At 61.5% G+C, this 115,343-nt stretch carries 96 protein-coding genes, 2 pseudogenes and 1 other annotated feature (1 of these 99 running past the window's edge); of the genes and pseudogenes, 48 read left to right on the forward strand and 50 right to left on the reverse strand.

The genetic code is table 11. From position 1 onward, the window contains the following. Positions 1-39: 39 nt before the first annotated feature. The 4 genes from ACN5W5_RS04860 to ACN5W5_RS04875 are packed head-to-tail and all read left to right on the forward strand — an operon-like array spanning position 40 to position 3,844. The gene (locus tag ACN5W5_RS04860; RefSeq protein ID WP_420048156.1) at positions 40-1,497 is read left to right on the forward strand and encodes an aldehyde dehydrogenase family protein; all 1,458 of its coding nucleotides are present in this window, start codon (positions 40-42) and stop codon (positions 1,495-1,497) included. 31 nt (positions 1,498-1,528) lie between these two features. Beyond that, positions 1,529-2,008, forward strand: a complete 480-nt coding sequence (locus ACN5W5_RS04865) for a GlcG/HbpS family heme-binding protein (protein ID WP_177137520.1) — start codon at positions 1,529-1,531, stop codon at positions 2,006-2,008. Positions 2,009-2,036: 28 nt separating this feature from the next. Continuing rightward, positions 2,037-3,068, forward strand: a complete 1,032-nt coding sequence (locus tag ACN5W5_RS04870) for a 2Fe-2S iron-sulfur cluster-binding protein (protein WP_420047439.1) — start codon at positions 2,037-2,039, stop codon at positions 3,066-3,068. After that, the gene (locus tag ACN5W5_RS04875) at positions 3,065-3,844 is read left to right on the forward strand and encodes an SDR family oxidoreductase (RefSeq protein ID WP_420047440.1); all 780 of its coding nucleotides are present in this window, start codon (positions 3,065-3,067) and stop codon (positions 3,842-3,844) included. Before ACN5W5_RS04870 ends, ACN5W5_RS04875 begins: the two co-directional genes overlap by 4 nt. Positions 3,845-4,027: 183 nt before the next feature. Here ACN5W5_RS04875 and ACN5W5_RS04880 read toward each other — a convergent pair whose 3' ends face one another. From ACN5W5_RS04880 to ACN5W5_RS04895, 4 genes are read right to left on the reverse strand one after another with little or no spacing between them, the layout of a single operon-like run. Then, positions 4,028-4,720, reverse strand: a complete 693-nt coding sequence (locus ACN5W5_RS04880; RefSeq protein ID WP_420047441.1) for an isochorismatase family protein — start codon at positions 4,718-4,720, stop codon at positions 4,028-4,030. A gap of 13 nt (positions 4,721-4,733) precedes the next feature. After that, positions 4,734-5,585 carry an ABC transporter permease gene (locus ACN5W5_RS04885; RefSeq protein ID WP_420047442.1) on the reverse strand — a complete coding sequence of 284 codons (852 nt, stop codon included), beginning with the start codon at positions 5,583-5,585 and terminating at the stop codon, positions 4,734-4,736. Between the two features lie 5 nt (positions 5,586-5,590). Beyond that, entirely contained in the window at positions 5,591-6,415 is an 825-nt protein-coding gene (locus ACN5W5_RS04890; protein ID WP_420047443.1) for an ABC transporter ATP-binding protein, read from the reverse strand. Continuing rightward, positions 6,412-7,452, reverse strand: coding sequence for an ABC transporter substrate-binding protein (locus ACN5W5_RS04895; protein WP_420047444.1), 1,041 nt, complete (start codon positions 7,450-7,452; stop codon positions 6,412-6,414). Before ACN5W5_RS04895 ends, ACN5W5_RS04890 begins: the two co-directional genes overlap by 4 nt. Positions 7,453-8,054: 602 nt before the next feature. Between ACN5W5_RS04895 and ACN5W5_RS04900 the strand changes: the two genes are divergently transcribed. The 6 genes from ACN5W5_RS04900 to selD all read left to right on the forward strand — a co-directional run bounded on the left by ACN5W5_RS04900 (position 8,055) and on the right by selD (position 13,834). Beyond that, on the forward strand, positions 8,055-8,378 hold the full coding sequence (locus ACN5W5_RS04900; RefSeq protein ID WP_420047445.1) for a hypothetical protein: 324 nt from the start codon (positions 8,055-8,057) through the stop codon (positions 8,376-8,378). Between the two features lie 469 nt (positions 8,379-8,847). Next, entirely contained in the window at positions 8,848-9,105 is a 258-nt protein-coding gene (locus tag ACN5W5_RS04905) for a DUF2282 domain-containing protein (protein WP_420048157.1), read from the forward strand. A 39-nt stretch (positions 9,106-9,144) separates the two neighbouring features. Further along, positions 9,145-10,125 (forward strand): DUF692 domain-containing protein, encoded by a 981-nt coding sequence (locus ACN5W5_RS04910; RefSeq protein ID WP_420047446.1) that lies wholly within the window; start codon positions 9,145-9,147, stop codon positions 10,123-10,125. Then, positions 10,122-10,892 (forward strand): DNA-binding domain-containing protein, encoded by a 771-nt coding sequence (locus tag ACN5W5_RS04915; protein WP_420047447.1) that lies wholly within the window; start codon positions 10,122-10,124, stop codon positions 10,890-10,892. Before ACN5W5_RS04910 ends, ACN5W5_RS04915 begins: the two co-directional genes overlap by 4 nt. A 127-nt stretch (positions 10,893-11,019) precedes the next feature. Beyond that, positions 11,020-11,463, forward strand: coding sequence for a DoxX family protein (locus ACN5W5_RS04920; protein WP_420048158.1), 444 nt, complete (start codon positions 11,020-11,022; stop codon positions 11,461-11,463). Between the two features lie 85 nt (positions 11,464-11,548). Further along, entirely contained in the window at positions 11,549-13,834 is a 2,286-nt protein-coding gene (gene selD, locus ACN5W5_RS04925) for a selenide, water dikinase SelD (protein WP_420047448.1), read from the forward strand. A 9-nt stretch (positions 13,835-13,843) separates the two neighbouring features. Here the strand turns inward: selD and ACN5W5_RS04930 are convergent, their stop codons facing one another. The 13 genes from ACN5W5_RS04930 to ACN5W5_RS04990 all read right to left on the reverse strand — a co-directional run bounded on the left by ACN5W5_RS04930 (position 13,844) and on the right by ACN5W5_RS04990 (position 29,268). Next, positions 13,844-14,491: an ATP-binding cassette domain-containing protein gene (locus tag ACN5W5_RS04930; protein WP_420047449.1), complete on the reverse strand. Its 648-nt coding sequence runs from the start codon at positions 14,489-14,491 to the stop codon at positions 13,844-13,846. Between the two features lies 1 nt (position 14,492). After that, complete coding sequence (locus ACN5W5_RS04935; protein WP_420047450.1) at positions 14,493-16,160, reverse strand: ABC transporter permease; 1,668 nt, start codon at positions 16,158-16,160, stop codon at positions 14,493-14,495. Next, positions 16,133-17,308, reverse strand: a complete 1,176-nt coding sequence (locus tag ACN5W5_RS04940; protein ID WP_420047451.1) for an ABC transporter substrate-binding protein — start codon at positions 17,306-17,308, stop codon at positions 16,133-16,135. Before ACN5W5_RS04940 ends, ACN5W5_RS04935 begins: the two co-directional genes overlap by 28 nt. Positions 17,309-17,825: 517 nt before the next feature. After that, the gene (locus ACN5W5_RS04945) at positions 17,826-18,458 is read right to left on the reverse strand and encodes an ANTAR domain-containing response regulator (RefSeq protein WP_420047452.1); all 633 of its coding nucleotides are present in this window, start codon (positions 18,456-18,458) and stop codon (positions 17,826-17,828) included. Positions 18,459-18,461: 3 nt separating this feature from the next. Continuing rightward, positions 18,462-19,610, reverse strand: a complete 1,149-nt coding sequence (locus tag ACN5W5_RS04950) for a transporter substrate-binding domain-containing protein (RefSeq protein ID WP_420047453.1) — start codon at positions 19,608-19,610, stop codon at positions 18,462-18,464. 7 nt (positions 19,611-19,617) lie between these two features. Then, a complete protein-coding gene (locus ACN5W5_RS04955; RefSeq protein WP_420047454.1) occupies positions 19,618-20,610 on the reverse strand; it encodes an asparaginase in 993 nt (330 codons plus the stop codon). A 23-nt stretch (positions 20,611-20,633) separates the two neighbouring features. Further along, entirely contained in the window at positions 20,634-21,341 is a 708-nt protein-coding gene (locus ACN5W5_RS04960; RefSeq protein WP_420047455.1) for an ABC transporter ATP-binding protein, read from the reverse strand. After that, a complete protein-coding gene (locus ACN5W5_RS04965) occupies positions 21,338-23,074 on the reverse strand; it encodes an ABC transporter permease subunit (protein WP_420048159.1) in 1,737 nt (578 codons plus the stop codon). The genes ACN5W5_RS04960 and ACN5W5_RS04965 overlap by 4 nt, the downstream gene beginning before the upstream one ends. A gap of 61 nt (positions 23,075-23,135) precedes the next feature. Next, the gene (locus tag ACN5W5_RS04970; protein WP_420047456.1) at positions 23,136-23,969 is read right to left on the reverse strand and encodes a branched-chain amino acid ABC transporter permease; all 834 of its coding nucleotides are present in this window, start codon (positions 23,967-23,969) and stop codon (positions 23,136-23,138) included. A gap of 66 nt (positions 23,970-24,035) precedes the next feature. Then, positions 24,036-25,199, reverse strand: coding sequence for a substrate-binding protein (locus tag ACN5W5_RS04975; protein ID WP_420047457.1), 1,164 nt, complete (start codon positions 25,197-25,199; stop codon positions 24,036-24,038). 47 nt (positions 25,200-25,246) lie between these two features. Next, positions 25,247-26,143 carry a nitrilase family protein gene (locus tag ACN5W5_RS04980; protein ID WP_420047458.1) on the reverse strand — a complete coding sequence of 299 codons (897 nt, stop codon included), beginning with the start codon at positions 26,141-26,143 and terminating at the stop codon, positions 25,247-25,249. A 614-nt stretch (positions 26,144-26,757) separates the two neighbouring features. Further along, positions 26,758-27,531 carry a GntR family transcriptional regulator gene (locus tag ACN5W5_RS04985; protein WP_420047459.1) on the reverse strand — a complete coding sequence of 258 codons (774 nt, stop codon included), beginning with the start codon at positions 27,529-27,531 and terminating at the stop codon, positions 26,758-26,760. 39 nt (positions 27,532-27,570) lie between these two features. Next, the gene (locus ACN5W5_RS04990; protein ID WP_420047460.1) at positions 27,571-29,268 is read right to left on the reverse strand and encodes a glycerol-3-phosphate dehydrogenase/oxidase; all 1,698 of its coding nucleotides are present in this window, start codon (positions 29,266-29,268) and stop codon (positions 27,571-27,573) included. 226 nt (positions 29,269-29,494) lie between these two features. On the opposite strand from ACN5W5_RS04990, the gene ACN5W5_RS04995 reads away from it, so the two are divergent. The 10 genes from ACN5W5_RS04995 to ACN5W5_RS05040 all read left to right on the forward strand — a co-directional run bounded on the left by ACN5W5_RS04995 (position 29,495) and on the right by ACN5W5_RS05040 (position 42,687). Further along, the gene (locus ACN5W5_RS04995; RefSeq protein WP_420047461.1) at positions 29,495-31,012 is read left to right on the forward strand and encodes an FGGY-family carbohydrate kinase; all 1,518 of its coding nucleotides are present in this window, start codon (positions 29,495-29,497) and stop codon (positions 31,010-31,012) included. A gap of 77 nt (positions 31,013-31,089) precedes the next feature. Then, positions 31,090-32,877: a thiamine pyrophosphate-binding protein gene (locus tag ACN5W5_RS05000; protein ID WP_420047462.1), complete on the forward strand. Its 1,788-nt coding sequence runs from the start codon at positions 31,090-31,092 to the stop codon at positions 32,875-32,877. 28 nt (positions 32,878-32,905) lie between these two features. Next, positions 32,906-33,988 (forward strand): ABC transporter ATP-binding protein, encoded by a 1,083-nt coding sequence (locus ACN5W5_RS05005; protein WP_420047463.1) that lies wholly within the window; start codon positions 32,906-32,908, stop codon positions 33,986-33,988. Then, positions 33,988-35,064, forward strand: coding sequence for an ABC transporter ATP-binding protein (locus ACN5W5_RS05010; RefSeq protein ID WP_420047464.1), 1,077 nt, complete (start codon positions 33,988-33,990; stop codon positions 35,062-35,064). Before ACN5W5_RS05005 ends, ACN5W5_RS05010 begins: the two co-directional genes overlap by 1 nt. Next, positions 35,061-35,954 (forward strand): carbohydrate ABC transporter permease, encoded by an 894-nt coding sequence (locus tag ACN5W5_RS05015; protein ID WP_420047465.1) that lies wholly within the window; start codon positions 35,061-35,063, stop codon positions 35,952-35,954. The genes ACN5W5_RS05010 and ACN5W5_RS05015 overlap by 4 nt, the downstream gene beginning before the upstream one ends. Next, positions 35,947-36,759, forward strand: a complete 813-nt coding sequence (locus ACN5W5_RS05020) for a carbohydrate ABC transporter permease (protein WP_420047466.1) — start codon at positions 35,947-35,949, stop codon at positions 36,757-36,759. The genes ACN5W5_RS05015 and ACN5W5_RS05020 overlap by 8 nt, the downstream gene beginning before the upstream one ends. Continuing rightward, complete coding sequence (locus ACN5W5_RS05025; RefSeq protein WP_420047467.1) at positions 36,759-37,067, forward strand: DUF2160 domain-containing protein; 309 nt, start codon at positions 36,759-36,761, stop codon at positions 37,065-37,067. Before ACN5W5_RS05020 ends, ACN5W5_RS05025 begins: the two co-directional genes overlap by 1 nt. A gap of 107 nt (positions 37,068-37,174) precedes the next feature. Next, positions 37,175-38,908, forward strand: a complete 1,734-nt coding sequence (locus ACN5W5_RS05030) for an ABC transporter substrate-binding protein (protein ID WP_420047468.1) — start codon at positions 37,175-37,177, stop codon at positions 38,906-38,908. An 855-nt stretch (positions 38,909-39,763) separates the two neighbouring features. After that, positions 39,764-41,449 (forward strand): DUF262 domain-containing protein, encoded by a 1,686-nt coding sequence (locus ACN5W5_RS05035; RefSeq protein ID WP_420047469.1) that lies wholly within the window; start codon positions 39,764-39,766, stop codon positions 41,447-41,449. A gap of 122 nt (positions 41,450-41,571) precedes the next feature. Continuing rightward, complete coding sequence (locus tag ACN5W5_RS05040; RefSeq protein WP_420047470.1) at positions 41,572-42,687, forward strand: SH3 domain-containing protein; 1,116 nt, start codon at positions 41,572-41,574, stop codon at positions 42,685-42,687. Positions 42,688-42,700: 13 nt separating this feature from the next. Here ACN5W5_RS05040 and ACN5W5_RS05045 read toward each other — a convergent pair whose 3' ends face one another. Then, on the reverse strand, positions 42,701-43,180 hold the full coding sequence (locus ACN5W5_RS05045) for a hypothetical protein (protein WP_420047471.1): 480 nt from the start codon (positions 43,178-43,180) through the stop codon (positions 42,701-42,703). A gap of 68 nt (positions 43,181-43,248) precedes the next feature. Between ACN5W5_RS05045 and ACN5W5_RS05050 the strand changes: the two genes are divergently transcribed. Both ACN5W5_RS05050 and ACN5W5_RS05055 read left to right on the forward strand, forming a co-directional pair. Continuing rightward, positions 43,249-44,142 (forward strand): hypothetical protein, encoded by an 894-nt coding sequence (locus ACN5W5_RS05050; protein ID WP_420047472.1) that lies wholly within the window; start codon positions 43,249-43,251, stop codon positions 44,140-44,142. Between the two features lie 548 nt (positions 44,143-44,690). After that, complete coding sequence (locus tag ACN5W5_RS05055) at positions 44,691-44,999, forward strand: hypothetical protein (RefSeq protein WP_420047473.1); 309 nt, start codon at positions 44,691-44,693, stop codon at positions 44,997-44,999. Between the two features lie 324 nt (positions 45,000-45,323). Here the strand turns inward: ACN5W5_RS05055 and ACN5W5_RS05060 are convergent, their stop codons facing one another. From ACN5W5_RS05060 to ACN5W5_RS05080, 5 genes are all read right to left on the reverse strand, one after another. Then, positions 45,324-46,238: a LysR substrate-binding domain-containing protein gene (locus ACN5W5_RS05060; protein ID WP_420047474.1), complete on the reverse strand. Its 915-nt coding sequence runs from the start codon at positions 46,236-46,238 to the stop codon at positions 45,324-45,326. Positions 46,239-46,270: 32 nt separating this feature from the next. Next, complete coding sequence (locus tag ACN5W5_RS05065) at positions 46,271-47,266, reverse strand: Bug family tripartite tricarboxylate transporter substrate binding protein (RefSeq protein ID WP_420047475.1); 996 nt, start codon at positions 47,264-47,266, stop codon at positions 46,271-46,273. Between the two features lie 28 nt (positions 47,267-47,294). Next, complete coding sequence (locus tag ACN5W5_RS05070; protein WP_420047476.1) at positions 47,295-48,767, reverse strand: FAD-dependent oxidoreductase; 1,473 nt, start codon at positions 48,765-48,767, stop codon at positions 47,295-47,297. Between the two features lie 19 nt (positions 48,768-48,786). Then, positions 48,787-50,265 carry an aldehyde dehydrogenase gene (locus ACN5W5_RS05075; protein WP_420047477.1) on the reverse strand — a complete coding sequence of 493 codons (1,479 nt, stop codon included), beginning with the start codon at positions 50,263-50,265 and terminating at the stop codon, positions 48,787-48,789. Positions 50,266-50,560: 295 nt separating this feature from the next. Next, the gene (locus ACN5W5_RS05080; protein ID WP_420047478.1) at positions 50,561-51,490 is read right to left on the reverse strand and encodes a LysR family transcriptional regulator; all 930 of its coding nucleotides are present in this window, start codon (positions 51,488-51,490) and stop codon (positions 50,561-50,563) included. 116 nt (positions 51,491-51,606) lie between these two features. Here ACN5W5_RS05080 and ACN5W5_RS05085 point away from each other — a divergent pair, with 116 nt between their 5' ends. Both ACN5W5_RS05085 and ACN5W5_RS05090 read left to right on the forward strand, forming a co-directional pair. Beyond that, entirely contained in the window at positions 51,607-52,806 is a 1,200-nt protein-coding gene (locus tag ACN5W5_RS05085) for a serine hydrolase domain-containing protein (protein ID WP_420047479.1), read from the forward strand. Further along, the gene (locus tag ACN5W5_RS05090; RefSeq protein ID WP_420047480.1) at positions 52,803-53,975 is read left to right on the forward strand and encodes an MFS transporter; all 1,173 of its coding nucleotides are present in this window, start codon (positions 52,803-52,805) and stop codon (positions 53,973-53,975) included. The genes ACN5W5_RS05085 and ACN5W5_RS05090 overlap by 4 nt, the downstream gene beginning before the upstream one ends. Before the next feature lie 560 nt (positions 53,976-54,535). Here ACN5W5_RS05090 and bktB read toward each other — a convergent pair. From bktB to ACN5W5_RS05145, 11 genes are all read right to left on the reverse strand, one after another. Then, positions 54,536-55,732 (reverse strand): beta-ketothiolase BktB, encoded by a 1,197-nt coding sequence (gene bktB / locus ACN5W5_RS05095; RefSeq protein ID WP_420047481.1) that lies wholly within the window; start codon positions 55,730-55,732, stop codon positions 54,536-54,538. An 83-nt stretch (positions 55,733-55,815) separates the two neighbouring features. Next, entirely contained in the window at positions 55,816-57,108 is a 1,293-nt protein-coding gene (locus tag ACN5W5_RS05100) for a CobW family GTP-binding protein (RefSeq protein ID WP_420047482.1), read from the reverse strand. 25 nt (positions 57,109-57,133) lie between these two features. Beyond that, positions 57,134-57,934 (reverse strand): ZIP family metal transporter, encoded by an 801-nt coding sequence (locus tag ACN5W5_RS05105; protein ID WP_420047483.1) that lies wholly within the window; start codon positions 57,932-57,934, stop codon positions 57,134-57,136. Beyond that, complete coding sequence (locus tag ACN5W5_RS05110) at positions 57,931-58,806, reverse strand: hypothetical protein (protein ID WP_420047484.1); 876 nt, start codon at positions 58,804-58,806, stop codon at positions 57,931-57,933. The genes ACN5W5_RS05105 and ACN5W5_RS05110 overlap by 4 nt, the downstream gene beginning before the upstream one ends. Beyond that, positions 58,803-61,079 carry a hydantoinase B/oxoprolinase family protein gene (locus tag ACN5W5_RS05115; protein ID WP_420047485.1) on the reverse strand — a complete coding sequence of 759 codons (2,277 nt, stop codon included), beginning with the start codon at positions 61,077-61,079 and terminating at the stop codon, positions 58,803-58,805. The genes ACN5W5_RS05110 and ACN5W5_RS05115 overlap by 4 nt, the downstream gene beginning before the upstream one ends. 45 nt (positions 61,080-61,124) lie before the next feature. Beyond that, positions 61,125-63,260 (reverse strand): hydantoinase/oxoprolinase family protein, encoded by a 2,136-nt coding sequence (locus tag ACN5W5_RS05120; RefSeq protein WP_420047486.1) that lies wholly within the window; start codon positions 63,258-63,260, stop codon positions 61,125-61,127. A 137-nt stretch (positions 63,261-63,397) separates the two neighbouring features. Beyond that, complete coding sequence (locus tag ACN5W5_RS05125; protein WP_420047487.1) at positions 63,398-63,796, reverse strand: acetone carboxylase subunit gamma; 399 nt, start codon at positions 63,794-63,796, stop codon at positions 63,398-63,400. Positions 63,797-63,800: 4 nt separating this feature from the next. Beyond that, positions 63,801-65,738, reverse strand: coding sequence for a hydantoinase/oxoprolinase family protein (locus ACN5W5_RS05130; RefSeq protein ID WP_420047488.1), 1,938 nt, complete (start codon positions 65,736-65,738; stop codon positions 63,801-63,803). Between the two features lie 375 nt (positions 65,739-66,113). Continuing rightward, positions 66,114-68,126, reverse strand: coding sequence for a sigma-54-dependent Fis family transcriptional regulator (locus ACN5W5_RS05135; protein ID WP_420047489.1), 2,013 nt, complete (start codon positions 68,124-68,126; stop codon positions 66,114-66,116). A gap of 238 nt (positions 68,127-68,364) precedes the next feature. Then, positions 68,365-69,405 carry a zinc-dependent alcohol dehydrogenase family protein gene (locus ACN5W5_RS05140; protein ID WP_420047490.1) on the reverse strand — a complete coding sequence of 347 codons (1,041 nt, stop codon included), beginning with the start codon at positions 69,403-69,405 and terminating at the stop codon, positions 68,365-68,367. 397 nt (positions 69,406-69,802) lie between these two features. Next, positions 69,803-70,486, reverse strand: a complete 684-nt coding sequence (locus ACN5W5_RS05145; RefSeq protein WP_420047491.1) for a TetR/AcrR family transcriptional regulator — start codon at positions 70,484-70,486, stop codon at positions 69,803-69,805. 142 nt (positions 70,487-70,628) lie between these two features. On the opposite strand from ACN5W5_RS05145, the gene ACN5W5_RS05150 reads away from it, so the two are divergent. From ACN5W5_RS05150 to ACN5W5_RS05195, 10 genes and pseudogenes are all read left to right on the forward strand, one after another. Beyond that, positions 70,629-71,504: an alpha/beta fold hydrolase gene (locus ACN5W5_RS05150; protein WP_420047492.1), complete on the forward strand. Its 876-nt coding sequence runs from the start codon at positions 70,629-70,631 to the stop codon at positions 71,502-71,504. Next, a complete protein-coding gene (locus ACN5W5_RS05155) occupies positions 71,501-72,511 on the forward strand; it encodes a VOC family protein (protein ID WP_420047493.1) in 1,011 nt (336 codons plus the stop codon). Before ACN5W5_RS05150 ends, ACN5W5_RS05155 begins: the two co-directional genes overlap by 4 nt. Further along, positions 72,508-74,262 carry a bifunctional 3-(3-hydroxy-phenyl)propionate/3-hydroxycinnamic acid hydroxylase gene (locus ACN5W5_RS05160; RefSeq protein ID WP_420047494.1) on the forward strand — a complete coding sequence of 585 codons (1,755 nt, stop codon included), beginning with the start codon at positions 72,508-72,510 and terminating at the stop codon, positions 74,260-74,262. The genes ACN5W5_RS05155 and ACN5W5_RS05160 overlap by 4 nt, the downstream gene beginning before the upstream one ends. A gap of 162 nt (positions 74,263-74,424) precedes the next feature. Then, positions 74,425-75,204, forward strand: coding sequence for a 2-keto-4-pentenoate hydratase (locus ACN5W5_RS05165; protein WP_420047495.1), 780 nt, complete (start codon positions 74,425-74,427; stop codon positions 75,202-75,204). Positions 75,205-75,224: 20 nt separating this feature from the next. Further along, positions 75,225-76,166 carry an acetaldehyde dehydrogenase (acetylating) gene (locus tag ACN5W5_RS05170; protein ID WP_420047496.1) on the forward strand — a complete coding sequence of 314 codons (942 nt, stop codon included), beginning with the start codon at positions 75,225-75,227 and terminating at the stop codon, positions 76,164-76,166. Positions 76,167-76,177: 11 nt separating this feature from the next. Beyond that, on the forward strand, positions 76,178-77,236 hold the full coding sequence (gene dmpG / locus ACN5W5_RS05175) for a 4-hydroxy-2-oxovalerate aldolase (protein ID WP_420047497.1): 1,059 nt from the start codon (positions 76,178-76,180) through the stop codon (positions 77,234-77,236). 65 nt (positions 77,237-77,301) lie between these two features. Next, positions 77,302-78,486: an OmpP1/FadL family transporter gene (locus ACN5W5_RS05180; protein WP_420047498.1), complete on the forward strand. Its 1,185-nt coding sequence runs from the start codon at positions 77,302-77,304 to the stop codon at positions 78,484-78,486. A 42-nt stretch (positions 78,487-78,528) separates the two neighbouring features. Continuing rightward, a complete protein-coding gene (locus ACN5W5_RS05185) occupies positions 78,529-80,163 on the forward strand; it encodes a 3-(methylthio)propionyl-CoA ligase (protein ID WP_420047499.1) in 1,635 nt (544 codons plus the stop codon). Between the two features lie 107 nt (positions 80,164-80,270). Continuing rightward, positions 80,271-81,500, forward strand: a pseudogene (locus ACN5W5_RS05190) (IS3 family transposase). Further along, positions 80,548-80,664, forward strand: a sequence feature (AL1L pseudoknot). It overlaps the preceding pseudogene by 117 nt. Positions 81,501-81,639: 139 nt before the next feature. Further along, positions 81,640-82,449, forward strand: a complete 810-nt coding sequence (locus ACN5W5_RS05195; protein ID WP_420047500.1) for a hypothetical protein — start codon at positions 81,640-81,642, stop codon at positions 82,447-82,449. Between the two features lie 177 nt (positions 82,450-82,626). On the opposite strand, the pseudogene ACN5W5_RS05200 reads toward ACN5W5_RS05195, so the two are convergent. Then, positions 82,627-83,282, reverse strand: a pseudogene (locus ACN5W5_RS05200) (DDE-type integrase/transposase/recombinase); the annotation flags it as partial. Between the two features lie 17 nt (positions 83,283-83,299). Between ACN5W5_RS05200 and ACN5W5_RS05205 the strand changes: the two are divergent. Continuing rightward, positions 83,300-84,568, forward strand: coding sequence for a porin (locus tag ACN5W5_RS05205; protein ID WP_420047501.1), 1,269 nt, complete (start codon positions 83,300-83,302; stop codon positions 84,566-84,568). A gap of 485 nt (positions 84,569-85,053) precedes the next feature. Further along, complete coding sequence (locus tag ACN5W5_RS05210) at positions 85,054-86,349, forward strand: MFS transporter (protein ID WP_420047502.1); 1,296 nt, start codon at positions 85,054-85,056, stop codon at positions 86,347-86,349. A gap of 112 nt (positions 86,350-86,461) precedes the next feature. Here ACN5W5_RS05210 and ACN5W5_RS05215 read toward each other — a convergent pair whose 3' ends face one another. Continuing rightward, positions 86,462-86,683 (reverse strand): integrase core domain-containing protein, encoded by a 222-nt coding sequence (locus tag ACN5W5_RS05215; RefSeq protein WP_420048160.1) that lies wholly within the window; start codon positions 86,681-86,683, stop codon positions 86,462-86,464. Positions 86,684-87,428: 745 nt separating this feature from the next. Here ACN5W5_RS05215 and ACN5W5_RS05220 point away from each other — a divergent pair. From ACN5W5_RS05220 to ACN5W5_RS05250, 7 genes are all read left to right on the forward strand, one after another. Beyond that, complete coding sequence (locus tag ACN5W5_RS05220; protein WP_420047503.1) at positions 87,429-88,685, forward strand: alpha/beta hydrolase; 1,257 nt, start codon at positions 87,429-87,431, stop codon at positions 88,683-88,685. 137 nt (positions 88,686-88,822) lie between these two features. Continuing rightward, the gene (locus ACN5W5_RS05225; protein ID WP_420047504.1) at positions 88,823-90,484 is read left to right on the forward strand and encodes an AMP-binding protein; all 1,662 of its coding nucleotides are present in this window, start codon (positions 88,823-88,825) and stop codon (positions 90,482-90,484) included. A 28-nt stretch (positions 90,485-90,512) separates the two neighbouring features. Next, a complete protein-coding gene (locus tag ACN5W5_RS05230) occupies positions 90,513-91,112 on the forward strand; it encodes a VOC family protein (RefSeq protein WP_420047505.1) in 600 nt (199 codons plus the stop codon). Between the two features lies 1 nt (position 91,113). Further along, the gene (locus ACN5W5_RS05235) at positions 91,114-91,368 is read left to right on the forward strand and encodes a hypothetical protein (protein ID WP_420047506.1); all 255 of its coding nucleotides are present in this window, start codon (positions 91,114-91,116) and stop codon (positions 91,366-91,368) included. Continuing rightward, complete coding sequence (locus tag ACN5W5_RS05240; protein WP_420047507.1) at positions 91,365-92,528, forward strand: FAD-dependent monooxygenase; 1,164 nt, start codon at positions 91,365-91,367, stop codon at positions 92,526-92,528. Before ACN5W5_RS05235 ends, ACN5W5_RS05240 begins: the two co-directional genes overlap by 4 nt. Positions 92,529-92,532: 4 nt before the next feature. Then, positions 92,533-92,988: an acyl-CoA thioesterase gene (locus ACN5W5_RS05245; protein WP_305723836.1), complete on the forward strand. Its 456-nt coding sequence runs from the start codon at positions 92,533-92,535 to the stop codon at positions 92,986-92,988. Then, complete coding sequence (locus tag ACN5W5_RS05250; protein WP_420047508.1) at positions 92,985-93,737, forward strand: maleate cis-trans isomerase family protein; 753 nt, start codon at positions 92,985-92,987, stop codon at positions 93,735-93,737. The genes ACN5W5_RS05245 and ACN5W5_RS05250 overlap by 4 nt, the downstream gene beginning before the upstream one ends. Before the next feature lie 14 nt (positions 93,738-93,751). Here ACN5W5_RS05250 and ACN5W5_RS05255 read toward each other — a convergent pair whose 3' ends face one another. Beyond that, the gene (locus tag ACN5W5_RS05255) at positions 93,752-94,657 is read right to left on the reverse strand and encodes a LysR family transcriptional regulator (RefSeq protein ID WP_420047509.1); all 906 of its coding nucleotides are present in this window, start codon (positions 94,655-94,657) and stop codon (positions 93,752-93,754) included. Between the two features lie 220 nt (positions 94,658-94,877). On the opposite strand from ACN5W5_RS05255, the gene ACN5W5_RS05260 reads away from it, so the two are divergent. From ACN5W5_RS05260 to ACN5W5_RS05275, 4 genes are all read left to right on the forward strand, one after another. Continuing rightward, positions 94,878-97,094 carry a hypothetical protein gene (locus ACN5W5_RS05260; protein WP_420047510.1) on the forward strand — a complete coding sequence of 739 codons (2,217 nt, stop codon included), beginning with the start codon at positions 94,878-94,880 and terminating at the stop codon, positions 97,092-97,094. A 31-nt stretch (positions 97,095-97,125) separates the two neighbouring features. Then, complete coding sequence (locus ACN5W5_RS05265; protein ID WP_420047511.1) at positions 97,126-99,216, forward strand: hypothetical protein; 2,091 nt, start codon at positions 97,126-97,128, stop codon at positions 99,214-99,216. A gap of 52 nt (positions 99,217-99,268) precedes the next feature. Beyond that, a complete protein-coding gene (locus tag ACN5W5_RS05270) occupies positions 99,269-100,240 on the forward strand; it encodes a Bug family tripartite tricarboxylate transporter substrate binding protein (RefSeq protein ID WP_420047512.1) in 972 nt (323 codons plus the stop codon). Between the two features lie 275 nt (positions 100,241-100,515). Continuing rightward, the gene (locus ACN5W5_RS05275; RefSeq protein ID WP_420047513.1) at positions 100,516-101,382 is read left to right on the forward strand and encodes an alpha/beta hydrolase; all 867 of its coding nucleotides are present in this window, start codon (positions 100,516-100,518) and stop codon (positions 101,380-101,382) included. 39 nt (positions 101,383-101,421) lie between these two features. On the opposite strand, the gene ACN5W5_RS05280 is transcribed toward ACN5W5_RS05275, so the two are convergent. The 4 genes from ACN5W5_RS05280 to ACN5W5_RS05295 form a co-directional block, all read right to left on the reverse strand. Next, on the reverse strand, positions 101,422-101,631 hold the full coding sequence (locus tag ACN5W5_RS05280) for an integrase core domain-containing protein (RefSeq protein WP_420047514.1): 210 nt from the start codon (positions 101,629-101,631) through the stop codon (positions 101,422-101,424). 167 nt (positions 101,632-101,798) lie between these two features. Then, positions 101,799-101,921: a transposase gene (locus tag ACN5W5_RS05285; RefSeq protein WP_420047515.1), complete on the reverse strand. Its 123-nt coding sequence runs from the start codon at positions 101,919-101,921 to the stop codon at positions 101,799-101,801. A 609-nt stretch (positions 101,922-102,530) separates the two neighbouring features. Further along, the gene (locus tag ACN5W5_RS05290) at positions 102,531-103,715 is read right to left on the reverse strand and encodes a porin (protein ID WP_420047516.1); all 1,185 of its coding nucleotides are present in this window, start codon (positions 103,713-103,715) and stop codon (positions 102,531-102,533) included. Positions 103,716-103,783: 68 nt separating this feature from the next. Further along, the gene (locus ACN5W5_RS05295; protein ID WP_420047517.1) at positions 103,784-105,070 is read right to left on the reverse strand and encodes an MFS transporter; all 1,287 of its coding nucleotides are present in this window, start codon (positions 105,068-105,070) and stop codon (positions 103,784-103,786) included. A gap of 553 nt (positions 105,071-105,623) precedes the next feature. Here ACN5W5_RS05295 and ACN5W5_RS05300 point away from each other — a divergent pair. Next, positions 105,624-106,262, forward strand: a complete 639-nt coding sequence (locus ACN5W5_RS05300) for a TetR/AcrR family transcriptional regulator C-terminal domain-containing protein (protein WP_420047518.1) — start codon at positions 105,624-105,626, stop codon at positions 106,260-106,262. Between the two features lie 398 nt (positions 106,263-106,660). Here ACN5W5_RS05300 and ACN5W5_RS05305 read toward each other — a convergent pair whose 3' ends face one another. The 9 genes from ACN5W5_RS05305 to ACN5W5_RS05345 all read right to left on the reverse strand — a co-directional run. Then, positions 106,661-108,610, reverse strand: a complete 1,950-nt coding sequence (locus ACN5W5_RS05305; protein ID WP_420047519.1) for a sigma-54-dependent Fis family transcriptional regulator — start codon at positions 108,608-108,610, stop codon at positions 106,661-106,663. 177 nt (positions 108,611-108,787) lie between these two features. Further along, positions 108,788-109,621, reverse strand: coding sequence for an alpha/beta fold hydrolase (locus ACN5W5_RS05310; protein WP_420047520.1), 834 nt, complete (start codon positions 109,619-109,621; stop codon positions 108,788-108,790). Between the two features lie 13 nt (positions 109,622-109,634). Further along, entirely contained in the window at positions 109,635-111,215 is a 1,581-nt protein-coding gene (locus ACN5W5_RS05315; protein ID WP_420047521.1) for a GMC family oxidoreductase, read from the reverse strand. Positions 111,216-111,243: 28 nt separating this feature from the next. Further along, a complete protein-coding gene (locus ACN5W5_RS05320) occupies positions 111,244-111,822 on the reverse strand; it encodes a gluconate 2-dehydrogenase subunit 3 family protein (RefSeq protein WP_420047522.1) in 579 nt (192 codons plus the stop codon). Positions 111,823-111,903: 81 nt separating this feature from the next. Continuing rightward, positions 111,904-112,611 (reverse strand): lipoate--protein ligase family protein, encoded by a 708-nt coding sequence (locus tag ACN5W5_RS05325; RefSeq protein WP_420047523.1) that lies wholly within the window; start codon positions 112,609-112,611, stop codon positions 111,904-111,906. Positions 112,612-112,619: 8 nt separating this feature from the next. Continuing rightward, positions 112,620-113,324, reverse strand: coding sequence for a 2-oxo acid dehydrogenase subunit E2 (locus ACN5W5_RS05330; RefSeq protein ID WP_420047524.1), 705 nt, complete (start codon positions 113,322-113,324; stop codon positions 112,620-112,622). Beyond that, positions 113,321-113,572: a lipoyl domain-containing protein gene (locus ACN5W5_RS05335; RefSeq protein WP_420047525.1), complete on the reverse strand. Its 252-nt coding sequence runs from the start codon at positions 113,570-113,572 to the stop codon at positions 113,321-113,323. Before ACN5W5_RS05335 ends, ACN5W5_RS05330 begins: the two co-directional genes overlap by 4 nt. Next, positions 113,569-114,606 carry an alpha-ketoacid dehydrogenase subunit beta gene (locus tag ACN5W5_RS05340; protein WP_420047526.1) on the reverse strand — a complete coding sequence of 346 codons (1,038 nt, stop codon included), beginning with the start codon at positions 114,604-114,606 and terminating at the stop codon, positions 113,569-113,571. The genes ACN5W5_RS05335 and ACN5W5_RS05340 overlap by 4 nt, the downstream gene beginning before the upstream one ends. Positions 114,607-114,642: 36 nt before the next feature. Then, a protein-coding gene (locus tag ACN5W5_RS05345) for a thiamine pyrophosphate-dependent dehydrogenase E1 component subunit alpha (RefSeq protein WP_420047527.1) crosses the window boundary here: on the reverse strand, positions 114,643-115,343 show its 3' portion. The gene runs 307 nt beyond the window's last position; the window shows 701 of its 1,008 coding nt (coding positions 308-1,008); its start codon lies beyond the right edge, outside the window — the gene reads right to left on this strand; the stop codon is at positions 114,643-114,645.

The raw sequence follows: 115,343 nt of genomic DNA on the forward strand, positions 1-115,343 counted from the left end.
TCTGTCACCTACCCCGGGGACCCGTCCCCGCCCCGCACCATGAGCACCCCTGTCGAAGAGTTCTTCAACCACATCAACGGCGAATGGGTCCGCAGCCGCAGCGGGCGCACGTTCGACAACATCAACCCGGCCGACACCCGCGAGAACCTGGGCCGCTTCCAGGCCTCGGCCTCGGCCGACGCCGAAGCCGCCGTGGGCGCGGCCGCCGCTGCCTTCGAGGGCTGGCGCAAGACGCCCATCAGCCAGCGCGCCAAGGTCCTGAACAAGGCGGCCGATTACCTGGAAGCGAACGCCGATCGCTTTGGCGAGGAGCTCACGCGCGAGGAGGGCAAGTCCCAGGCGCTGGGGCGTGACGAGTTCCTGCGCGCCGCACAGACCTTCCGCTTCTACGCCATGGAGAGCCAGACCTTCGGCGGTGAGACCTACCCGCAGGACGACCCGGCGATGCAGGTCTACAGCCAGCGCGAGCCGCTGGGCGTGGTCACGGTGATCTCGCCCTGGAACTTCCCCGCCTCCATCCCCGCGCGCAAGATCGCCCCGGCCCTGGCCATGGGCAACACGGTGGTCTTCAAGCCTTCGTCGGACGCGCCGCTCTCGGGCCTGCGCCTGACCGAGGCGCTGGTGCAGGCCGGTCTGCCCAAGGGCGTGCTCAACTTCATCACCGGGCGCGCCGGTGACGTGGGCCCGATCATCACGACTTCGCGCGCGATCTGCGCCATCTCCTTCACCGGCTCCACGCAGGCGGGCATGCACATCCAGCGCACGGTGCACCTGACCACGCGGCTGCAGATGGAGCTCGGTGGCAAGAACCCGCTGATCGTGATGGAGGATGCCGATCTGGACCTGGCGGTGGACCTGGCGGTCAAGGGCGGCTTCTCGCTCACCGGCCAGGCCTGCACGGGCACCAGCCGCCTGATCGTGGTGAGCGCGGTCAAGGCCGCCTTCACACAGAAGCTGCTGGCGCGCGTGCAGCAGCTCAAGATCGGCCCGGGCCTGACGCCGGGCATGGACCTGGGGCCGCTGGCCACCGAGAAGCAGTTGCAGACGGTGCTCTCCTACATCGAGATCGGCCAGGGTGAGGCCACGCTGCTGTGCGGCGGCGAGCGCCTCACCGGCGGGGTCTACGAGCACGGCTACTACGTCTCGCCGGCGGTGTTTGACGGCGTGAAGCCGAGCATGCGCATTGCGCGCGAGGAGATCTTCGGCCCGGTGCTGGCGATCATCGAGGCGAGCGACTTCGCCGACGCGATGGCCAAGGCCAACGACAGCGAGTACGGCCTGTCCGCGGCGATCGCCACGCGCAACCCGAAGTACATGCACGACTTCGCGCAGAACATCCAGTCCGGCACGGTCAAGATCAACCGCACCACCACCGGCAACCTGGTCAACGCCCCCTTTGGCGGTGTCAAGAACTCCAGCACATCCACCTTCCGCGAGTCCGGCAGGGTCGGCATGGAGTTCTTCACACAGACCAAGATCGTCTACCGCGCCGCTTGATTCTCAATCTTTCTCAAACCTCAGAAACCCCATGAAAACCGCACTCAAACTCCAACTCGACGAAGCCCGCCTGATGGTCCGCGCCGCCCTGGTCAAGGCCCAGGACATCAACGTGCTGGAAACCATCTGCATCACCGACGAAGGTGGTTTTCCGCTGGTGATGGAACGCATGGACGGCGCCCGCGTGACCGGCCCGCAGATCGCCTGGAACAAGGCCTTCACCGCGGCGGGCCACAAGCGCTCGACGCACCTCTTCAACACCGCGCCCAACGGCCCGGCCCTGCCCGGCAACGAGGCCTTCGGCATCCAGTGGAGCTTTGAAGGCAAGTTCGCGGTTTTCGTCGGCGGCTTCCCCATCGTCGTCAACGGCGAAGTGGTCGGCGGCGTGGGCCTGAGCGGTGGCAATGGCGAGCAGGACACCGCGTGTGGCCTGGCCGCCCTGCAGGCGCTGAAAGACGCGCTGGCCGCCAGTGGCCACGAGGTCATGGTCCAGGCCGACATCAAGAAATAAGCCCCCGCAGTCTTCGACGGAGTCGAGCATGAACCACCGTGTTGTCTGGCTGGAAACCGGCCAGTCTTTTGAAGTTGCTGCTGGCGAGGCGGTGCTGGAGGCCGCGCTGCGCGGCGAGATCGCCCTGCCGCACGAATGCCAGTTCGGCGGCTGTGGCACCTGCCGCATCAAGCTGGTGGAAGGCGCCGTGGGCTACACCAGCGAAGATGGCGAAGCCGGCGAACTGCCCATGGGCCTGAGCCCCGAAGAGGCCGAGGCCGGTTACGCCCTGGCCTGCCAGGCGCGGCCCAGCAGCGATCTGGTGATCAGTGTCGCGCCGCCGTTGGCCTGCTCCAGCCCCACGCGGCTGAGCGCAACGGTGGAGGGCGTGCAAGCGCTGACGCCCGACGTGACGCATCTGCGCCTGCGCCTGCCTGCAGACGCCGAACTGGTCTACCGACCTGGCCAGTACATGAACGTGCAACTCGGCGACGGCCGTCACCGCAGCTTTTCGATGGCCTCCCGGCCCAACGGCGGCACGGTGGACTTCCACGTGCGCCGCATCCCCGGCGGCACCTTCACCGGGCAACACCTCGCCACGCTGCGCCCCGGCCAGACGCTGGACGTGGAGATGCCGCACGGCAACTTCTGCTTCCACGCCGAGGACTACCGCCCGCTGGTGATGGTCGCCACCGGCACCGGTCTCGCCCCCATCAAGAGCATGCTCGAAGCCCTGATGGACGACGGGGACTGCCCACCGGTGAGCCTCTACTGGGGCATGCGCACCGAAGCCGACCTGTACCTGCACGACGAGATCCAGACCTGGGCCGACCGGCTCTACGAGTTCCAGTACGTGCCGGTGCTCTCGCGCGCCAGTGACAGCTGGACCGGGCGCCGCGGTTACGTGCAGGACGCCGTGCTGGCCGACCTGCCCGACCTGTCGGAGCACGCCATCTACCTGTGTGGCTCTCCCACCATGATCGCCGACGCCAAGGTCGCCTTTGCCGGTCGTGGAGCCAACATGAGTCATGTCTACGCTGACATCTTCCAGTTCCAATCTCGAAGCGAGTCCATGGCATGAACCTGGGTATCGAAGGTCGACGCGCGCTGGTGTTCGGCGGCAGCAAGGGCATGGGTCACGCCTGCGCCAGGCATCTGGCTCTCGCGGGTGTGCACGTATGCATCGCCGCGCGAACCGAATCCACACTGATCAAGGCAGCCCGCGAGCTCAGTCATGAGGCCGGTCGCGCAGTGCATTGGGTGGTGGCCGACATCACAACCGAAGAAGGGCGCAATGCGGCGCTGGATGCCTGCGCGACACCCGACATACTCATCAACAACTCGGACGGATTTCCCCCTGGAGACTTCCGAGACTGGCATCCGCCCGAATGGCATGCCGCCCTGGATGCCATGATGCTGGGGCCAATCGAGATGATCCGCCGCACGGTCGATCCGATGATGGAGCGCCGCTTCGGGCGCATCGTCAACATTGTCTCGCGCAGTGTAAAGACCCCGCATCTTGAACTGGGCCTGTCCAGTGGAGCTCGCTCGGGTCTGGTTTCCTTCTCGGCAGCGCTGGCCCGGCACACTGTCCGCTACAACGTGACCATCAACAACCTGTTGCCTGGCGTGTTTGCCACCGATGCACAACGCCGCCACGTTCAAAAACTGTCGCAGATGACAGGTCGGTCTTTCGAGTCGATCTGGGCCGAACGCGAGAAGGGAAATCCTGCCGGGCGTTTCGGGGACCCCGATGAGATTGGCGCGTGGTGTGCTTTCATGGCATCACAGCATGCGGGTTTCGTGACCGGGCAAAGCGTGCTGGTCGACGGTGGCGACTATCCCGGGATGTTCTGACCCGTCATCGCAACCTTCCGGTGCGCAGTGATCGATCTCTCTCACCACCACGGGTGGTTTACTTCTCGGCCACCTCCGGCGCGCCCACCTACCCGGCGTGGTGGACCACCATCTTGACCCTTCAAGTGCAAGCGATCAAGGATGGCCCACACGCGACCATGACCACCAGAGCCACGGTTGGACTCAGCCTGCGGCGAACGCTACCGCATCCAGTTGCAGTCGAGCGATCACTTCCTCGGAGTTGAGTACGTCGCCAAAGAAGAGCATCCAGTTCTGTAGGCTCTGCTCGTGTTCGGCTGGCGTGACAGCTGACAAAGCATCATCGACCATGATTGTTGCGTAGTCCATCATCATGGCATCGCGGGCCGTCGATTCACAGCAGACGTTGGTCACGGTTCCGCCTATGAGCACGTGCGCAACGCCTCGTGCCTTCAGCACCTCGTCCAGGCGCGATGAACCCGGTACCAACGCGCTGTAGCAGCGTTTCGTCACAAAATCGTCACCCGCCTCAACCTGCAGTCCCGCGGCTATCTTGAACCCCTCCGAATCGCTTCCGAGTTCGCGCAATCGACGGGCGCTGCGCTCCGGAGTGAGCATGTGCGCGTGGTGATGGGACCAAAACTGGTCCGCCCCGTCGGCACTCGTCTGCACCCAAATCACATGACCTCCGGCCGCGCGAAGCGCTCCCGCCAGACGGTTGACCACCCCAAAAGTTGAAGGGGCCTGCGCGCATTCGCCCAAGTACCCTGGCTGGGTGTAGTAGTTCTGCAAGTCGATGATGACAAAGGCAGTGCGGCTAGGTGCCAGAGTGGCGTATGGGTGCAGGCAGCCCTGTCGTGCCACCACGCGATCAACAACCCATTGTGGAAATTGCATGCTTGTCCTCTTGTCAGCTGTAGCGTTTGGAAAGAGCGGCTTCCAGGCGTGCGATAGCCAAGTACATGAGACCTGAAAGAAGGGCCAGTACAACGATCGCCGTCATCACCACATTGAGCTTGAATATCTGGCTACCGTTGACAATCAGAAAGCCCAGGCCCGAACTGGCCGACTGGAACTCGCCGACGATCACACCCACCAGTGCCAGGCCGATGTTCATTTTGAGGGCGGCAATCAGCGTCGGTACGCTGCCGGGAAGCACCACCATGCGCAGGACCTGACCGCGACTGGCTCCTAGCGTTCGAGCCAGCTTGATCTTGTTCGGATCAATACTCTGAAAGCCGTCATAGATCACCATGATGGTGACGAAGACGGCAATTGCGACGGCCATGCCATACACCGAGTACTCTGAACCCAGCCAGATATAGAAGATGGGGACGAACGCTATCTTGGGCATCGCGTTAGCGATCACCAGGAAAGGATCGAGCACCTTGTAGGCAAACCCCGACCACCACAGTCCCGCGGCCACGCCAATGCCTATCAGCATGCTGAGCACGAAGCCCACCAGCGTTGCCTTGAATGTGGTCCATGTGTGGCCGACGAGGTCCCCGTTGTGCAGCAGATCCACGAACGTTGGCCACAGAGCACTGGGGTAGCTCGTCAGCATCGGATTCACGATGTGCGACTTGGCCAGGAACTCCCACAGCAGCATGAACGCGCCGAGAAGGGCCAGGCGCGAGGCCATGATGTAGTAGCGGCGGCGATGCTCGCGAGCGCGCCAGGCGCGGTATTCGACGCTGGGTTCCTGGAGGGTCGTTCTTTTCGGCGCAGCAGGCGCCCAAGGTACGTTTGCAGACAGGGTCATGATCTTTATCCTTCTACGTGGACGTCCAACTCGTCCCACAGCGAACTGAAATAGGTGTTGAACTCGGGCAACGAGCGCACTTCAAATGGACTCGGTCTTCCATTGCTGCAGCTGGGAAACAGCATGCGATGCTCGGACTTGATGCGCCCCGGGCGGCGCGAGAGAACCACCACACGATCGGTCATGGCAATTGCCTCGGCGATGTCGTGCGTTACGAGCACAACCGATTTGCCCTCCTCTCTCAGTACTTCAACCACTTCGTCTGCGATCGCCAGTCTCGTCTGCGAGTCCAGGGCCGAGAAGGGTTCATCCAGCAGAACAACTTCAGGCTCGGTCACGAGCGTGCGAGCCAGAGCAACACGCTGGCGCATTCCCCCCGAGAGCTGGCGCGGATAGTGGTTCAGGAAGTCTCCCATGCCGCACTTATGGAGCAAGTGCGCAGCGCGCTCACGCGATTGCTTGAGATCGCGCCCCTGGATTTCAGCACCCAGCATTGCGTTGTCGAGAATCGTTCTCCACTCGAAAAGATAGTCCTGCTGCAACATGTAGCCGACCCGTTGCGACGGACCCTTGACGCGTTCACCTCGAACGAACACCTCTCCACTCGAGGGTTCAAGGATGCCAGCCATCAGAGACAGCAAGGTACTCTTTCCACAGCCCGACTGCCCGATCAGGCTGACGAACTCGCCAGCGCCCACCGTCAGATTGATGCGGTCCAATGCTTGCGTTTCTCCCTCAGGAGTGAAGTATCGAAGTGCGACGTCGCGCACTTCGATGCTCGGTGTCTTGGTCGCAGCCATTGGTATGAAGCGTTCGACAACCGCGTTCATCGTTGTGCCTTCGAAGTGAAGTCGGTCACGACAAGCTGTTCATACTTGACGCGCTTGTCGGCGCCGAGCATCCCAGTCGCAACCAGCATGTCCTGCAGCGTTTCCATGGCGGACCGCTCCACCGTCGGGTTCGTTTTCCACAAGCCAATGGCGCGGTAGCGTTCAATGGCCGTCATCAGCTCCCCCGCCTCCATCCCCGGGAAGAACGCCGCGGCTTGCTTCGCAAGGTCCGCAACCGGTGCGGTGGCCACGTGCTTCTGGGCTCGAACAATTGCCTCAACCCAAGCGCTGGCCACCCCCGGGTTGCGGCTCAGATAGGCGTCTGTAGCCGTGAAGACCGTGTAGTCGACCGGGCCGACGACACGGCCGATTGACGCCACGATGTATCCCTTGCCACTCTTTTCAAGCATCGTTGCCTCTGGCTCCAAGAAAATCGCGTAGTCCGACTGCCCTGCCATCCAAGCTCCTGTACGTGCCGCTGGCCCGATGTTGTTCATGAGCTTCAGGTCCTTCTTGGGATCCACGCCCTTCTTTCGCATGGCGGTCTCAAGAAATATGTCGGGATTCGAGCCGGGTCGGAATGCCATCACTTTCTTGCCCTTGAGCTGGTTCCACTCAAATGCGGCGGCGGGCTTCTCGCGTGACATCAGAAAAAATCCGTCCGTCGCGGTCAGACCGGAAAATATCTTCGGTTTGACAGGCGAATCGCTGTTGGCTACGTAGATGGAGGCTTCCGGGCCGATAAGCACGATGTCCGCGCTGCCGGACAGGAGAGCGGCCATGCCCTTGTCGGTGCCTTGCGATGTCTTGAGGCCGACCTCCAGGCCAACATCCTTGAAGTAGCCTTGGTTCAACGCGACATACATCGGCAGATACAGGACTGATCGCACAACCTCTTCGTAGCGGACCTTGGCAGGGGCACCAACCGACTGGGCGATCGCGCCACCCGCCAAACTCAAAGCAAGGCCGATGACACCCGCAAGCCGTGCCATACGGGACAAGGCTGCCCGCTCGTTTTTCAATAAGAAAGTAAACATTTGCGTACTCCTGTGGTTGCTCTGACAAAAAGTAGAAGACGGTGCATTTGCCATACAGTATGCAATTTGCATGCCAAACGACACCCCGAACCATCGCTTTCATCGAAACCCGTCCCATGCAGAGTTCTCGGAGATCCCCCCAACCCGTTCTGCCACCAAGATACGTCCGTTTTCTCGGCTTCGAGAATGCGGATTCTCTTATGTATACTGTATACATCAATTGGGGGTTTCCCGCCCCCCGGGGTACAACGTCTTTCCCGCTGGCTTGAGTCAGCACAGCCCAACCACTGGAGCATGGGCGACCCCGCCTTTTATGGCCACACTGGTGCCTGTTCGCACCAGAAGCGAGCGTCGCTCAGCCACGGGTTGGCTACGCACTGACCTTGCCCTGATTGCTGGAATTCATGGATCCCGGTTCACGCGGCCTTTTTGCACTATGCCTCGTACCAACCATCGAAGGCCCGAGGGGCTATGAAGACGAGCGACCCATGAGCCTGCGCCCCGAAGAGTCCGTGGCATGCCACACCCTGGCCCACCAGTGATCAGCGTCGAGCAAGCCTTTGCGTGCGGCCCCCAAACGCGTGAACGCGACCGCGGGAGCCGTGAGCGCTCTGGAACACGGCGTGTCGCAACCCGCGCCTGCGTCTGCCCGAAGAGGGGGGGCCCTGGACTACCACCCGGGGCAGTACATGAACGTGCAGCTGGATGATGGCCGGCACCGCCGTTTTTCCATGGCCTCCAAGCCCAACGGCACCAGCGTCGACTTCCATGTGCGCCGCACTCCAGGCGGGTACTTCACGGACCAGCGCCTGCAATCCCCCGGCAACGGCAGCCCGCTGGTGATGGTCGCCGCCGCTACCGGATTCGCCCCCATCAAGCGCATGCTCGAAGCGCTGATGGACGACGACGACTGCCCGCCCCGGTGAACCTCTACTGGTGCCTGCTCACTGTCCGACTTGTAGGAGCACGCGATCTACCTGTGCGGCTCGCCCACCATGATCGCCGACACCAAGGTTGCGTTTGAGGCACGAGGCACGAGGCACGAGCATGGATCACATCTCCGCCGACAGCTTCGTGTTCCAGATGGTCTGAGCGGATTTCCCTCTACAGATACCCGCCCGCATCGGTGGCCCTGGCCACGCCTGCGGGCACCGTCGTTGCGCCCGAAGGCGAGAACGCACCGGCTTCCCCACGCCATTCAATACTGGTTCCCGCACTTTTTCCGAAACGGCTGTAAGGATCGTTCAGGCGCTGCGACTACCTCCCTGCAAGCCATTCACGTTGGCCGGCACCCGTCACTTCCCAACACGTTTTTATCTGGAGATCACCATGAACCACACCATCACCCGCCGCAACGCCGCCCGCATCGCTTCAGGCACCGCCCTGGCCTTCGCCATGGGCGCGGCCCTGACGTTGGCTGCCAGCCCGGCCGCCGCCCAGACGGCCGACAAAGAGAAATGTTTCGGCGTCGCGCTCAAGGGCAAGAACGACTGCGCTGCCGGCCCCGGCACCACCTGCGCGGGCACCTCCAAGATGGACCACCAGGGCAACGCCTGGTCGCTGGTGCCCAAGGGCAGCTGCGAGAAGACCGCATCGTCCACATCGCCCACCGGCTTTGGCCAGCTCGCCGCCTTCAAGGAAAAAATGTCCTGATCCCCGAAGGCGCGATCGTCGGACACCGGAGACCCCACCATGAGCCCCCACCCTGCATCATCGTTCGCCTCCACGCCGCCGGTCGCGCCCTACCTCCCTCACCAGCCCGGCAGTCTCGCGCTGCCCCACCGGGCCGGGCTCGGCCTCAAACCAGAGCACTTCCTGCACATCCATGCGCACCAGCCCGATCTGGGTTTCTTTGAAGTGCATGCAGAGAACTACCTGGTAGCCGGTGGTCCCCTGCACCACCACCTCACCCGCATTCGCGAGCACTACCCCTTGAGCCTGCACGGTGTGGGCCTGTCCATCGGCGGTGAAGACCCGCTCGATGCCGACCACCTGGACGCCGTGGCCCGGCTGGTGGATCGTTACCAGCCCGCCGTGTTTTCCGAACACCTGGCCTGGTCCAGCCATGGCGGCGTGTTCTTCAACGACCTGCTGCCCCTGCCCTACAACGGGCCCACGCTGCAGCGCGTGTGCGACCACGTCGACCAGGTGCAAACCCGGCTGGGCCGCCGCCTGCTGCTGGAGAACCCCTCGACCTACGTGGCGTTCGCCAGCTCCACCTGGAGCGAAGGCGACTTCCTGCGCGAGGTGGTCCTGCGCACCGGCTGCGGCCTGCTGCTCGACGTCAACAACGTCTACGTGTCCGCCACCAACCACGGCCGCGACCCCCAACGTTGCCTGTGCGAGCTGCCCTGCCACGCCACCGGCGAAATCCACCTGGCCGGCTTTGCCGAAGACCTGGACAGCGCGGGTGACCGCCTGCTGATCGACGCCCACGGTTCCCCGGTGGCCGAAGCGGTCTGGGCGCTGTACGACACCGCACTGGCCCTCACCGGCCCAATGCCCACACTGATCGAACGCGACAACGATGTGCCCGCGTTCGAAGTGTTGCTGGGCGAAGCGCGCACGGCCGAACAACGTCTGCTGGCCACCCCCCATGCAGCGGCGAAACACGCCAAGCCCTGCCCACGAACAACGACCCGCTGCGCCCCCGAGCAGGAGGCCACCGCATGAGCGCGCAGCTGCATTGGGCGCAGGCCCTGCTGGACCCGGCCCACGCCGTGCCCAACGGACTCGTCACCTGGAACCACAGCGACCCCGAGCGGCGCCTGGCCGTCCACCGCAATAACTTGGTGGTCTCGCTGGTGGACGCGCTGGCCCACAGCTTCCCGGTCACGCAGCAGCTGGTGGGCGAAGATTTTTTCCGCGCCATGGCCCAGGTCTTTGTGCGCGCCCACCCGCCCCGCACCCGGGTGCTCAGCCACTACGGTCACGAACTGCCCTCGTTCATCGCGCGGTTCCCGCCCGCCGCCGGCCTGCCCTACCTGGCCGACGTGGCGCGGCTCGAATGGCAACGCCTGCAGGCCCTGCACGCCGCCGACGCGCAGCCCCTCAATGCCACCAGCCTCTCGACCCTGCTGCAGGACACCGACGCCCTGCCCACGCTGCGCTGGCAAGTCGCCCCCAGCCTGCACGTGCTGCGCTCGCCGCACGCGGCCGTATCGATCTGGGCTGCGCACCAGGAAGACAGCGGCATCGCCCTCGAAGGCGTTGATCTGGCGCAGGCCGAATCGGCCCTGGTCTTTCGCAGCGGGTGGGACGTGATGGTCCTGCAGACCTCGCCTGGCATGGCCGCGCTGGTCGAAGGCCTGCTGGACAACGCCCCCTTTGGCGAGGCCCTCGACCCGGCCTATGTCGCCGAACCCGAATTCGATCTTTCACAGGCCCTGGCCGTCCTGATCCGTCACGAACTGTTGACCGGGGCGGAACGGTCTCATTGAACACCCTCCCGTCCTCTGGCCCCACAACACGGAGACCGTCATGAACACCCTCACCACCACCGAAAGCGCCACCCCAGGCGGCACGCTCCCGCGCCTGACCACCCTGCTTCACAGCGTGCACAGCTTGATGGGCCACCTGCCCAACACGCTGCTCGCTTTCGTGGCGCGTTTCTCCATCGCCGCCGTGTTCTGGAAATCGGGCCAGACCAAGATCGAAGGCCTGGCCATCGACATCGTCAGCGGCGAGTTCACGCTGGGCTGGCCCCGCCTGTCCGACAACGCGGTTTTCCTGTTCAAGGAGGAATACCAGCTCCCCCTGCTGCCGCCCGAGCTGGGCGCCACGCTGGCCGCGCTGGGTGAACACATCCTGCCCCTCTTCATCCTGCTCGGCCTGGCCACCCGCCTCTCGGCCCTGGGCCTGCTGGGCATGACGCTGGTGATCCAGCTCTTCGTCTACCCCGACGCCTACGCCACCCACGGCACCTGGGCCGCCGTGCTGCTCTACCTGATGGCGCACGGCCCGGGCCAACTGTCGATTGACGCCTGGATCGCGAAGCGCCACCCGGTCTGATACCGCCACGGGCCGCACCGCCTCTCCAGGCGGCTCGTTTGCGCGCCAACCTATGATCAATGGGAACAGCCCCACACAGGTTCCCATGCAAGCCCCTGAACAACCCATCCTGCGCGACCTCGTGCTCGTCGGCGGCGGCCACAGCCACGTGGTCGTGCTGCGCATGCTCGCCATGCAACCCGAGCCGGGCCTGCGCATCACCCTGATCTGCACCGACATCGACACGCCCTACTCCGGCATGTTGCCCGGCTACATCTCGGGCCACTACAGCTTTGACGAGGTGCACATCGACCTGGGCCGCCTGGCGGCGTTCGCAGGCGCGCGCTTCATCCACGGTGAAGTGACCGGTCTGGACCGGGCCAACCAGCGCGTGTTGCTGCGCGACCGGCCTTCGGTGCCCTACGACCTGCTGTCCATCAACACCGGCTCCACGCCCAACGTGCGCAAGGTCGAGGGCGCGCAGGCGCACACCGTGCCGGTCAAGCCCATCGCCCATTTCAACCAGCGCTGGTTGCAGCTGCTCGAACGCGTGCGCGCGCTGCACAGCCGCTTCACGATCGCGGTGGTGGGCGGTGGCGCGGGCGGTGTGGAGCTGGTGCTGTCGATGCAGTTCCGGCTGCGCAACGAGCTGCAGAAGCTCGGCCGCAACCCCGATCTGCTGCGCTTCGTTCTGCTCACGGCGGGCGACACCCTCCTGCCGACGCACAACCCCGGGGTGCGCGCGCGCTTTGCCCGCGTGCTGAAAGAGCGCCACGTGGCGGTGCACACCCGCGCCGAGGTGACGCAGGTTTCCCCCGGCTGCCTGCACACACAGGACGGCCGCACCTTCGATGCCGATGAAACGATGTGGGTCACGCAGGCCGGCGGACCGGCCTGGCTGCAGAGCACGGGCCTGGCGCTGGACGAACACGGTTTCATCCAGGTCAATCAACAACTGCAGACGCTGGACGACCCGAAGATCTTTGCCGCGGGCGACGTGGCTTCCTTCAAGGCGCGCCCGCTGGAGAAGGCCGGTGTGTTCGCGGTGCGCATGGGCCCACCGCTGGCGAAAAACCTGCGTCTGAGCCTGCGTGGCCAGCCCCTGGTGGCCTACAACCCGCAGCAGCGCTGGCTGGCGCTGATCTCCACCGGCGACCGCTGCGCCGTGGCCTCGCGCGGCGCCCTGGGCTTTGCCGGCGCCTGGGTCTGGACCTGGAAGGACTGGATCGACCGCCGCTTCATGCGCAAGTTCACCGAGCTGCCGGCCATGGCCGATGCCCGCCCGGCCAGCGCGGCGCCCGCCAGCAGCCTGGTGCTGAGCGCCGACGAATCGCGCCAGGCGATCTCGGCGATTGCCATGCGCTGCGGCGGCTGCGGTGCCAAGGTGGGCGCCAGCATCCTGACCCGCGCGCTGGGCAGCCTGCAACCGGTCGAGCGCGACGACGTGCTGATCGGGTTGCACGCGCCCGACGACGCCGCCGTGGTGCGCGTGCCGCCGGGCAAGGCCATGGTGCACACGGTGGACTTCTTCCGCAGCTTCATCGACGACCCCTACCTGTTCGGCAAAGTTGCGGCCAACCACGCGCTGGGCGACATCTTCGCCATGGGCGCCGAGCCGCAGTCCGCCACGGCCATCGCCACCGTGCCGCCGGGCCTGGAGGCCAAGGTGGAAGACCTGCTGCTGCAGATGATGACCGGCGCGGTCGAGGTGCTCAACGCCGCGGGGTGCAGCCTGGTCGGCGGGCACACCGGCGAAGGCCGCGAACTGGCGCTTGGTTTCGCCATCAACGGCCTGATCGACGAGCAGATGGACGGCGTCATGCGCAAGGGCGGCATGTTGCCCGGCGACGTGCTGCTGCTCACCAAACCCATCGGCACCGGCACCCTGTTCGCGGCCCACGCGCGGCACGCGGCCAAAGGCCGCTGGATCGACGCCGCGCTGAAATCGATGGTGGTGTCCAACCAGGCCGGCGCGCAGATCCTGCGCCAGCACGGCGCCACCGCCTGCACCGACCTGACCGGCTTCGGCCTGCTCGGGCACCTGGTGGAAATGACGCGCCCCTCGGGCGTGGACGCCGAGCTGCAACTGAGTGCCCTGCCTTTGCTCGCCGGCGCCGTGGAATGCGTCGAGGCAGGCATCGTCAGTTCGCTGCAGCCGGCCAACGTGCGCCTGCGCCGCGCGCTGCGCAACGCCGAAGATTTCGTGAAAGACCCGCGCTACCCGCTGCTGTTCGACCCGCAAACCGCGGGCGGTCTGCTGGCCAGCGTGCCGGCCGACCGGGCCGCTGATTGCATCCGCGCCCTGAAGGCATCGTGCTACCCGCAGACCGCGGCCATCGGACGCATCCGCGGCGCTTCCGACGCGCTGGAGCCGGTGGTGCTCACGCCGTGATGGCGCGCATCAGTCTGGTGGACTCTGCCACTGGTGGATGTCCAGCACCCGCCCGCCGGGCGGCACGTCGTCCGGGTCGTGCGTGACCAGCAGGGTGGGGATGCGCTGGCGCGCGATCTGCTCGAACACGAAGCCCCGGAACTGCGTGCGCAGCGCGGCATCGAGCCTCGAAAACGGCTCGTCCAGCAGCAGCGCGTCGGGCTCGGCCAGCAAGGCGCGCATCAGGCTCACGCGGGCGCGCTGGCCGCCCGAGAGCGTGGCGGGATCGCGGTCATGGAAGCCGTCGAGACCGATCTCGCGCAGCGTCTGTTCCACCCGCGCGCGGCGCGCGGCGGCGCCCTGGAGCGCGGCGGGCAGGGCGAAGGCCAGGTTCTGGCCCACGCTCAGGTGCGGAAACAGCAGATCGTCCTGAAACAGGATGCCGACACCCCGGGCTTCCACCGGCAGGTGGTCGCGCCGCCGGCCGTCCAGCCACAGCTCGCCGCTGGCCTCGAAAGCCGGGTCCAGATCGCCCACCAGCCAGTTGAGAAGCGTGGACTTGCCCGAACCCGAAGCCCCGGTCACCGTCGCGATGTCGCCCGGTTCGACCTGCAGGTTCAGTCCCGCGATCAGCGCGTTCGGGCCCTGGGTGATGGTGAGGTTCCGTATTTCAAACATGTCAACGCAAACCCTTCCGGCAACGGCCGGCCCAATGTGAAATCAGCGCCGCCAGGCCAAAGCCCAGCAGCGGCAGCACGATCTGCAGCAGCGCCTGCACGGCCAGCACGCGGCGGTTGCCGCCAGCGCTCAGGGCCACGGCCTCGGTGGTCACCGTCACAAACCGCCCGCCGCCCGCAAACAGGGTCGGCAGATACTGCGCCACGCTCACCGCAAAACCCACGGCCAGTGCGGCCAGCATGGGCTTCAACAGCATCGGCCACTTCACGCTCAGACAGGCCCTCAGCGGTGAGTGCCCGAGCGCCCGCGCGGTGGTCATGAGGCGGCGGTCAAACGCGCGATAAGGGCCGATCAACGTGAGCACCATGTAGGGCAGCACCCACAGCAGGTGGCTCCACACCAGGCCCAGCGCCGTGCCGTCCACGTCCAGCCGCAACAAGGCCGCGTACTGCGCCGCCACCAGTGGCAGGGCGGGAATGATCAGCGGCACATACAGCACGGCGTTGAACCGCTGCGGCCCCCACTCCAGCCAGACCAGGGCCGCCGGCAAACACAGCAGCACCACCGCCGCACCGAGCCACAGCGTGGTCCAGAACGGCGTCCAGTCGGCCTGCATCCACGTCCGCAGCGACAAGGCATCGGGCCACAGCGCCGGGAAAAACCAGCTGTCGGCCAGCGACCACACCAGCAGCACCGCCACCACCGCATAGCCGATCAGCAACAAGGGCAGGTGCAGGCCCACGCGGGCCGGTCGCGGCGCGGGCCGGCGCTGGCCCGAGGGGTAGGCCGCGCTGCGCACGCTGTGGCGCCACAACCAGCGCGCGGCGCCGGCCCCCAGCAGGAACAACCCCAGCAGCACCAGCGAGGCCGCACCACCCTTGGCCTGCATCGCGGCATCGGGGTCGGTGAGCCACTGCCAGATCAGCACGGCCAGCGTGGGCGGTGTGCCCGGCCCCAGGATCACGGCCATGTCCACCACCGACAGGCCGTAGGCCCACACCGCCGCCAGCGGCCAGCCCAGGCGCGGCAGCAGCTGCGGCCACAGCACCCGGCGCCAGGCCTGTACCCGGCTGTAGCCCAGCGAGCGGGCCACCACCATGTGGCGCTGGACCTGCTGCTCGCCCAGCACCGCGACCAGCACCCACAACAGGAACCAGCTTTCCTTGATGCCCAGCGCCAGCGCCAGGCTCAGACCATAGGGGTCCTGCACCGTGATCCAGGCGGGCGGCTCGGCCCAGCCCAGCGCCTGGGCCAGCGCGCGCGCCAGCCAGCCCGAGGGCGAGAGCAGGAAAAACAGGCCCACCGCAAAGGCCGCGTGCGGCACCGACAGCAACAAGGGCATGCGCCGCTGCAGGTCGGCCCAGCGCCGGCCTGGGTAGTACAGGGTGGCGAGCGCGGCCGCGATCGCCACGCCCAGCGCGGTCCCCAGCAGGGCCGACAGCAGGGTGGCCTGCAAGGCCTGGGGCCACTGGGCGTCGGCCCACAGGGCCTGCCAGACAGCGGCATCCAGCGAGGGCGCGAGCGCCCAGTAGAGCCCGGGCAGCAAAGGCCCGAGGATCAGCGCGACCGGCAAGGCCGCCAGCCACACCGACGACGGTCGCTGCCCGCGACCCGGTGCCCCCTGCGGAGCCAAGCGGCGGATCAGCGTGCGCCGTACCGCTTCAGCCACTCGGCCTCCAGCGCTTCCACCCAGCTGGCGTGTGGCTCGGCGAGCGTGGGCACGGCCTCGGCCAGTGCGCCGGGCGCGGTCTTGCGCATGGTGGCCTGCAGGGCGGCGGGCAGCTTGGCCATGTCGAGCACGCTGGGGTCGCCCCAGACCGCCACGTCGGCCTTGCGGGCCTGGGCTTCGGGCGACAGCAGGAAGTTGGCCACCACCTGGGCGCCGGCCCGGGCCTTGGCGTTGACCGGGATGGCGACAAAGTGCACGTTGCCGATGGTGCCGCCTGTGAAGCCGAAGCTGTAGGCCGTGGTCGGCAACTGGCGCGTGGCGATCAGGTTGGCCGCTTCGTTGGGGTTGAAGGTCAGCGAGAGCTTGAGTTCCCCATCGGCCAGCATGCGGTGCATCTCAGCGGCGCTGGCCGGGAAGGTTTTGCCGCTGCGCCAGAGTTGCGGGTGCAGCTGGTCCAGATAGGCCCACAGCGGTGCCGTGGTCGAGGCGAAGCTGGCGGCCGACACCGGCGCCTGCAGCAGCTGGCGGTCGGGCGCCAGCTCGATCAGCACCTGCTTGACGAAGGTGGTGCCGTGAAAGTCGGGCAGCTTGGGGTAGCTCACGCGGCCCGGGTTGGCCTTTGCAAACGCCAGCAGCCCGGCCGCCGAGCGCGGCGGCGTGGGCGTCCTGGCCTGGTCGGCGATGAAGGTCAGCTGCGCCGCGCCCCAGGGTGCTTCATAGCCGTCGGTGGGCACCGAGAAGTCGCTGCGCACGGGTTTGTTCAGGTCCACTGCCCCCCAGTTCGGCAAGGACTCGGCCCAGGGGCCGAACAGCAGACCGCCCTGCTTCAGGTTGCGGAAGTTTTCGCCGTTGACCCAGATCAGGTCGACCGAGCCGTCGGTGCGGCGCCCGGCGGCCACTTCGGTCTGCACCCGCTTGACCACCTCGGTCGCGTCCGTCACCTTGACGTGGCGCAGCTCCACGCCGTAGCGGCCTTTGACCTGCTGCGCCACCCAGCCGATGTAGGTGTTCGTCGCCTCGCTGCCGCCCCAGGCGTTGAAGTACACCGCCTGGCCTTTGGCGTCGGCCTCGACTTTGGCCCAGTCGGCGTTCGCCGCGAAGGGGAACGACAGACTCAGCGCCAGGGTGGTGAGGGGCAACCATTTCATGTGCAAGGACTCCGAAAGCAAAGAGGTCAAGCCCATAGTCGGGCGAAGCCGCCAAAGCTGTTCTTGACAATTAAAGTCGAAAACTGAGCTCTAGGTTTCATGCGGTCTGCGAAGGCATGAGCCAGAAGCACAGCAGAGACAAAGTCGAAAACTACCGAGGATAAAACATCCTTGCCCAGCAAACTTCGTCAAATAAAGTCGAAAACTCTCTGATTCACGAAACGGGCGCCCAGGGGAGTATCGGTGAGCATGCTGAAGCAGCCCCATACAGAACCCAACCAGCAACTACCTGCCATCCACAAGAGCTCCAAGTACGGCTTTGCAGCGGCTGCGGTCGGCGAACTCCAGATACTGAACTCACGATCTCGGAAACATTGCGGTCATTCCGACCGGAATTTCTAGTTTATCTAGAGAAACGAAGACCATCAGATGTCCATTAGTCGTGCGAAACATTTCTTCTCAGAACGCTGCCCTAAACGTGCGTTGAGCCTTGTCCCAAACTGATAGACGCTTTATCTCAAGGCTTCTTGCTGGCCTTCTGTCCAGGAGAAAACCCCAGCTTTTCCATGGCCTCGTGAGTTTCGAGAATCAGCCCTGCGACTTCAGCGACAGTAACGCGCATGCTCGTCGCACGCTCGCGCATGTATTCGTAGGCCTTGGTCTCAGAGAGACCCTGATTTTCAACCAACACTCGAATGGCCTTCTCAAGTTGGCGTCTTGATTTGATGGTCGACTCGAGCTTTTCAATCTTTCCCTGCAACCTTTCCTGGTACCCCTGCGAAGCCCGTGAAAGCACCAGTGTGCTCAAGATGCCAGAGGACCTGAAAGGCTTCGTGATGACGCCATGGGCTCGTGTATCCAGCAAGAGTTTGAGAGTGGTCGGGCTCTCATAGTCAGATAACGCCACAAGAGCTGCAGTTGTGGCGCTTGCTGTCCATGAGGAACTCCCTTCCAAATCCTGAGAGACGTGGAAGAAGATGACATCGCATCCAGTCGGTGGCTCTGAAGGAAAGGGCCAAACAACTTTTTGCCTGCAGCCGATTCGTTGCAACTGTTGAACCACAATGTCCCGGTCCTCGCCCGGAGGGTAAACAATCGCCACACTGATGCTGCGCAGGTCCTCATAGAGACGACGAAGGCTTGAACTCATTCGTCACCTCAACCAGAACTCAGAGAACCCGAATGTGGAAAGGTACGGGTCTGGCTTAACAGGCGCAGAGGCCTGCCAAACGATATCGAACTGTCCATCTGGACGGCAGACTCCGATTCGTGGGGTCAGTGAACAGTGATTGTTGTCTGCGTCAATTGTGATGACCCCCTCTGGGGAGTCAAAGCTGATTGACCTGACTGCATCGACCAGCTTCTTTCGGTCCAAGCTACCCGCCTTCTGAAGAGCCCTGGCGAACAGGTGCACTTGCGAGTAAGCCATCTCCGACCATGTGCTCGTCGGACGGTCGCCAAACCGACTGCGCCACAGCTCTCGAAAACGCCGATTGCTTTCACTTGCCACGCTACCAAAGTACGTGGCGGAAGTAATGTGTCCGGCGCAGAGACCCGGCCCAATCAAACGAATCTCTTCTTCTGCCATCGAGAGACTGGCAATCGGAATTTGCTTGGGGTCCAAACCAGCCTCAGCGTAAAGCTGGTAGAACATCCTTGCAGACTGCCCGACCAGTGTTGAGAACACCACGTCAGGCTGTACGGCTTGAATGTCGCGCAGTACATCCTTGAGCTCTTGTGATGTTGCTTCCAGCGGGAGGTACACCTCATCCAGGACTTCGCCACCATGCTGCTCGACAACATCCCGCATGATGCGGTTCGACTCACGCGGATAGATGTAATCTGCCCCGACCAGGAAGAACTTCGTGCTCTTGTTCTGCAACAGATAAGCAGCTAGCTGCACGCTGTTCTGGTTGGGTAGCGCTCCGGTGTAGATGATGTTTGGCGAGTATTCAAAGCCCTCGTAGAAGGAGCAGTACCAAAGCAACGCGTTGTTCCGCTCCACCACCGGCAAAACGGCCTTTCGACTGGAAGAGCGAGAGCAACCAAAGATGACGTTAATTTCGTCTTCGACCATCAGCTTGGTTGCAAGCTTTCGGTACTCTGCCGTGTCACCCTTTGGGTCGTATGCCACCGGGACTATCGGCCGGTCGAGCACCCCACCTATAGAGTTCACTTCTTCGATGGCAAGAGCAGTACCAAAAAAATGCTCAGACTCGGTGACACCGGTCGGGCCTGAACGGGAGAAGAGTACGCCGACTCTCCAACCCTCATCCGTTGATGAACTTTGACTGCTTGCCATATACACACTACCTGTCAAAAAGTTCTTGCAGTGATTCAGCAGTTTGTATGCCGTGCTGGAGAGCCAGCATGAGCAATACCCTCGTCTTCTGCGGGCTCAAGTTGTCCGCGAAGACCACGCCCGCTGTCTTGAGCGTAGCGCCTCCACCAACGAAACCATAGACAGGAAGGACTCTCCCATTTTGGACTCGAGTTGAGACCGCCACAGCAACGCCCTTCTCGACGGCCGAAACTATCGCTCGGTACATGCTCCCACTGACATTGCCAATTCCAAGTGCCTGTATGACCAGTCCACGCACGCCCAAACCGACAGCTGCGTCAACAAGGTCACCACTGGCGCCACTAAACATGGTAACGATTTCAACACGCGGCAGCTCGCTACCGAGCAGCGGAATATGCTGCCGACGTAAGGACTTCCGGGAAATTCGAACAGATTCCTCATCAACACTCCCGAGAAAACCGAAGTCGCCTGACTTGAAGGACTCCACATCCGAGGTGTGGCTCTTGGTAACTTCCCTAGCAGCGTTCACTTGGTTGTTCATTGCGACAAGAACACCAAGACCTCGACTTTCGGGGGATACGCACACACGCGCAGCGTTCAGCAAGTTCCGTGGACCGTCGAAGTCATAAGTCGAAGCGTTGCGTTGTGCTCCCACGATGACGACCGGCTTATCAGTCTTCAGTGTCAAGTCAAGAAACCAAGCTGTTTCCTCCAGCGTGTCTGTCCCGTGAGATATGACGACTCCCGCAACGTCGGCTTGCCCCAACGAAGCCTCAACTGCTTCGAGTAGCTTGCTCCAATGTTCAACACCGATGTTGACCGAAGGTTCATTGAACAAATTGACCACGCTGACCCAGCACACTTGAGCAAGCAGAGGGACCTGTTCTACTAGGTCCTGGCCCGACAAAGCTGGCACGGGAGCCTGCTTCACCGGGTCAACCTTCATTGCAATCGTGCCTCCGGTAGTGATGAGATGGCACACGGGGAGTTGTGTTGACATGTTCTTGTCTTCGTTCGCAAAGTTCAAACTCTCAAGTGCTCGAACACAGTCTCTTCAGCTGCAGCGTCTTTCGCAGGCCCCTCATCCACCAGCTCACCCTGCTTGAGAATGACATACCGGTCTGCAACCTTGAGAGCAAAAGGCACGTTTTGCTCAACCACCAACATCGTGGTGCCCCGCTCGCTGCGCTCCTTGAGAAGGGCATTCGCCAGCCGGTCGATGACAGACGGCTGCAGTCCTTCGGTTATCTCGTCCAGCAGGATTACAGCCGGCCTCATCATCAATGAACGAGCAAGTAGAAGCATCTTTTGCTCGCCGCCCGACAAGGTACCAGCGTACTGCTGAAGGCGACTCCTGAACACTGGGAACAGAGGTTCAATTTCGTCAAACCGCTCTCTGAACAATGACTCCCGTTCCAGGCCAAGCCTAAGGTTGTCCCGAATACTCAAGTCTGCAAACAGCGAGTGCTCCTGGGCTGCATAGGCAACACGCTGACGAGCGACCTGGTGCGGTTGCATTCGAGTTATGTCGATACCGTCCACTTTGACGGTACCTGCGCTCTTTGGCAGAAAACCCATGACGGACTTCAGCAGTGTGCTCTTGCCCATCCCGTTCTTGCCAAGAAGTGCAACAGCTTCACCCTTTCCGACCTTCAAGGTAAGGTCTCGAAGAACGACTGATGACCCATAGCCGCTGGTGATACCACCAAGCATCAGTGCTGGCTCGCTCATGCGTCCTCCTTTGCGACCTGATGAGTACCTGAGTAGATGGCTTTAATGAGGGGCGAATTGACCACCTCCTGGAAGCTACCTTGCATCGCAATCGTTCCTTGGTGAAGAACTACGATTCGCGTTGCAATCTGCTCCACAAAGTCGAGGTCATGTTCCACCAAAAGGCAGCACAACTTGTACTGGTGTGCCAACGACGAAAGCACCTCGCCAATCTGTGTCCTCTCTGTCTTCGTCAAGCCGGCGGTGGGCTCGTCCAGGAGCACAACTCTCGGCTCCAGCGCAAGAACCATTGCCAGTTCAAGCGCTTGCTGTTGACCGTGGGAAAGGTCCCTGGCAACCGTCGAAAGCTTCTCGTCCAGAGACGTGGTCTTCACGACGTGCATCGCGTAGGGAGGAAGTCGCAGTACTCCGTCTTGCGTGACCAATGAAGGCCACTCCAAACGAGTACCCGCGATTCGCAAGCACTCAGCTACTGTGAGCGACTCGAAGATGTTTGCATTTTGAAATTTTCGCCCCAGGCCGAAGTGAACACAGGCTTCTGGGGGGAGGTCTCGAATGTCGTTCCCGCAGAGGTGCACCGTCCCAGAACTACGTTCTGCGCCATCACTCATGCACTTCATCAGCGTGGTCTTGCCTGCTCCGTTCGGGCCAATGAGTCCCACCAGCTCTCCAGGTTTGGCTTCGAAATCGATACCTTGCAGGACCTTCAGAGAACCAAAATGTTTGGCCACTTGATTCATCCGGATGGCTGGTTCATTCTGGTCTACTTTTGCGGATGCCACACTGCGCTCAGCGAGTACCGGTACTCGCGAATGCGCCTGAGCGAACTTCAGGGGCTTGAGCACAAGCGGAATCAACCCTTGAGGAAGAAGCACGATTACCAGGATGAATGCCGTTCCTAGGATGAGTTGCCATGCAAAAGGCATGCTGCTACTCAGGTAGGCGGTCGCAACATTGATGAGGACCGAACCAACCAAGGGACCCCAAAGGGTTCCGCGACCGCCAAGCGCGACCCAAATAATCAGCTCTGTTCCGAGGGCAAAGCCCGCAAGCTCTGGGGCCACGACGCCGCTGAATGCGCCATAGCCGAGGCCTGCCAGGCCAGCAATCACTGCAGTACCTACCAGCAGCACAATCTTGACCAGCGAAGTGTTGATGCCCAGATAGGTACACCTTGACTCGTTGTCACGAATGGCAGACAAGAGTCTCCCCGCGTCGCTTCGCACCAATATCCAGCCGACGAGGCCTGTCATCATCAAGAAAGCTCCAGATATCCAGTACCAGGCCTCCAGAGAAAGGTCAAAGGTCTCGTACCCGGTGAGCCCTGAACTTGAGCCTGTCCAGTTCCCACCAGACAGCAACACCTGTGTCATGACAATCGGTAAAACGAGCGAAATGACAGTTGCAAAGAACGGGGAGGCTCCCCGGTAAAACGAGAGCCACCCAACAAGAGCGGCAACCACGGCACTACCCAGTACCGTTGCCCCAAGAGCAAGCATCACAGTGGTTGCGCTGAACCCAACGTGGGTGAATACCAGGCCAGCCGCGTATGCACCAACGCCAAAGAATGCCGACTGCCCAAACGTGAGGTAGCCGGTGTAACCCCACAGCACATCCACGGTCACCGCGACAACCGCGAAGAAGAAGGCCTTGATGAGGATGTTCAGCAAGTAGGTATCGAACACCCATGGACCGAGCCCGACAAGCAACACGCCAAAAGCGGCCAACGAGATGAACCGGTTGTAGCCCTTTGCAGAGCGTTCAACCGCTTCTGTTCTTGAATCATGAATGGTGTCAGCCACGTGCAAACCCCTTCGGACGAATACGTAAAGTAACGGCGGCCAACACTGCAATAGTCAGCCCCCCTAAAACAGGGTTCGCGTATGTGCTTACAAGTACTTGTGCCAGCGCAAAGACAGCGCAGGTGACAAGCAGACTCACCATCGAGTGGCCCGACACCATCACCAACATGAACGCACTGACCAACCAGGGCAGTCCCATGTTTGGGTCCACGCTGGACAGCGGGGTAATCAGTGCGCCAGCCAGTGTTCCCAGACCAGCACCAAGGCTGAACGTGATGAACCGCACCCGGTCAGAGTGAATGCCCAAGCTGCTAGCCAGGTTCTCGTTCATGATGACTGCGCGTGTGCGCACACCAAATCGAGTTCCATTGAGCAGTGCCGTTAGAGCAAAGCACAGCGCGAGCGCAATCGGGATGAGCAGGATTCGAAACGAGGAGTAGTCCACACCCAGAATCGACCACGTCCCTTTCAGTGGCGAGTCGACAAACTGGACTTCTCTTCCAAACGTCATCACCACCAACTGGCCGATGACGATGCCCAAACCCCACGTGGCCAGGATTGCATCCAGCGGCCGCTTGTACAGCGGTTTGACAATCAGCCATTCCACGAGCATCCCGACGGCGCATCCGGCTACAAATGCCAGCGGCCAGGACAACCACGGATTCAATTGAAGCTGAGTTACCACGAAGCTTGCGTAGCCCCCGAGCGTGAGCAAAGCGCCATGCGCGAAGTTGACAATCTTCATGACCCCGAAGACCATCATCAGACCAACCGTGACGATGAATAGCATCGACGCAGTGGTAAGCGAATCCAGTAGTAGCACCATGGCACTCTCCAAAAAAGGAGCGAAAGGGCCAGTCCCTTTCGCTCAAGTTCCCTCCTGAGTTGCCGCTTACTTGATGTTCGGGCACTGCGCGCCCGGGTCGACGCTGGCAAAGGTGTCCAGAATCTTGATGGAACCATCCGCTTGAACTTGCCCCATGCGCATCGACAGCGGCGTGTGGCGGCTCTTGTTCATCTGAACTTTTCCACGCGGACCCGTGAACGAGACTTCGCCCAGGGCTTTAATCACCTTGACCGAGTCAGTCGAACCCACCTTCTCGACAGCGGCCTTGTAAAGGAAGAAGCCTTCGTACTGAGGAACGGAGAGCTCATTGGGCGTCTTGAGCTCTGCACCGAACTTCTTCTTCATCGATTCCGTGAATTTTTTGTTCTCGGGGGTGTCGATGCTGGTCAGGTACGAGGCAGACATGAACATGCCGTCCGCAACGTCGCCCATGGTCTTCGCTGTTCCTTCATCAATGGCCAGGTTGCCGTAGGGCAATGTCAGACCAGCGCCTTTGAGCTGCTTGGCAAGAGAGACGTTGGGTGCTCCACCGGCTGTTGCACTGATGAGTGCATCAGGCTTGACCGAGCGAATCTTGGAGACAATGGATGTCCAGTCGCTGCCATCAATCGGAAGGTACTCCTCACCGATGACCTTGCCTCCCATTTGCTCGATGTACTTCTTCGTGAAGTCGAGCATGCCGCGACCGAAAGAGTAGTCGTTGCCAACAAGGAAGAAGGTCTTGGCTCCCTTGGCTTTGGCAAAGTAGTCGACCACCGGAGCGACTTGCTGCTCAGGCACCCAGCCATTGACGTACATCCAGTTGTTGCAAGAACGCCCCTCGTAGAACGAGGTGTAGATGTACGGGGTCTTTCCCTTGGTCACGATGGGCAGTGCCGCGTTGCGCGCGGCACTGGTTTCCATCGAAATGATGGCGTCGACTTTCTTCTGATAAATCAGGGTGTCGTAGGCCTTCTGTGCACCGACTGCGCCCGAGCCGTCGTCCACGATTTCCAACTCAACCTTGCGGCCCATGATGCCGCCAGCTGCGTTGATTTCATCGACAGCGAGTTGTGACGATTGCACCACAGCGGGTGCCACAACGCTGTTGGCACCCGAGAGACCGACAGCGACACCGATGCGCACCGAGTCAGCTGCATAAGCATGAGCGGTCAATGCACAAGCGATAGCCACTGCACCAAGACGTACGAGATTAGAGATGGACTTCATCGAGATACTCCAGAGTTGCGGTTGGGGAAAGAAACTTGAACCATTGGTCAGTGCCGAGGCCGTGGCCAGCCGGTTCCGAGCATGGGGTCATAGATGTCGTCCCTACGGTCTCTCAACACGTGGTTAAACACGTTGAGACTCCGCGCTTGACGGGTCGACTTCAGGTTGATGTTTGCGAAGAGGATTTCCTCTTTGTCGTAAGAGGCTGGACCTGCCAGGGGCCAACCCTGTGCTCCTACGATGAGGCTCTGACCGATAAAAGCTTGACCTCTTTCGATGCCAACTCGGTTGGCACAAACGATGTTGAGCGCGTTCGAATGGGCATTCGCCATCGCCAGGGTGTTGGCCATTGCCGGAGTGTTCTCAGGTTGCCCTGACATCGGCACCCAGTTCGTGGGCATCGCAACGATGTCAGCCCCGCGCATGGCCAAGAGTCTGTACACCTCAGGGAACCATCCGTCGTAGCAAATCACAACGGCCAGTCGGCCAAACTCCGTGTGAAAGATGGGAAGGCCTTTGTCTCCTGCCTCAAAGTAGAGATGCTCATCGCCCCAAAGATGCAGCTTGCGGTAGGTTCCCAAGAGACCCTTCGGACCAACCACAACAGCCGAGTTGAAGAGTCGCTCACCGTCTCTTTCCGAAATACCAGCAACGATGGTGACGTTGCGTCTTGCAGCAATCTCCAGCCACGCTTGGGTACTCGGTCCGTCGGGAATGCTTTCGGCAAGCGAGAAGGCCTCTTTGCGGCTCGCGAACACATATCCCGAATTTGATAGCTCAGGCAAGACGATGAGCTGTGCACCTTGGTCAGCTGCAGCTTCGATGAACCGAAGCGTGCTTTCGAGGTTTTCAGCCTTGCGGCCGACCTTCGGTTTCATCTGAACTCCCGCCACCGTCACTAGCGGAAAGTCGAGTTCCTCTTGAGAGGCACTGAACGACGACATGCGAACTCCAAAAACAAAAAAAAAGCCCCTGACTGCGCGTAAGCGCGAATCAGGGGCTTTTACAGCCGGTATGTAGTCAGCAATGTTGCTGAGGGCTGAGCACGATGTTGTGCTCAGATGTATTGATACTAGATGCGCTTTTTCAAGATGTCAACAGTGATTGCCTGTATTGCTGTGTTCATCAATCGACATGCGGGCTCCTCGGCTGAACGTTTGCATCTAGGCCTATGGGGTCGTCGTCATCACCGCGTTTGTGGGTAAAGGTGCATGCACCGCGATCTCTCCGTCTGTGTACAGCAGAGGTCGTTCGGGACTCGGTGACCATCCCAAGTCAGATGTCCGGTTTCAGACAATTCGCAACCGTTTCAGTGTCTATTTGGATTGTCCGAGACCAGCCTTGAAGCGCCTTTGAGCAGGGGAAGGCAGCTGTGCAGCGATAGCTGCTGGTAGTGAGTGCACCGCGACCTCATCGTCTGCCGCGTACAGCGGTCATCCAAGATATCCGCCACTTGTTCATCGCAAATGAAGGACATCCACTCTTGGCACTTAGGGGCACGTGCATCGCAGAGTCGTCGGGCTCGTACAGACGCAACCTCTACGCTGAACCCAGATGTTCACTCGATCCGGATGTGGAGAGAAGCCAGATCTGTCCTGAACAGGGCGTAGTAGTACTCAATGGCATCTCCCCTTTCGGAAAGCGCACACGACTCAATGGCCAACAGCGGTGACGTGGGTGCGATGCCGAGCAGTTGGGCTTCTTCTTTGGTGGGCATGACCGCCTCGATCCATCGGTCGGCTCGACGGAACAGGATGCCATATTGCTTTTGCAGGACGTCGTAAAAGGAGCGCGTTTGCAGAGGCACGCTTTCCAGGCCAGGTGCCATCCGGGCCGGAATGCTGTGGTGCACCAGCAAGCGCGGGATGCCATCCACCATCTGCACCCGTGACACCTCAACCACCTTGGACTCGGGCCCGTCACCCGGAGGCAGTCGCAAGTGCTTCTGCGCACGCTCACTGGGTGTCGCGATGCGCTGAACGAGCACCCGGCGCGTGATGCGCCGGTGTTTGTCCATCAGTTCGCCGGAGAAGCCCACGACAGAGCCGACAAAGTCTTGCTCCTCCCGCTTGCCTGCGACGAACGCGCCCTTTCCCTGTCGTTTGTAGATGACATGCTCATACACGAGTTGATTGAGGGCTTCCCTGACCACCGTGCGGGACACCTTGTAGAGCTCGCAGAGCTCCTTCTCCGAGGGCAGGGGCGCATTGGCGCCGATGCCTTTCTCGCGAATCATTTCCAGTATGGAGGTCTTGACATGCGACCACAGCGGGGTGCGTGGAGCAGCGCTGGGCGTTCCAGGGGGCAGGTCGGTGTCGGTGGGGTCTGTCATGCCGGCGAATTGAGGAAAGGAGCCGCGGGCATCTTAATCTCACGGCACGCTGACACCATGGCGCTGCAGCAGAAGCCCCATGGTGTCAGCCACCTCTTGCGCCTGGCGCTCGCCATCCCAACCCAGTTCTTCACCGATCACGGCAGCCATCATGCGCAAGGCGGGCTGGGTGCAGCGCCCTTCGATCGCCAACAAGGTTCTGCGAAGCACGACATCGGCCAGGTGGCAGATGCGCTGCTGCTGCGCCATGTAGCGCATCTCGCCTGAAAAGTAATCCGGCAAGTCCGTGATGGGTGTGGCGCCATCCTCGGCCACCAGGCTGGCCACGTCTTCGCAAGCGACACCATAGCGCTCGCACAGCAAGGCCAGCACCCGTGTGTCCAGCTTGACCAGGGTTTGCAGTGATGCGATGTGGGCTTGCATCTGGGCGTCGCTGGTCGGCCAATCCCGCCCCCCGCCGATGGGCAGATCGTCCGTGTCCTTGACGCGCGATTTCCCCTGGCGCTGGAGAACGCGGTCTGCGATCTGGGCTGCGCAAGCTCTGTAGGTGGTCCATTTCCCCCCAACCAACGTGATCACGTCATAGGGGCGACCCTCTTCGGCCGGCCACTCGCGGATCGAATGATCGCGGCTGATGGCCCCCGCAACCACGCCTTCCTCGTTGGGCAGCGGACGCACGCCGGAATAGGTGAACACCATGTGCTCGCGTCCGACGACGATGGCCGGCATGATCTCTTTCAACACCTTGAACAGGTAGTCGATCTCTGCCTGGGTACATCGGTTGTCGTCGGGATCGTTGGTGCGAATATCTGTGGTACCCAGCAAAACCAGGTCTTCGGCGATGCAATACGCCAGACAGATGCGGTGGTCTGCCGTTTCAAAATAGATCATCCGCGGCCCCAGTTCCCGGGCCAGGGCAAGGTGGCGCAGCACCAGATGCGACCCACGGGTGCCCCCAATGAGCTTGTGGTTTTGGCCCAGGCCCTGTCCAACCTCGTCCACCCAGGCACCTGCGGTGTTGATCACCAACTTCGGGCGAACACCAAAGGACGCCCCGGTGAGCTGATCGCGCAGATGCACCTCGCCGCCCCGCTGCGTTTCCAGAGCGACATAAGGCAAGGCCATGGCGGCTGGGCAGTCCTCTTCGGCATCGGCAATCAACTCCAGCGTCAGACGTTCTGGGTGAACGAGGCGAGCGTCAAAGTACTCGGCCGCCAACTTGACGCTCTTGGCGATGGACGGCATGGCCTGCCGCATCGGCGCCCCTCTCACCAGCCGATGCCGCGGGACATTGCCAATGAGGCGTCCGAACCAGTCGTAGAAAACCAGGCCGATCTTGGTGACCAGCGCACCTTTGCTGCCGGGTGTACGCGTCCATCCGAAGAACCGCGCTGGGGCGGTCAGAAGACCGTCGAACCAACTGCTCAAGGGCACCCAGACCGGCATCGGAACGACGAGATGCGGCGCGTTGCCCAACAGACGGTTGCGCTCCTCCACCGATTCACGAACCAGCGCAAATTCACCAGTCTCCAGATAGCGCAGCCCGCCATGGATCAGGCGTGAAGGCGCGGCACTGGTGCCGCTGCAGAAATCCGCCCGATCCACCAGAACGGCACCCACCCCTTGTGCGGCCAGGTCTCGCAGCAGACCGACCCCGTTGATGCCTCCGCCCACGATGAGCACATCCACGGAAGGCTCGGCCTTCAGCTGCTTCAAAAGTACGTCCCGGCTGCGCATATGTCTCCCCTTACAGGTGTGCATGAATGGTAAAAATCACTCAACATGTACCTACATGTCAGGATGGATTTTATGCCATCAAATCCATTCAGCGTCAGTGTAAACACCTAGAAAAATGCAGCAAAACCGCCTTGTTACCACCGATAACAGGCGCTAATCTTGCGCTCACCGACGGCAAAGAAACCGTCAACATGTAATTACAACAAAAGCCACACAAGAGACTGACATGACGCAATACCTGCTGGGCCTTGATGCCGGAAACACCATGACCAAGGTCGTTCTTTTCGACCTGCAGGGTCGCGAAGTCGAGTCGGTCAGGCGGCGCAACCCCATCCTGTTTCCAGCGCCCGGCCACACCGAGCGGGACCCCCAGGCCATGTGGGACGACCTGTGTTCGGCGGTCCGCGAATTGCTGGATCTTGGCGGTGTGTCCCCCGATCAGATCGCAGCCGTTTCGGTCTCTGGTTACGGAGCGGGTCTGTACCTGGTGGATGCGCAAGGCCGAGCCATCCGCCCGGGCATCATGTCCACCGACTCCCGGGTGAGCGACCTGCTGGCGGGTTGGGACCGTACAGGGCTGGGTCATCGCAATGGCCTGCGTGTTCAACAGCGGCTGTGGACGGGTCAGACGGCGCCCCTGTTGGCCTGGCTTTCGGCCCATGAACTGGAAGCTGTGGCAGCCAGTCATGCCGTGCTTTTCTGCAAAGACTATTTGCGGGCACAGCTCTGCGGCGACATCTCCACGGACCTGACCGACGCCGGCATTGCCGGCTTGCTGGATGTGGCCACCGGCAGCTATCCGAACGACTTCTACCAGGAGCTTGGGCTGTCTGACTGGCAAGCCAAACTGCCCACCGTGGGTGCCTGCACGGACATCGTCGGTGAAGTCTCCCCGGCGGCCGCTCAGGCCACGGGTCTGCGCCCAGGGACTCCCGTGGTCCGCGGCCTGGTCGACGTGTGCGCCGCAGCGTTGGCCTCGGGCGTGCGTGACCCGAGCCAACTCAGCGTGATCGCGGGCACCTTCAGCATCAGTTCCACCCTGCATGCCACGCCCCGCCTGTGCACCTTGCCACTGCTGCAGACGGCGTATCCGGTGGGCGGCTACTTTCTGGCTTCTGAAGGCTCCGCCACCTCTGCCAGCAACTTTGAGTGGTACTGCAAATCGATCCTCGGCCCGGAGGCGGCGAACCATGCCGCCGGCCTGGGCAAGTCCATCTACGAAGTCTGTGGTGAGCGTGTGTGCCAGGTCATGGACCGCACGAACGACATCCTGTTTTTCCCCTTCCTGTTCGGAGGCCCTTCCGGTGCACCCGCCGGGCTGCTGGGTCTCAAGGCGGAACACGACGGGGCGGATGTGCTGCGGGCCATTTTTGAAGGCATCGTCTTCTCACACAAGCTGGACACAGACGCCCTTCTGTCCGGGGCAGACAGCGCAAAGGTGTCGTCCATCCGCCTGGCCGGCGGGGCCGTCAACAGCGGTGTGTGGTGCCAGATGTTTGCCGACATCCTGGGTCTGCCTGTCGAGGTGACCGAGGGCAACGAAGTGGGCGCCCGTGGCACGGCCATCTGTGCGGCGGTCGCGATGGGCATCTACGCGAACCTGGAAGAAGCCATGAAGCACATGGTTCGCGTGACCCGGGTGTACGAACCCCACCCGAAACGTCAGGCCGCCTACGCCAGAAAGTTCAAGGCCTTTCAACAACTGGCGCAGGCCCTCCCTGGTCTTTGCGGGCCCCACGACTGAGCGGCGACCCCGCGCCATCTTTCCGAAGGGTGCTGGCACGCACCCGACCTCTCTTTCAACCTCAACCTGGAATTTCCATGAAACACGTCGGTGACCTGATTGCAAAAATGCTGCTGGAATATGAAGTGGACTATGTGTTCGGCATGCCGGGTGGACAGACCACCGCCCTGCATCAGGGCATCGATCGCCTCGCCCCCCACATCGAGCACATTCTGGTGCGGGACGAGCGCAGCGCCCCCTACGCGGCAGACGCCTATGCCCGTCTCACCGGCAAGCCAGGCGTTTGTGATGTGACGGTCGGTCCAGGAGCCACCAAGCTCACCGACGGCATCGTCGAGGCATTCAACGCCTCCATTCCCATGATCTGCATCGTGGGCGAACTTCCCCTGGACTGGGTCACCCTGCGCCACAAAGGCGTCGCCTCACAGGGCTTCGATCAGCAGGCGTTTTTCCAGAGCATCTCCAAGGCCGTGTTCATGGTGCCCAGCGTCACCGCCTTGCCCGACATCGTGCGCTCGGCCTTCCGCCTCGCCACCTCCACCCGCCCTGGGCCGGTCGTCATCATCGTGCCGCACGACATCATGGATGCGCCGTGGGTCGAAACTGACGTGCTGGTGGACAAGCGCTGCACCCACGCACCGTCCATGCGCTACCGGCCGGAAGACATCGACCTTCAGGGTGCGGCCGAACTCATCGGCCGCGCCAAGCGCCCTGCCGTGATCGCTGGGGGTGGTGTCCATGGTTCCGGCGCCGCTGATTTGCTGACCGCCTTCTGCGACCGTGTGCAGCCCCTGCATGTCTCCAGCCTGTCCGGCAAAGGCACGGTGCCAGAAACACGGCCCTATGCGGCCGGCGTGCTGAATCCCCTGGGGTCGGCTGCGGCCATCCAGCTGGTCAAGGAAGCCGACTTGCTGATCTGGGTCGGCAGCAAGGCCAGCCAGAACACGGCCATGAACTGGACCCTTCCACTGGAAGGGCAAGCGAACATCAGCATCGACTTTGACGCCTCCGAACACGGACGCACCTACCAGCCGACCGTGGCTTTGTGCGGCGACATCCGGGCGACGCTGGAGGCACTCGACACGCTGGTCACGGCGAAGCCCCAGGCGGCGTGGCTGGCCCGCATTGCGGAGGTCAAAGCCGCCACGCAGATCGCGCTGGACCAGGACATGCAGAACCAGCAAATGCCCATCGTGCCACCATTGGTGATGGCCCAGGTTGCGCAACGCCTGAAGGCCAATGACGTGGTCATCAGCGACGCCAGCTTCTCGGCCGGATGGATCGCCCAATACATCCCCGCCACGCAAAGTGGCCGCCATTTCCTGTATGCCCGCGGCCAGGGTGGCCTGGGCTACGCGTCACCGGCTGCCATCGGTGCTGCTGCGGTCCTGCGGAAGATCGGCGGCCGGGTGGTCACCGTGGCGGGGGACGGTGGGCATTCCTTCGCCATCGGCGAGCTGGCCACGTTGGCGCAAAACAAGATGCGGGTGGTGAACATCGTCATCAACAACGGGACGCTGGGCTGGTTGCAGATGTGGCAACAGCTGTTCTTTGAAGACCTGCGCAAATCGGTGGACCTGGCCATTGGCGACAAGCCGGACTTTGCCGCCGCAGCCACCGCCATGGGGCTGCTGGGCCGGCGCGTCAGCAGGCCGGAGGAGCTGGCGGAAGCACTGGATGCGGCCTTCGCCCACGACGGCCCCAGCCTGGTGGAAATCATGATTGACCCGGTGGCCACCCCGATCCACGGCTTCCAGCGCCGCCTGGCCGACCCCAACCCCAAGGCCCCGGTGCGCCCCGGCACGGTGTACGAACTGCGCCCCTGGAAGCTGGCGTCCGATCTGCCTGACCCCGCAACGAACTGACTTCTGACCACCACACGCAGGAGTTGACATGGAACTTGTTCTAGAAGGCATCAGCAAAAAAGTGGGGCCGCAGACCTGGCTGTACGACATGGATCTGGCCCCCCAGAGTGGCACGGTCACCGTGCTGCTGGGCGCCACACAGTCCGGCAAGACCAGCCTGATGCGCATCATGGCGGGGCTGGACCAACCCACTTCGGGTGAGGTCCGGGTTGAAGGAAAAAGCGTGTTGCGTGTGCCGGTGCGCGAGCGCAATGTGGCCATGGTCTACCAGCAGTTCATCAACTACCCGTCGATGAACGTGTTTCACAACATCGCTTCGCCGCTCAAGTTGCGCGGCGAGAGCGGTGCGGCGCTCGAATCCAAAGTGCAAGCACTGGCAGAGAAGCTCCACATCGACGTCTTCCTGGACCGCTTGCCCGCGGAGCTGTCGGGTGGTCAGCAGCAGCGGGTCGCGTTGGCGCGGGCGCTGGTCAAGGGCGCACCCTTGATGCTGCTCGATGAGCCGCTGGTGAACCTCGACTACAAGCTGCGCGAAGAGCTGCGCGAAGAGTTGTCGCAGCTCTTTTCCAACGGCGAAGCCACCGTCGTGTACGCCACCACCGAACCCGCCGAGGCCTTGCTTTTCGGGGGCTACACCGCCGTGATGGATGCGGGTGAGCTGTTGCAATACGGCCCCACCGCCGATGTCTTTCACCGGCCCTGTTCGATCCGCGTGGCCCGCGCTTTCAGCGATCCACCGATGAATCTGCTGGCGGCTCACGCGGTCGATGGTGGGGTGCAGATCGCAGGCGGGCCTCGGGTCGCCTTGCGCATTCCCGACGTCGCACGCGATGGGTTGACGCTGGGCATCCGGGCCAGCGCGTTGCGTGAGCGCGCCCGCGATGGCGACCTGGTGCTCGGCGGCACGGTGGAGCTGGCCGAAATCTCGGGCTCGGACACCTTTGTGCACGCGCACACGCCGGTCGGGGACCTCGTGGCCCAACTCACCGGTGTGCACAACTTCGAGCTGGGCGCGCCGATCCACCTGTATGCAAGCCCGCAGCAGGTGTATGTATTTGACGCGACAGGTGCCCTGCTGCTGGCACCCGAGCGCACCGGAGGGCTTCGCTGATGGCCAAGATCGAACTCGACCTCGCGCACTCCTACAAGCCCGACCCCAAGGCCGATGCGGACTACGCCCTGCTGCCACTGAAGATGACATTTGAAGACGGCGGCGCCTACGCGCTGCTCGGCCCCTCGGGCTGCGGCAAGACGACCATGCTCAACATCATGTCGGGGTTGGTCGTGCCTTCTCATGGCAAGGTGCTGTTTGACGGAAAGGACCTGACCCGCGCCACGCCGCAAGAGCGCAACATCGCGCAGGTGTTCCAGTTCCCGGTGATCTACGACACCATGTCGGTGGCTGAAAACCTGGCCTTCCCGCTGAAGAACCGCAAGGTACCGGCCGCTCAGATCCAGGCACGCGTGGGCCAGATCGCCGAGATGCTGGAGATGAGCCACCAGCTGGACATGCCGGCGGCCGGCCTCTCGGCCGACCAGAAGCAGAAGATCTCCCTGGGGCGCGGACTGGTCCGGTCCGACGTGGCGGCGGTGCTGTTCGATGAGCCGCTGACGGTGATCGACCCGCACCTGAAGTGGCAGCTGCGGCGCAAGCTCAAGCAGATCCACCACGAGCTCAAGCTGACGCTGATCTATGTGACGCACGACCAGGTCGAGGCGCTGACCTTCGCCGACCAGGTGGTGGTGATGACGCGCGGCAAGGTGGTGCAGATGGGCACGCCAGAAGCCTTGTTCGACCGGCCCGCGCACACCTTCGTGGGGCACTTCATCGGCTCACCGGGGATGAACTTTGTACCGGTCACCGTGCAGGGCAACAGCCTGGCGATAGCGGGTGTTCTCTTCGAGGCCGGTGCCGGGCGCTCGCTGCCGGACGGTGAACTGGTGCTGGGCGTTCGCCCCGAGTACCTGGGCCTGACCGGCCAGCACGAGGCCGGCACCCTGAGCGCTCAGGTGCGACGCGTGCAGGACGTGGGCACCTACTGGTTGGTGAGCTGCGATGCGGCCGGCGTCTCGCTCAAGGTGCGCCTCTCGCCCGACAGATCGCCGCCGCAGGTGGGTGACGCGGTGGGCCTGAGGCTGCTCACCAGCAACACCTGCTTCTACAAAAACGAGGAACTGATTCCATGAGCACGACCACCAAACCTGTCAATCAGAAAGCCTGGTTTCTGATCCTGCCCGTGTTCATCTGTGTGGCGTTCTCGGCCATCCTGCCTTTGATGACGGTGGTGAACTACTCGGTGCAGGACATCATCTCGCCCGAGCGGCGCGTATTCGTCGGCACCGAGTGGTTCGCCGCCGTGATGCGCGACGGGGACCTGCACGAGGCGCTCTGGAACCAGTTGCGGTTTTCTGCAGCGGTGCTGGCGGTTGAGCTTCCACTGGGGATACTGCTGGCCCTGGCCATGCCAGCGACCGGCTGGAGGTCGTCGATCACCTTGGTGCTCGTGGCACTGTCGTTGCTGGTTCCCCTGAACGTGGTGGGCACCATATGGCAGATCTTTGCCCGCACCGACATCGGTCTGATGGGCGCGACGCTGCAAAAGATGGGGATCGAATACAGCTACACCGGCAATTCGGTCCATGCTTGGTTGACCGTCTTGCTGATGGACGTCTGGCACTGGACACCTTTGGTGGCGCTGCTGGCCTATGCGGGCTTGCGCAGCATTCCCGACGCCTACTACCAGGCCGCGCGCATCGACGGCGCGAGCAAGTTCGCGGTGTTCCGCTACATCCAGCTGCCCAAGATGCGCGGTGTACTGATGATCGCGGTGCTGCTGCGCTTCATGGACTCTTTCATGATCTACACCGAGCCCTTTGTGCTCACCGGCGGAGGGCCTGGAAATACCACCACCTTCCTCAGCCAATACCTCACCACCAAGGCCGTGGGCCAGTTCGATCTGGGGCCAGCGGCGGCGTTTTCCCTGATCTATTTCCTCATCATCCTGTTGTTCTGCTTCGTGCTCTACAACTGGATGCAACGCCTGGGACAAACCGAAAAGGAGAGCCATCATGCATGAGCGCCGGTTCAAGAAGCGCACGATCTTTCTGATCGCCTACCTGATCTTTGCCTTGTTGCCCATCTACTGGATGGTCAACATGAGCTTCAAGACCAACGAGGAGATTGTTTCCAGCTTCAGCTTGCTGCCACAGCATTTCACCTGGGACAACTACAAGCTCATCTTCACCGACGAGAGCTGGTACTCAGGCTACATCAACAGCCTGATCTACGTAGCGATCAACATGGTGATCGCCATCGCCGTGGCGCTGCCGGCGGCATACGCCTTCAGCCGCTACAGCTTCCTGGGCGACAAGCACGTGTTCTTCTGGCTGCTGACCAACCGCATGACGCCGCCCGCGGTGTTCCTGTTGCCGTTCTTCCAGCTCTACACCACCGTGGGACTGATGGACACGCACATCGCAGTGGCGCTGGCGCACCTGCTGTTCAACGTGCCCCTGGCGGTGTGGATCCTCGAAGGCTTCATGTCAGGCATCCCGCGGGAGATCGATGAAACGGCCTATATCGACGGCTACAGCTTCCCGCGCTTCTTCCTCACCATCTTCCTGCCACTGATCAAGGCCGGGGTGGGCGTAGCGGCCTTCTTCTGCTTCATGTTCAGCTGGGTCGAGCTGCTGCTCGCCCGCACGCTCACCAGCGTCAACGCCAAGCCCATCGTGGCCACGATGACGCGCACGGTCAGCGCGAGCGGTATGGACTGGGCCACGCTGGCCGCCGCCGGGGTGCTGACGATTGTTCCTGGCGCGATCGTGATCTGGTTCGTCCGGCACTACATCGCTAAGGGTTTTGCCATGGGGAGGGTGTGATGTTCGAGTGGATGGCATGGACCACGCCCGTGGCCGTTTTCTTTACTTGCATCGTGTTCATGCTCGCGGGCATGACGTTCTGGGAGATCAAGTCGCCCACGACGATGCGCAAGGGCTTCTTGCCCATGGCCACCACGCGGGGCGACCGCCTGTTCATCGGCTTGCTCGGGGCGGCCTACATCAACCTCGCCTTTGTCGGCATGGCCGGGTGGATCACCGAGTGGATGTCGCTGGAGCAGGAGCCCAGCATCTGGATCTCGTTCGTGGTGTCCATGGTCTGGCTGGTCTGGGCCCTGCGCAAGGGCTGAGCGCCACTGGGAACCGTTTTCTCTCTCCATCGAATTCGGTCCATTGCTTCCCCGGGCCGGGTGGTTCAGCGTCAACACTGGGGAAGCACATTGCTAGAGGAGACAACATGAAATTTCGTCATACCGCACTGGCCGTCGCGGCCATCGCGGCCCTGGGATGCAACCTGGCCTGGGCCGATGCGGCAGCAGCCAAAAAATGGATCGACAGCGAGTTCCAGCCCTCCACCCTGAGCAAGGACCAGCAAGCCGCTGAAATGAAGTGGTTCATCGACGCTGCCGCCAAACTCAAGGGCAAGGGCGTGAGCGAAATCTCGGTGGTGTCCGAAACCATTGACACCCACGTCTATGAAAGCAAGACCCTGGCCAAAGCCTTCGAAGAGATCACCGGCATCAAGGTCCGGCACGATCTGATCCAGGAAGGCGACGTGGTCGAGAAACTGCAAACCTCGATGCAGTCGGGCAAATCGATCTACGACGGCTGGATCAGCGATTCGGACCTGATCGGTACCCACTACCGCTACGGCAAGATCATGAACCTGACCGACTACATGGCCGGCAAGGGCAAGGAGTTCACCAACCCGGGCCTCGACATCAAGGACTTCATCGGCACGAGTTTCACCACCGCACCCGATGGCAAGCTCTACCAGTTGCCCGACCAGCAGTTCGCCAACCTGTACTGGTTCCGCGCCGACCTCTTTGCTCGCAAGGACCTCAAGGACAAGTTCAAGGCCAAGTACGGCTATGAACTGGGCGTGCCGCTGAACTGGAGCGCCTACGAAGACATCGCCGCCTTCTTCAGTGAAGACGTCAAGACCATCGACGGCAAGCCCATCTACGGTCACATGGATTACGGCAAAAAGGACCCAGGTCTGGGTTGGCGTTTCACCGATGCCTGGTTGTCGATGGCCGGCACCGCCGACATCGGCATCCCCAACGGAAAGCCCGTCGACGAATGGGGCATCCGCGCCTCGGCCGACGGCTGCACGCCGCTGGGCGCTTCGGTGTCGCGAGGGGGTGCCACCAACTCGCCGGCCGCCGTCTTTGCGTTGACCAAATACATCGACTGGATGAAGAAGTACGCACCCAAGGAGTCGATTGGCATGACCTTCGGCGAAGCCGGGCCGGTGCCGGCGCAGGGTGAGATCGCGCAGCAGATCTTCTGGTACACCGCCTTCACCGCCGGCATGACGAAGCCAGGCCTGCCGGTGGTCAATGCCGATGGCACGCCGAAGTGGCGCATGGCGCCCGGCCCCAACGGCCCGTACTGGAAACAAGGCATGCAGAACGGCTACCAGGACGTGGGCAGCTGGACGTTCTTTGAAGGCCACGACGCCAACAAGACCGCAGCCGCCTGGCTCTACGCGCAGTTCATCACCGCCAAGACCACGTCGCTGAAAAAGACCATCGTGGGCCTGACGCCCATCCGCGAATCGGACATCCAGAGCAAGGCCATGACCGATCTGGCGCCCAAGCTGGGTGGGTTGGTGGAGTTCTACCGCAGCCCGGCCCGCGTGGCTTGGACGCCTACGGGCACCAACGTGCCCGACTACCCCAAACTGGCCCAGTTGTGGTGGAAAAACGTGGCGGTAGCTGTGGAGGGAGAGAAGACGCCACAACAAGCCATGGACAACCTGGCCGAAGAGATGGACCAGGTAATGGCAAGGCTCGAACGAGCCGGTATGGCGCGTTGCGCTCCCAAGCTCAACCCAAAGGGTGATCCCAACAAGCACCTGAGCGACAAAGCCTCGCCTTGGAAAAAACTGGCCAACGAAAAGCCCAAAGGTGAAACCATTGCCTATGAGCAGCTTCTCAACGCCTGGAAGGCTGGGAAAGTCCGCTAAAGCGAGATTGCGTTTAGACAGGCCCGGCATCAGTCGGGCCTGTCTCATGCGCGGCGAGCTGGGTCCCAGATCCACCCAGCTTTCGCCTCAAGTCGTTTCACTCTAAAGACCTCATGCTTGATGGTTGATGCCTCGCCGTTTGCGTTGAAAAACGACGCAACAAATATGGCTTTGGTTGAGCCTCGGCTGAAATATCAGAAACTTTTGACGGAGACACTTCTGAGCTCACGGCATGGACGGTCCACTTGAATATCAGCTCGAATAGCCCTCCGCGCGGACCAAGACACCGGTTCGATGATGTATGCGACGTATCGCCGATACACCTCGATGTCGGCAATGCAGCGTGAGCCGCCGGTGGCGTAAGGCCGACATACTCACGCGCATCACTGTCAAGCTGCCGCTCGGCGCAATCACCGCCGCTTTCCCGAACGGCAGCTACTTGAGCTGCAGCTGACTGTCGGCCGCGGCGAGGCGTTTCGCGCCGAGCCGTTGACCGCTTCCCTCCCGAGCGAACTGGCGGGCGATGCCAGCACGGTGAAATGCTGGGTCACAATGAGTTCTGCATCAAACCAATAGTAGGGAAAGCTCTCTGGTGTTCAAGGTGTCGTGATTCTCGATCAATCAGTTCGAATTCATTGATTCTTCATGAGCTCCATCTGCGTTATCTTATTGAAGTGGCTGATGTGTCAATGAACTTGGCGTTCGGTCGGACGTGAGTGGATTCAAAAAAAAGTAAAGTTTGGACTTGAAGTTGCGAAGCTCTTGCCATTCGTTGATGGTGCAGTGCTTGTTGCGGTCAAGAGCTCAAATGGAAGCCGTTGACGAAAATTCTTCAAAAGATCACAGGGAGGTTAGATGAAAATTCAGTGCGTTGAGCGTGATATTCGCCAAGTGTTGGAGTCGGGCACCTACTTGATCCCGCGCTTTCAGAGGCCTTTCTCGTGGGACAAAGAGAACATCGAAGAGTTCTGGGTCGATAGCACGGCAGAGGTCAAGAAGGACTATTTCATCGGTGCGTTCGTGACGTACAACCTCACGAGCTCAACCTATGGCCTGGTCGATGGCCAGCAGCGCTTAACGACCATCACCATTGCCCTGTGTGCCATTCGAGACAAGTTCATGGAGCTTGGGCAAGATGCCTTGGGCAACGGTGTGCATCGACTCATTGAAACGCGTGACCTCAACAACCAGGCTCAGTTCGTTCTCAGGACGGAAACTTCCTACCCGTACCTGCAAGCAAAGATTCAGAGCTTGGAGAAAGAGGACACGGACATCGAAGTCGGTGAAGAGGAGAAGGCGATCAGTGTGGCCTACCAGACCCTTGCGGGCTTTATCAAAGACGGTGTGGATGCGGCGGTTGCCAAAGTAGACCCATCTAAGGCTAAGGCCACTGGCAAGAAATGGTTGGAGCAGGCCCGGAACAAGCTCCTGGCGCTCAAAGTCATTTCGATCACGCTGGACAACCAGGACGATGCATACTTGATCTTCGAGACGCTGAACACTCGGGGCAAGGACCTCACGGCAGCAGACCTTGCAAAGAACCACTTCTTGCGGCTGCTGCCCTCCAAGGGCAAAGCGATAGATCGCCCGAAGGACCACTGGATTGAGATTCAGTCCACGTTGGATGAGGCAGATCGGCCCATCCAGATCAAGACGTTCCTGCACCACTACTGGCTCTCGAAGTACTCCTTCACTACCGAAAAACAGCTCTTCAAGGCAATCAAGGATGAAGTTACGGCCTTGAACGTGAAGGACGTGATGGATGAGCTTCGGTCTGACGCAGTTTTGTACCGAGGTATCACCGAGCCGGGCGGCCTGGAGCTGTGGAGTAAGCCCACACGCGACATCGAAGACTCGCTGCTGTGCATCTCAGACGTTCTGAACATCCAGATCGCAAATCCTCTGCTGCTCACTGTGCTGCGCCTATACAAGGCCAAACGTTTAAGGGATGGCCAGGTGCGCGAACTCTTCTCGCTGGTTGAGCGCTACCACTACATGTACACGACCATCAGCGTGCTGCCATCGTCCGGTGGCGTGGGGCAGATGTATGCGGCACATGCCCGAGAAATTGCCAACTCTTCTGACTCCAATGCCCTGGGTATTTGCATCACGGACTTCAAGAAAAAGATCGTTAGCAAGGTGCCGTCCCGAGACACATTTATCTCGAAATTCAAGCAGCTCTCGTATCAGAACCAGCGTCAGCGCGAGGTGATCCGATACACGCTGTGGAAGATCTACAAGAAGATGAATCCTGCGGTGGACGTGGACCGCTCCACGGCATCCATCGAGCATATGATGTCCCAGTCCGGTGGATCGGTTGCCGTGCACAGCATCGGAAACCTGCTGGTGGTGCCGGTGAAGTTCAATGGAGAGATCTTGGGGGACAAGCCCTTTACCAAGAAGAAGTCGTTGCTCACAGCAGGTGGCTACACGTTGGAGCCCGAGATCACAGCTGCCACCGCATGGACAGATGCAGACATTGAACAACGGACCACGAGGCTTGCTGAATACGCCTACGACACGGTTTGGGCTATCAAATGATCAGTAAGGAGTGGGCTTCCGCTAGGCTTGCCTTGGACCAGCTAAAAGCCGCCACCGCAGGTGGCACCCTCGCACGTGAAATGGCAAGGATGGAGCATGAGAGGGCTTCGTGGCGTAATGCCATGACCCAGAGCATTGGGGCTACGCAGCAGCTCAAAGAGCTCACTGAATTCCGTTCGGCTGCATCCGTGGTCGGTCAGCAGTACAAAGAGCTTCTGGCAACCACGTCTCCTGTGGCGCGAGCCGTGAGAGCTGGGCAGGAGTCGCGCGAGCAGCATGAGCACATACGCAAGATGCTCGAACCGCTGGCCGACATTCGCAAGAGATTCATGGTCGAAGAGGGCATTCGTCGCCAGATGCATGAGGCAGCCCTGGGCGCCACCGCCATCCGGGATCAGTTCAGGGAGGCAATTTCCGGCCTGTCGGGCATCGGCTCGGTGGCCAAGATTTGGGCCCAGCAGATGGAGGACGCGCGGGCTCAAACCCGTAGTGCTTATGAAGGCATCACGCTTGGCAGTGCCATAAAAAAACAGCTCAAAGACTTCGAGCACATCAATAAGCAGTGGAGGGTGGCTCCCGAGTTGCTGGGCGTAGTGGGCTCCCTCAAGGAGCTCCAAAACCAGTTCGGCAAGGTGGCCCTGCCCACCATCGATTGGGGCTCGGCAGCAGCTCTCGCCAAGCTCTTGGGCGAACAGGGCTTGCAGGAGCAACTGGCCCACTTGGGCATTGAGCCCGATGGCTCTTTGCGTGAGCCCAAGGAGGCTCCTGAAAAGGGGCTACTGAGCCGCAAGCAATCGGATGCCGTGGCCCTGGTAGGGTTGCTTCTGGCCATCATTGGCATTTGGATGGCCTTGCAAATGTTCTATTACCAAGAGAACGCAGGGGCAGCACAGCAAGCCAAAAACGACGAGCATGCGTCCAAACAGATGCGGCAGCTCGAAAGTCTCGGTCGATTGGTTGAGAAGGCTTTGGAGCACTCTGCAATAGCTCAGGAAGAACGTTTCGTGGTGCGTGATCGCCCCGCAACCGTCCGATCAAAACCCGAGCACGGAGCGGCCATAGAAGGAAAGCTCATGCCCAATGAAGTGGTGCGAGCCATCGACAAAGAAGGTAAGTGGGTGGAGGTCGAGTATTACCACTGGCTGCGCGAGGAGTACCGCACCGGTTGGCTCTTGAAGAAGTACATGGAACGCGTGCCCGCGAACTATGCGAAGGCTGCGCCCGATCCCAAGCCGTAGGCCTTCCAATCGTCTATGGGTTCTGGCCCTTTTCAAGAATCTCAGCCGGTGGTCCGACTTTGCCTTGGGCTATCAAGCTCTTGGCCCATTGAAGTTGCGTGTGGTCTTTGACGTTGACCATCAAAATATCAAACTGCTCGGTATGCCAGCTCATGTGCAAAAGCCAAGTCTGACACTTGCTTCGCAGCATGGCATCCGTCCACTTGGCACGGGGAAATGCACTCTTTGACAACCTTCGCGGCAGTACTCCTTGGTTCACAATGAGAAACCGGTCGGCCAAATAAGGTCCGAGTTTGCGGGTCGCCGAGTACCCGGTATCGGAGGTGCTGCGGTCCTCTGCGGCGCCTGCAATCAAATGACCGGTGACGGAGTCGCCGCTGTTCAGGCTGACGGCGGCGAGTGTCTCAGTTAGCCTTGAAGCGCCATCCCGCAAGATGCGGCACTCCATTGCTGCTACTGCGAAGTAGTAGCAGGTGTACAGAGTAGCGAACAACCCCTTGTCGTCACAATGAAAATATTTGTGGCCCGTCGGCCTGAATAGGCTGTGAAATTGGAGATCAAGTGTTCGATAAATCGAAGCTCACATACGGACTGACTGCATTTCTGGACATCCTCGGCTTCGGCGCCCAGGTGCTGTCCGTCACCCCCGAAGAAGATCTTGAAGGTCTGCTCAACGACATCAGGCTGATTCGAAAAGAGTTCGAGCACGAGCCGAGTGATCCATCTGACCAAGAAATTCATTTGGCCTATGGGAAAACGGTTCTGGCATTTTCGGATTCTGTGATTGTCAATATCCCCTTGGTGTCTCGAATGGTCTCGATTTCTGGAGAGTTTGATGCCCTCGGAAGCGAACTGCATTCGATGGCGCTTGCGCAATTCATCTGTATTGAAAATGCTCTTTTTCTGAGAGGCGGGGTTGACCTGGACTGGTGGTACCTCGATGGTACGACGCTTGTGAGCAAGAGCTTGGCGAACGCCTATTCGCTTGAGGGAAAGGCGTGTGTGCCTGTGATTGCAGTGTCAAATAAACTCTATAGCTTCCTCGAGAACAATAGCGGTCGCCGAAACTACTCTCCAGACATCGATCCATTACTCGCCAATTTTCGTAGGTTCAGCGGCGAGGTTGCTGGAAAGACAATCGACATTCGATTTCTGGACTATCTTTCTATCGTGGCCGGAGAGATTGACTGGAGTGCGACGCCAGCAAAACTGAAATTCCTGGCATCCCTGGATGATGAGCAAAAGGACAAGCAGAAGTGGGCTTGGCATCAAGAGAACCTCCGCACCCTTTTTGCTGTACACGCGCGAACAGTTGAAATGGCTCATAGCCGTTGTGAAGAGGCATCGATACAGGCCAAATACTTGTGGCTGGCTGAGTACCACAATGAAGTGGCTTCAGAATTTTCGATTGATGACCCCTCTTGCTTCTGCGCTGTTGAAGGCATCTCCTTTTGACTTTGATGTACACCGGCCAGAACAGTTCGCCAACCGCGGTTTCGGAGGTTCTTCATCTGTTGGACGACCGTCACGTCATCCAACAACTGTCTTGCACGCTTCTCAAAGTTGTCGCGCGATGACTTCAAGGCTTCAATGTCTTCACGCAACTCGGGCTCGCCCGTGGCACCCCCGCAGTTTCCTCCCCCGAGGATTGTGTGACACCTTCCCTCAGCGCGTGTTCGCTCCTAGCTTGGGAGTAGGTGCCGGGCAGGTATCTCACAACCCTAAACAGGAGTACCACTCTGCCCCGCACGAAACCGGTCCTCCCATGGCTCTGTGCATCCAGCGACGAGTACACGGTGTGGGCGGTGAAGCGGTCGCTGGCGTCGTCGATCGCGGAATCACCGCTGACGACTGTCCCTGCCGTTCAGACCGCCGACCCCGAGTGACTCAGATCAGCCTTATGCTGACCCTGCTACTGTGCTCGAGGTTGTGTCATTCGTTCGCCGCTGCACTCAGCATCTGATTGCAGCGGCGAGCTCCATTCAACTTGGAACAGAACTCATATGATTTCCGTCCTCGCCCTGTGCCTCACCCTCCAGATTGATCGACTAGACAGGGGGCTGTATCAGGCGGAACTGGGTGGGGGAAGCATCGCCAGAGAGGGTGAGCTCTGCGTATACAACTCAATCGCGGACGCGATCCGAGGGGAGGTCGAGGCCCTGCCCGAGGGCATGTGCCATTTCGTCGAGGTGCTCTACTGTGGCCTGTCGAGTGGCAGCGTGCCAGTCGGAGTGGTGCCACAGAAAGCGGAGGAAATCGCCACGCATCTTGTGGCCCTAGTTGCAGCCCTTCATCTCCTCGAATGGACTTGATCAGGAGATGCCTGCGATGGCCCAGAGCCTCACAGCAGACAGTAACTTTTCATTGCAACAAAATCCCGTTTGAACCGCCCGGGTCGGTTCATTTCTGATCACGGTGCCAAGCGCGATCTGCGATACATCACATCTATGCGACTGCCGCGAACCAGTACTTTCGACCCAGATAGGAGGTTCGAATGCCCTGTGCAAATGACTGCTTGAATGCCTTAGCTGCCGTTCCCGACGATTGATGTCAGACAGATGCGGCACGCCAAGGAGTTCGTCGGGACCGGCAGGATTTATGGGGTAAATGCTATGTATTCTCTGTGTACGGGTATTTCACTGATGAGATTCCCTGTCATTCAAGAAATCCTGGGCCTGGGCAACTATCCAGTCGCGGAAGGTTTCGGCAACAGGTGAGATCACACGATGCGTGGGATACAGCAGGCAGTAGCGTTTCTCGTGCTTGATGGCGAGGTCCAGCGGCATCGCGAGAGCTCCACGCTGCACATCGTCATGCACATAAAAGCGCGGTATGAGACCGACACCGAGACCCGCCTTTGCGGCCTCGATCATCGTGGAATACAGCTCGAACCGTATCGCGGGCAAGGGCGCAGCATCCTTGCAGCCGGCCAGCTCGAACCACTGCTGCCAACCCTCCGGCCGAGAACGCTTCACAAGCAACGGAACCTGCATGAAGTTGCGCGCCTGCTGCAATTCCTTCACGTCGAAATGTTGCGGGCTGAGCACCGGCACAACCTCCTCATCGAACAGGTGGATCTTGTGCACCCCTTCCCAGGAGATGTGGTCGAAGTGCAGCGCCATGTCGAACGGCGTGCCGCGGAAGGTAAGGGGATCGGCCCGTTCCGCGATGTTGACGGTGATGCGCGGGAAACTGCGCTGGAACTCCGGCAGGCGTGGCACCAGCCACCGGGCAGCGAAAGTGGGAATGACGGCGAGCTCCAGCACACCGCCGCCGCTCTTGCTGCTCATCAGCGCGAGCGTTTGCGCTTCCACCTCGTCCAGGTTGGGTCGTATCGCAACCGCGTAGCGCAGCCCGGCATCGGTGAGGGCAACCTGCTTCTTCTCGCGGCTGAACAGCTTGACGCCTAGATACCCTTCTAGCGTTGCTATCTGTCGGCTCACCGCGCTTTCCGTGAGGTGCAGTTCGGCCGCCGCTCGGGCAAAACTTTCATGCCGAGCCGCAGCCTCAAACACTGACAGCGCGACGGTGCTGGGTATTTTCCGCTTCATGTGCTCGATTGTGAGTCTATCGAGGTGCCGAATCAGTCCTCCACGCGAATGTTGGCAGATCGGACGACAGTGCCCCAGCGTTCGTACTCGGACTTGATGAAATGGCCGAAGTCTTTCGGCGCCACATTGGTGGCGGTGTAGCCCCTCTCGGCCATGCGGGCGTGCAAGGACGGGTCTGCTGCGGCCTTGACCACCTGAGCCTGCAGTGTTTCGATCACGTTCTGCGGCGTCTTAGGCGGCGCAAGCACGCCGAACCAGGTGTCCGCATCCACCACATAGCCCTTCTCGGCAAGCGTCGGAACATCCTTGATGCCCGCAAAGCGCTGCGGCGACGCGAGGGCGTAGAGCTTCAGCTTGCTCCGGCTGGCGATGGCCAATGGCGTGGGGATGAAGCCGTACTGCACTTCGCCCGCCATCACTGCGTTCAAAACCGGTGCGGCACCACCATAGGGAACCGCCAGTAGTTTCATGGAAGGCACCTTGGATCTCAGCAGTTCCATCGCCATCTGCGACGTGCTGCCCGGGCCCCAGTGCGCGTAGGTCACTTCTTTCCCTTTGGCTTGCTCGATCACTTCGGCAAGGTCCTTGGCGTCGTTGTCGACGTTCGATGCGAGAACGAAACCCATCTTTGCAATCAGCGCGACAGGCGCGAAGCCGTCCGGCTGGAATTTCACGACCTTACTGTAGACGTGCGGCGCCACAGAGATAAAGTCGGCTGCAGCGAACAACAGGGTGTGGCCGTCAGCCGGCGCGGCGTACACATAGTTCGTGCCGAGGATGCCGTTTGCACCGGGCTTGTTGTCGATCACGATGGCTTGGCCCAGGCTGTTCCCGATTTGGGTGGAAATCAAGCGCGCCAACACATCGGTGCCACCGCCAGCGGAGTACGGTACGACCATCTTAACGGGCGCTGACGGAGTCCAAGTCGGCTGGGCGTACAGCAGGCCGGGCAGACCGGCGGCGTTGGCGCCGAGGACGGCCAGCATGCTGCGACGAGTGAGGAAATGGTTCTGGAAATCCGTGTTCATGAGTTTGTCTCCATTTTGATCGGTTGAGTCAACAGAGTTGCGCCGCTGCGTGCTGGCCAGCAATCTTGCCGAACACCGCTCCACGCAGTACCGATGTGGCACCGGTATAGACTTGGTAGTACAAGCCCGTCGCCTCGCCGGCCGCGTACAGGCCTGGCACGATACGGCCGTCGGCATCTACCACCTGCGCGCAGTTGTTGGTCTTGATGCCGCCATAGGTGAAGCAGATGCCAGCGATGATTGGGTAGGCCATATATGAGCCCTGATCGATACGACGCGCCCAGTTTGACTTCACTGGCGAGATGCCACGCGTCGCAAGGCCATCGGGTCGGAGTGGCGCGAACTCGCCATCACTGCACGCAGCGTTGTATTCGTCCATCGTGCGCTGTAGGCCTTCGACGGAGATGCCGCAGGCCTGGGCAAGGCTTGCGATGTCGTCCGCCTGGATGGACGGTTGGTCGGTGCGGATGCTCTTCTTCCAGTTCGGCACGTCATGGATGCGTTGATCGAACACCACCCAGGCGATGCCGTCTGGCTCGTCCTTGATGGCGCGAGAGATATGGTCATAGTTCACATCCACCGGGCCGGGAGCCTCATCAGTGAAACGCCGGCCGTTCTTGTTCACCAAGATGCCATAGGGGAAGTTCATCACCAGCGCTTCGGGCGCGGCCGAACGCGGGTCCAGCGGTTCGGCATGGAAGGAGCTGAAGTCGCCTGCCGGTGCCGCACCCAGCGCCAGCGCAAGGCGTATTCCCTCGCCCTTGTTGTAATAGCCGCCGCGCGCCACGGGTCGGATATAGCGCGCCGTGCCGCCGATGTACTGCGTCATCATCTCCGGGTTTCCTTCGAATCCACCGGAGGCGATCACGACCGAGCGAGCCCTCAGCATCAGGCTCTCGCCCGCCTTGTCACCGGTCGCTACACCCACGTTGAGCCAGCCTTCGCTGTCGCGTCGGGAAAGCGATGTGACTGTCGTATGGAAGAAGAGCGACACCCCCCGCTTGCGGGCATGTGCCTGCAGGGTCTCGATCATCGCCAGACCGCCGCCCACGGGCATTATTCGCGGCGCCGCGGCCGTGACGAAGTAGGTGGGCAGCGCGTCGAATCTGATGCCGAAGGTCTTCAGCCACTGCAAAGTCGGTCCCGCACAGGAAGACAGCGTAGACACGAGCTCCGGGTCCGGCATGCCGTGCGCCTTCACGTAGTCCGGCCAGTTTTCGTAGGCGGCGCTGGTGGCCTCGATGACGTTCGGGTCGATGTTGTTGCCGGCGTTGGAGACCAGCAGTTCCTCGAAGTCATCGCTGACTTCGTGCTCGTTCTTCATGCGCAAGTACGACTCGGTCCAGCGCGTATTGCCGCCAAACTCCTCAGGTGAGGAACGCTCGAGCACAGCGACACTTGCGCCGGCCTCGGCCGCCGCGACCGCGGACGACAGGCCCGCTATGCCGCTACCGATGACCAGCACGTCGAACGCGCTGCCGGCTTGGAAAATCTGGCTCATGGATGGCCTCATGTATTGCTCAGTATTTACGGATGAAGGGATCGGGCATCTGCAGATCGGTGGACACCCAGACGCTTTTGACCTCGAGGAACTCCTTCACCGCCTCGACGCCGCCCTCTCTGCCCAAACCGCTGTCCTTGAAGCCGCCGAAGGGAGTGGTGAAGCTGGTGGAGCGGTAGTTGTTGATCCATACTGTGCCGGCACGCAGCTTCTCGGACATGTACATTGCGCGATGCAGGCTCTTGGTCCACACTCCCGCGGCCAAGCCGAATCGGATGTCATTGCCGATGCGCACCGCATCATCCTCGTCCTTGAACTTGAGCACGGACAATATCGGTCCGAACACTTCTTCCTGCGCAATGCGCATGCTGTTGTTGACGCCAGTGAAGATGGTCGGCTCGACAAATTGCCCGGCGCCGTAGCCATTGCCTGATCGTGTCTTGCCGCCTAGCACGCAGTTCGCACCTTCGGACTTGGCGATATCGATATAGCTCACCACCTTGTCGAATTGCGGCTTCGTCGCAACAGGGCCTACCTGTACACCGGGCTCGGCCGGGTTTCCGATTTTGGCGTCCTTGCAGATTGTCAGTAGTCGCTCAACGAACTCGTCATGGATGCTTTCCTGCAATAGCAGACGCGAGCCGGCCATGCAGGTCTGACCACCTGCGGAGAAGATGCCGGTGACCACGCCATTCGCGGCGTTGGTGAGGTCGGCATCGTCGAACACGATGTTGGGCGACTTGCCGCCGAGCTCGAGCGTGCAGCGCTTGAAATGCTGAGCCGCCTGCACGGCCACGCGCCGACCGCCTTCGTCACCACCTGTGAACGCGACCACGCTCACGGCCGGGTGTGCCACCAGCGGTTCTCCAACGTCCTTACCGAAACCGGTGATCACGTTGAATACGCCAGGCGGAAATCCCGCTTCAACGAACAGCTTGGCCAGCTCGAACATCGACACCGAGGTGTGCTCGGACGGCTTTGCCACGATCGTGTTGCCCGCGCACAGCGCTGGCGCCACCTTCCACGCCGTCAGCAGCAGCGATGAGTTCCATGGCGTGATGGTGGCCACCACGCCGACCGGCTCGTAGCGTGTGTAGTTGAAGACCTTGGGCTTGTCGTTCGGGATCACTGCGCCCTGGATCTTGTCCGCCAATCCACCGTAGTAATAGAAGTACTTGGCAGCGTAGCGCACTTGGCCCAGCACTTCGGAGAGCAGTTTGCCGTTGTCTCGACTTTCCACTTCAGCCAGCTTTTGCGCGTTGCTTTCAATCAAAGCACCGAGCCGGTACAGCAGCATGCCGCGGTCCGTCGCCGACATCTTGCTCCAGGGCCCTTCCATGGCCACAGCCGCAGCGGTCGCCGCGCGATCCACGTCAATCGCGTTGCCCTGCGGCAGCTTCGCCCAGGTTTCTCCAGAGAAAGGATCCAGCGCGTCGAAGTACTGACCAGAGTCAGGCTCGACCCACTCGTTTTTGATGAAATGTTGGTATGTGTTCATGCCTCGTAGTTTGGTTTTTCGATTGCCAGTTGGCAAACGAGAAGTTCACATGCAACGCTTGCGGTTTTGGAATGGATCGGGGACGCGGAGCAATTCCGTACGCAAGGAGGCAAGCATCGCAGAGGCGCCGGTACAGCCGTTGTGGACCGATGAGCGCGCGCATCGGCGCGGCATGGGCGCATGGAACCTGCCCATTTTTCAATTGAAGGCGGGTGAATTCGCCTATATGCTCCGCTCAAAAAGAGGAGGTTCTCGGTGTTGTGATTTCCTGAGAAGTTTGCGGTGGCGCGTCTAACTATTGGGTGAACCGTCCCCTGAACCTAGGCGCCTTGGTTTTCGGGTCCGGGAAGACCCTCGCACAGAGGAAATCAACCAAAGCCCGTACCTTCGGCGAAGGATGCTTGCTTGCCGGCCAAAGCGCGTGGAAGACGCCGGTGCGCTCCACATGGTCGTTCAGAATCGGCTGTAACCTGCCATCGGCAAGCAACTCGCGCACGGAGAAGTCCGGCAGGTAGGCGATACCCAGGCCCTGTAGTGCGAAGCACACGCGCGTCTCGATGTTGTTGCAGATCATCGAGGTGGGAAGTTGCAGCTCAGGCGCACCAGCGTGGTGTCGCAGTTCCCACGTTTCCAGTTTGCCGCTATTGGGAAAGCGGTAGTGCAGACAGACGTGGTTGAGCAGATCGGCAGGCACTTTGGGCGTCCCCCGCCGCGCTAGGTAGTCAGGCGAGGCGACCAGCATCGACTGGAAGGAGCCCAGCTTGCGAGCCGTGAGTCGGGAGTCGGTTGGATCTCCTGTGCGCACCACGACGTCGAAGCCCTCCTCAATCACATCGACCAAGCGGTCAGTGAAGTCCAGGTTCAATTCAACCTCGGGATACTCGCGCATGAACTCGCCGAGCACCGGCAGGACCAGCGAGCTGACCAGCGGCAGGCTCACCCGCAGGCGCCCTCGCGGCGCGCCGCTGGCTTGCGTCAGTTCGAGTTCCGCAGCCTCGATCTCGGCCAGGATGCGCCGACTGCGTTCCAGGAACAACATTCCCTCGGCCGTCAGCGTGACGCTGCGAGTGCTGCGGTGGAACAAGCGCACGCCCAGCTTTTCTTCCAGCCGCGCCACGCTCTTGCCGACGGCAGAGGCCGACACGCCCAGCAGCCGACCTGCGCCGACGAAGCTGCGCGTCTCGGCCACTTGCACGAACACCACGAAGCCATTCAGGCTGTCCATATTGAACCTCAATTGCGGACATGAAAGTCCGCATATCAAGGAACTGTAGCCCACTTTTTCTTTAATCGAATGGCTTCTATCGTCACGGCTTCACTCATTGACCAGAGGACTTTTTCGTGACGAATGCCCCAATTCCCCTGCGCCCGAGCGTTCCGCCCGAGCATCTATTTGCTGGTATCGCTGCCGCTGTTCAGCAGGCACTGGAGGAGCAGCGATTGGTTGGCGCCGTCGTGCTCGTGGCTCGCGGGGGCGAACTGATCCACCAGCAGGCCACAGGTTTCGCCGATCGAGAGCTCGCGCGTCCGATGACCCTGGAGACGATCTTCAGGCTGGCCTCCGTAAGCAAGCCCATCATCTCCACTGCTGCGCTGGTGCTGGTCGCGCAAGGTCGACTCGATCTAGATGAAGGGATCGGGCGCTGGTTGCCCGAGTTCCAGCCCCAGCTTGCCGACGGCCGCCCGGCCCACATCACCACAAGGCAGTTGCTTAGTCACACGGCCGGGCTGGGCTACCGCTTCTTCGAGTCCGATGCCGATGGTCCATACGCGCGTGCTGGCGTTTCGGACGGGATGGATGCGTCCAGCATCAGTCTGGATGAGAACCTGCGCCGCATTGCTGGCGTGCCGTTGCTGTACGAGCCTGGTACGGCTTGGGCGTATTCGCTGGCAATCGACGTGCTGGGCGCAATAATCGAACGTATTCAAGGCACGTCACTGGCCGATGCGGTGCGCCTACTGGTCACCGGCCCATTGGACATGTCCAATACCGGCTTTGTCGCGCAAGATCCCCTTCGCGTAGCCACTGCCTATGTGAACGACACACGGCAACCGCACCGGCTGGTCGAAGGCGAGACTGTCTCGCCCTTCGAGGGCGCGGTCGGTATCGCATACAGTCCGGCCCGCATCTTCAATGCACAAGCCTTTCCATCGGGTGGGGCCGGTATGGCGGGCACGGCCGGGGACTTTCTGCGTCTGCTGGAAGCCCTGCGACAGGGTAGCGGCGTGCTCTTGTCCAACAGGCTGATTGAGGAAATGGGGCGGGATCAGACGGGTGGATTGGAGTTGCCCAATGCGCCGGGCTTCGGTTTTGGCCTGGGCTTCTCGGTGCTGCGCGACCCCCTGCTTGCCGCTTCTCCTGAATCGGCGGGTACGTGGCGCTGGGGCGGAGCCTACGGGCATTCATGGTTTGTGGATCGAGCACAGAGCCTGAGCGTGGTCGCCTTCACCAACACCCTGTACGAAGGCATGTCCGGGCGATTTGTCTCCGAACTGCGCGATGCCGTCTACGGCGCATTGGAATTGCAGGCGGTGCGATGACCGCAGGAAATCAAGACCGTATGCCCATTGGATCGCTCCTGGCGCTGGCCATGGCAGCATTCATCACCATCTTGACCGAAGCGCTGCCAGCTGGGCTGCTGCCACAGATGGCGCAAAGCCTGGAGGTCTCTGAAGCCTGGGTCGGCCAGACCGTCACGATCTATGCCATGGGTTCGTTGCTGGCGGCCATCCCTTTGACTGCCGCCACACAGCGCATACGGCGCCGTCCGTTGCTGCTCGTCGCCATCGCGGGCTTCACGATTGCCAATACCGTGACGGCGCTTTCCGCCAGCTATGGGCTGACGATGGTCGCGCGCTTCCTGGCTGGTGTGTCGGCCGGCCTGCTCTGGGCGCTGCTGGCAGGTTATGCGGCGCGTATGGTGCCCGAACACCAGAAAGGTCGGGCCATCGCCATTGCGATGGTCGGCACGCCATTGGCGTTGTCGCTCGGCGTACCGGCCGGCACCTTTCTTGGCAATCTGGTGGGTTGGCGGGTGTGCTTCGGCATCATGAGCTTGCTGGCGCTGCTGCTCATGGTGTGGGTGCGCGGCAAGGTGCCGGACTTCGCCGGGCTGGCGACAGGCAAGCGGCTGTCATTGGGGCACGTGCTCACTGTGCCGGGTGTGCGCCCGGTGTTGTTCGTGGTGTTGGCCTTCGTGCTCGCACACAACATCCTCTACACCTACATCGCGCCATTCTTGTTGACAGCAGACATGGCCGATCGGACGGACTTGGTGCTGCTGGTGTTCGGCGTTATGTCCCTGGTAGGAATTTGGATCATTGCCGTTCTGATCGACCGTCGTCTGCGTGCGCTGACGCTTGCCAGCACGGTCTTGTTCGGCTTGTCTGCATTGGCACTGGGCGTGGCGGGAGATACACCCGCCGTGGTGTACGCGGCAGTTGCCACCTGGGGACTGGCGTTCGGCGGCACTGCAACGTTGTTCCAAACTGCGCTTGCCAAGTCAGCCGGCGAGGCCGCAGACGTCGCGCAATCCATGCTGGTCACCGCCTGGAACATAGCCATTGCCGGTGGCGGCATGATGGGAGGCATGTTGTTGGAGCAGTTTGGTGTGGAGGCTTTTTCTCCGGCTTTGCTGGTGCTGTTGCTGTTGGCGCTTCTCGTGGTCTGGTCTGCCAAACGCCACGGTTTCCCAGTGTCGACAGGATGAGGGCAGGAAGGGAACGCGCCATTTTCATGGATTTCTGGCAGATCCAATGCTTGCAAAGGTCGACCTTTTTGAGCTAAAAAAGTCCCAAAACGCACACTGCCACATCCGCACCTGCATGTTGCCACCTTATCCGACGAAGACGCCATGCACGACCTCGTCGGCACAAGGATGTAGGTTTCTCGGATGGGATCATTGGGCTTGTCAGTTCCAAGTTGCATCTGGGCGTGCGAAAACAGAAAGCGGTCGCACAGGCCATGGGTGCGACGGACAGCTTCTGGCCCGATTGGCGGCTGTACGAGGTACTGCCGCACCTCCGACCGCTTTCACACCCCCTGGACTGGCGGTACCGACCCATAGGAGCCTGTTGTGGTATGGGTTAACGACTGGTCCACTCTAGAACTTGACGTTTGCCGAATCCATAGGGCAGATCAGCATTGGCGTTCGCGGCGGCTGATCGACCACCGTGACAAGTTCGAAATTTATGACTACATCCATAAGTCGCAATCTCATCCCAAGATGGGATTGCCACGCGCTTTCGCTATTCGTTGGAGGTTCAATATCTATCTTTCGAAAATCGCCGCAATGCCCTGACCTCCACCTATGCACATCGTGACAAGGGCGTAGCGGCCGTTGATGCGCTCCAGCTCGTACAGCGCCTTCACCGTGATCAGCGCGCCGGTGGCACCGATCGGGTGGCCGAGCGAAATGCCCGAACCGTTGGGGTTGACCTTGGCCGGATCCAGGCCCAGCTCTTTCGTCACGGCACAGGCCTGTGCGGCGAAGGCTTCGTTGGCTTCGATCACGTCCATGTCGTTGACGGTGAGGCCGGTTTTCTGCAGCGCCAGGCGCGAGGCCGACACCGGGCCGATGCCCATGATCTTGGGGTCCACGCCGGTGTGGGCGTAGCCGACCAGGCGCGCCAGCGGCTTCGCGCCACGCGCCTTGGCGGCACCGGCTTCCATCAGCACCACGGCCGCGGCGGCGTCGTTGATGCCCGAGGCGTTGCCGGCGGTCACGGTTCCGTTTTCCTTCACGAACACGGGCTTGAGCTTGGCCATGTCTTCGAGCTTGCAGTTGGGGCGGAAGTGCTCGTCGGTGGCGTAGGCCACCTCACCCTTCTTGCTCTTGAGCATGACCGGCACGATCTGGTCCTTGAAGTACCCGGCTTCGGTGGCGCGCTGGGCGCGGTTGTGGCTCTCGACGGCCAGCGCGTCCTGCATCTCGCGCGTGATGCCGAATTTCGCGGCCACGTTTTCGGCCGTCACGCCCATGTGGATGGTGTGGAAGGGGTCGTGCAACGCACCAACGACCATGTCGACCATCTTGGTGTCGCCCATGCGTGCGCCCCAGCGGGCCGAGAGGCTGGCGTAGGGGCCACGGCTCATGTTCTCGGCACCGCCGCCGATGGCGATGTCGCAGTCACCGAGCAGGATCGCCTGGCTGGCCGAGATGATGGCCTGCAGGCCCGAGCCGCACAGGCGGTTGACGTTGAACGCAGGCGTGCCTTCGGCGCAGCCGCCGTTGACCGCGGCGACGCGGGAGAGGTACATGTCCTTGGGTTCGGTGTTGACCACGTGGCCGAACACCACATGGCCGACGTCCTTGCCGTCCACACCGGCACGGGCCAGCGTCTCCTTGACTACCAGGGCCGCCAGCTCGGTGGGGGGCGTGTCCTTGAGGCTTCCGCCGTAGGTACCAATGGCGGTGCGGGCGGCGCTGACGACAACGACTTCACGGGGATTTGCTTTTTTGCTCATACGGGCCTCATTTCTCAAATTTTGCATAGCTCGGACTTCGAGCAGGGCATTTCTCAACACAGCCATTTCTGGTACCTGCCGCCCTACTGGCCAGCACCATGCAATCGAAAGCGCCGAGCCTGGATCTCCCAGCCTTCGTGTTCGATGTCCGTAGCAGATCGGATCGGAACGCGCTGGCTCAACCAGCAGCGGGTGGGCAATCCCCAGTCGGTTGCGCTGGCGCGCAGTGCCGCCGTGTTGCTGCTGAAATCGCTGAGCAAAGCCCGGATAGAGGACTCCTGTTCGGGCGCCAGGTCTCGGACGATGAACACCAGACGGCTGTGGCCATCGTCAAACGCGCTGTCACGCGGCCAGGTAGCCAAACGCACCGGGGGATAGGCCACGTCCTGCACGCACTGCACCACCCGAGGTTGCGCCTCGTCTCCGGCCACGCGCATCAGGCCTTTGACACGCAGCAGGTTGGCGGCATAGGCGCGCAGAACGTTGCCCATCGCCAAAGTGAACCCAAGCCAGGCGACGGGCCTATCCCAGGTGATGACGAAACTCCGCACGCGCGTCGAATGGTGGCTGCGGCGGCGACGGGTCTGCAGGTAGTGACCGTCGCCATTGACCAGGTCAACAGCGTTTTCATCCATCGCGAAAAGGCCCGATGGACCATGCCGTGCGATCTCGGTACCCAGCCAGGCCTGCAGGCTCGACGCCACGTCCGCACGGCCGTAGACCCCACCGGACGCCATCAGCGTGGCGAGATCGGCAATACCGTTGCGCACCATGACCTGTTCGGCCTGCGGATTGAGCGCTTTCAAGGCCGCTTCCAGTTGTTCCCGTTGGATCGAGGAGGCCTGATCACATTTGGTGATCAGCAACCGATCAGCCGCCACCACCTGGCGCTGACTCTCCGGATGTTCATCAAGTTGCTGCAAGCCCTGTGTCGCCGATACCGCGGCGATAACGGTGTCACACCGATACCGGGCACAAACAAAGGGCTCCTCCATCAGTGTGTACAACACCGGCACCGGATCGGCCAGTCCCGTGGTTTCGATCACCACACGTGAAATGGGCGCGATCTCGCGGCGGGCCATGCGGTCGGACAGCTTTCGGAGGGCGGCAACCAGGTCGCCCTGAACGGTACAGCATAGGCAGCCGGAATCCAGCAACAACATCTGGTCGCTGACGGTATCCACGAGGTGATGATCGATGCCGACCTCACCGAATTCATTGACCAACACCGCCACACCCGCCATGCCAGGCTGGTGCATCCAGTGGTTGAGCAAGGTAGTCTTGCCGGCCCCCAGGAAGCCGGTCAGCAAGGTGACGGGAATGCGGTCAATCGGACCTTGTTGGGCATGTGAAGTCGTTTCAGTGGTCTTGTTCATGAAGGAAGTTCCTGTTCGGTTGGCATCAATGCACCACCACGAGTTCGAGCAACTCGTGCGCGCCCGCGACCGAGGCCATTCCTGCGCCCATGAGCGCAAGCTGTTGAACCGTAGCGCCTAGACTCGGGTGGCGGTGCAGGCTGGGGATCAGGTCCGCCATGGCCACATACGTCATGCTGGCGCAGGCCAGCGCCAGACACACCGGCACGGCGCCATCCATCAACGGCAAGGCCAGCCAGGCCAGTCCCGCGCCCAGCGTCATGGCCAGGCTGGACAGCAGGTTGAAGGCCATGGCCCGACGGCGGCTGCAACCCGCATGCAACAGAACGACAAAATCACCCAGCTCCTGGGGAATCTCGTGGGCCACGATGGCCACCGCGGTCACCAGGCCCAGCGAAACATCCTGCTGGAAAGCGGCGGCCACCAGGATGCCGTCGACAAAGTTGTGGAAGGTGTCGCCCAGCATCATCAGCAGGCCACCGCGGCCGACTTCCACATCCCCACGGCCTTGGTGATGCCCGTGAACCACGCTCGCATCGGACGCGGCCTGACCATGGTCGTGACGCCAGATGACGAGCTTTTCAAGCAGGAAGAAAGTGACGATGCCGGCCAAAACCAGGGAGGTGGTCTCTTGTGCATTCCCCGACTCATGGATGGCTTCGGGCAAGACGTTGAAAAACGCGGCAGCGAGCAGCGCACCGGTCGCGTAGCTGACCAGCCGGGACAGCGTGCTCCGGCTCATGGAAGCGGTGGTCAGCAGCGCCACGCCGGCGGACAAGAGCCCGCCCACCAGCGTGGCCAGCAGACACAAGGTCAGCGGTGTCATGCCGCACAGGCCCGCATGTGGGCCAGTTGTTCCAGCACGGCTTCTGGCTGCTGCTGCGGGCTGATCTCGACAAAATGGAACTGCTCCTGTGCAAGCGGTCCCACGGAGGTCCCCATGGCAAATGCCGCGCTGTCGTCACGCCCGAAGGCGCTGTGGCCTGGCCGTTCGTTCCCGTCACCAATCACCGCGGCAAAGCCGTCGAAGACCTCGGTGGGTAAGCGCACGCCCGATGGCAGCCGAAGGACCAGTGACCAGCGGTAGTGCCCCGCGACATTGAGCACGGATCGGTAGCGGTCGATGTGCGCGGCCTCCAATGCCCGGTCATCCCGTTGTTCCTCCAACAGCAAACCGGCCACCGGGAAGGCGGAGACGGAACGGATGAGGTCGGCAACGTACATGGCCGCGTCCTCCACCGTGTCCGCGTCGATCTCGTCGTCGGTACCACCGGCCATTCGGTTGGCGTGCAACAGCCAGGCCCGCGGCGAGGGCATGGACAGCACCAATGGAGTTTGACCCCGCAGGTGCGACAGCACGGCCGTCACCACCTCGGCCAGCACGGCCTTGGGGGCTTCCGATTCCAGCAACTTGCGCAAGGCCGTCGCTGGTCGGCGGCGGTTACCCAGACGGGCCGCCAGGCCGCCATCGCGAGCACACCAGGCATCGATCAGCTCACCCACTTCGACCACCGCCACGTCGGGCCGCAGAAGGCCATGGGCCTGGACGAAGTAGGCCAGATAGCCAGCCGCGTTCTCCCAGGGATCGGCCTGCTCCGAGCCGAGCAGCAGGCGCCGGGTGTAGGCCGAAGACTTCAGCCATACTCGCACGGCGCCCGCACCGGCTGAGTGCGGCAGCAACTCAGCCAGCGTGCTCATTGCTTCTCGTCCTGCAAAACACCCGCGGCGGCCAGTCGGGCTTCCAGCGCTTCGATGCGGACATCCTTCGGGTGTCGCATGTAGTTGGGCTTGGGTTCGTTGGCCTTGCGCGTGATGTCAGGACTTCCCACGTAGAGCGTGTCGACGTCGTCACCCCAGCAGCCGAAGTACTGCATGTTCGACGGCGGCTTGGGCTGGTTCCAGGTCTTGACGAACTCCTTGAAGGGGACGCTGCGCGCGATGCGCGCCTTGCGCTCGGCGTCGCGCGCCGCTTGCGTGGCCTCTTGGTTCACCGCCAGCGTGACCGGATCGAACTTGACTTTGTAGAGGCGCTCGGCCACGCCGGGCGACATCAGGCCGTCTTCGATGTCCTTGATCACACCCGCGGGATCGCGTTCCAGCAGGTCACCGTAACCGGCACCAGCTCCCTGTGAAATCATGAACAGTTCGCCGCGCTTGGAGATCTCGAAGCCCATGCCCATGTGGTGGGTGGTGTAGCGGGCCCCTTCAAAGGGGCGCTCGTTCATGAGCTCTTCGATCGAGTGCTTGAACTTGTGCGGTTCGTTGAGCAGCACGTCGTACACGTCCACCCCCTCAATCTTGCACAGCGGATAGGCGCCACAGGCGTAGCCGCCAAACAGACCCTGGATGGGTGGGAACTTCGCGCCCTGGCACACCGTCATGAAGCCCCACTGCTCGCTGTCCTTGGTGGCCACCATCATGGTGTATCCCTGACCGCCGCGGTATTTGCCCGGGGCGATGGCATCGCGCGTCATCTTCTTGGAGACGAGTTGCAGGAAGGGCACTTCCTCTTCGTTGAGCTCCTGCTCGCCGATGTCAGCCATGGTGGCGAAGATCGGCGCCAGCGCGTGCTCTCCGTCTCGGTCCACGGTGGCGCCCGCACCCATGCCGTTGAGGTCGGCACACAGGTTGCCCAGCGTTTCACCATGCTGGCTGACCCCACCCCAGATGAAGGTGTTGATCATGTTGAAGGTCGGTGCATGGACCTTGGTGTACTTCTCCGGGCAGCTGTACAGGAACTTCGCCACCGCGTGCTGGCCGGCGGTGAAGCCGGTGAAGATTGACATCAGGCTCTGGGAGTTGGGTGCGTCGTAGGAGCAGTTGACGATCGAGTGCGGATCGGTGATCACCTCGATGGGAGCAAACGCTGCCTGGCCGCGTGGCAGGTCCGGCCACACATAGCACAGGAACACCTGCGCGAGCATGCCCTTGAGGCCGGCCACGATGGTGTTGGTTGCGCGGTTGGTGAACTCCGGGCTGGAGCCGCGGAAGTCGAAGATCAGCCGGTCTCCGGTTTTGGTGAGCTTGCAGTTGATCTTCACCAGACAGTTCTCGCGCAGGGTCGAGTCCTGGATGATGTAGGTTCGAACCGTCATGTCGGGCCATTCGCTGATGCGGCGTTTGACCTCGGCGCGTACGTTCTCCATCGTCGTGCGCAGGGTGGACACCAGGGCCTGAGGACCGTCGGTGTTGAGTGTCTCTTCAATCCGCTGCTTGATGCGCAGGCAGGCGAACAGCTTGACTTTCATGTCCTCGTATTGCAGCTTGGGCTCACGCACCGAGTTCTGCAGGAAGGTCAGCACGTCGCGCTTGATCTGGTAGTTCTCCACCACCTTGAAGGGGGACATCTTCAAACCCTCGTCACTGGGGCTCTCGGCCATGGAGGGCATGCCACCCGGCTCGATCGCGCCGTTCTCGCCTTCGTGCACCGTCGAGGCCACCCAGCACACCAGCTTGCCCTCGTGGAAGATGGGCACGATCATGCTCTGGTCGGTGTTGTGCACGTTGCCGTAGCGCGAGTCGTTGTGGATGAAGCCGTCGCCCTCACGCACCCCCACGGTGGGGTCGTTGATCCAATTCTTGATGATGAACTTGATCGGGTGGTGCACCAGTGCCGAGAAGATCAGCACGCCGCCGGCACTGGCAATGGCCAGATCGCCTGAGGCCGAATAGACACCGGTGATCACATCACCCCATTTGGCGCCCGGCGCGGCACCCATCTGCTCCACCATCTCGTAGCCTTCATCGCAGCCGGCCTGCAGCCGGTCGCGGATCTTGGCGATGACGTGCGCGTCGTTCACCTGGCGGACCGCAGCATCCTCCTCTGCGGTGCGGGGCATCAGGTCGTGGTTCTGCATGATCTCGGGGTCGGGACCGAGAAACAGCGTGGTGTCGTTGAGAAACTTGTTGATCAGCGCGACTTCGTCGGCGCTCGGTGTCTTGCCCCGAATGGGCTGGTTCAGATCGCTCATGGTTCTGTCCTTCAAATACGTTGATCGATGGGGGGCGATGGGCGCTCAGGCGCGCAGGAACCAGGACGCCCCCTGGCGTGCGGCGACGAAGTTCCAACCCGGGTTCACCAGGAAGGTCGTGACTTCGGACGCGACGATGGCCGGCCCCGGGATCTGCACACCCGGCTCGATGGCGGCGCGGTCCCAGACGGGGGTGTCAAAGGCTTCCTTGTGACCCACGAAGTGGCACTTGCGTGTGCTGGCGGGGGTTGGCGGCGTCTTGCGCTTCTCCGGTGGCACGGGCTTGATGTCTTCGAACTGCACCGTCTCGTGGCGCACAAAGGCTGCCACCCGGATGGTGTTGATGCGGATGCCCGCTTCCGGCGCCTGCGAGCCCTCGCCGAAGCGCTTGCCGTAATCGTTGGAGAACTGCGAGATCAGGGCCAGCACATCCGCCGGACCGTTCACGTCGTGTTTGGGAATCACGGCCGTGGTCTGCACCAGCTGGTTGCCGTAACGCATGTCCAGCTCCAGGTTGTGGCAGATTTCTTCCCGTGTCATGCCCTGACGCAACAAGTCCTGCGTGCCCAGTTCCTTCAGCTCGGCCACGATGCTGTTGAAACGGTCGTAGTCATCGAACAGGTGGCGTGTGTTCGAGTCGTACAACACCATGTAGAGCGACTGCTCGTGAATGTGCAGCTGGTGCATGTTGCCAGCGCCCACCGCGGAGAACACCGAGGACAGGGGTGGCGCCAGGATCTTGTCGATCGACAGGTTCTGTGCGATCCCGCAGCAGTGCAGCGGGCCGTTGCCGCCGTAGGCCAGCATGGTGAAGTCCTTGGGGTCGTAGCCACGTGCGCGCAATTCGGTGAACAACCCGTTGGCCATGTTGTCATCCACCTTCTCGCGGATCAGCAGCGCTGCCTCGATCACGTCGCAATCCAGGTCATCGCACAACGTGTCTTCGATGGCCGCCTTGGCACGGCGCGGGTTCAGCGGGATCGACCCCCCCGCGTAGTTCTTGGCATCCAGATAGCCCAGCAACAGGTCGGCATCGGTCACGGTCGGCTTCATGCCCCCGCGGTCGTAGCAGGCCGGTCCGGGGTCCGAACCCGCCGACTCCGGGCCGCATTTGACGGTGTTGTACATGCGGTCGTAGGTGGCCACCGAGCCACCACCCGCGCCCAGCGTCACCAGGTGCACCATGGGCACAGACACCAGCCAGCGGTCGATCACCGGGTTGAAGTCGTAGTGCTTGACCCCACCGTCCACCACGATGCCGATGTCGTAGCTGGTGCCACCCATGTCGGTGGCCACCACGTTGCCCAGACCGGTCTGCATGGCCAGGTGTTCGGATGCACCGATGCCCGAGACCGGGCCAGAGTGGATGGTCTGCAGTGCGTCGGTGGAATTGAGCTGCGCCATGCCGCCCGAGTTGTGGATCACCAGCATCGGCTTGTCGTAGCGGTGCGCGCGCAGGTTCTGTTCCAGCGCCGAGAGCGCGTGGTACATGGTCGAGTGCAGGTAGCCGTCGACGATGGCCGAGGTGGCGCGCACGTATTCGCCCTTGCGACCCGCCACCTGGTGCGACAGGATGATCGGAATCGCTCCCAGCAAGTGCGACGGGTATTCCTCCAGCAGGATTTCCTCGATGCGCTGCTCGTGCAAGGGGTTGACCACAGCGTTGACGAGCGCCACCACGATGATCTCGGCGCCCTTGTCCACCAGTGAACGGATCTGGGTGCGCACGTCCTCCTCGTCCAGCGGCATAACCAGCTTGCCCTGAAAATCCACGCGCTCACGCACACCGCGGATCATGTGCGGCATCACCAGCGGGTCCGGGCGCTGGGCGTTGGGCATGTCCTGCTGGCCCAGGTTGTCCAGGCCTTCGCCATAGCCGCGAGCCCGGCTCAACGGCACCGTGGCTTCAAAGCCTGCCGTCACCAGCATGCCGATCTTCGGCCCTTTGTGCTCGATCAGGGCATTGGTGCCCAGGGTGGTGGCGTAGCGCACCGAGTCCACGCCGGACAGGATGTCCTCCAGCTCGACCTTCAGCACTTTGCAGGCCTTGCCCAGGGCTTCGTTGAAGCCGAGCGCCAGGTTGTGGTGGGTGGTCAGGGCCTTGGCCTCGATGTACTGGCCATCCCAGACCACAAAACAGTCGGTGAACGTTCCACCGATATCGACAGATACACGCCTCATGCTATCTCCTCAAATGGGTATGAATACCGGCGAGCGCTACCCCGGCGGTGGGCCTAAACCCACGCCTGTGTTGCGGCTTGCCCAGCCGGTCGGGTTCTTCTTGTCTGGACGGTGCGGACACCGTCACTGGCTGCGCGTCAGTGCTTGTGGCCCGACTCCATGGCCACTGCCTGACCGACCACGGCTTCCTTCAACTCACCGCGTCGGGCCCACTGGGCCTTGAGCGCCGGCAGGTCTGGCTGCATGTCGTGCAGCGGCGGGTGGCCCGGGACGGCGTATTCGGTTTCGACCTGGGTACCGCAGCCGGGGCAGCAGAACTCCAGAATGCGAACCCATTCGGGGTCTGGGCTGAAGGTGAAGCGGTACTTTTCCGGGTCAATGATGGGCGGGTGGATGTCGCGCGGATCGCGGTTGTGCACCAGCAGGCCTTCCTTGTAGGCCTCGTGAGCCGAGCCAATCACGTGACCGCAGACGCGGCACTCCCAGTTTTCGGTCTCCAGGTCGATCTGGAGGTATTCGGTCATCAGAACTTTCATGGGATCAGCCCTTCCGGTTGAGCAAAACATCGCCGGCATCGCTGACCACAAAGGCCCAGCCATCGAGCACACGGCAGGTAAAAAAGTCTTCTTCGAGAATGGCCGGGCCTATCGCCCAGTCACCCTTCTGGAGTTGAGCCAGCTGGTAGACCGGCACATCGACGCGACCCATGCTTCGGGTCAGCACGTTGCGAACGCCCACCGACACCGCCGGCTTGCCCCGGATAAAACTCGCCTTCTTGGCACCCTCGGTGCGCAAGGCCTTGACGGCTTTGAGTTCCAGTTCGACCGTGCCCGCCTTGTCAAAGGCGGCCGGGAACACCGGTTCATCGTCCAAGGTCTGGGTCTCTTCCCTGCCGTTGCCGAAATCCGCCACCAGGCGCGCCTCGATGGCGTAGTTGCCAGCTTCGTAGCCCTCGGCGTACATGTCGCGCGAGGCTTTCACTTTCAACGCATCCAGCGCGTCCTTCAGACTGGCTGTGTCGTGCTGCTCCAGCATCACGGTGTAGCGCTGCGACACATCACAGGAGCCAATGCCATAGGCGCTGAAGACGGCAGCCATCTGCGGAATTGCCACCTGGTCGATGCCCGCTTTTTCGGCCACACCGCAGGCGTTGAGTGGTCCTGCACCACCAAAGGCCAGCATCACGGTGTCTTTGGAAATCTTGGTGAAGCGGTGCAGCTCCACGGCAATCTTTTCCTCGTAGGCGTGCTCCATCTGCAGCAAGGCATCGTCCAGCTTCAGTCGCAGGGGTTCGGCGATGTTGGTGTTCACGGCATTGGTCGCGCGCTCGACGTCCAGCGTCATGCCGCCACCGAAGTAGGACTTCGGATCGAACAGACCGCACAGCAAACCCGCGTCGGTGATGGTTGCTTCCTTGCCGCCACGGCCGAAGCAGGCCGGCCCGGGCACAGCGCCCACACTGTCCGGCCCGATGGTGATGTGGTTGTTCACAACGCGGAAGATCGAGCTCCCGCCGGCACCGGCACTCATGATTTCGCACAGGGGAATGGACACGCTGATCCCCTCCACGTGACCGCGCCGCACCTCGGCCACCGTGCCGTTGAGGTATTGACCGATGTCGGTCGTGGTGCCGCCCACATCGATGGACACGCTGTCGGTGAATCCATACAGTCTGGAGAAGGCCTTGACGCCTTCCATGCCACCGCGCGGACCCGAACTGTAGGTGTTGATCGCCACCGTCTTGGCCACGCGGGAGGCGTCACCGTCGTTGCGAAAGATCAGCAGCGGGTTCTTGGTCCGGTACTCGCGCAGCCGGCCCTCTGCGTTGAACAGGAAGGCCTCCATGGCGGGGTGCAGGAAGGAATTGATCACCGCAGTCCACGTGCGCCGCACGACATCCTGGTCGGCCGTCAGGTCGCTCCCGTACAGGATGGGGACGGCCCCCAGCAGGTGCCGAGGGTACTTGCGCAGGGCGATCTTTTTGAAACGGTCTTCAACCGCCAGGAAATCGTCACCACCAAAGCTGACCACCAGCCGGTTGGCGCCGGTGGCCGTGAGGTGGTTGATCGCCTTCACCACGTCCACCTCGGCGGTATCGCCCATCACGGTCGCAGAGTCCAGGAACACCACACGGTCGCCCACCAACACATCGAACACTTCCGGATCGTGCTCAGCCAGGCGTACAGGCAGGTCACGCGACTGGGCGTCGATGATCAGACCCAGGCGAGGCCCCTTGCGCTCGCAGATCGCGTTGGTGCCCTGCGTAGTGGAGTAACGGATCAGATCGACTTCTTCGAGAAGCCGCTTCACATCCGTCTGGCCGTAGATCACGCCGGACGCTTTTTGCAGGCCTTCAAAGAAGCACTTGCTCAAGTCGTACGGCGTGGTCAGCACCTTGGTTTTTCGGACCCCTGTGTCATCCAATATGCAGATATCGGTCAGGGTCCCACCGTTATCTATGTTGATTTGCAATGCCATGTCGTGTCATCTCCTGGTGTTGATCTAGCGATCCTCGTCACCGCTGGCCGCAGAGGCCTGGTCGAATTTCGCGCAAGTCTTATTGCGAGAGCCGTGCCAGATCTGGAGAAGAAAAACGAAATGGTTAAGTGATTGATTTAAAAAGATTTTTTTCGAATCTCAGGAATCGTCCAGAAGCAGAACCGTCCGATTTCAAGTCGGACAACCGTGCTGCGGCGGACGTGATGCGCCGCAACATTCCAGTCGAAAAAAACCGAAGGCCCAGCTGTCTGGCGCTGCCTCGCAGGAGGTCAAACGCTGGACAGCCGGGCCTCTTTGTGCCGGGCTTTTGGGGGATGAAGAATCAGCCGTTCTGAGCGCGTGATCGTTTCATGTTCAGGACAAGGCGGACTGTGCGCGCAGTTCGTCCACAAGAGATTCGAGTCCGAATCGCTTGAGCTTTAGGTACACGGTGCTCTTGGCAATGCCCAAGTGCCGCGCCACAGCCGTCAGGTTGCCCAGACACTGGCGCATCGCACCGATCAGTGCCTCCCTCTCGGCGGCTTCCAGACGTGTCAGATCGCGCGCATGCGAGTCGCCATCGATCGCGGAGGGCTGCGATGCCACGTGTGCCATGTGCAGCAACTCCGGGGGCAGATCCCCTTCGGTGATCACAGAACCTGGCGCGGTCAGCAACATGCTCTCGACCGCGTTGCGGAACTCGCGCACATTGCCCGGCCACCCATACCCTTGCAAGGCATTCATGACGCCGGGTCTCACCTCCTTCACGCCCAGCCCATGCTGTTTTGACAGCTGTTTGACGTAGTGCTGGAAGAGCAGTGGAATGTCTTCTTGGCGTTCACGCAATGGTGGAATATGGATGCTGGTCACCGCGATGCGGTAGAACAGGTCCATGCGGAAGTTGCCATCTCGGATTTCCTTGCGCAAGTCCCGGTGGGTCGCCGCGACCAGGCGGAAACTCACCTTTCGAGGCTTGTTCTCGCCCAGACGGTACACCTCGCCTTCCTCCAGCACACGCAAGAAGTTGGGTTGCAGATCCATCGGCATCTCACCGATTTCGTCGAGAAACAAGGTGCCGCCATTGGCGGCTTCGATCTTGCCGATCATGCCGCCTCGTTTGGCACCGGTGAACGAACCCTCAGCGTGGCCGAACAGTTCGCTGCTCAGCAGCTCGCGCGAAAAACCACCACAGTTGAGCGCCACGAACGGCGCACCGGGGTTCGAATGGGCTTCATGAATACCGCGCGCGAAAACCTCCTTGCCGACACCGGTCTCCCCGGTCAGCAGCACAGGGACCCTAGACTTGGCCAACTGGCGCGCCCGAGAAACCGTGCTTCGGATGGCGGCCGATACACCAACCACCCGCTCAAACGACGTGTCCAGGTCCTCGATCGGCATCGACGGCAGCGAGACAAATACACTTTTTGTCCGTTGCCGATTGGGCATCGTCAACAAAGCACCGACCTGCTTGCCCTCCACCAGCACCGGCTCCAGGTGGTCGCGCTGCGCCCACTGGGGCAGCACCAGCGACTGGTCGTCACCGATGATGCGGATGTCGGGCAGGCGCAAACCGGACAGACCAATGTTGGCGCGCTCCAGTTCGATCAGCATCTCGGCGGCCTGGTGGTTGGCCTTGATCGCTCGACCCCGGCGGTCAAACAGGATGACGCCATCGCTGTTCTGATCGTTCATCAAGTGCACGCAGGCCTCCAGCAGGCTGTAGCGCAGGTCCAGCTCCGTCTGTGCCAGCCGGCTTTCGATGCGCGCAGCGGTGGACACCACCAGCGCCAGGGTGTGTCGGCTGTACGAGCCCGTGAGCCCAGAGACATCAATCGAGCCCAGTGGAGTCCCATCCAGCGAGTCCCGGATCACGGTGGCCGAGCAAGACCAGCGCTTGATGCCCTCGCAATAGTGTTCGGCCGAGTGGATCTGCACGGGTTGCCCAACCGACAGCGTGGTACCGATCGCGTTGGTTCCGGAGGCGCTTTCGCTCCAGTTGGCGCCAGCGAGCAGGTGCACGCTTTCTGCCGCGCCCAGCGTGCGCGGGTCACCCTCCATGCTCAGCACGGTGCCATGGGTGTCGGTCAGCACCATCACCGTACCGGTCTCGGAAAGAAAGGTGCGCGCTTGCGCCATCACCGGCGTGCTGGCGCCCAACAACTCTGCACATTGGTCGCGCAACTGGTAGAGCTTGCCGCCCGAAATGGTGATGGGCGCCTGCGACTGCCCCGGATCCACGCTGGCGAGCTGGCAGCGGCGCCAGGAATCGTCGATCAACGAACGCAGGCCACTGGGGTCGGCCGATGGATCCTGCTGGAATCGTTCCCAGGCCAGCATCACGCGCCGGTCGTTCTCGGGCCGCGAGAACATCTGTTCTGCATTGGGCATGCTTGTCTCCTGCGCGTGGTCGCGCTTGTGTTTTCTTGCCGGTTCGCCCAGGCTGGCTGCTCAAAGCGCCGGACAACCCTCGAAGCAATATTCGCTCCAAGCACAAAAGCCCGAGAGCCACACTGCCACGCATGCGCATGGCAGCCTGCCCCCGGGCCAGATCGCCTGGGGCCGTCCGACCCGGAATCGGTCGGACGGCGTTCGATTATCGGACGATCAACTCATGATCGCAACGACCTCAGCCCGCTGAAATCACCACCTTGAGCGCCTTGGTCTGAGCCGCTCTGGCAAAGGTGTCGTAAGCCTCCATCATCTGGTTCAGGGTGAAGCGGTGGGTGATCAGACCGGAAGGGTCGAGCTTCTTGGCCACCACGGTTTTGAGCAGCATCGATGTTGTCTGCGTGTCGACCAGTCGGGTGGTGATGGAGATGTTCTGCATCCAGAGCGTTTCGAGATGCAGGTCGACCTTGCTGCCGTGCACGCCCACGTTGGCGATCACACCTCCCGGCGCCACGATCTCCTGGCAAATGCCGAAGGTTGCAGGAATGCCCACCGCCTCGATCGCGGTATCCACGCCCACACCCTCCGTCAAGCGCTTCACCGCCTCGGCGGCCGACTCACGACCACTGTTCACCACGTCAGTGGCGCCGAATCGGCTGGCCATTTCCAGGCGGCCATCATCGAGATCCACCACGATGATGCGTGCCGGCGAATAGAACTGTGCGGTCAGCAAGGCAGCCAGCCCAACCGGACCAGCACCCACAATGGCCACGGTGCCACCTGGTGCCACCTTGCCGTTGAGCACGCCGCACTCGAAGCCGGTGGGCAGGATGTCGCTCAACATGACCAACGACGCTTCATCGGCGCCTTGAGGCACCGGGTACATGCTGGTGTCGGCATGAGGTACGCGAACGTACTCGGCCTGGGTCCCATGGATGGTGTGCCCCAGCAACCAGCCGCCAGACGTGCAATGCGAGTACATGCTGCGTCGGCAATATTCACAGCGCCCACAACTGCTGATGCAGGAGATCAGCACGTGGTCGCCCACCTTGAAGTTCGACACGGCAGAACCCAGGGACTCAATCACCCCCACCCCCTCATGCCCCAGAACCGTCCCTGGCTGACAGGTGGGCACATCGCCTTTGAGTATGTGCAGATCTGTGCCGCAGATCGTGGTGTGAAGGATCTTGACCACCGCGTCCGTGGCGTTCTCAACCTTCGGTTTCGGTACGTCCATGACGGACTTCTTGCCTGGGCCGGCGTATACGAGTGCTTTCATGCTGGTTTGCTCCTTGTGTACGAGAGACGTGAACGATCCCGCGCGGTCCCATTGATCGCAGGTCCAGCAACACATCGGCGCAGTCGGGGTTCTTGTCTTCTCTTGTGGGCAACGCCCGAGGGTTGGCGTTGAACTTGTGTGCGCGGTTGTCCGCACATCCCTCATTCAGCAAGCTTCAGGCCAGAAAATCTTCAAGTCAGCGCTATGGGAGCGACTTGATTTCATTGAAGAACTTTCTGCGCTTGCACATGCAAGCGCAGAAGTTTGAGACGGGGCGTGATTTCGGACGTTTGCTTTTCGGATGACGAACCACCCCAAGGCGGTTCATGGACGCGGTTGTGCGCCGTTGAAGTTGACGCCTCCAGTTGATAGAGGCTTCCAGCAACTGCTCAAAAGGTCATTGAGGACGTGTCAAAAGCGATCTAGTAGTAGTGGGAATTGAAGTCTCCACGGGGGCACGACCCAAGGGAGGCAGTTCGCAACGAGCTAGTCGCTTGGCTTCATCGCGATCGACCCCCAGGGCTACAAGCAACAGTTCCGCGACGTCTGAGCCAGCTTCTCGCCAGGTGACATGACCGTCGATCACAGGCAGCATCGCCGCGAGCGTGCCGCCGCTGAGCAGTGTGACCGCGGTCAGGAGTTGATCGTGAGCAATGGAATAGCGACCCGCCGAAATGCCGGCTTGCAGGTCGCTCAGCGGCTCACTCCCCATCACTGTCTGTATCACCATGGGGCTTAGGCCAAAGCGACTCACGAAGCGGCCCCACAAGGGATCTTCATGCGCTCGGCGAATGTACTGGCGCACCCCAATCGAAAGCCTCTGCGCAGGATCGTCTACACCCGCGAAACCGGCGACGACCCAATCCGTCATCTCCCGCGCAAGTTCAGCCGCCACGTCGCCAAACAAGTTGTCGACATCGGGCACATGGCTGTAGATCGTGCCTCGAGCCATTCCGGCGGCATTTGCCAAGTCGCTGACGCTGACTTTGGTGACACCGCGCTCGGTGAAGAGCTTCAACGCTGCCGCGCGGATCCGTTGGCGAGCTTGGTTCGGCTGGATGGGGGCTACTTCGACAGACATGTTCAAAACTTTCCAAGTTACTCGATTTTAAACATCCATAGGGAAAACCATGATGCATAAAAATGTCCTTTATTGAACACTTCTGTTCATTGAAGAACATATTTGATCTTTTCGAAACCACACTTCCCATCCTGAGAGCCTCATGTCCGACGTTCACACAAAACCCACCTCCCGCTTCGTCAACGTCGGTACACGACAGTTGTGGCTGACCGAGCAAGGCTCCGGACCGCCGGTGCTGATGCTGCACGGTGGTGGACCCGGGGCCTCCGGAATGTCCAACTACTCCCGCAACGTCGATGCTCTGGCTCATCACTTCCGTGTGCTGGTGCCAGACATGCCCGGCTATGGCCGCTCAAGCAAGGACATCAATGCGATGGACCCATTTGGCGATATTGCATCGACCATGAGCGCGATGTTGGATGCACTTGACATCCAAAGTGCCCATGTGATCGGCAACTCGCTCGGGGGAGCGGTGGCCCTTCGGCTCGCGCTTGAGCAACCTGACAAGGTTGACCGACTCGTACTCATGGGGCCAGGTGGCGTCGGCATGGCACAAGGAAAACCAACTCCGGGTCTGCTTCGATTGCTGACCTATTACTCCGGCGAAGGCCCCACCTACGAGAAACTCAGCGAGTTCATCAAGAACGATCTGGTCTTTGACGCGAGCAGCATCAGCGAGGACATGCTACGTGAGCGCTTCGAGTCGAGTGCTGACCCGGCTGTCGTGGCCAACCCTCCGCTGCGCATGCCACAGGACACCGAGGCCTTTAAGCGCATGGACTTTCTGCTGAATCCTCACCTGGCGAACTTCGACCACCCAACACTCATCCTGTGGGGTCAAGAAGATCGAGTCAACCCGAGCTCAGCCGGACCTGCTCTACAGGCAAAACTACCGGCGGCCGACCTGTTTCTATTCAGTCGTACGGGTCATTGGGTTCAATGGGAACGAGCGGACGAGTTCAATGCGACGGTCGCGGCCTTCCTGTGTGGTGGCCAAGTGAAACAGAGCAACACATGACTGCAACCACAAATCCCCTGGCCGGCAGTCTGTTCGGTCGCATAAGTCTCGGGTATGTGGTCGCAGAGTCGCGCAAGCTCGCCGCATGGCAACGCTTCGCTGGCGAAGGGCTCGGTGTCCACACCGACATGACATCCGACGGTGCACTCGCATTGCGAATCGACGGCCATCAGAGACGCATCATTCTGCGCGATGGACCGGCTGAAAACGTTGTCGCGATTGGCTGGCAACTGCACGATGAGGCCGCGTTGCAATTGCTACTCGAACGACTCCGAGAAACGCGTATCGAAGTGCACGCCGTCAGCGGCCAAGAGGCAAGCGCGCGCGGGGTTGAGCACTTCTGGACATTCGTGGGGCCCAAACGCGTTCGCTACGAACTCTTCACCCGACCCGTGCTCGGCAACAACGCGTTGAACATGAAGGCCAGCGGCTTCGTCACCGGGAACATGGGGCTGGGGCACTTCGCAATGACGACGCGGGAACCAGAGACAACTTTGCGTTTCTTTCAAACGCTGTTTGATGCGAGGGTGTCAGACACGATAGAGGACAAGCTCAACGGAGTGACGCTGGAGCTAACGTTCATGCGCATCAATGGTCGCCATCATTCGATAGCGCTTGCTGCAACGCGAGGCCGGCGCATGAACCCGCTGCGCACCGCGATACACCATTTGAATCTGCAGGCCCTGAGCCTCGACGACGTAACCGAGGCGTATCGACGTTTGCGAGCCATGGGGGCACCGATTGCCAACGCGATCGGACAGCACCCCAACGACAAAGAGCTGTCCTTCTACGTGGAGACGCCTTCGGGCTTCGAGATTGAGCTCGGCTGGAATCCGGTCGTCGTCGACGAAACAGCAGAGGCGAGCTGGCAACCGAGCCACTACCAAGGCATCAGCCTTTGGGGCCATTTTCCGGAAAACCTGACCCTGGGTGCAAAGGTCGGACAAATGGGACGCGGCCTCGCATCACTGACAAACAAAGAGTTCACCGTGAGGCTTCCCGCATGAGCAATATCCCCTGCGACCACGACGTCGTCATAGCCGGCCTCGGCCCCACAGGATTGACGTTGGCGCACGCTCTGGGCATGCGCGGCCATCAGGTACTGGTGCTTGAACGCGAACCCAAGTTCTACGGCAACGCACGTGCAGTCTTCACGGATGCCGAGTGCATGCGCATCTTTCAGTCGCTGGGAATGGCAGATCGACTTGCCGCCGACATGTTGCAGGACGCACCTGTTCAGATGGTGCTGCCCAACGGATCGGTTCTGTTCCAGCTCAAGAACACGAATCGGGAGCATGACTGGTCATGGAGCAACTTCTTCTACCAGCCGTTTCTCGAGACCGCTCTTGCCGAGGGCCTGGATCAGTACCCAAACGTGACCGTCTTACGGGGACGTGAAGTCACGCGATTTGCCCAGGATGCTCATGGGGTCGACGTGTTTCACGCACCTAACGAGGGCACCAACTACAGCGGTGCATCGGCCAATTCCGGTTCCGAAATCGTTACTGGTGAAGCGTGTGTTCGAGCCCGATGGCTGGTGGGTGCTGACGGCGGGCGGAGCACGATCCGGACCCAACTTGGCATCGGAATGACCGGACAGAACTTTCCGAATCCTTGGCTGGTGGTTGACATCAAGGCAAAGGATGTGAGCGACGGTCTGCACCACCTGCCCTACTTCAATTTCATCTGTGACCCGGATTGCCCGACCGTCTGTTGCGTACAGCCCAATGGCCATCACCGTTTCGAGTTCATGCTGATGCCGGGGCAGACGCGCGAACAGATGACCGCCCCGGACACGGTACGACGCTACCTGTCGAAGTACATCGACGTCGACAAGTTCGAGATCCTGCGCACGCTGGTCTACACCTTCAACGCCCTGATGGCCGAGCGGTGGCGCGATGCCCGTGTGCTGCTCGCCGGAGACGCGGCGCACATGACACCGCAGTTCATCGGCCAGGGCATGAACGCGGGGGTTCGTGATGCCTACAACCTCGCCTGGAAACTGGACGCCGTATTGCGCGGTCATGCTGGCGCAGACCTCGTCGACAGCTACGGTTCTGAGCGTGCTCCACATGCCGGCGCGATGATTCGCGAAGCCATTCGCATGAAGAGCTTCGTGTCCATGACCCACCCGGTCGGCACGGTGCTGCGCAACGCGTTGACCAGACTCATGGTTCGTTTGCCCAAAGTTGGACCGTTTGTCCGCCAAGGTGACTTCATCCCAAAGCCTGTCTACAAAGCAGGAAGCTACTTCGGCATGCCGCGACGACGCTGGCGTGGCGCCGAAGGTCGACTGATGCCTCAACCGATCCTGCGCGGCCCCGATGGCCGACGTCAACGGCTTGACGAACTTTTGGGCATTGGATTCACGTTGATCGGTGCTGGCGTAGACCCGCGAAGCACACTCAATGCCAAGGCGCTGGGGTTGTGGCAATCGCTTGGCGCGAGGTTCGTCACGGTGTATCCCTTCGGCGGACGCCCCAACGGCGCTGGCGTCGACCAAACCGTTCCGGGCGGACTTGTTGAATGTGAAGACCTCAGCGGTGATTTCTTCAAGTGGTGGCGTACCGCAGGGGGGCGTCAGGGGTCCGTGGCGATCGTACGACCTGACAAATTTGTGTTCGCACTGACCTCTGGCAAGGAGCTGTCAGCTGCGACGCATGAGTTCGCCCGGCAGATGCACTGCGACCAGGCTGCCGCCGAGCGTGTTCCCGCACGTATCGATACGGCAGACAACAACTGGCTGAAAGTGGCATGAGTGCCCATCTGAATTCAACGCGACCGTCGCCGAACGCTCTGCCTGCAACATCCTGAGAACTGCGGCAGTCGCGTCTCTCCGGTTCCCACCAGGCATCTGCCTCCAGCCATCTGGGTGGAGGTGGTGCGGCACACGATCAATATTCTCCTTCCGTATTCACACATGAACCCACAAGACCAAGCTGCGCAGGCCATTCGCGCAGCGCGGGCGCAACGCTGCACGGTGCCCCGCATCTCTGAGACTCATGGCATCAGTGGCCTGGACCAGGCCTACGAGGTCGCAGAGATAAATGTTCGGACCCGATTGGCTGAACCTGGCCGCCGAGTCACCGGCCTCAAGATCGGCCTGACCAGCCGATCGGTGCAGCAACAACTTGGCGTGGACAAGCCCGACTTCGGCGTGCTGTTTGACGACATGGAAATCCTTGATGGGGACACCATCCCCATGAACCGCCTGATCCAGCCCAAGGTCGAGGCGGAGGTGGCCTTTGTCGTCGGTCACGACCTGAGCCAGGAAGCGCCTACCTGGGCGGAATTCTTGCGTTCAATGGCCTACGCGCTGCCCGCGCTGGAGATCGTCGACAGCGTGATCCAGGACTGGAAGATCACGCTGGTCGACACGGTGGCCGACAACGCGTCTTCGGCGCTGTACGTGCTGGGCAACCAGCCGGTGGACGTGGGTCGGCTGGACCTCGTTGCCCTGGGCATGCAGATGGCCATCAACGGCCAGACGGTGTCGGTGGGCACGGGCGCCGCGTGCCTGGGCCATCCGCTGCGGGCGGCCTATTGGCTGGCCCGCACCATGGCCGAACGCGGCCAGTCGCTCAAGGCCGGGCAGGTGATCCTGTCTGGCGCGCTCGGACCCATGGTCCCTCTTCAGGCCGGCGATGCGGTCCACGCATCCATGGGTGCACTGGGCAGCGTGAGCTGCCGCATGGCCTGAGCCGTCACTTCCAACACTTTATGAACCACACACTCAAAGCCGCCATCATCGGCAGCGGCAACATCGGCACGGACCTGATGATCAAGATCCTGCGCCATGGCCAACACATCCAGATGGGCGTCATGGTCGGCATCGACGCGGCCTCCGACGGCCTAGCCCGTGCCGCCCGCATGGGCGTGGCCACCACCCACGAGGGCGTGGCCGGCCTGACCCGCATGTCCGAATTCGCCGACATCGACATCGTGTTCGATGCCACCAGCGCCAGCGCCCACATCCAGAACGACGCCTTTCTGCGTGGCCTGAAACCCGGCATCCGTCTGATCGACCTGACGCCCGCGGCCATCGGCCCGTATTGCATTCCGGTGGTCAATGGCGGGGACCACCTCGATGCGCTCAACGTCAACATGGTCACCTGCGGCGGCCAGGCCACCATCCCCATGGTCGCGGCGGTCTCGCGCGTGGCCCGGGTGCACTACGGCGAGATCGTCGCCAGCATCTCCAGCAAGAGCGCCGGTCCCGGCACGCGCGCCAACATCGACGAGTTCACCGAGACCACGGCCAAGGCCATCGAGGTGGTGGGCGGTGCCGCCAAGGGCAAGGCGATCATCGTGCTCAACCCGGCCGAGCCGCCGCTGATCATGCGCGACACGGTCTACACGCTGAGCGACTTCGCCGATGAAGCCGCCATTGCCGAATCCATCGAGCGCATGGCCGCCGACGTGCAGGCCTATGTGCCTGGCTACCGCCTCAAGCAGAAGGTGCAGTTCGACCGCATCGAAGGTCTGAACATCCCGGGTGTGGGCAAGAACTTGGCCGGCCTCAAAACCTCGGTGTTCCTGGAGGTCGAAGGCGCTGCCCATTACCTGCCGGCCTACGCCGGCAACCTCGACATCATGACCAGCGCCGCGCTGCGCACCGCCGAACACATGGCCGCACGCATGCTGGCTGCCGTGGTCGTCTGAAGGAGAAGAAAATGACCACCAAGAAGATCTACATCTCCGACGTCACGCTGCGCGACGGCAGCCACGCGATCCGCCACCAGTACAGCGTGGCGCAGGCCATGCAGATCGCCAAGGCGCTGGACGACGCCAAGGTCGACTCCATTGAAGTGGCGCACGGCGATGGCTTGCAGGGCGGCAGCTTCAACTACGGCTTCGGGGCGCACACCGACATCGAGTGGATCGAAGCCGTGGCCAGCGTGGTCAAACACGCGAAGATCGCCACGCTGCTGTTGCCCGGCATCGGCACCGTGCACGACCTCAAGGCCGCCTACGACGCGGGGGCCCGCGTCGTGCGTGTGGCCACGCACTGCACCGAGGCCGACATCTCGCGCCAGCACATCGAATACGCCCGCCATCTCGGCATGGAAGCGGTGGGCTTTCTGATGATGAGCCACATGCAGACCCCTGAGGGTCTGGCCCAGCAGGCCAAACTGATGGAGAGCTATGGGGCCACGGTCTGCTACGTGGTGGACTCCGGCGGCGCGCTCAGCATGAACGACGTGCGAGAGCGTTTCCGCGCCTTCAAAGACGTGCTCAAGCCCGAAACACAAACCGGCATGCACGCCCACCACAACCTGAGCCTGGGCGTGGCCAACAGCATCGTGGCGGTGGAAGAAGGCTGCGATCGTGTGGACGCCAGCCTGGCCGGCATGGGGGCCGGGGCCGGCAACGCGCCGCTGGAGGTTTTCATCGCCGCAGCAGCACGTCTGGGCTGGAATCACGGTTGCGATCTCTACCAACTGATGGACGCGGCCGACGACATCGTGCGCCCACTGCAGGACCGGCCGGTGCGGGTGGACCGCGAGACGCTGGCGCTGGGTTACGCCGGCGTCTACAGCAGCTTCCTGCGCCACTCCGAAGTCGCCGCCAAGAAGTACGGTCTGAAGGCGGTGGACATCCTGGTCGAACTGGGTCGACGGCGCATGGTCGGGGGTCAGGAAGACATGATCGTCGACGTCGCGCTGGACCTCCTGAAGGCCAAAGAGCACGAGCGAATCCACGCGCAGCCGGTGATGAGCGAGGCGGGCTGAACGCCGCCATCGACTCGCAAACAAGATAGCCCCCCAACCCACTTTGCCACCAACGGACCACCATCATGACCAAGAAACGTCCACGTTTTACATACAGCAGCATTTGCCTCGCGGCACTGCTCGCCAGTGCACCTGCCTTCGCCATCAACGGCATCCAAATGGGTGGGTACGGTGTCAAGAACTCCGGCATGGGCGGCGCCTCAATTGCGTTGCCACTGGACGCGGAAGCCGCCGCGAACAATCCGGCTGGACTGGCGTTCTTGCCGGCTTCGTACAGCCTGGAGCTGCTCGTTTTCAACGGAGAGTCAACGGCAGACTACCTTGCGCCGGGCAACCGCCTGCAAAACAAGACCACGATCACCATTCCAAGCGGGGGTGTCATCTGGAAATACAGTGACCAGGTCACGTTTGGGCTGTCGGTGGCGGCGCAGGGCACGGGAGCTGACTACCAGCAAGCGTTGCTTCCAGTACCTGGTGCTGCACAGGGCAAGTCCTCGCTCAAGGTGGTGGAGGTCATTCCGACACTGGCGTGGAAGCCAACTCCCGAATGGTCGCTTGGCGCGTCGTTGAATATCGCTCATTCGACGCTGGATGTGAGTGGTGTCATCGTGCCAGCCCCAGTGCCGGGTGGGCTGCTCCCCTTGCCGACCCACGGGTCCCGGTCCGCCACGGGCACAGGGATACGTCTTGGCGCACTGTGGCAGACCACACCTGATCTGAACCTGGGCGTGAACTACAAGTCGCGCACCCGGATGGGCAAATTCTCCGGCTACAAAGACGATCTGCTCGCCTACAGCGATGGTCGGCTCGACCTTCCGGAGCAATACGGAGTCGGCGTGGCCTGGAATGTCAGTCAGAACATCACCGTCGCAGCCGACTGGCTGCGCATCCAATACGGCGACCTCAAAGTCATGCAGGACCCCAATGGCTTCGGTTGGCGCGACCAGACCGTGTTCAGGCTCGGTGCGTCATGGGCCGTTGATCCGAATTGGACCTTGCGTGTCGGTACAAGCAAGAGCAGGAGTCCGATCAATAGCAGTCGTGTTGCCCAGAACGTCCTGACGCCGTCGCTGTTCGACAGGACGTTCACTATTGGCGGATCCTGGTGCGCAAACAAGAAATCAGAGTTCAATGCAGCACTTGAGATCAACCCGCGCAGGTCTGTCACTGGAACCGGCGCGAGCACAGGTGCCAACCTGAGCGCCAAAGCCTACGTCCTCATGCTGGGATACCAGCATGCCTTTGACTGATGGCGTGGTGAACCAAATGACATCCAATAGAAAGCACATCTGATGAATGGACTGATGATGCAGCAGCCGCTGCTGATCTCAAACCTGCTCAAACACGCCGAGCGCCACCACGGCGAGCGCGAGATCGTCTCGCGTCGCGCTGAGGGGGACCTGCACCGGACTTCCTATGCAGAACTGGCCGTGCGCGCACGACGCCTGGCCAACGCCATCGAAGCGCACGGGATCGGCTTCGGTGATCGAGTCGCCACGCTTGCGTGGAACGGATACCGACACTTGGAGTTGTATTACGCGGTGTCGGGCTCGGGCGCGGTGCTGCACACGCTGAATCCGCGGCTGCATCCTGACCAACTGACCTGGATCATTGAGCATGCCGAGGACCGCATGCTGTGCTTCGACCTCAGCTTCCTACCACTGGTCGAGGCAATTGCTACGCGACTGCCGACAGTCAAGGCTTTTGTCCTGATGACCGATCGCGCGCACATGCCTGCCGCCAGCAAGGTGCCGAACCTGATCTGCTACGAGGAGTTGATTGAATCCCATGAGCCCACCTATGAGTGGCCGGTGTTCGATGAGAACACTGCATCGTCCCTTTGCTATACCTCGGGTACCACAGGCAACCCAAAAGGGGCGTTGTACAGCCATCGGTCGACGCTGCTCCACAGCTTTGCAGCCGCGCTGCCCGACGCGCTCAATTGCAGCGCGCAAGACGTGATCCTTCCCGTGGTGCCAATGTTCCATGTCAATGCCTGGGGGCTGCCCTACGTGGCCTGCCTGGTCGGAGCCAAGCTGGTGTTTCCCGGGCCTGCTCTGGATGGCAAGTCGCTGCACGATCTGTTCGAAGCCGAAGGTGTCACCGTTTCGGCAGGCGTACCCACGGTCTGGCAAGGACTTTTGTCCCACGTTGAGGCCCACGGACTGGCCTTCTCTACGATGCGGCGCACCATCATCGGCGGTGCTGCGTGCCCGCCGGCAATGTTGAGCTCTTTTCAGGATCGCCACGACGTCCACGTCATTCATGCCTGGGGCATGACCGAGCTGAGCCCACTGGGCACTGTGTGTGTGCTCAAGCCACATCAGCGGTCGCTGACTCCGCAGGATCGCTCCGCGTTGCAGGCCAAGCAGGGGCGCGTGGTCTTCGGCGTCGACATGAAAGTCGTAGGACCGAATGGCGATGCGCTGCCCCACGATGGCAAGACCTCAGGTGACCTGCTGGTTCGTGGTCCTTGGGTTATTTCCAGCTATTTCAAGGGTGAAGGTGGCGATCCGTGCATCAACGGTTGGTTTCACACCGGTGACGTGGCAACCATCGACGCGGACGGCTTCATGCAGATCACAGATCGATCCAAGGATGTGATCAAGTCGGGAGGAGAGTGGATCAGTTCCATCGACATTGAGAACATCGCGATGGCGCACCCCGCAGTTGCCATGGCCGCTTGCATTGCGGCCCACCATTCCAAATGGGACGAGCGACCTCTGCTGGTCGTTTCCACAAGACCAGGCGCATCCGCAACTCGAGAGCAACTGTTGAGCTTCTTCGAAGGGCGTGTTGCGAAATGGTGGATACCGGATGACGTCGTTTTCGTCGACGCAATCCCGCTTGGGGCGACTGGAAAGATCCAAAAGAACAGACTACGTGACCGGTTCAAACTCCACCGTCTCCCCACGGACGGCCCTTGATCTTTCTGGAGTTTTTATATGCTCATTGGAGTACCACCACGATTTGAATTTTCCGCCTGAATCGCCCCATGATTTGAGGAGCTTCAACACTCTGAGAGGATTGAACCATGAGCAAGTCGAACAAGTTCTCACACGAGGTGCGTGAGCGGGCGGTGAGGATGGTGCAAGAGCACCGCGGGGAGTACCCGTCGTTGTGAGCCGCCATCGAGTCCATCGCCCCTAAGATTGGCTGTGTGCCGCAGACCTTGAACGAATGGGTCAAGCGCGCTGAGGTTGATGCCGGTGTGCGTGAAGGCGTCACGACCAACGAGGCCCCGCAGCTCCTTGACCTCGTACGCGAGGTCAAGGAGCTGCGCCGGGCCAACGAGATATTGAAGCTAGCAGCGCGTTTTTCGCGCAGGCGGAGCTCGACCGCCGGCTCAGATCCTGAGGGACTTCATCGACAAGCATCGCGACACCTTCGGGGTCGAGCCGCACTGCGAGGTTTTGCAGATCGCCCCGTCGGTGTATCGACGCCATGCCGCGCTGCTGCACGAGCCCCACAAGCGCTGCGCCCGGACCCTGCGCAACGAGCTGCTGATGCCGCAGATTCAACGTGTCTGGCAGGCCAACATGCAGGTCTACGGTGCCGACAAGGTGTGGCGGCAACTGGCGCGCGAAGTCGTTGCTGTAGCCCGCTGCACGGTCAAGCGGTTGATGCGCAGCATGGAGCTGCGCGGCGTGATGCGTGGCAAGTTCGTACGAACCACCGTCGGAGATGCCAAGGACCCATGCCCGCTGGACAGCGGTCAACCGGCAGTTCCGTGTCGAGCGGCCGAACCAGTTATGGGTCAGCGACTTCACCTATGTCTCTACCTGGCAGGGCTGACTGTGCGTGGCCTTCGTCATCGACGTGTTTGCCCGTCGCATCGTGGGCTGGCGGGTGAGCAGTTCGATGCGCACGGACTTCGTGCTCGATGCGCTGGAGCTGGCGCTGTATGCCCGACAACCGGAGCGCGACGGGAACCTGGTCTGTCACTTCGACAGAGTGGCTCAGTGCGACAGCATTCGCTACACGGAGCGATTTGCCGAGGCCGGCATCGAGCCGTCCGTTGGCAGCAAGGGTGACAGCTACAACAACGTCCTGGCCAGACGATCAACGGCCTGTACAAGGCCGAGCTGATTCACCGTCGAGCGCCGTGGAGACCAAGGAGGCTGTGAAGTTCGCGACTCTGGAATGGGTGTCCTGGTTCAACCACCATCACCTGCTCGAACCCATCGGCTACATACCACCGGCAGAGGCTGAGGCAAACTACTACCGGCAACTCGCCCATCAGGCCACTGCTGTGATGGCCTGACTTGAACCAAACAGCCTCCACGAATCCCGAGGCAATTCAAAAGTGGAGGTGAAAAGCAGCTCACTCGGAAGCTCATACACTGCACCTACGTCTATCACCACTGAGCCGCGTTAGCGCTTATCGAAGAAGTTTTCAGCACATGAGCACGAACACCCGCCCCACCGGCGATTTGAAGTCCGCCGCCCCTCGTCGTGCAGGGAGACGCCCGAAGCTCGGCAGTAAGGAGATCCCACCGGGCATCAGCAAGGACGAAATCGTCCAACGGGCTGCGCTGTTGGCGCAGGAGGAGCCTTTCTCCGAGATCACAATAGCGCGACTAGGACGGGAGCTTGGGGTAGCGCCAGCCCTGATCCACTACTTCATCGGCAGCCGGGACAACCTGCTCAGCCTCGTGATCAACCAGGCGTTGATGGAGCGAGCCGAGACGTTTCCTGATTTCACAGACGATTGGCGATTCGACTTGGAGGCACTGCTGCGGCACACGATCAAAATGCAGATGCGTTGGAAGGGCATCACGACCTACATTGCGTCGCACAACAAGTACCGCCTGTTCCAGAGGGTGGAGCAAGGTGAGGAGGATTTTGGGTTGGTCTTCTTCGACCGTATGGGTCGCATCTTGCGCGCCAGTGGGCTGACGCCACAGCAGTCTGCGATGGCCTTTCACCTTTTGATGCTGTTCACCACAGCAGTCGCCAATGCTTCAGTGAATCGTCAGGAACCTGCACTTCACAAAGAGTACATCCTTGGGCATCTGGCCAAGTTCCCGCCAACTCGCTACCCCGGAGCTTCCTTCATCGGAAAGGCATTCACGACCATCGACAGTAAGAAAACCATCGATCAGGGCTTAGGGCTGCTGATCGACAGCATTGAGCACATCGGAGCAGCGCCTAAGCGAAAGGCTGCGGCAGTGCTGCCTACTGCGCGAGGCAAAGGCTCCAAGCGACTGTAGTCCACTTTGCTCTTGGAAATGGAGCGATCCTCCACCACTCGCGGTCCGGCAATGCGGCGCGACACAACGCTCGCCGGTTCAAGGTGATGTAGAACCACCTCGGGAATCGTGGCTGCGGTTGGTTTGAGTCCGGCCGTTGTTGTGGTTGCCGGCAATAGTTTGCCTCAGCCTCGACTGCTGGAGCAGCCTGTGGCGGTTAAACCATGACACTCGTTCAAGGGCGGCCAGTTCCACACCTTCCCTTCCAGGGTGTGGGTGCTCGCCGATGGATCAGTTCTGCCTTGTACAACCCGTTGATCGTCTGGCCAGCGCATTGTCATGTCTGCCGCCCTTGATGTCCTCTGAGGGCTCAATTCCGACCTCGGACAGGTCCTCGGTGTAGCGGATGTTGACGTACTGAGGGTAGCCGCGATCCGAGTGGGAAATCTGATTGCCGTCACTCTCAAGCTGGCGGACGTATGGCGCGTGATCCATCGCATCAGCACGAAATGGGTGCGCATCGAGAAGCCCACGCGCCAGCCCACGATGCGCCGCGCGTACACGTCGATTCCGCTGGCTGCATATGGCCTGCCCTGTCAGGTTGAGACGTGGGTGATTTCCGGGACCCAGAGCTGGTTGGGACGGTTCGCCCTGAACACTCGATTGACCCGGTCCAGCGGGCATGGTGCTCGGTCATCCCTGACGGCGGTGCGCATCACCTTGCCAGTGTGCGCCCTGCAAGCCCAGGCGCTGCGTCAAGCGCTCCTCCATGCAAGGGCAATAGGGACGCCCTAGCGATTGAGCTGATTTCGGACTTCATCGGCACCGAAGACCTGCATGTTGGCGTGCCCTACGACCAGAAGCGGTTCAGGTGCGCACGGGCATTTTCATTGTGGTGCTGAGCTCGCTTCAAACGAGCGTGGGCGAGTGCGAGCGGATGCCAGAAGTGAGTCTGGTGATGTTAAGGATACGGGTAAACCATTATTTGAGTGCCAGTCAAATACAAGGTATCGTTCGCACCGATCTGATATTTGAGACACAGTCAATAAATCTCAAACAGCAGATTCATACCCGTCACCGCTTCACTCGGCATGTCATCCCGACTGAAACCGTCGAGGGAGCGGATTCGAGATCCCATTGCGCATTCAAATTCAAAGGAGACATCATGTTCAAACATTCAGTAGTTGCGTGTGCCTTGGCGGCTGCAACCATCGCCGTACACGCTCAGTCCTCAGTTTCAATTTCCGGCATCGTGGATCTTGGCGTAGCTAAGGGGAATGGGGGCACTGCTGCCAATGCTGGTGGCAATGGCACGTCAAAGGCCTGGATGCAAAAGCAGGCGACCCCGTCGCGCTTGGTGTTCAGGGGCACCGAAGATCTGGGAGGTGGAACGTCTGTTTCCTTTGTGCTCGACCATCGCTTCACACCAGACGACGGTGCCTCTTCCGCTACTTTCTGGGGTGGTCGATCGCTGCTGGAGATTGGGTCGGCCAAAACCGGCACCCTCTACATGGGGCGCGACTATTCACCAGCCTTCTGGCCAGCGTTCCTGAGCGATCCGTTTCAGTGGGGAGGCGTGGGTCAGATCGGCCTGCCGCAGTTCGCTGGGTTCAGCGACACCGCTGTGGTACGCACCAACAACACGTTAGGCTACCTGTCGCCACGCCTCGGTGGCGTGACGGTTCGCGTGGCTACCGGACTGGGTGAAGGTGTCGCACCTCGTGACGACGGTATCAGCGTCGACTACAGAGCCAATGGAATCTACGCTGCCGTCGGCTTTCAGAAGCTCCATGGCGCGGCGGCACTAGGTGGTGGGAATTCACTATCCAACCTGGCTTTGCACTACGACTTCGGGGTGGTCAAGCCGATGCTCTACGTCGCCAGGTCAAAGACCGCCGGCGGTACCGTTTCCAATCAGTTTTGGAATTTGGCAGCAGTCGCGCCTTTCGGTGCTGACAAGGTGAAGGTCGCCTACAGCCAACTGACACCGGGAAAGAGCGCCAAGCAGACCAAGATCTCATTGGGCTACGAGCACTACCTGAGTAAGCGCACCAATGTGTACCTTGACGCTGGCTCCGGTCGAGAGTCTGGGAAGTCCACAAACACCGCTTACGGCGTCGGCATCCGGCACACGTTCTGATCTTTTGCTCACTTCCTCAACTGTCCTACGGTCCTGCTGGACCGCCCCAGGTTTTGAGGAAGCTCATTTCTCTGAGAGGACTGAGCCATGAGCAAGACTAGGCATCCCTACACCAAAGGGCTTTTTGAACGAGTTCCACTAGTTCGGTTTCCGCTCCGCTATATCGGCATCGCCAATTCCTTTTGCCACACAACGGGACGCGATGCCGCTCGAATTCTCTCTGTTCGCTACCGACGTCCCCGCCCTTCCCGAACGGAAGACCGAAGCGGCTGTCGACCCATAGGGAACGACTGTCGCTAGAACAAGCCGACATCGACAGCATCGAACGAACCCACTCGCGCGTTTTGAGTGAACGTAGAACTGCGTCAGTGCTGCAACCAGTTATTTACACATCATCAAATTTTTCGAGGGTCATCCCTCGTACTAGCCGGTGATCTCATGCGCGAGAAACCGGCCCCACCTAATCCGCCAATCATGGAGTTCGTATGGACACAAACAACTCGACACCCAATCCTTCAGGTATTGCCGATGTCGTACTTCCGGGTGCAAGTGTTGAAAAATCAGGGGTGCAGCAAAGCCTTGTGGTTCTTGGAGCAGCCGTAGGTCTGGGGTCAGGCTTCGCCCCGATGTACTTTTCAACGCTTTCTGTCTTCCTCAAGCCGGTAGCCGCAGAGTTCTCCTGGGGCCGCGCCGAAACCGCTGGCGCTGGTGTGCTGTCGATGTTGGGGCTGGCTATAGGCTCGGTGCTGGTAGGCCGGTGCATCGATCGCTTCGGTCCTGCACGAATCATCTTGGCATCGGTTGCACTCATGGCACTGCTGATCAACCTATTGGCGAGGGTGGGCAATGACCCCTTGCTGTTCGGTGGCTTGAGCTTCCTTATTGGCGTCGTTGGCGCCGCCACCACTCCACCGGGCTACCTGTCGGTGCTTGCCATGTGGTTTGACAAACGCCTAGGATTGGCACTCGGCCTCGCTGGCGTCGGCATGGGCGTGGGCACGGTACTGATGCCCATGATTACGCAAGGGTTCATAGCCCAGTATGGCTGGCGCGGTGCATACATCCACCTCGCCCTCTGGTCCGCAGTCTTCGGTGCCCTCGCCTGCGTCCTGATGTTTCTACCGCGAAAGCATCGGCCGCTGGCGCGTCGCGAGGGGACCCCTTACAAGTTGAGTATGCCTGGCGAGACAGTATCCGAAGCACTGCGCAGAGGTCGCTTTTGGCTGCTGTCAGCGGTGATTCTTGTAGTCTCAGCGTCGAGCCTTGGAGTTTCGATCCACTTGGTTTCGCTAGTAACCGACTTGGGCGTCAGCGCTTCCGGCGGCGCACGCGTGGCAGCACTTACAGGCGTAGGCGTAGTGCTTGGTAGGTTGGTATGCGGCGCCGTGCTCGACGTGTATCCGGCCCCTCGCATCGCTGCCGTGTCGTTCGCTTTAGCCAGCGCAGGCACCGCACTTCTGGCATCTGGTGCACCCACAGGTTTCGCCTCCGTGGCGATGTGCGGGTTGATGATCGGATTCGCAATCGGCGCGGAAGGTGACTTCATTCCATTCTTCGTGCGCAGGTACTTCGGGCTGCGAGCTTTCGGCTCGATCTACGGTCTCTTGTTCTTCGCGTTCGCGATTGGTGGGCTACTCGGACCTATTGCTTTCGGCGCTCGCTTTGACGGATCGCAAAGTTACGCTCAACCACTTTGGGTCGCCGCGACAGGCTTGGCACTCGCAGCCGTTGCGGTGTTGAGACTCGGCCCATACCACTATGCGTCACCCCATCATCCTTGAAGCACCCTTGAACTCCTGCTCCAATCAAAGTTGAGGTTGGAGAACGGTTTAACACCGTACTCGACCGGAGGGGGATTCGGCCAAGGGCTTCATGTGGACGAAGATGGCTCTATCAGTTCTGCCAGTCGACCGTCATGCCACACATTTCCGGCAGGGACTGGAAGACGCAGCAGTCCAGCACCTCGATGCGGTAGGTCTTGTTGAACCGTTCGACGTAGGCGTTCAGGGTCGGCTTTTCAGGCTGGATGTGCTGCAGGGCAATGCCTGTGCTCAGCGCCCATTGAGTCAAGGCATGGGCGATGAACTCCGGGTCGTTGTCCAGGCGAATCGACATCGGCACCGCGCATTTCCACCAGTTCGTTGAGCGAATGGACGACGCGCGCTGCAGCCAGGCTTGCATCGACCTCGATGCGCAGACTTTCGCGGTTGAATTCGTCGAAAACGTTGAAGGTTCTGAACCGCCAACTGGACCACAGCGCGTCTGACATGAGGTCGCTGCTCCAAGCCTGGTTAGGTTGGCCTGCGACGTGTAGTGGCTGTTTGATGCACGCAGGCAGTCGATTCTTGACGCGCCGCGGCAGGTTCAGCCGTAGCTCGCAGTACACGCGCCGTAGCACCGTCTTGCCCCAGGGCTTGCCTTGGAGGCGGGCGCTGTCGTACAGCAGTCCAAAGCCGTGACGCGGGTTAGCGCCATGTGTGTCTGAATGAAGGTGATGACCCCCGAGTCGTCGCGTTCCGTCGGTCTGTAACGCTGCGTGGAGCGGGAGATGCCGCTGGCGGTGGAGTCCTTCTGCACTTCGGACAGCTTCCATGCCATCGCACACGCCAGCACTTGCTCGCGGCACAGGCTATCCGCTGCCCTTTCCGAAGTGGCACCGCGGACGCCGACCCTCACGGGCTGCGTACTTGGCCGGCTCGGCCACTTTGGAGTCGCCTTGTTGTTGTGCTCACGGTCATCAGCAGCAGCTTCGACCAGACCCTGTTCAGCACAATGGCATCAGTGGTTTCCCTTAATTGAGTGTGGGTCAAATATAGTAAAGTTCGCCATTATTTGATTGCAACTCAATTTAGGAGAACACATGACACAAGAGACGCCCAAGACCGGGCGAGTAGCGGTGACGGCGGGCTTACGGGGCGCCTCGTGGAACGCAGAGCGTATGAAGCTCCCATTCAGCACTACCCCGTTCTCGCTGAACACTCACGATGGCCAGCGCGCCCTGGGCTTCCTATTCGCCCGCGGTGGTGAACGCAAAGCAGTGCTTGCAATGCACCCTCGCGAAATGGTCATGACTCACTACCTTGTACCCGACGTGCTTGACGCCGGTTGGGCCTTCTGGGCTCAGGCACCGCGCTCTATCGGCAACGATCTGCGGCTGGAACACGAGATCGCCCTGCTGGACGTAGCGGCTGGCATTCGCCAGCTACGCGCCCTGGGTTTCGAAAAGATCGTGTTGCTGGGTAACTCTGGTGGCGCCGGCCTACTGAGCTTCTACAACCAGCAATCGCTGCTGCCCGCCGAGCAGCGCATCGCACGCACACCCGGTGGTCGCCCCACTCAGCTAGCAAACGCCGAACTGCCGGTGGTGGACGGCCTCATATTCGTCTCGCCCCATCCTGGCCAGGGCGCGCTCCTCCTCAATGCTCTGGACCCCTCCGTTACGGACGAGAACGACGCCTTCTCCTGCGACCCGGCACTGGACCCTTTCAGCTCAACCAATGGCTTTCGGCGTCCACCGGAGTCCGCGCAATACGCACCGGACTTCATCGAACGCTACCGCGCTGCCCAAGTCGTGCGCTGCGAACGAATCGACGCCAAGGCACGCGAGATGATCCGACGCAAGCGCGAAGCACTGGCTCGACTAAAGGAAGCGCCCAGCCGCACCGACAAGCAGGTGGCCAGCCATTCGCCAATCTTCCAAGTCTGGCGTACCGACGCCGACCTGCGCAGTTGGGACACCTCGCTGGACCCTTCGGACCGACTGGTGGGCACCTTGTGGGGAGCAGACCCAGCCGTCTCCAACCTAGGCAGCGTGGGTTTTGCTCGGGTTGTCACGCCTGAGTCCTGGCTGTCTACCTGGTCGGGCCTGTCCTCCAACGCGGTTATGGCCAAGACAGTGCCATTGGTGCAGCAGCCAGCGCTGCTCATCGAGTACACGGGCGACAACTGTGTCTTCCCTGCCGACATACAGGTAATGCTGGCCGCCATGCCCACTCCCGATAAAACCCACCTGCGGGTACGCGGCAATCACCACGGTCAAGCACTTGGGCCTGATGAGCCCAATGGCCAGGAGATCGCCGGCAGCCACATCCAGGGCTGGCTGGACAGCCGCTTTTGATCTTTGAACAAAACACTGGAGACTGCAATGAAACACCCCTTCCTTACCTCTGCCATGGCCTTTGCATACATGAAGAAGATCCTGTGTATGGATGTCTACCGGAACACTGGCATCCAACCGGAGTGAAGTCCACCGCTATGCTCGCACCTTTCCTCCATACAACCCCAGGTCCCACGCTGCGCGTGCCGGGCGTGGTCTACCCCCCGCCCGAACAGCTGCGCCGCGACACCGAGGCGGGGTTCATTGGCCAATCCACGCTGGCCGAGGCCTTCATGGCCACCCACGCCGCCCACGCCCACCGCCCCGCGCTGGTGGGGCCTGAGGGGGTGATCACCCACGGGGAACTAGACATCCTGACGGACCGCGCCGCCGCCGCCCTACTAGACCTGGGTCTGGCCCCGCTGGACCGCGTGGTATTCCAACTGCCCAACTGCAAGGAACTGGTAATCGCCCTACTGGCCTGCTTTAAGGCCAACCTGATCCCGGTCTGCGCACTGGCCTCACACCGAGAGCGCGAGATCGGCTACCTGGCCCAGCACGCGCAAGCCCGCCTGCACCTGGTGCCGGGTGACGACCCCAAGTTCGACCACGTCGAGTTCTCGATGCGCATGCGCGCCAAGGTGCCCTCGCTCGCACACACCGTGGTAGCGCGTGGTCCAGCACAGGGAGGCGCCCGGTCGCTGCGCGAACTGTGGGAGGCGCAGGACCCGGCCACAGCCCGAGTCCGGGTGCGGGCGCTGCCGCGCGACTCTTACCAGGTGGCACTGTTCCAGCTTTCGGGCGGCACCACCGGTGTGCCCAAGATCATCCCGCGCAGTTCGGGTGATTACGTCTACAACATGCGCGCGGTGGTGGACTGGTTTGGCTTCGGTCCGGGAGACTGCTTCTACAACCCCATGCCGCTGATCCACAACTTCAACCTGGTATGTTGCTCGGCGCCCATGCTGCTGGCCGGCGGCGCCATCGCCCTTGCGCCCACGCTGGACGCGGAGACCGTGATGGGCATCCTGCGGCGCGACAAGCCCACATGGTTCACCCTACCCGGCCCGCTGCTGGACAAGCTGCAGCCAGCCATCGCCAGCGGTGCGGTGAGCTTCTCGCATGCGCGCGGCTCCATCACATCCAAGGGCGCCGACACGGTGGAAAAGCTGACCGGCGTGCCCACCTACCATGTCTTCGGCATGACCGAGGGGGTAATCATGTTTACCCATCCCAGTGACTCGGACGAGGCACGCTACCACACAGTGGGCCGGCCCATCTCGCCGCACGACGAAGTCAAGATCCTGCGGCCTGGCACTGAGGAGGAGCTGCCCCTAGGCGAGGTCGGAGAGTCCGCCTTTCGCGGCCCCTACACGGTGCACGGCTACTACGACGCGGCCGAGCGCAATGCCGAGGCTTTCACCAGCGACGGCTTCTACCGCTCCGGCGACCTGATGTCCAAACGCCTGATCGGCGGCAAGATCTACCACGTGTACGAGGGTCGCATCAAAGATGTAGTGGACCGAGGCGGCGAGAAGATCAACGCTGAGGAGGTTGAGACCGCCGTCAACACCCACCCGGCCGTGGCCGCCAGCGCTGTCATTGGCCTTAAGGACCCACTACTGGGCGAGCGCATGTGCGTGTGCATGGTGCTGCAGCCCGGCGCCCAGGCACCCACAGTCGCGTCGCTGGGCCAGCACCTGCAGGCCTATGGCCTGGCCAAGTTCAAGTGGCCCGAGCGCATCGAAGTCATCGCCGAATTGCCGGTCACCCACGTCGGCAAGCTCGACAAGCTCACGCTGCGCCAGCGCTACGCCTGATTCTCTTCATTCCTCTGGAGCCCTTCCCATGAGCCACCCACTCACCCAACGCAGCACGCCCATCCATGGCGTGCACCACACGGCGCGCCCGACCTGGAAGCTGCGCGAGACCGTCGAGTTCTACCGCGACAAGCTGGGCCTGCCCCTGGTGCACGCGATCTCGGCACGCGGCTGGCCCGATGGTCATCCCGACTTCCTGCACTTCTTCTTCGACAGCGGCAACGGCAGCACCATCGCCTTCTTTTACTACATCGGCACCCAGCGACCGGACTACCTGGAGCCGGTCCAAAGTCACTTCTACACCGCGACGCACACCGCCTGGCAGGTGGAGAAGCTCGAAGACCTGGAGATCTGGCGCCAGCGCCTGCTGGCTCAGGGCGTGCCGCTGCGCTACGAGACCCGGCACGAAATCATCGAGTCGCTCTACTTCACCGACCCCAACGGCTACCCGCTGGAGATCACCTTCCAGCTGCGGCCCATGCAGACCATCGATGCCGAGGACGCCGAGCGCACCATCCGCGCCGGCATGGAACTGGAGGACCTGGGCAATGCCGGCGCCTTCCGCTGTATCGACGACGTCTGGCGCCGCAAGGGTGCCGAGCTTTCCGAACTCACCCAGGAGGCCTGAGATGCCCACATTGTTTGTCTTGAACGTCGATGAGTTTCATCCCCTGATCGAGCGCGCGCGCGAGCAGGTAGGCGTCTCCGTCCAGCCCGGCCCGCGCGGCTACACCCGCATCAGCGCCGAGGGCGAGCTGCGCTTCAATCGCAAGGCCCTTGGCTTCAAGCCGGCCGTGTGGTACGGCGCGCTCACCGGCGGACTGGTCGGCCGCATCGCCGAGTTCTCGCGCGACGAACTGCACATCGTCGGAGAAGCGTCATGAACATCGCCATCGTGGGCGGCGGCCCCTCGGGCCTGTACCTGGCCCTGCTTCTCAAGCGTCGCCGGCCCGAACTGAAGGTGTCGGTGCACGAGCAGAACCGGCAGGGCGACACCTTCGGCTTCGGCGTGGTCATGGCCGACACCGGCCTGTCGCACCTGGAAGCCGCTGACAAAATCTCGCACGACGCGCTGCGCACGGCCATGCACTTCTCGCACCAGCAGACCATCTGCCTGAACGACGAGGTGCTGGACATCATTCGCCCCGGCGCGGGCGGTGGCGCCATCACCCGCATCGAGCTGCTACGCATACTGCAGGGCCAGTGCGCCGAGGTGGGCGTGGACCTGCACTTCTCCTCGCGCCTGGATCTGGCCAACGGCGGCCTGGCGTCCATCACCGCCAGCGCAGACCTGGTGGTCGGCGCCGACGGCGTGAACTCGGTGGTGCGCCAGGATGGGGCCGAGACCTTCGGCACCAGCCAGCGCCTGCTGCACAACCGCTTCGCCTGGTACGGCACCACGCGCCTCTTCCCCAATCCGGCGCTGGTCTTCCGCGAGCACGCGGGTGGCCACTTCGTGGCTCACTACTACCGCTATAGCGACACCATGAGCACCTTCGTCGCCGAATGCGACGAGGCCACCTGGTTCCACAACGGTCTGGACAAGATGACGGACGAGATGCGCCAGGGTCTGTTCGAGCACATCTTCGCGCCCGAGCTCGAAGGCCTGCCCCTGGTCGCCAGCAACTCGGTGTGGCGCCAGTTTCCGGTCATACGCAACCAGCGCTGGCACAGCGGCAAGACAGTGCTGATCGGCGATGCCCTGTCCAGCGCTCACTTCTCCATCGGCTCGGGCACACGCATCGCCATGGAGGACTCGATCGCGCTGGCCGACGCCATCCTCGCCCACCTGGGCGACGTGCCCGCCATCGGTGCAGCCTACGAGGCGGCCCGCCGCCCCGGCAAGACCAAACTGATCGAAGCCTCCGAGAACAGCTTCAACTGGTACGAGGACATCGCACGCCACATGGCCTGTGGCAACGTGCACGACTTCGTGCACAGCTACATGACACGCACCGGCCGTATCGGCGAGGACAGGCTGCGCGCCCAGTTCCCTGAACTCGTGGCCGCGCTGGAGGCCCGGCGCAACGCGACGGTGGGCTGAACCCATGGCCATCGAACCAACCGAGTTCGTTCTGAGCACCCGGCCTTTCGTGGTACGTCGTCGCGTGCGCTGGGGCGAATGCGACCCGGCCGGCGTGGTCTACACGCCGCGCTTCACCGACTACCTAGTGGCGGCGGTGTCGCTGTTCCACGAGCACCTGTTCGAGGGCGAGCCGGCCGACTTCCGCCAGGCCCTGGGCATAGACACGCCATGCAAGGGCATGTCGCTGGTGTTCCAAGGCGCGCTGTGGCCTGGCGACGTGTTCGACATGGCGGTGCGCGTGGGCGAGATCCGCAACGCCAGCTACGACGTTCACGTGATCGCCACCCGGCCCCAGGGCGCCGCCGTCTTCACTGGCGTGTTCAGCCCCATATGCATCCCGCACGGCGAACGCCGTGCCATCCCAATTCCCGACGCTTATCGCGTCCTACTGCTACGCAGTCAGGAAAACACTGAATGAACTCCTCCGTCCGCCCCATCCGCATCGGCCAGATGGTGCCCAGCTCCAACACCACCATGGAGACCGAAATCCCGGCCATGCTGCGCCTGCGCGAGGCCATCGCGCCCGAGCGCTTCACCTTCCACGCCAGCCGCATGCGCATGCACAAGGTCACACCCGAAGAACTCAAGGCCATGAACGGGCAGACCCAGCGCTGCGCCGCTGAACTGGCCGATGCCCGTGTGGACGTGATGAGCACCGCCTGCTTGGTGGCCATCATGGCCCAAGGGCCGGGCTTCCACCGCGCGGTCGAGCGCGACATGGCAGCGGCCGTGGCCGAGGCGGGCGCGGCCTCCAAGGTCATGACCTCGGCCGGCGCGCTGATCCACGGCCTCAAGGCGCTGGGTGCGAAAAAAATCTCGCTGCTGGCGCCGTACATGAAGCCGCTGACGCAGAAGGTGGTCGAGTACATCGAGCACGAAGGCATCGAGGTGGTCGACCGCATCTGCTTCGAGATCCCCGACAACCTGGAGGTGGGCCGGCGCGACCCCATGCGGTTGATGGACGACGTCAAGCGCCTGAACATCGCCAACGTAGACGTGGTGGTGCTCTCCGCCTGTGTGCAGATGCCCTCGCTGCCTGCGCTGCAGCAGGCGCAGGATCTGCTTGGCCTGCCCGTCACCTCGACCGCTGCCTGCACCGTTCGCAACATGCTGGATCTGCTGGCACTGCCGGCAGGCTTCGCTGGCGCGGGGGCTGTGCTGGCCTGACAGAGGTACACAGCCTACACCAGCCTAGCACTGCGTATCGTCTGCTCAAGGCAATGTGCAAAGTACTCCCCGGCCCTCGTCATGGGCACGTCGGAACGAGTCACCCGAATCAAGGCTACATCGGGCGGGCGCAGTGTAGTTTGGTCGATGGCCACCATGTCCTGCATCTCCGGCAAGGCAAGAGACCCTCGCAGCATGATGGCCACGCTGTCCGAGCAGCGCAGCAGGACCATGGCCTGCAAGGCCTCACAGACGATGACGCGCTCTGGGGGTGCCACGCCTGCATCGGCAAACATGGCCGACAGTTGGCTTGGCCCATCCCCTCCCATGGGCTGCGTGGCCACCCATTCGAACTGCACCAGCGCCGCGGCACTCGGTGCCTCCAGCACGGGGTGCCCACGGCGTACCGCCACACATTGACCCATGCACTGGATGTGCTCCACCTCGAACTCGTCGCCCAACCTTGCCTCTGTGTCTCCTATCGTCACGGCCATGTCCAGCGAGCCATCGCGTATGCGGGGCAGCACCCGGTGCACCAGCCCGTCCACCAACTCCAGCTGCACATTCCGGTATCGCTGGCGAAACCAAGTAAAGGCCTCGCCCAGCACGGCGCGGGTCACGTAGGGCGTGATGCCGACTCTCAAGCTGCCCGCATCGCCACCGGCGGTCTGCCGCAGGTCGTCGCGGGCCAGCGCCACCTGGCGCGTAATGATCCGCGCCCGCGCGACCAGGCGTCGACCCGCATCCGTCAGGTCGATGCCACGCGAACGGCGCTCCAGCAGCGCCACGCCCGCCTCCTCTTCCAGCAAGCGCATGGCCTTGGTGATCGCGGCCTGCGAAAGGTGCAGTTGCCGCGCCGCCGCGCGAATGCTGCCGTGCTGCACCACCGCGACCAACAGCTCCAGTTGTTGCAGTTTCATGGGAAGTAAGGGACTCCGACCAAGCGACATCCAAACGTTTTCTTTTACCCCTTGATTTAAACCCAAAAATTCAGGTTTTAAGGCATTTTTGGGCCTCGAATGACAACTATCAGTGGTCATGACAGAAAACTGATGCCTTCCGAACCAAGCACCTGACTCCTAGTATTTCCGAGGCAAGCAGCACACCAACTTACTGAGATTCAACTTGAAGACAGCCCTAATGGAACTTGATACCACACTGGAAAAGCTCGGAAGCCAGCAAGAACGTCTGGCAAGCCTGCAAACCGCGTCTGAAACCGCCCACCACGCCATCGCGCAGGCCGTGCAGGCACTGAACGCAGTACCAACCGACTCGATGCTGTATGTCCGGGAACGGTCAGCCATCGATCAAGCACTGCTGCACCTGACCAAGGCCAAGTGGTACTTGGGCCGCTTCAGCGGCTCAGCGCTGTACTTCACCGACTTCACCGCCAGCATGGTGGATGCCGACCTCGCAGGAGCGTCCTTCGCCAGCTGCCTGGTGCTCGCAGACCGTTCGCGGGCAACGCTGGAGGGACGGCAGTTCGATGTCCCGGCCGACGAGTTCGCTGTTCAAGTGCCTACCCATCAAGACAGCGAGATCCTGTTCGCGGACGGGGTGCCTCTCGTTCCCACCGTCTGCCCCATCGTGCTTCTTCAGGGCAGTTCCTACGAGATGGGCAGGCAATACATCGAGCAGGTTGTCGATGTCTATGGCAGCTGGATCTTCGAAGCCGTGGCCAAGCGCCGCTTCAGCGAGCAGGAACTGCTCACCATAAGCCGTTGGCATGAGCACCTAGAACACCTGACACCGGAGATCTGCGACATGGTGCGTGGCTGGGTGGATGCGGCCCACGACCTGGGCATTGCCTTGGACTACTGGAACGCCATCCAACTCTGGACCGGCCACTTCGAACCCATTGCGCAGGGCATCAAGGGTCATGGCATCCGTGATCTCGCGCCAGCGGGCCAAAGAAACGAAGACCGGTCTGCGTCGGCCTACCTGGGCGGGCAATCCGCGCAGCACGCGGCCGTCGAGGCGCACGAGGACCTGTGCAGTGGCTGCTGCGCCTGGGGTGAAGCCACCAGCGAGGGCAAGTTGGTGGCGGCGTCCACCACCGACCACGACTGCACCTTCCAGGCCACGGTGGTGGCATACCCCGACACCGGCCACGCGTACATCTACACGCCCTTCTCGGTCAACGGCTTCATCCCCCAGCTTGGCCAGTACTTCTTCGCCGGCCACCCGGGCATGAACGACCAGGGCCTGGCCTATGTGCATCACGGTGGTGGCCTACACGGCATTGAGGGCCCGGCGGATCGTGGCTACGGCTTGCGCCGAGGCGCATCCACCTTCCACAACCTGCGCTATGCCGCCAGCACTAAGGAGGCACTGGCCTTCGAGCTGACCTGCCCGATCGGGGACGTCGGGACCATCCTGGGTTCCGTTGGCGGTTTCTATGCCGACGCCAACGGGGCCTACGCGTGCGAAGCCAGGCCCTCGCCATCGGTAGGGCAGAACGCCATCGTTCGCACGCACGCCTTCGACACCCAGGGACAACGCTACAGCTTTCTTTACGCCAACAACAACTCCATGCACCCGCGCTCCAGCGGCGGGTTCCAGCCACCAGAGTCGGGCTACAGCTACAACTCCATTGAGGGCTGGTTCGAGGGCGCCCCCGTACACCACTTGCACCTCGGTCCACTCGGGCTCAGCCCCCTGCTGTCCACCAAAAGCTCGCAGGGCCGTAACCGCTACCACTTCGAGACCCTGCAGGCGAGCAATGGGCGTATCAGCGTCGACACGATGCTGGACCTTCTTCGCGGTAGCCCACCCGCGCGCCGCCACGCCGACGGCCGCCCCATGTCGCGGGTGGAAATCGAAAAGGCCTGGCTGGCCGGCAACCCCTGGCCCAGTTCGGTGTGCCACCGAGTGAACGCCTTCACCAGCATCATGCAACCTGACAACGCCGGCAACGGGCTGTACATGGGCTGCATCGGCCCAGCCAACCGACGCACTCGCATGCACATTCCGGGGCACGGCTACTACCACCACGACGAGGTCAACGAGTTCTGGGAGATCCGCCTCAAGGACTCGCCCGAGGCTCTGGTCGACGATGCGAGGTCCCGCGCGCAGCGGCTGCTGGCACGGGCCCAGGAGCAATGGGAGGCCGCGTTAGCTGCCCCTGGAGGCGTCGCGCACCCGGCCTATTTCCTGGGCATCTTGGATCGGGCGCGCGAAGCCTGGGCGCAAGGCACAGACCGGCTCGCGCAACTGCAAGACGCATCCACGCCGTCGGCGCGACTACGCACTCTCTCTGCGGCCTTGCGCCGCTTCACCGACTGCCAGTGCCGAGCCAAGCAACTTGGTACCGAGCTCTCGCACAGGCAGGCTGCACCCCAAGCCCTGGCCCATTGATTGATTTCCCTCCGATACAGAGGACACGTGAATGACCGACCCACTAGCCCAGGCCCAGCAGCTTCGCACACAGGCGCTGTTCGCCGTCTACGACGCCAACCGTTCCTTTGTTGACAAGGGATGGGGCGACCCGGTCTACAACGCCGGGCGCGAGGCACTTGACAGCGTGCTGATCGGGCTTGCCCAGGCTAAATGGACCCTGGGTCAAGCCGATGGCACCTACCGCGAGTTCGCCCCTGAGCCGCCCTCGGTTCCTGCCGCAGTGGCGCAGGCCACCCAGGGTCTCGAACGCACCATCTCAGCTTGCGAGCAAATACGCCAGGCCTGCGAGGCGGGTCGCCTGCCGCCAGCGGTGGAACGCCCAGAACTCCGACGCAACGCCGAAATCCAGTTCGCTGGCAACACGCCCCTGGTACCCAACGTCAACCCTGTGGTAGTGCTGCAAGGGAGCAATGCCGAAATGGGCGCGCAGTATGCGCAACAAGTCATCGACATCTATGGTCCCTGGATCTTCGCCCAGCAGGCAAGGAAAGCCTTCACCGACACCGAAGTGCTTGAAATCAGCCGCTGGGAAGCCGAGCTTCAACGCCTGACCCCAGAAGTGCTGGCCTTCGCCGCCGGCATGGCACGGGGCTGCACCGAGGCCGGACTGCGGATGTCGCGCCAACAGGCAGTGGCGATCTGGACTGGCATCCGGCCACCAGCCCGAGAAGCCCGTCCAATGGCCTTCGCACAAATGGACGGCGACAGCGACGCCCGCATCACTGCTGCATACCTCGGGGTTTCCGCACGCACCTTGTCTACTGAAACCGACTTGTGCAGCGGCATCTGCGCCTGGGGCAGGGCCACGGCCGATGGTTCACTCATCGCAGGTTCCAGCACCGACCACGATTGCACATTCCAGGCCACTATCGTGGCCTTCCCAGACGAGGGCAACCCCTTCATCTACACCCCGTTTTCAGCGAATGGGTCCATCCCTGTCCTGGGCAACTTCCACATGGCTGGCCATCCGGGCATGAACGCGGCCGGCCTCGCCTATGTGCACCACGGCGGCGCCAATACCGGGGAGCCCCAGGCGCAATGGGGCTACGGTGTGCGGCGCGGCCCCGCCACCTTCCACCTGCTCCAGTTCGCCAGCGACGCGGCCGATGCGCGCAAACGCTTGCAGGCATTTCCTGTTGGCGATGCGGGCATTTCACTCGGCACGGTGGGCGGTCTGTTCGCAGATGCGCAGCAAGGCTTCTCCCTCGAATCCCGGCCGGGCGCACCAAACAGCCCCCACCCCATCGTTAGGGAACACAGCTTGGACGTCCTGGGCGAAACCTTCGACTTCCTCTATGCCAACAACAACGCCATGGCGCCGGAATCTGGTCATTTGAACTGCCCGCCCGAGGCGGGCTACCGCTACACGGTTGCCGGCGGCTGGTTCACCCTGGATTGGAATGCCATTCAGTCGGAACCAGGTCCCAAGGCCTTCCGCCGGTTGAATACCCGCTCCAGCGAAGGTCGCAACCGCTATGCCTACCGCAGGATGATGGAGCGCTACGGCCGCATCGACTTGGAGTACATGAAAGCTGTTTACCGCCAGGGCGGAGACATGCCACTTGGCACGTTGGAGCAGCTCCAGCGGTTGTGGCAGGCAGGCTCGCCTTGGAATTCGTCCACGGCTCACCGAGGCAATGCCTTCACAGCAGTGATGCGACCGCAGTGTGGCGAAGGTGGCCGCTATCTGGGCTGCATCGGCCCAGCACACAGGGCGGTGCAGGCACGCGGACCCGAGCATGGCTACCACTATGTCGATGAGACCAACACTTTCTCGGAAATCGAGCTCAGGCGAAGCCCGGAAGCGGTGTTGGAGGCCGCGTTGGAACTGGCCCATGAGCGCTGCCAACAAGGCCGCACGGCCTTGAGACAGCTTGGAACCAAGCACCCAGCCTTCGCGCTCTTCTCAAACTGGCTGGGGGAGGCGGGCCATGCCCTGGTCGGACTCTCCGTGACCGGCGCGGTGGACCCCGCGGCTCCACGCACCAGGCAGCTTGCACGCATCGCAACAACCCTGCGATCGACGGTACGTGCCCAAGTCAGAGCCACACAAGTCACAGAAGCAATCGCCTCTTTGTAGCCAAGACCAGTTTCCCACCCGCCCCATCCAAGCACCAGACGAAAGACACACCATGACCACACGCCGCACCTTTTTCGCCACCTCCGCCGTCGCCCTGGGCGCCTTGGCAACCTCAGCCACCTTTGCCCAGTCCGCCAGGACGTCTCGCCTAATTGTTGGGGGGGCCGCCAGCAGCATCGCTGACATGCTGGCACGCCCCCTGGCCGAGGTACTAGGCAAGTCCATGAACCGGCCCATGATCGTCGAGAACAAGCCGGGCGCGGCAGGCTTCATCGCCATCGCCGACTTGCTGCGCAGCCCCAGCGACGGGCAGACCCTCATGATTTTGGGGGCCACCGCAGTGGCCTGGAACCAATTCATGTTCAAGAAGCTTCCCTACGATCCTGAAAACGACATCGTGCCGGTCGCCCCGCTGGCAGCCATCCCAATGGTGATAGCTGTCAACCCCAAGGTGCCGGCTAAGACCCTGGAGGAATTCGTCGCACTCGCCAAGAAATCGCCGAACTCGTACACCTACGGTTTTGGCGGTATCGGCACACCCTCTCACGTGTCGTTCGAGCGCTTTCGCAGCCTAACCGGTATCGATGTCGTTCCTGTGCCCTACAAGTCCGGTCCCAGTGCGTTGCAGGACCTCATGGGCGGGCGCATTGACTTGATGCTCGACGGCGTACCTCTTCTCGAGCCCCACATCAGGACTGGCCGACTTCGTGCGCTGGCCATGGCTACGCGCGCTCGGGTATCGGCTCTTCCCGAAGTGCCTACTGTCGGCGAACGAGGACTCCCAGAGTTCGACGCCGCGATCTGGGTAGGCGTCGGCGTCCGCAGCGGTACCGAGATGGCAGTGGTAAACCGGCTAAACGGCGCCATCAACAATGCGCTGGACAATCCAATCGTTAGGGAAGCCTACACAAAGATGGGCGCAGAGATCCGCAAGGCCAACCAGAAGGACTTCGCCGAATTTGTCAAAGAGGAACGTGGCCGTTGGGGCCCCGTAATCCAACGCGCGAAGATTTCACTGGACTGACAACAAGCGAGCTGCAAATGACGAACTCATCCTTCTCCTCCTCCACGCCCCGGCTTTCCGCCTATGCCGGCAACGACCTCACGAGCACACGTGCCACACCCGCCCCGGACCAACTTGCCCAGGTCCCGGCTATCTCCCTGCCCGAGCCACGCGCGCTTGCTGCCGACGAATGTGGCCCTCGGGCGGTAAGTGCATCGGTGCGCAAGGCAGGCTCTGGCGCTAGTTGCAGGGCCTATCGCTTCAGAGTTGCGACCTCGGCTGCCCTCGACGGCACCATGGAGCTGTTTGCAGAGATGTCTACCCAACATGAGATTGACGAGGACACAACGTTGATCCTGCTCATGGCTGGCGGCTCCAACAACAGCAGCTATTGGGACTGGCCACTGGACCCCGAACGCCACTCCTTCGTCAGACACGCCACCAACGCTGGTTTTGTTACCCTGAACCTAGATCGCCCTGGCTACGGCAAGAGCGACCGCCCCGACCCGACCCGCATGGACTTCCGGGCGCAGGCCGACGCGGTCCGGCAGGTGATGGCGCAGCTCAAGAGCGGGGCCATTGGCCATCGCTTCAAGAGGGTCGTTGTTAACGGGAACTCCATGGGCGGTATGGTGGCTTGGCACTCAGTAGTCCACCCTACGCCGGCCGATGCAGTGATCGTCAGCGGAGTTGGCCATGGCCTCAGCGGCATGGCGATGGACATGGTTCTCAACGCGCTGCAACCAGTAGAGGAGCACCCCAGCTTTGGACTGGGTTGTGGTCTATTACCTGGTTACTTCATTCGACGTCTGTCGCCCGCGCTCCCCGCAAGCGGCCACGATTTGTACACCTTGTTGTTTCAGGACACAGTAATGCTCGCCGAGCTACAGGCGATTAAGCCCGACTCGGAGAACGTCGAGATCACCAAAGGCATACACGTACCGGTGCTGTTCGCGTTAGGTCGACACGACCTGCGCTGGTGCACGACAACCGGAGACTGTGCCACCGACCCAGTCTTCTTGGATGAACCTCAGAAATACCGACAGGGGACGGATGTAAGTACGTTCCTTGTGCCAGAGGCGGGTCACCTGATCAACAAGGACCCGGGGGCACACTTTTTTTTCGAGAAGACTATTGCATGGTTGCAGGAACGGGGATTTTGAACGCACACCTACGCTCCCCGAAAGCTGGACAGTTCTGAACTACTGGCTGGCAGATTCGTCGGGTTGAACTGACCTGCTGTTGACGAACTCGCTCGGGGTCAGGCTACCGAGCGAGCCGTGTGGGCGGTGGTGGTTGCAATCGTCCTGCCAAGCCTTCAATTTCTCTCGGACATCGTGCAGTGTGATGAACTCGTTGACAATGAGGAACTCGTCGCGCAGTCGACCGTTGAGGGAGCGGCCAGCCCTCACGTTTGAGCATTACCGGCTCCCTCAGGTAGCCAAACCGCAGCCGGCTCAGCGCGATGTCGCGGATGCGCTGGCGCAGTGCACTACGCTCCGGAAGCTAGCTTTCTCGTCCTCACAAGCTGCCTGAGCTTGCGCAGTTCCCTCGCGCCCAGCTCACCAAACCTCTTCTTTCACTTGCAGAACGTGGACTCGGAGATCCCGATCTGGCGGCACGCGTACACCACCGGCGTAACGCCGTCGGTCATTCGGAGCGCATCTGCAATCTGCTCTTCGCCAAATCGGGACTTCTTCATCGCTGCTCCTTGCCCGTCTTGGTGACTTGGGAAACTAACGTACCTCTGGTTTTGAACCATCGGAGCTTTACGTGGGGGACCGTCACTAGCTACCCACTGGTGCGCGAAGTACCTGCTCACTTAAAAATCCAGGTCGGGCATGGCCACAAGGCGCGGCCCTCGCAGGAGAAGACCCGGACCACCCGCACGTCGATCTCCTGCCCCGGCAAGCGTAGGGCAAGCACCAGCCAGCGGATGGCGAAGTCGATCTGTGGTTGATGCGTGAGCGAAAGAAATCGTTGGCGACGAGGCAGGCAAACAGCTTGACAGAACTCCCAGAAAACAGGCCCGATCCGAGATCAAACCGAGGGTTCTGCGTCCCCAGGATCAACCGGCGAGCCGGTGTTCATGGGATTGCGGGAGGATTTCAGCGGCAACGAAGAAGAAGGACCTGCCCACCGGCGAGTGAACGCCGACGGGTGCGAGACAGCACTGACAGCAGGCAGTTTCGGGCCTTTCGTGTCGGATCGGAAGACGGCCTACGCATAGGAGCGCGCACCGTCTGAAGACGGCTCCACGGCTATGACGCTCGAATCGAGGGTTTCCGCAGCCATCTTGACGCCCATTCTCCTAGAAATGATGCGTGATGCCTACAGTGAAGCCCGACACGACCCCTCCAACGCTGGGCGCCGGAAATTTATTCGCAGCCTCGTAGTTGTAAGTCAGCGACGAATTAGGGCCGTTTCTTAGTGTGCCCCATCGGCCATACAGCGCAGTGCGCTTGGACAAGTAGTAGTCGTCACCAACAGTTAGACCCCAAGCATGATTACCGGCAATGGAGGTTTCTCGATAACCCACTGTCGCTCGAAGTAGATGTCGCCCTACCAACTTCTGCGCGCCCAGGAGATATAGCTTAGCCGTGGCACTCCCAGGACTCTGAGGCCGCGTTTGCATGTAGACCGCCGAACCCGTGAATGGCCCAAAATCCTGCATCGCGCTAACGAGAAAATTATCGGTGCGGACCGTCGGTTCCACAATATTGTCGCTGACGCAGGGAGTCGTGGAAGTCGCTATCGGGTCACACCAGTTCTGAGAGAGAGATACGGATGCAAAAGTCTTGCCACCTGAATAAAACATCGAAACTGCGCGATTATGGGTTTTAGGTCCAGAGCCCGGCAACCCCTTGAATGCATAAAAAGCATTGAACCCCAAACTTCCCGCAATAATCGGGGATGAATAACTGATGGAATCATTGATCCGGTTTGAATCAACGCTCGCCCCATACCCCAGGTCTCTGTATGCAGCAAGATAGGAATAAATCGACTGATGCCCGGTCGCCAAGAATGGGTCAGCACCAATAGCAAGCGCAGTCGCACCGCTCAACTGCTTTCCCAATGAAAGGCTACCCCACTCCTTGTTACTGATGCCCACATAGGATCCGCGATTGAAGAAAGAGCTTGCACTCTGCATAGCTCCGGTATCAGGGTTGAATCCAGCTTCCATACGAAAATACGCCGACCACCCTTCGCCGAGATACTCTTCACCATACAGACCAACTTTTGAAGTCCATGCATTGTTGCTCAGGACTCTTTTGGAACTGCCTTGCTCCCCGCGAGTGTAGTCCAGCCCAATGTCCACGGTCCCGTATAGGGACACCCTGCTGCTCCCTGGTGTAGCGCCCATAGCACCTGGGCCTAGGCCGGAGACAACAAGGCGTCGAATATCTTGCATAGAGCCGCCATCCGCCCAGGAAAGACGCGGTGCAACTCCAAGAAAGATGGCGAACAAAAGAAAACCAATTTTTTTCAGTTTCATTCCTTATCCTCTATAAATTAAGATTCATTAAAACTCGATCAAAACCACAAATCGGCGACACAACACAATTATTGTTTATCACCAAATTCCCGATAACGCCCCATAAAAACCACCGCAGCTGCCGCCATACAAAGCAACGATGCCGCCCCCCACAACGCAAAGGAATAGTCATTGAAATGATCGAACGCGAGACCAAATAGCACTGGCCCCAACACTCCACCTATGCCGTGAGCAAAAAAGAGCATTCCGTAGATTGAGCCAAATGCCTTCAATCCAAAATACTTTCGGACAAAAAATGGCAGGAAATCTCCTTCTGCGCCGAGGGCAAACCCGATGAATAGCCCACTCAAGGCTAACCAAGCGAATTCAACTTCTTGTCCATTCAAAAGCAGAACTACCCCGATAGCAGCCAGAAAAAATGCGCCCGCCGCGATCATGGGAGCGTGATAGCGATCGAGCATGTAGCCGCAGGCCACACGCCCGATGACGACGCCTGCGCCACTGATCGCGACGGCCTTTGCCGCCATATGGGCTTCAACTCCTCTATCAGTGAGCATCGCGACGAAGTGGATCACTACCCCAAGACTGGACACTGCGACAGCCATGACGACGCCCAAGAGGAGCCAGAAATTCCTACTTCTTATGGCTTCCCTGGCCGTCATTCCCTTGACTGGGCTCGTCTCAACGGTCGGTGACAATCCGGCCTGGTGCTTATTGCCCGCTCTCAGAAAGAGAATGAAGCACGCCAGCATCCCTGTTGCTCCGGAGAGCATGGCCAGGCTGACGTATGCCTGCCGCCAGCCCTGGCTGACGATCAGGTGGCTTGCGAGCATTGGCATAAGGATCGTGCCGACCCCCATACCGATTCCAGCGAATCCAAGGGCCAAGCCAAGCCGTTTGTCGAAGCATCTCGCCAATACAGACAAATAGCCTGGCGGAGTTGTGCCTGCACCGACGAATCCAATTGAGAAACTGAGCGCTGTGAAGAGCGCAGGGCTATTTCCTATCTTCGATAGCAACGCAACCAGCGCCGTGGTAGCAATAACAGATGAGATGATCACGCGCGGCGGGCCAAACCTGTCGATCAAATTCCCTACAGCGATGGCACCAAAGGCTGCGCCAAGCATCGAGAAAACTGTGGCACCAGATGCCTGCGCTCGCCCCCAATCGAATTCCTCTGCAACTGGCTTCAGAAAAATGGATATCGTTCCGAAAAAAACAGGGGCAAAGCCCACGCACAAGCCAAGCGCAGCGCCAAATACAATAAGCACCTGACTGAAGGAAGGCGTTTTCTGTTCTCCGGAAATCCCCCCCCCAGCAGGGGTCGGATAATTTTTTTTCAAAGTGTGCTCCATCTATGAATTGAGATCCTGGTTGATCAGGAATGGGACGCAGGGTGTAGCGATAGCTGGGGCATGGAGGCGCCACAAGTTCGATCCATCACCGCTACGCATCAGCCCCTTGGTTGTGCGTTGCGCACCGGTTGCGTGCACCAGAGGCGGTGCGGCACTAAAAAAATTGACTAGCAGTCGATTCATGTTCACCTTTCTATAAATTGATGCATCATCAATACAATATTCATGCCAGGCTCGAATCAACGACTGTTCGCCCGTAGCGTCTGCCTTGCCTCTACTCGGCAGACTGATCAATCGCACCCGCCGCTGCCGCGAGCTCGGGCTTAGGCGAGCGCTCCACCAGCCTGCTGCTCAGAGAAGCGGCACCGCGCAACAACGAGCGTCCTTTGGTTGACGCTCTGACCGTGCACCCCACAATCACTTGGGCTGCCTGAAGAGGGACAATAGAAAAATGAAGAGTGAGTCAAACTTGCCACCAGCAAGTACCCCACCCCGCAGGTCAGGGCGCCGGCCCAAACTGGGCGGCGCCCCGAGCCTTACACGCGAGGACGTTGTGAAGCACCTGATCGCGCTCGCTCAGCGCGAGCCTTTTTCGGAGATCACAATTGCCAGACTTGGACGGGAGCTCGGGGTGGTCCCGTCGTTGATCCACTATTTCCTTGGAAGCCGTGATGACATGATGAGCTTGGTGTTAAACCATGCCCTGAAGGAACTCGCGGAGCTGTCGCCACCCCTCTCCGGCGTATGGCGTGCGGATGCGGAGGCCCACCTGCGTCAGGCGTATGAGACGCTGCTCAAATGGCGAGGCATCACCTCCTACATGGCGGAGCAGAATAAGTACCGGATATTTCAGAACGTCTCACCTGGTGAGGTTGACTTTGGTCTGGTCTTCTACGACCGAATGGGGCGGATTTTTCAAACGGGCGGCTTCACCTCAGAAGACTCAGCCCGTGCCTACCACCTCCTAATGCATTTCCTGACTTCGATCACACGGGCAGACGTGCTCAAGCTGGAGCCTGCGGCTCAACGCGAGACGCTGCGCACCCATGTAGAGCAATTCCCTGTCTCCGACTATCCCGGTGCCCGCTTCATGATCGAGGCGTTCACTAACCTTGACTCCAAACACACGTTCGAATCCGGACTAACGCTTTTGCTTGATGGCTTCGAGCGTTGGAGGGCACAGAGCATTTGACGGATTTCTTCGCGAGCCTCATGCCCAATCAGATCATTGAAATTCTGAAAACCGAGTGAGCCAAGACTGCGCGCGCAGGCCTATTTAGCGAAATCCAATAGCCGGTTGCGAGACATAGGGGGGGTCTCTTCACGCCCAACTACGCCCACCTATGCCTGGGCAGGTTTCGCCTGCGCAAATCTCTTGTGAGAATTTCTCCACGTCGATTTGACTGTCCACGCCATGGCAGTCGTGTCGGGAGGACTCCATGAGAAACGTAAACGAGCGTGTGCTGATCAAGCGTTTCGCCGGAGTCACCGGTTACTGCAAAAACGCGGTGCGCCACAAGATCGAGCTGCTCTGGCCATAGATCTCGGACGCGACTCCGGGGAACAACCGTACCGGATTTGAGCTCTGCATCAAACTTGTCTGTTCGGGCTGACGATGCCCAACTTTTGCATGCGACGGTAGACAGTCGCTCGGCACGTGCCCAGGCTGCGTGCTGCATCGGTGATATTCCATTGGTGCTCGCGCAGCACCCTCACCAAAGTATCCCGTTCCGAGTGAGCGGCGGCGTCACCAGGTGACATGGGTATGTCAATCGATGACATGCGGGGCGGGGGCATACTGGCTCGCATGGTTCCCTGGATTTCACCCGGGAGGTGTTCCAGTTCGATGGGCTCGCCTCCGCTCAAAGCCAGGGCGGCGCGGAGAGTGTTCTTCAGTTGACGGATGTTGCCGGGCCAGTGGTAGGTCTGCAGTGCGGTCAACGCATGGATGGAAGCCGTACCGGCACGCGCATAGAGCACCCGGCCTTCCTCCTGCAGGAGCTCGCGGATCAAGCCCTCCTTGTCTTTTCGCCCGTGCAGGGAGGGCAACACCAGCGTGACGCCGTTGAGGCGGTAAAACAGATCCAGGCGGAACTGTCCGTTGGAGACCAGCTCGTTGAGGTCCCTGTGCGTGGCGCAGACGATCTGAATGTCCACGGGCACCGGGGTTTCCGAACCCAGCGGCGTGACCTCCCGCTCTGCCAGCACGCGCAGCAAGCGGGTTTGCATCGCCAAAGGCATGTCCCCGATTTCATCCAGAAACAGCGTGCCGCCATGGGCCTGCTGAATCTTGCCCCGTGCCCCTTTGCTGCGTGCGCCGGTGAATGCGCCGTCCTTGTAGCCAAAGAGTTCGCTTTCAATCAATGTGTCTGGAATGGCTGCGCAATTCACGGCGACAAAGGCTTTGGAATGCCGTGCGCTCGCTTCATGGATCGCCTTGGCAAAGGCCTCTTTGCCGGTACCAGATTCGCCCTGGAGCAAGATGGCCAAGCCTTTGTCCACCACACGCAAGGCCTGCTGGACATTGCGCGCCATGTTGGCGTCGTTCCCAGCCAGTGCACGCAGTGCCCTGTCATCTGGTATTCGCACCATCTGACGCTGAAGTGTTGCCGCTGGAGTGAACTTGCGTGGCCCCCGCACCAGGGCAAAACACTGTTCGCCCGAATGCAGCAGACGCAACGCAAGGGGCTCCGGGTGGGCTTGTGCAGCGTCGAGCAATCGCTCCAACCGCGCGTCAAAAACGTCTTCGACATGGGCGCCGGTCAGCGAGACCGGGGTGCGCCCCACGGATTGCAGGAAGGCCTGGTTGGCCGCAATGATCCGCCCCCCCTCATCCAGCGCCATCAAGCCCTCTGTCGCCACCTCAAGAAACTCGCGCCGTCGAGCCAGACGCAGCACCAGGTGCCGGTCGAACTGCCTGAAAAACTGGGCGTTCTCGACCATGCGAGCGGTCGACTTGACCATCTGCAACACCAAGTGCTGGCTGCGCTTGTCGTCCGGCGAGTACAAGGCGGACGCGTCCAATACCGCCATCACCCGGCCATCGGCCCCCAACACGGGCGCGGCGCTGCAGGTCAGGGCCCGGTTGGGCACACGGAAATGTTCTTCGTGGTGAACCGTGATGGACCGTTGCTCCAGGTTCGCCAGCGCCACGGCGCAGGTGCCTTCCTTGTCCTCGGACCAGCAACTGCCGAGGTACAGGCCGGCATGTCGCAGCTCGCGGTCCAGCAGCGGGTTGTTGATGAAGTCGACGGCGACGCCGTGGGCATCTGCAAGCAAGACCACATATCCCGCGTCACGGATCTGCAGGAACAGCGACTCCATGCCGCTACGGGCGACATCCAGCAGGTCCTCCATCGGCACGCGGTGGTCTTGCAAGGCAGTCGCGGTGAGGATGCGCGGCGGGTCACCGCGTCCCGGATCGAGCCGGTAAACGTCCATCGACCGCTGCCTTGAGCGTTCGATCACGTCATCTGCGCGCCAAGGCATGTCCGAGGCGGCCTGATGGCCGGGTGCACTCCAGTGGCTGCTGAATGCCATGTTTGTCTCCTCGCGCCGCATCCAGGCGGTCGCATCTGTCTCTGTGTGGCGAGACCTACAACCGCTGCCGCTGCGTCACCGCGACACCGTTGGCCTCTGCACGCTCAATGATAGGTCCGAAGGTCAAGAAAGTGACTATTTCGGGAATTGATGTGCAGCGGGCGCCGGGGCTTCTCATCACGCCACAGCGCAGCCCACCACCGATCTGGGAATGGCCTGCTCGTGGAGCCACGCCTGCAGCAAACGCAGCAGTGCGGCCGGTTGGTCGGCATGAATCCAGTGTCCTGCGCCCGCTACCTCAGCATGCTGGGCAGCGGGAAACAGGGCTTTGACCAGTGGTCGATGGGCCTCGGTCAGGTAGTCGGACGCTGAACCGCGTACAAACAGCGTGGGCAGAGGCGAAGGGTCACGGCACAGGGAGGTCGGAAAGGCCAGCAGGTCTTTCATGGACGCTGCGATACCCGCCCAGTGGTTGCGCCAGGCCCAGCCTGTTTCGCTGCGACCGAGGTTCTGCAGCAACATGGCGCGCAACCGGCTCGAGGACACATGGCGTGCCAGCTGGGTATCGGCATCCTCGCGCCGCTGAATCTGGTTCAGATTCACGCGCAGGGCGGCGTACACGAGGGGTGTGAAGCGATCGGTGTAGGTGACCGGCGCGATGTCCAGCACCACCAGGCTCGACACCCTGGGCGCAAACAGGCGTGCGAACACCATACCGGCTTTTCCGCCCATGCTGTGGCCGATGAGGTGCGCGCGGTCGATGTCCAGATCGTCGAACAAGCGCCGCAGCCCCTCGGCCATCAGCGGGTAGTCCATCCGGTTCACATGGGGCGATCGACCATGGTTGGGCCAGTCCACCGCGATCACCTGCCGTTGCGCAGACAAGGGCAGGGCCATGTGGTGCCACTGCACGGCACTGCCAAACAGGCCGTGCAGCAGCACCACGGGCGACCGTCCTGATGAAGCCGTGCCGTAGGAGCGCCAAGCCAGCTTCACCGATCCGCCTCCCATGGAAGGTCGTCGCTCACAGCTCCCGCCGTTGCATGGCACCGGCGATGTACTCCGCCTGCCGGATGGCGAGAGCCACGATGGTCAGCGTCGGGTTCGCGGCCGAACTGGAGGTGAACTGGCTGCCATCCGAGATGAACAGGTTCTTGACATCGTGTGCCTGGCCCCAGCGGTTCACCACGCCATCGCGCGCGTTGGCGCTCATGCGGTTGGTGCCCAGGTTGTGGCTGGCGGGGTATGCAGGCATGTCGATGACACGCGTGGCCCCCACGGCTTCGGACACCTTGCGCCACTGCACGAGGCCGTGTGCGGCGATCTTTTCGTCGTTCTCGTGATAGGTCTTGGTCACGATGGGCACGGGCAGGCCGTACTGGTCCTTTTCGGAGCCATGCAGTGTGATGCTGTTTTGCTCACGGGCCAGGTCTTCTCCGCAGACCCACACACAGCTCATATGGTCGTACATGTCGATGGCCGAGGTGAAGTCCCGGCCCCAGCCGCCGGGCCGCATGAACGCGGCGGTGTATGGCAGGTGCAAGGCCAGGCCTTCGAGGTAGTAGCCGCCCACAAATCCCCGCTTGGTGTTGAGCGCCACTTCGTCGGCAATCACCGCTGCGATGTCGAAACCCCGGTACATGTAGACCGGCTTGCGGTGGATGGAGACCGCCGCTGCGGTGGCGTGGTTCATGTAGTTGCGGCCGACCTGTCCGGACGAGTTGGCCAGGCCGTTGGGGAACAGGCTGGATGCAGAGTTCAGCAGCAGCCGTGGTGATTCGATCGAGTTGCCCGCCACGCACACGACCCGGGCTTTCTGCAATTGCTTGCGACCCTGGCGGTCGACGTAGAGCACGCCATTGGCCTTGCCCGCCTTGTCGTGCTGGATCTGCAGCACCATACATTGGGAACGCAGCTCCACCCTTCCGGTTTCCTGCGCGCGGGGCACTTCGGTGTAGAGCGTGGACCATTTCGCACCGATCTTGCAGCCCTGCATGCAAAAGCCGATCTGCATGCAGCCAGGCCGGCCGTCGTAGGGGACCGGATTGGCGGCTGTCGGCCGGATGATCTGTTGATAGCCCATCTTCCGGGCACCCGCCTCGATCACCTTGTAGTGGTTGTTGGGAGGCATGGGCGGCAGGCCGCTGGCCTTGCTCCCGGCCACGCCCATCTTCTTCTCGGCCAGATCGTAGTAGGGCTCCAACTCCTTGAGCGTGACGGGCCAATCCAGTACGTTGGCGCCGCTGATCTCGCCATAGGTGGTTCGGGTGCGGAAGTCATGGGTCTGAAAGCGCAGGGCCACACCCGACCAATGCACAGTGGAGCCACCCACCCCCTTGACGATCCAGGCCGGCAGGTTGGGGTAGGTCTGCGTGTGATGCCAGCCACCGGCCGAGATGCGCTTGTCGAGCCAGGAGATCTTGTTGAACATCGCCCATTCGTCGTTCTCGAAGTCTTCCTGTGTGTAGTGCTTCCCTGCCTCGAGCAGCACGCATTTCACGCCGCGCTGCGCCAGTTCGTTGGCCAGGGTGCCGCCGCCCGCGCCAGACCCCACGATCACGACGACGCTGTCGTCATGGAGTGCAAATTTCGCCTGTTGTGCCATGGTATTTGTCTCCTGTTATGGGGTGCTGTCAGAGCCAGTCGATGTCGGCAAAGCCACGATCGACGTAGCCGCCCTTTTGCCAGGACGACCCTTCGTAGCCAAACAGTGGCCACAGCGCTTTGTTGTTGTAGAGACCGGTCACCAGACCGCCCTGGATCGCCTTGAAGAACGGCGTGGCCTCGATGGTCTTGAGCAGTTCCACGCGTTCGGGCTCGGAGGACACCTCTGTGTAGGGCTTGCCGAAGCGCGCGCGGGCACGGGCGTCGAGGTCCGAGAGGCCTGAGACCAGCATCTTCTTCAGCGATGCATCCTGCCTGGCGGCCGGGTCGTGCGAGGCCACGGCATGAAGGTAGAACTTGTCGGGCACCTGGTCATGGGGAAAGATGTCCCGGGCCATGCGCACCAGCGTGTGGCCAGCGGCAGCTCCCAGACGGGGGAAGGTCTGCTCCACCGACGTGGTGGCTCGGCCTGCCAGGGCTGTCACGGGAACGACCGTCACGCCGATGGCCCCCAAGCCGCTGCCGCGCAGGAAGCTCCGACGATCAAGGTGGGAACCTTTGTCGATCACGCGCATGGTGGGCGCGGTTTTTTGTGGTGAATGGCTCATGCTTGTCTCCTTCTGGTGTTGCACTGAATCAAATGGGGCACGTGAATGCGTGCCCAAGCAGGTGGGGCCGGATGGGAAGGTTCAGGCCGAACAGACCTCCCGGTTGAGGCACGCCTGGAGCGCGCGCTCCAGGCGTTGTTCGAAGCTCGCACGTTCAAAGGTGGATCCACCCGCTGCGCGGCCGTGGGTGGTGATGCCGGCCAGTTGCTGTGCGTCTTGTGTCGGGCGCGCCAGCGTCTCGCACAACAAGGTCCAGGGCGACCGATCCAGCAGAACCCCGCCCACCAGCAGCACGCCATGGGCGCGCCGAACCTGGGCAAGCCCGGCGATCTTGCGACCACTGGACAGGATTTCCCAGGGTGAGAGGCCGCCGAAACAGGCCCAGTCAGGGCCCTTCGGCGCACCGGCGGCGACTCGGGCGCGCAGGTCCTGAGGGGCCACAGCATCGGCCGGCACGCCACAGTCCTGCAAGGTCTGTGCGATGGTTTCACCCAGCCACCGGTAGCTGCCAACGGGACTGGTACTCACCAGCGGATGGTCAAGCGGCAGGGCCACCGACAGCCCCAGCATCCAAGGGCCGGTCAACACCGCACCGCCACCCGATTCCCGCAGCAAGACCTCCAGATCGGTGTGCGCGTCCACCTCGGCCAGCAGACGCCGCTGGGAACACCCGAGCACCACGACCGGTTGGCAGTAGCGCCACAGCCGGAAAGCCGGGGCGGTGACGCGGTTCTGGAGTTGCGCCTCGTTCCACAACTGTTCGCAGACGGCGACGGACAGATCGGCCATGGTGCACCTCACTGGCCTTCGGCCGATTCGAGCCGTTCCCGCACCGAGGCGAGGAACTGGGCGGCCGGGTAGCCATCGACTGCTCGGTGGTCGAACACCAGGGTCAGCGTGGTCATCGGGGCGACCGCCAATTGCCCATCACGAACGACCGGGCGCTGGGCCACCCGGCTCACGCCGATGATGCCGATCTGGGGCGGGTTCAGGATGGGCGTGAACCAGTCGATGCCCGTCATGCCGAGGTTGGTGACCGTGAAGGTGCCCCCCTGGTACGCGCGCGGCGGCAAGGTGCCTGCCTTGGCTCCATCGGCCATAGCCCTGACCTCGCTGGCCAGCTCCATGACCGACTTGACTTCGGCGTCCCGGATCACTGGTACGGACAGGCCTTCGTGGATCGCCACGGCCAGACCCAGGTGAACCGATGACACCCTTTCGATGCCACCCTCGCGCATCAGCGCGTTCATCGCCGGGTGCTGGCGCAGCGCCTGCGCCACGGCGCGCAGTACCCAGGCGGTCACGGTGGGCTTGGCGGCGTCGCCAGACACCACATGGCCCGCCACCTGCTCCAGGCAACGGGTCATGTCCACCTCGGCCGCCATGGCCACACGGGGAGCCTGCCAGCCCGCGCTCATGTTGCGAGCAATGGCACCGCGCAACCCCTTGAGCGGGAGCAAGGCAGGCGCTGTGGCCTGCGCGAGGGCGTCCGCAGGGGTCATGCGTCCACCCGCAACACAGCCAGCGTCTGGCCGGGTTTGAAGGTGTCTTCGGCCGCGACCAGGATCTGCTCGATGACGCCAGCCGCCGGCGCCAGCACGTCGTGGTTGGCTTTGACCACCACCACGCTGGCCACGGCCTGGCCCGCGCTGACGGTGTCACCCGCCTTCACCAGCCATTCTTCGACCAGGGCCTCGGTGCCGGGCTCGACGTCTTGCCACGCTTCTTGAGGGAGAACGATGTCTTTCATGTCAGGGTTCCTTCGAGTTGGGAAGCGCCCACCAGCTCACGTGCCGCGGCAACGATGGAGTGGACTTGGGGGATCACGAATTGCTCCAGCGGTCGGCTGTAGGGGATGGGCACGTCGGGAACGGCCAGGCGTTTGACGGGGGCCTTGAGCTGAACCGTGTCCAGGTTCTCGGCCACCAGGGCGGCGATCTCGCCCGACAGGCCGAAACTCAGGTAGTCCTCATCGGCGATCAGCAGCCGGCCTGTCTTGCGGACCGAGCGCAACACGGCGGCTCTGTCCATCGGAACGATGGTGCGCAAGTCGATCACTTCGGCATCGATGCCGGCATCGGCCAACTCCTGCGCGGCCAGCACCGATTTCTGCACCATCTGGCTCAAGGTCACGATGGTCAGGTCGCCACCTTCGCGGACGACCTTGGCCTCACCAAACGGGATGGAGTAAGGCGACTCGGGGACCTCGTTGGTGCTGCCCTCGAAGTAGGACATCCAGGGCAGGCCCATGATGCCCTTGTGGAACAGGAAGACCACCGGGTTGTCGTCACGGATGGCCTGGGCCATCAGGCCCTTGGCGTCGTAGGCGTTGGAGGGCACCACCACTTTCATGCCCGGCATGTGGGCGAAGGTGGCGTACAGGCACTGGGAGTGCTGTGCGGCGTCGTTGTAGCCACCGCCGATGGCCGACATGAGCACCATGGGCAGCTTGATGTTGCCGCCCGCCATGTAGGTGTTCTTGGCCATGTGGTTGTAGATCATGTCCATGCACACGCCGAAGAAGTCCACGAACATCAGCTCGGCGATCGGGCGCATGCCTTCGGCGGCGGCGCCAATCGCGGTGCCGATGAAGGCGGTCTCCGAGATCGGCGTGTCCATGATGCGGTCCTTGCCGTGCTTGTCGAGCAGGCCGCCGGTGGCACCAAAGATGCCGCCGTACTTGCCCACGTCTTCGCCCATGACGAAGATCTCCGCGTCGCGCTCCATTTCCTGGCCGATCGCCTCCGAGATGGCCTGCGCCATCGTCAATTTCCGTGTTTTCATGTATTCATCTCCTGAGGGTTCTGCTGCCTGCGGCATTCAGTTGAAGACGTGCAACAGGGCGTCTTCGGGTTGGGGATAGGGGCTGGTGCGGCCGTACTCGTAGGCTTCGGTGATGCGGGCGCTGACGCGAGCGCGAATCGCCTGGTCCTGGGCGTCGTCGATCAGGCCCGAGCGCCGCAGCTGTTCGCCCAGGCGCGGGATAGGATCGTTGCGGCGCAGTGCCTCCACCTCGCCTTTGGGGCGGTAGGTCTCCGGGTCGCCCTGGAAGTGGCCCAGGTAGCGATCGGTCTTGACCTCCAGCAAGGTCGGGCCTTCGCCGCGACGGGCTCGCTCAATGGCCACACCGGCTGCCTCGTACACCGCCACCGCATCGTTCTGGTCAACCAGCACGCCCGGCATCCCATAGGCGGCGGCGCGGTCTGCGTTCCAGGCCACGGAAGTTGAGTCGGATTTCTCAACCGAGATGGCGTACTTGTTGTCCTCGCAGACGAAGAGCACCGGCAGCTTCCAGAGTGCAGCCAGGTTCATGGATTCGTGGAAGGCGCCCTGGTTGGTGGCCCCTTCGCCGAAGAAGGCCACGGCCACCCAGTTCTTGCCACGTTTCTTGGCCGCCAGGGCTGCCCCGCAAGCCGGGGGCATGCTCGCGCCGATGATGCCGCTGCAGCTAAACTTGTGGATCGGATCGAACAGGTGCATGTGGCCGCCCTTGCCACGACCGAGCCCGGTGTCCTTGCCGA

Source organism: Hydrogenophaga sp. ZJX-1 (genome assembly GCF_048590325.1).
Lineage (GTDB): Bacteria > Pseudomonadota > Gammaproteobacteria > Burkholderiales > Burkholderiaceae_C > Hydrogenophaga.

Excerpts from the sequence above, each read along its gene's own strand:
- selD (WP_420047448.1), top strand. The coding sequence starts at position 11,549 with ATGCAAGCCCCTGAACAACCCATCCTGCGCGACCTCGTGCTCGTCGGC.
- ACN5W5_RS05320 (WP_420047522.1), bottom strand. The coding sequence starts at position 111,822 with ATGAGCCATTCACCACAAAAAACCGCGCCCACCATGCGCGTGATCGAC.
- ACN5W5_RS05025 (WP_420047467.1), top strand. The coding sequence starts at position 36,759 with ATGTTCGAGTGGATGGCATGGACCACGCCCGTGGCCGTTTTCTTTACT.
- ACN5W5_RS04885 (WP_420047442.1), bottom strand. The coding sequence starts at position 5,585 with ATGACCCTGTCTGCAAACGTACCTTGGGCGCCTGCTGCGCCGAAAAGA.
- ACN5W5_RS05005 (WP_420047463.1), top strand. The coding sequence starts at position 32,906 with ATGGAACTTGTTCTAGAAGGCATCAGCAAAAAAGTGGGGCCGCAGACC.
- ACN5W5_RS04980 (WP_420047458.1), bottom strand. The coding sequence starts at position 26,143 with ATGTCGTCGTTCAGTGCCTCTCAAGAGGAACTCGACTTTCCGCTAGTG.
- ACN5W5_RS05270 (WP_420047512.1), top strand. The coding sequence starts at position 99,269 with ATGACCACACGCCGCACCTTTTTCGCCACCTCCGCCGTCGCCCTGGGC.
- ACN5W5_RS05180 (WP_420047498.1), top strand. The coding sequence starts at position 77,302 with ATGACCAAGAAACGTCCACGTTTTACATACAGCAGCATTTGCCTCGCG.
- ACN5W5_RS05035 (WP_420047469.1), top strand. The coding sequence starts at position 39,764 with ATGAAAATTCAGTGCGTTGAGCGTGATATTCGCCAAGTGTTGGAGTCG.
- ACN5W5_RS05090 (WP_420047480.1), top strand. The coding sequence starts at position 52,803 with ATGACCGCAGGAAATCAAGACCGTATGCCCATTGGATCGCTCCTGGCG.
- ACN5W5_RS05305 (WP_420047519.1), bottom strand. The coding sequence starts at position 108,610 with ATGGCATTCAGCAGCCACTGGAGTGCACCCGGCCATCAGGCCGCCTCG.
- dmpG (WP_420047497.1), top strand. The coding sequence starts at position 76,178 with ATGACCACCAAGAAGATCTACATCTCCGACGTCACGCTGCGCGACGGC.
- ACN5W5_RS05295 (WP_420047517.1), bottom strand. The coding sequence starts at position 105,070 with ATGGAGCACACTTTGAAAAAAAATTATCCGACCCCTGCTGGGGGGGGG.
- ACN5W5_RS05185 (WP_420047499.1), top strand. The coding sequence starts at position 78,529 with ATGAATGGACTGATGATGCAGCAGCCGCTGCTGATCTCAAACCTGCTC.
- ACN5W5_RS04955 (WP_420047454.1), bottom strand. The coding sequence starts at position 20,610 with ATGTCAACACAACTCCCCGTGTGCCATCTCATCACTACCGGAGGCACG.
- ACN5W5_RS05065 (WP_420047475.1), bottom strand. The coding sequence starts at position 47,266 with ATGAACACGGATTTCCAGAACCATTTCCTCACTCGTCGCAGCATGCTG.
- ACN5W5_RS04880 (WP_420047441.1), bottom strand. The coding sequence starts at position 4,720 with ATGCAATTTCCACAATGGGTTGTTGATCGCGTGGTGGCACGACAGGGC.
- ACN5W5_RS05060 (WP_420047474.1), bottom strand. The coding sequence starts at position 46,238 with ATGAAGCGGAAAATACCCAGCACCGTCGCGCTGTCAGTGTTTGAGGCT.
- ACN5W5_RS05165 (WP_420047495.1), top strand. The coding sequence starts at position 74,425 with ATGAACCCACAAGACCAAGCTGCGCAGGCCATTCGCGCAGCGCGGGCG.
- ACN5W5_RS05125 (WP_420047487.1), bottom strand. The coding sequence starts at position 63,796 with ATGAAAGTTCTGATGACCGAATACCTCCAGATCGACCTGGAGACCGAA.
- ACN5W5_RS05075 (WP_420047477.1), bottom strand. The coding sequence starts at position 50,265 with ATGAACACATACCAACATTTCATCAAAAACGAGTGGGTCGAGCCTGAC.
- ACN5W5_RS04930 (WP_420047449.1), bottom strand. The coding sequence starts at position 14,491 with ATGTTTGAAATACGGAACCTCACCATCACCCAGGGCCCGAACGCGCTG.
- ACN5W5_RS04875 (WP_420047440.1), top strand. The coding sequence starts at position 3,065 with ATGAACCTGGGTATCGAAGGTCGACGCGCGCTGGTGTTCGGCGGCAGC.
- ACN5W5_RS05160 (WP_420047494.1), top strand. The coding sequence starts at position 72,508 with ATGAGCAATATCCCCTGCGACCACGACGTCGTCATAGCCGGCCTCGGC.
- ACN5W5_RS05010 (WP_420047464.1), top strand. The coding sequence starts at position 33,988 with ATGGCCAAGATCGAACTCGACCTCGCGCACTCCTACAAGCCCGACCCC.
- ACN5W5_RS04890 (WP_420047443.1), bottom strand. The coding sequence starts at position 6,415 with ATGAACGCGGTTGTCGAACGCTTCATACCAATGGCTGCGACCAAGACA.
- ACN5W5_RS04915 (WP_420047447.1), top strand. The coding sequence starts at position 10,122 with ATGAGCGCGCAGCTGCATTGGGCGCAGGCCCTGCTGGACCCGGCCCAC.
- ACN5W5_RS04960 (WP_420047455.1), bottom strand. The coding sequence starts at position 21,341 with ATGAGCGAGCCAGCACTGATGCTTGGTGGTATCACCAGCGGCTATGGG.
- ACN5W5_RS05335 (WP_420047525.1), bottom strand. The coding sequence starts at position 113,572 with ATGAAAGACATCGTTCTCCCTCAAGAAGCGTGGCAAGACGTCGAGCCC.
- ACN5W5_RS04895 (WP_420047444.1), bottom strand. The coding sequence starts at position 7,452 with ATGTTTACTTTCTTATTGAAAAACGAGCGGGCAGCCTTGTCCCGTATG.
- ACN5W5_RS05135 (WP_420047489.1), bottom strand. The coding sequence starts at position 68,126 with ATGCCCAATGCAGAACAGATGTTCTCGCGGCCCGAGAACGACCGGCGC.
- ACN5W5_RS04985 (WP_420047459.1), bottom strand. The coding sequence starts at position 27,531 with ATGACAGACCCCACCGACACCGACCTGCCCCCTGGAACGCCCAGCGCT.
- ACN5W5_RS05255 (WP_420047509.1), bottom strand. The coding sequence starts at position 94,657 with ATGAAACTGCAACAACTGGAGCTGTTGGTCGCGGTGGTGCAGCACGGC.
- ACN5W5_RS05325 (WP_420047523.1), bottom strand. The coding sequence starts at position 112,611 with ATGGCCGATCTGTCCGTCGCCGTCTGCGAACAGTTGTGGAACGAGGCG.
- ACN5W5_RS05275 (WP_420047513.1), top strand. The coding sequence starts at position 100,516 with ATGGAGCTGTTTGCAGAGATGTCTACCCAACATGAGATTGACGAGGAC.
- ACN5W5_RS05230 (WP_420047505.1), top strand. The coding sequence starts at position 90,513 with ATGAGCCACCCACTCACCCAACGCAGCACGCCCATCCATGGCGTGCAC.
- ACN5W5_RS05250 (WP_420047508.1), top strand. The coding sequence starts at position 92,985 with ATGAACTCCTCCGTCCGCCCCATCCGCATCGGCCAGATGGTGCCCAGC.
- ACN5W5_RS05170 (WP_420047496.1), top strand. The coding sequence starts at position 75,225 with ATGAACCACACACTCAAAGCCGCCATCATCGGCAGCGGCAACATCGGC.
- ACN5W5_RS05210 (WP_420047502.1), top strand. The coding sequence starts at position 85,054 with ATGGACACAAACAACTCGACACCCAATCCTTCAGGTATTGCCGATGTC.
- ACN5W5_RS04870 (WP_420047439.1), top strand. The coding sequence starts at position 2,037 with ATGAACCACCGTGTTGTCTGGCTGGAAACCGGCCAGTCTTTTGAAGTT.
- ACN5W5_RS05235 (WP_420047506.1), top strand. The coding sequence starts at position 91,114 with ATGCCCACATTGTTTGTCTTGAACGTCGATGAGTTTCATCCCCTGATC.
- ACN5W5_RS04905 (WP_420048157.1), top strand. The coding sequence starts at position 8,848 with ATGGGCGCGGCCCTGACGTTGGCTGCCAGCCCGGCCGCCGCCCAGACG.
- ACN5W5_RS05310 (WP_420047520.1), bottom strand. The coding sequence starts at position 109,621 with ATGGGAGGCGGATCGGTGAAGCTGGCTTGGCGCTCCTACGGCACGGCT.
- ACN5W5_RS05040 (WP_420047470.1), top strand. The coding sequence starts at position 41,572 with ATGACCCAGAGCATTGGGGCTACGCAGCAGCTCAAAGAGCTCACTGAA.
- ACN5W5_RS05340 (WP_420047526.1), bottom strand. The coding sequence starts at position 114,606 with ATGAAAACACGGAAATTGACGATGGCGCAGGCCATCTCGGAGGCGATC.
- ACN5W5_RS04975 (WP_420047457.1), bottom strand. The coding sequence starts at position 25,199 with ATGAAGTCCATCTCTAATCTCGTACGTCTTGGTGCAGTGGCTATCGCT.
- ACN5W5_RS05220 (WP_420047503.1), top strand. The coding sequence starts at position 87,429 with ATGACACAAGAGACGCCCAAGACCGGGCGAGTAGCGGTGACGGCGGGC.
- ACN5W5_RS04995 (WP_420047461.1), top strand. The coding sequence starts at position 29,495 with ATGACGCAATACCTGCTGGGCCTTGATGCCGGAAACACCATGACCAAG.
- ACN5W5_RS05070 (WP_420047476.1), bottom strand. The coding sequence starts at position 48,767 with ATGAGCCAGATTTTCCAAGCCGGCAGCGCGTTCGACGTGCTGGTCATC.
- ACN5W5_RS05290 (WP_420047516.1), bottom strand. The coding sequence starts at position 103,715 with ATGAAACTGAAAAAAATTGGTTTTCTTTTGTTCGCCATCTTTCTTGGA.
- ACN5W5_RS05285 (WP_420047515.1), bottom strand. The coding sequence starts at position 101,921 with ATGAAGAAGTCCCGATTTGGCGAAGAGCAGATTGCAGATGCGCTCCGA.
- ACN5W5_RS05080 (WP_420047478.1), bottom strand. The coding sequence starts at position 51,490 with ATGGACAGCCTGAATGGCTTCGTGGTGTTCGTGCAAGTGGCCGAGACG.
- ACN5W5_RS04990 (WP_420047460.1), bottom strand. The coding sequence starts at position 29,268 with ATGCGCAGCCGGGACGTACTTTTGAAGCAGCTGAAGGCCGAGCCTTCC.
- ACN5W5_RS05110 (WP_420047484.1), bottom strand. The coding sequence starts at position 58,806 with ATGAGCACGCTGGCTGAGTTGCTGCCGCACTCAGCCGGTGCGGGCGCC.
- ACN5W5_RS04950 (WP_420047453.1), bottom strand. The coding sequence starts at position 19,610 with ATGGCAAGCAGTCAAAGTTCATCAACGGATGAGGGTTGGAGAGTCGGC.
- ACN5W5_RS05140 (WP_420047490.1), bottom strand. The coding sequence starts at position 69,405 with ATGAAAGCACTCGTATACGCCGGCCCAGGCAAGAAGTCCGTCATGGAC.
- ACN5W5_RS05000 (WP_420047462.1), top strand. The coding sequence starts at position 31,090 with ATGAAACACGTCGGTGACCTGATTGCAAAAATGCTGCTGGAATATGAA.
- ACN5W5_RS05155 (WP_420047493.1), top strand. The coding sequence starts at position 71,501 with ATGACTGCAACCACAAATCCCCTGGCCGGCAGTCTGTTCGGTCGCATA.
- bktB (WP_420047481.1), bottom strand. The coding sequence starts at position 55,732 with ATGAGCAAAAAAGCAAATCCCCGTGAAGTCGTTGTCGTCAGCGCCGCC.
- ACN5W5_RS05055 (WP_420047473.1), top strand. The coding sequence starts at position 44,691 with ATGATTTCCGTCCTCGCCCTGTGCCTCACCCTCCAGATTGATCGACTA.
- ACN5W5_RS04970 (WP_420047456.1), bottom strand. The coding sequence starts at position 23,969 with ATGGTGCTACTACTGGATTCGCTTACCACTGCGTCGATGCTATTCATC.
- ACN5W5_RS05330 (WP_420047524.1), bottom strand. The coding sequence starts at position 113,324 with ATGACCCCTGCGGACGCCCTCGCGCAGGCCACAGCGCCTGCCTTGCTC.
- ACN5W5_RS04860 (WP_420048156.1), top strand. The coding sequence starts at position 40 with ATGAGCACCCCTGTCGAAGAGTTCTTCAACCACATCAACGGCGAATGG.
- ACN5W5_RS05150 (WP_420047492.1), top strand. The coding sequence starts at position 70,629 with ATGTCCGACGTTCACACAAAACCCACCTCCCGCTTCGTCAACGTCGGT.
- ACN5W5_RS05100 (WP_420047482.1), bottom strand. The coding sequence starts at position 57,108 with ATGAACAAGACCACTGAAACGACTTCACATGCCCAACAAGGTCCGATT.
- ACN5W5_RS05015 (WP_420047465.1), top strand. The coding sequence starts at position 35,061 with ATGAGCACGACCACCAAACCTGTCAATCAGAAAGCCTGGTTTCTGATC.
- ACN5W5_RS05105 (WP_420047483.1), bottom strand. The coding sequence starts at position 57,934 with ATGACACCGCTGACCTTGTGTCTGCTGGCCACGCTGGTGGGCGGGCTC.
- ACN5W5_RS05030 (WP_420047468.1), top strand. The coding sequence starts at position 37,175 with ATGAAATTTCGTCATACCGCACTGGCCGTCGCGGCCATCGCGGCCCTG.
- ACN5W5_RS05020 (WP_420047466.1), top strand. The coding sequence starts at position 35,947 with ATGCATGAGCGCCGGTTCAAGAAGCGCACGATCTTTCTGATCGCCTAC.
- ACN5W5_RS05260 (WP_420047510.1), top strand. The coding sequence starts at position 94,878 with ATGGAACTTGATACCACACTGGAAAAGCTCGGAAGCCAGCAAGAACGT.
- ACN5W5_RS04865 (WP_177137520.1), top strand. The coding sequence starts at position 1,529 with ATGAAAACCGCACTCAAACTCCAACTCGACGAAGCCCGCCTGATGGTC.
- ACN5W5_RS05225 (WP_420047504.1), top strand. The coding sequence starts at position 88,823 with ATGCTCGCACCTTTCCTCCATACAACCCCAGGTCCCACGCTGCGCGTG.
- ACN5W5_RS05145 (WP_420047491.1), bottom strand. The coding sequence starts at position 70,486 with ATGTCTGTCGAAGTAGCCCCCATCCAGCCGAACCAAGCTCGCCAACGG.
- ACN5W5_RS05245 (WP_305723836.1), top strand. The coding sequence starts at position 92,533 with ATGGCCATCGAACCAACCGAGTTCGTTCTGAGCACCCGGCCTTTCGTG.
- ACN5W5_RS05120 (WP_420047486.1), bottom strand. The coding sequence starts at position 63,260 with ATGAGGCGTGTATCTGTCGATATCGGTGGAACGTTCACCGACTGTTTT.
- ACN5W5_RS04920 (WP_420048158.1), top strand. The coding sequence starts at position 11,020 with ATGGGCCACCTGCCCAACACGCTGCTCGCTTTCGTGGCGCGTTTCTCC.
- ACN5W5_RS05315 (WP_420047521.1), bottom strand. The coding sequence starts at position 111,215 with ATGGCACAACAGGCGAAATTTGCACTCCATGACGACAGCGTCGTCGTG.
- ACN5W5_RS05215 (WP_420048160.1), bottom strand. The coding sequence starts at position 86,683 with ATGTCGATTCGCCTGGACAACGACCCGGAGTTCATCGCCCATGCCTTG.
- ACN5W5_RS05115 (WP_420047485.1), bottom strand. The coding sequence starts at position 61,079 with ATGAGCGATCTGAACCAGCCCATTCGGGGCAAGACACCGAGCGCCGAC.
- ACN5W5_RS05195 (WP_420047500.1), top strand. The coding sequence starts at position 81,640 with ATGAGCACGAACACCCGCCCCACCGGCGATTTGAAGTCCGCCGCCCCT.
- ACN5W5_RS04945 (WP_420047452.1), bottom strand. The coding sequence starts at position 18,458 with ATGAGTTCAAGCCTTCGTCGTCTCTATGAGGACCTGCGCAGCATCAGT.
- ACN5W5_RS05265 (WP_420047511.1), top strand. The coding sequence starts at position 97,126 with ATGACCGACCCACTAGCCCAGGCCCAGCAGCTTCGCACACAGGCGCTG.
- ACN5W5_RS05240 (WP_420047507.1), top strand. The coding sequence starts at position 91,365 with ATGAACATCGCCATCGTGGGCGGCGGCCCCTCGGGCCTGTACCTGGCC.
- ACN5W5_RS04910 (WP_420047446.1), top strand. The coding sequence starts at position 9,145 with ATGAGCCCCCACCCTGCATCATCGTTCGCCTCCACGCCGCCGGTCGCG.
- ACN5W5_RS04940 (WP_420047451.1), bottom strand. The coding sequence starts at position 17,308 with ATGAAATGGTTGCCCCTCACCACCCTGGCGCTGAGTCTGTCGTTCCCC.
- ACN5W5_RS05130 (WP_420047488.1), bottom strand. The coding sequence starts at position 65,738 with ATGGCATTGCAAATCAACATAGATAACGGTGGGACCCTGACCGATATC.